This is a genomic window from Pseudomonas paraglycinae, assembly GCF_021601625.1.
Taxonomy (GTDB): Bacteria; Pseudomonadota; Gammaproteobacteria; order Pseudomonadales; family Pseudomonadaceae; genus Aquipseudomonas; species Aquipseudomonas paraglycinae.
Genome location: NZ_BQHR01000003.1, coordinates 110,133 through 222,614, shown reverse-complemented (window position 1 = coordinate 222,614; position 112,482 = coordinate 110,133). Strand labels below are relative to the sequence as shown.

General features: G+C 61.7%; 106 protein-coding genes and 1 other RNA gene (2 of these 107 running past the window's edge). 42 read left to right on the top strand and 65 right to left on the bottom strand.

The genetic code is table 11. The features are described from left to right. From rpoH to ftsY, 4 genes are all read right to left on the bottom strand, one after another. A protein-coding gene (gene rpoH, locus L6D82_RS05650; RefSeq protein ID WP_007953393.1) for an RNA polymerase sigma factor RpoH crosses the window boundary here: on the bottom strand, positions 1–821 show its 5' portion. 34 nt of this gene lie to the left of the window's left edge; 821 of the gene's 855 nt are visible here — the first part of the coding sequence; the start codon lies at positions 819–821; its stop codon lies off the left edge, out of view. Between the two features lie 115 nt (positions 822–936). Continuing rightward, on the bottom strand, positions 937–1,962 hold the full coding sequence (gene ftsX, locus L6D82_RS05645) for a permease-like cell division protein FtsX (protein WP_085746696.1): 1,026 nt from the start codon (positions 1,960–1,962) through the stop codon (positions 937–939). Then, positions 1,959–2,630 (bottom strand): cell division ATP-binding protein FtsE, encoded by a 672-nt coding sequence (gene ftsE, locus L6D82_RS05640; protein WP_007953396.1) that lies wholly within the window; start codon positions 2,628–2,630, stop codon positions 1,959–1,961. The genes ftsX and ftsE overlap by 4 nt, the downstream gene beginning before the upstream one ends. After that, a complete protein-coding gene (gene ftsY, locus L6D82_RS05635; RefSeq protein WP_236188302.1) occupies positions 2,627–4,174 on the bottom strand; it encodes a signal recognition particle-docking protein FtsY in 1,548 nt (515 codons plus the stop codon). The genes ftsE and ftsY overlap by 4 nt, the downstream gene beginning before the upstream one ends. 345 nt (positions 4,175–4,519) lie before the next feature. On the opposite strand from ftsY, the gene L6D82_RS05630 reads away from it, so the two are divergent. The 5 genes from L6D82_RS05630 (at position 4,520) to L6D82_RS05610 (ending at position 9,860) form a co-directional block, all read left to right on the top strand. Continuing rightward, entirely contained in the window at positions 4,520–5,875 is a 1,356-nt protein-coding gene (locus tag L6D82_RS05630; protein ID WP_102685784.1) for a M16 family metallopeptidase, read from the top strand. Next, positions 5,868–7,355 carry a M16 family metallopeptidase gene (locus L6D82_RS05625; protein WP_085746698.1) on the top strand — a complete coding sequence of 496 codons (1,488 nt, stop codon included), beginning with the start codon at positions 5,868–5,870 and terminating at the stop codon, positions 7,353–7,355. Before L6D82_RS05630 ends, L6D82_RS05625 begins: the two co-directional genes overlap by 8 nt. Further along, on the top strand, positions 7,355–7,963 hold the full coding sequence (gene rsmD / locus L6D82_RS05620; RefSeq protein ID WP_236188301.1) for a 16S rRNA (guanine(966)-N(2))-methyltransferase RsmD: 609 nt from the start codon (positions 7,355–7,357) through the stop codon (positions 7,961–7,963). The genes L6D82_RS05625 and rsmD overlap by 1 nt, the downstream gene beginning before the upstream one ends. A 63-nt stretch (positions 7,964–8,026) precedes the next feature. Next, positions 8,027–9,025, top strand: coding sequence for a hydrolase (locus tag L6D82_RS05615; protein WP_102716713.1), 999 nt, complete (start codon positions 8,027–8,029; stop codon positions 9,023–9,025). Between the two features lie 4 nt (positions 9,026–9,029). Beyond that, positions 9,030–9,860: an AraC family transcriptional regulator gene (locus L6D82_RS05610; RefSeq protein WP_102716712.1), complete on the top strand. Its 831-nt coding sequence runs from the start codon at positions 9,030–9,032 to the stop codon at positions 9,858–9,860. Between the two features lie 4 nt (positions 9,861–9,864). Here L6D82_RS05610 and L6D82_RS05605 read toward each other — a convergent pair whose 3' ends face one another. Continuing rightward, the gene (locus L6D82_RS05605; RefSeq protein ID WP_236188297.1) at positions 9,865–10,719 is read right to left on the bottom strand and encodes a sulfurtransferase; all 855 of its coding nucleotides are present in this window, start codon (positions 10,717–10,719) and stop codon (positions 9,865–9,867) included. Between the two features lie 28 nt (positions 10,720–10,747). Further along, complete coding sequence (locus tag L6D82_RS05600) at positions 10,748–11,419, bottom strand: TetR/AcrR family transcriptional regulator (RefSeq protein ID WP_007953407.1); 672 nt, start codon at positions 11,417–11,419, stop codon at positions 10,748–10,750. Between the two features lie 146 nt (positions 11,420–11,565). Here L6D82_RS05600 and L6D82_RS05595 point away from each other — a divergent pair, with 146 nt between their 5' ends. From L6D82_RS05595 to L6D82_RS05575, 5 genes are all read left to right on the top strand, one after another. Next, positions 11,566–12,996 carry a coniferyl aldehyde dehydrogenase gene (locus L6D82_RS05595; protein WP_102685786.1) on the top strand — a complete coding sequence of 477 codons (1,431 nt, stop codon included), beginning with the start codon at positions 11,566–11,568 and terminating at the stop codon, positions 12,994–12,996. Positions 12,997–13,020: 24 nt separating this feature from the next. Then, positions 13,021–13,566, top strand: a complete 546-nt coding sequence (locus tag L6D82_RS05590; protein WP_236188295.1) for a twin-arginine translocation pathway signal protein — start codon at positions 13,021–13,023, stop codon at positions 13,564–13,566. 42 nt (positions 13,567–13,608) lie between these two features. Further along, a complete protein-coding gene (locus tag L6D82_RS05585; RefSeq protein ID WP_102685788.1) occupies positions 13,609–15,204 on the top strand; it encodes a GMC family oxidoreductase in 1,596 nt (531 codons plus the stop codon). A gap of 115 nt (positions 15,205–15,319) precedes the next feature. Beyond that, on the top strand, positions 15,320–15,799 hold the full coding sequence (gene coaD, locus L6D82_RS05580; protein ID WP_007953414.1) for a pantetheine-phosphate adenylyltransferase: 480 nt from the start codon (positions 15,320–15,322) through the stop codon (positions 15,797–15,799). A 102-nt stretch (positions 15,800–15,901) separates the two neighbouring features. Next, positions 15,902–16,153 carry a YfhL family 4Fe-4S dicluster ferredoxin gene (locus L6D82_RS05575; RefSeq protein ID WP_003195146.1) on the top strand — a complete coding sequence of 84 codons (252 nt, stop codon included), beginning with the start codon at positions 15,902–15,904 and terminating at the stop codon, positions 16,151–16,153. Between the two features lie 38 nt (positions 16,154–16,191). On the opposite strand, the gene L6D82_RS05570 is transcribed toward L6D82_RS05575, so the two are convergent. From L6D82_RS05570 to L6D82_RS05560, 3 genes are all read right to left on the bottom strand, one after another. After that, positions 16,192–16,515 (bottom strand): hypothetical protein, encoded by a 324-nt coding sequence (locus L6D82_RS05570; protein ID WP_007953415.1) that lies wholly within the window; start codon positions 16,513–16,515, stop codon positions 16,192–16,194. 69 nt (positions 16,516–16,584) lie between these two features. Continuing rightward, positions 16,585–17,397 carry a bifunctional DNA-formamidopyrimidine glycosylase/DNA-(apurinic or apyrimidinic site) lyase gene (mutM, locus tag L6D82_RS05565; protein ID WP_236188294.1) on the bottom strand — a complete coding sequence of 271 codons (813 nt, stop codon included), beginning with the start codon at positions 17,395–17,397 and terminating at the stop codon, positions 16,585–16,587. Between the two features lie 29 nt (positions 17,398–17,426). Continuing rightward, positions 17,427–18,239, bottom strand: a complete 813-nt coding sequence (locus L6D82_RS05560; protein WP_176247728.1) for an HDOD domain-containing protein — start codon at positions 18,237–18,239, stop codon at positions 17,427–17,429. Between the two features lie 227 nt (positions 18,240–18,466). Here L6D82_RS05560 and L6D82_RS05555 point away from each other — a divergent pair, with 227 nt between their 5' ends. From L6D82_RS05555 to ilvD, 6 genes are all read left to right on the top strand, one after another. Continuing rightward, a complete protein-coding gene (locus tag L6D82_RS05555; protein ID WP_085746705.1) occupies positions 18,467–19,006 on the top strand; it encodes a type 1 glutamine amidotransferase domain-containing protein in 540 nt (179 codons plus the stop codon). A gap of 123 nt (positions 19,007–19,129) precedes the next feature. Continuing rightward, positions 19,130–20,326 (top strand): class I SAM-dependent rRNA methyltransferase, encoded by a 1,197-nt coding sequence (locus L6D82_RS05550; RefSeq protein ID WP_085746706.1) that lies wholly within the window; start codon positions 19,130–19,132, stop codon positions 20,324–20,326. Positions 20,327–20,765: 439 nt separating this feature from the next. Continuing rightward, positions 20,766–21,839, top strand: a complete 1,074-nt coding sequence (locus L6D82_RS05545) for a SagB family peptide dehydrogenase (RefSeq protein ID WP_236188293.1) — start codon at positions 20,766–20,768, stop codon at positions 21,837–21,839. Continuing rightward, positions 21,836–22,792, top strand: a complete 957-nt coding sequence (locus tag L6D82_RS05540) for a diiron oxygenase (RefSeq protein ID WP_236188292.1) — start codon at positions 21,836–21,838, stop codon at positions 22,790–22,792. Before L6D82_RS05545 ends, L6D82_RS05540 begins: the two co-directional genes overlap by 4 nt. Further along, complete coding sequence (locus L6D82_RS05535; protein ID WP_236188291.1) at positions 22,785–24,002, top strand: multidrug effflux MFS transporter; 1,218 nt, start codon at positions 22,785–22,787, stop codon at positions 24,000–24,002. Before L6D82_RS05540 ends, L6D82_RS05535 begins: the two co-directional genes overlap by 8 nt. A 255-nt stretch (positions 24,003–24,257) precedes the next feature. After that, positions 24,258–26,099, top strand: coding sequence for a dihydroxy-acid dehydratase (gene ilvD, locus L6D82_RS05530; protein ID WP_085746710.1), 1,842 nt, complete (start codon positions 24,258–24,260; stop codon positions 26,097–26,099). A 201-nt stretch (positions 26,100–26,300) separates the two neighbouring features. On the opposite strand, the gene L6D82_RS05525 is transcribed toward ilvD, so the two are convergent. Next, entirely contained in the window at positions 26,301–27,362 is a 1,062-nt protein-coding gene (locus L6D82_RS05525) for an HAD family hydrolase (RefSeq protein WP_085605918.1), read from the bottom strand. 240 nt (positions 27,363–27,602) lie between these two features. On the opposite strand from L6D82_RS05525, the gene L6D82_RS05520 reads away from it, so the two are divergent. After that, positions 27,603–28,991, top strand: coding sequence for an L-cystine transporter (locus tag L6D82_RS05520; RefSeq protein ID WP_102685795.1), 1,389 nt, complete (start codon positions 27,603–27,605; stop codon positions 28,989–28,991). A gap of 79 nt (positions 28,992–29,070) precedes the next feature. Here the strand turns inward: L6D82_RS05520 and L6D82_RS05515 are convergent, their stop codons facing one another. Beyond that, entirely contained in the window at positions 29,071–29,583 is a 513-nt protein-coding gene (locus L6D82_RS05515; protein ID WP_102685796.1) for a dihydrofolate reductase, read from the bottom strand. Between the two features lie 85 nt (positions 29,584–29,668). Here L6D82_RS05515 and L6D82_RS05510 point away from each other — a divergent pair, with 85 nt between their 5' ends. Continuing rightward, complete coding sequence (locus tag L6D82_RS05510; protein WP_236188290.1) at positions 29,669–31,042, top strand: DUF2868 domain-containing protein; 1,374 nt, start codon at positions 29,669–29,671, stop codon at positions 31,040–31,042. Then, positions 31,035–32,420: a GTPase/DUF3482 domain-containing protein gene (locus tag L6D82_RS05505; protein ID WP_236188288.1), complete on the top strand. Its 1,386-nt coding sequence runs from the start codon at positions 31,035–31,037 to the stop codon at positions 32,418–32,420. The genes L6D82_RS05510 and L6D82_RS05505 overlap by 8 nt, the downstream gene beginning before the upstream one ends. A 10-nt stretch (positions 32,421–32,430) precedes the next feature. On the opposite strand, the gene L6D82_RS05500 is transcribed toward L6D82_RS05505, so the two are convergent. The 7 genes from L6D82_RS05500 to L6D82_RS05470 form a co-directional block, all read right to left on the bottom strand. Continuing rightward, positions 32,431–32,991 (bottom strand): phosphonate degradation HD-domain oxygenase, encoded by a 561-nt coding sequence (locus L6D82_RS05500; RefSeq protein ID WP_236188286.1) that lies wholly within the window; start codon positions 32,989–32,991, stop codon positions 32,431–32,433. After that, a complete protein-coding gene (locus tag L6D82_RS05495; protein ID WP_236188285.1) occupies positions 32,991–34,124 on the bottom strand; it encodes a TIGR03364 family FAD-dependent oxidoreductase in 1,134 nt (377 codons plus the stop codon). Before L6D82_RS05495 ends, L6D82_RS05500 begins: the two co-directional genes overlap by 1 nt. A 152-nt stretch (positions 34,125–34,276) precedes the next feature. Beyond that, positions 34,277–35,302 carry a putative 2-aminoethylphosphonate ABC transporter substrate-binding protein gene (locus tag L6D82_RS05490; protein WP_236188284.1) on the bottom strand — a complete coding sequence of 342 codons (1,026 nt, stop codon included), beginning with the start codon at positions 35,300–35,302 and terminating at the stop codon, positions 34,277–34,279. 47 nt (positions 35,303–35,349) lie between these two features. Continuing rightward, the gene (locus tag L6D82_RS05485; RefSeq protein WP_134022612.1) at positions 35,350–37,074 is read right to left on the bottom strand and encodes a putative 2-aminoethylphosphonate ABC transporter permease subunit; all 1,725 of its coding nucleotides are present in this window, start codon (positions 37,072–37,074) and stop codon (positions 35,350–35,352) included. After that, positions 37,074–38,150: a putative 2-aminoethylphosphonate ABC transporter ATP-binding protein gene (locus tag L6D82_RS05480; RefSeq protein WP_102685803.1), complete on the bottom strand. Its 1,077-nt coding sequence runs from the start codon at positions 38,148–38,150 to the stop codon at positions 37,074–37,076. The genes L6D82_RS05485 and L6D82_RS05480 overlap by 1 nt, the downstream gene beginning before the upstream one ends. A 224-nt stretch (positions 38,151–38,374) precedes the next feature. Continuing rightward, positions 38,375–39,238 carry a LysR family transcriptional regulator gene (locus tag L6D82_RS05475; RefSeq protein ID WP_007953452.1) on the bottom strand — a complete coding sequence of 288 codons (864 nt, stop codon included), beginning with the start codon at positions 39,236–39,238 and terminating at the stop codon, positions 38,375–38,377. Positions 39,239–39,254: 16 nt separating this feature from the next. Next, positions 39,255–41,564 carry a heavy metal translocating P-type ATPase gene (locus tag L6D82_RS05470; protein ID WP_236188283.1) on the bottom strand — a complete coding sequence of 770 codons (2,310 nt, stop codon included), beginning with the start codon at positions 41,562–41,564 and terminating at the stop codon, positions 39,255–39,257. Between the two features lie 84 nt (positions 41,565–41,648). Here L6D82_RS05470 and cadR point away from each other — a divergent pair, with 84 nt between their 5' ends. Beyond that, the gene (cadR, locus tag L6D82_RS05465; RefSeq protein ID WP_011336419.1) at positions 41,649–42,098 is read left to right on the top strand and encodes a Cd(II)/Pb(II)-responsive transcriptional regulator; all 450 of its coding nucleotides are present in this window, start codon (positions 41,649–41,651) and stop codon (positions 42,096–42,098) included. A gap of 119 nt (positions 42,099–42,217) precedes the next feature. Here the strand turns inward: cadR and L6D82_RS05460 are convergent, their stop codons facing one another. The 3 genes from L6D82_RS05460 to L6D82_RS05450 all read right to left on the bottom strand — a co-directional run bounded on the left by L6D82_RS05460 (position 42,218) and on the right by L6D82_RS05450 (position 44,932). Beyond that, positions 42,218–43,189, bottom strand: coding sequence for a thymidylate synthase (locus L6D82_RS05460; RefSeq protein WP_011336420.1), 972 nt, complete (start codon positions 43,187–43,189; stop codon positions 42,218–42,220). A gap of 48 nt (positions 43,190–43,237) precedes the next feature. After that, entirely contained in the window at positions 43,238–44,053 is an 816-nt protein-coding gene (gene lgt / locus L6D82_RS05455; RefSeq protein ID WP_039767887.1) for a prolipoprotein diacylglyceryl transferase, read from the bottom strand. 96 nt (positions 44,054–44,149) lie between these two features. Next, positions 44,150–44,932 carry a sulfite exporter TauE/SafE family protein gene (locus L6D82_RS05450; RefSeq protein WP_064380026.1) on the bottom strand — a complete coding sequence of 261 codons (783 nt, stop codon included), beginning with the start codon at positions 44,930–44,932 and terminating at the stop codon, positions 44,150–44,152. A 131-nt stretch (positions 44,933–45,063) separates the two neighbouring features. On the opposite strand from L6D82_RS05450, the gene L6D82_RS05445 reads away from it, so the two are divergent. Further along, positions 45,064–45,810 carry an NRDE family protein gene (locus L6D82_RS05445; protein WP_236188282.1) on the top strand — a complete coding sequence of 249 codons (747 nt, stop codon included), beginning with the start codon at positions 45,064–45,066 and terminating at the stop codon, positions 45,808–45,810. Positions 45,811–46,014: 204 nt separating this feature from the next. On the opposite strand, the gene ptsP is transcribed toward L6D82_RS05445, so the two are convergent. Together ptsP and L6D82_RS05435 are read right to left on the bottom strand one after the other, a co-directional pair. Further along, positions 46,015–48,294 carry a phosphoenolpyruvate--protein phosphotransferase gene (gene ptsP, locus L6D82_RS05440; protein WP_064600191.1) on the bottom strand — a complete coding sequence of 760 codons (2,280 nt, stop codon included), beginning with the start codon at positions 48,292–48,294 and terminating at the stop codon, positions 46,015–46,017. Between the two features lie 22 nt (positions 48,295–48,316). Then, positions 48,317–48,796, bottom strand: coding sequence for an RNA pyrophosphohydrolase (locus L6D82_RS05435; RefSeq protein ID WP_003229203.1), 480 nt, complete (start codon positions 48,794–48,796; stop codon positions 48,317–48,319). A gap of 143 nt (positions 48,797–48,939) precedes the next feature. On the opposite strand from L6D82_RS05435, the gene L6D82_RS05430 reads away from it, so the two are divergent. After that, positions 48,940–49,596 (top strand): histidinol-phosphatase, encoded by a 657-nt coding sequence (locus L6D82_RS05430; protein WP_011336424.1) that lies wholly within the window; start codon positions 48,940–48,942, stop codon positions 49,594–49,596. Between the two features lie 105 nt (positions 49,597–49,701). Here the strand turns inward: L6D82_RS05430 and L6D82_RS05425 are convergent, their stop codons facing one another. Continuing rightward, positions 49,702–50,115, bottom strand: coding sequence for a DUF2269 family protein (locus tag L6D82_RS05425; protein WP_011336425.1), 414 nt, complete (start codon positions 50,113–50,115; stop codon positions 49,702–49,704). A gap of 41 nt (positions 50,116–50,156) precedes the next feature. Continuing rightward, complete coding sequence (gene ilvA / locus L6D82_RS05420; protein WP_011336426.1) at positions 50,157–51,671, bottom strand: threonine ammonia-lyase, biosynthetic; 1,515 nt, start codon at positions 51,669–51,671, stop codon at positions 50,157–50,159. A gap of 146 nt (positions 51,672–51,817) precedes the next feature. On the opposite strand from ilvA, the gene rpiA reads away from it, so the two are divergent. Further along, on the top strand, positions 51,818–52,492 hold the full coding sequence (gene rpiA / locus L6D82_RS05415; RefSeq protein WP_007953476.1) for a ribose-5-phosphate isomerase RpiA: 675 nt from the start codon (positions 51,818–51,820) through the stop codon (positions 52,490–52,492). 83 nt (positions 52,493–52,575) lie between these two features. On the opposite strand, the gene L6D82_RS05410 is transcribed toward rpiA, so the two are convergent. The 4 genes from L6D82_RS05410 to L6D82_RS05395 all read right to left on the bottom strand — a co-directional run bounded on the left by L6D82_RS05410 (position 52,576) and on the right by L6D82_RS05395 (position 56,858). Next, positions 52,576–53,493 (bottom strand): SdiA-regulated domain-containing protein, encoded by a 918-nt coding sequence (locus L6D82_RS05410; RefSeq protein ID WP_102685809.1) that lies wholly within the window; start codon positions 53,491–53,493, stop codon positions 52,576–52,578. A gap of 117 nt (positions 53,494–53,610) precedes the next feature. Then, positions 53,611–54,534: an SdiA-regulated domain-containing protein gene (locus L6D82_RS05405; protein ID WP_236188276.1), complete on the bottom strand. Its 924-nt coding sequence runs from the start codon at positions 54,532–54,534 to the stop codon at positions 53,611–53,613. Positions 54,535–54,757: 223 nt separating this feature from the next. Further along, positions 54,758–55,423 carry a fumarylacetoacetate hydrolase family protein gene (locus L6D82_RS05400; RefSeq protein WP_007953483.1) on the bottom strand — a complete coding sequence of 222 codons (666 nt, stop codon included), beginning with the start codon at positions 55,421–55,423 and terminating at the stop codon, positions 54,758–54,760. A gap of 40 nt (positions 55,424–55,463) precedes the next feature. Further along, positions 55,464–56,858: an FAD-binding oxidoreductase gene (locus L6D82_RS05395; RefSeq protein ID WP_236188275.1), complete on the bottom strand. Its 1,395-nt coding sequence runs from the start codon at positions 56,856–56,858 to the stop codon at positions 55,464–55,466. A gap of 204 nt (positions 56,859–57,062) precedes the next feature. On the opposite strand from L6D82_RS05395, the gene serA reads away from it, so the two are divergent. Then, complete coding sequence (gene serA / locus L6D82_RS05390; RefSeq protein ID WP_007953487.1) at positions 57,063–58,292, top strand: phosphoglycerate dehydrogenase; 1,230 nt, start codon at positions 57,063–57,065, stop codon at positions 58,290–58,292. A 61-nt stretch (positions 58,293–58,353) separates the two neighbouring features. Here the strand turns inward: serA and L6D82_RS05385 are convergent, their stop codons facing one another. Next, positions 58,354–58,779 carry a DUF4399 domain-containing protein gene (locus L6D82_RS05385; protein WP_102685813.1) on the bottom strand — a complete coding sequence of 142 codons (426 nt, stop codon included), beginning with the start codon at positions 58,777–58,779 and terminating at the stop codon, positions 58,354–58,356. 132 nt (positions 58,780–58,911) lie between these two features. On the opposite strand from L6D82_RS05385, the gene L6D82_RS05380 reads away from it, so the two are divergent. Further along, a complete protein-coding gene (locus L6D82_RS05380; RefSeq protein WP_085647003.1) occupies positions 58,912–59,490 on the top strand; it encodes a transporter substrate-binding domain-containing protein in 579 nt (192 codons plus the stop codon). Positions 59,491–59,501: 11 nt separating this feature from the next. Here the strand turns inward: L6D82_RS05380 and L6D82_RS05375 are convergent, their stop codons facing one another. Beyond that, on the bottom strand, positions 59,502–59,987 hold the full coding sequence (locus L6D82_RS05375) for a 2-thiouracil desulfurase family protein (protein WP_085746726.1): 486 nt from the start codon (positions 59,985–59,987) through the stop codon (positions 59,502–59,504). Position 59,988: 1 nt separating this feature from the next. After that, positions 59,989–60,621, bottom strand: coding sequence for a 2OG-Fe(II) oxygenase (locus tag L6D82_RS05370; protein ID WP_085667373.1), 633 nt, complete (start codon positions 60,619–60,621; stop codon positions 59,989–59,991). A gap of 108 nt (positions 60,622–60,729) precedes the next feature. Between L6D82_RS05370 and L6D82_RS05365 the strand changes: the two genes are divergently transcribed. After that, the gene (locus L6D82_RS05365; RefSeq protein ID WP_236188274.1) at positions 60,730–61,482 is read left to right on the top strand and encodes a DUF2059 domain-containing protein; all 753 of its coding nucleotides are present in this window, start codon (positions 60,730–60,732) and stop codon (positions 61,480–61,482) included. A gap of 1 nt (position 61,483) precedes the next feature. Here the strand turns inward: L6D82_RS05365 and bipL are convergent, their stop codons facing one another. Then, a complete protein-coding gene (gene bipL, locus L6D82_RS05360; RefSeq protein ID WP_236188273.1) occupies positions 61,484–62,434 on the bottom strand; it encodes a phospholipase BipL in 951 nt (316 codons plus the stop codon). Positions 62,435–62,531: 97 nt separating this feature from the next. On the opposite strand from bipL, the gene L6D82_RS05355 reads away from it, so the two are divergent. Together L6D82_RS05355 and L6D82_RS05350 are read left to right on the top strand one after the other, a co-directional pair. Then, positions 62,532–63,110, top strand: a complete 579-nt coding sequence (locus tag L6D82_RS05355) for a DUF6436 domain-containing protein (RefSeq protein ID WP_129972262.1) — start codon at positions 62,532–62,534, stop codon at positions 63,108–63,110. A 103-nt stretch (positions 63,111–63,213) separates the two neighbouring features. Next, positions 63,214–65,625 (top strand): penicillin acylase family protein, encoded by a 2,412-nt coding sequence (locus L6D82_RS05350; RefSeq protein ID WP_236188272.1) that lies wholly within the window; start codon positions 63,214–63,216, stop codon positions 65,623–65,625. 209 nt (positions 65,626–65,834) lie between these two features. Here L6D82_RS05350 and L6D82_RS05345 read toward each other — a convergent pair whose 3' ends face one another. After that, complete coding sequence (locus L6D82_RS05345; protein WP_236188271.1) at positions 65,835–66,800, bottom strand: GlxA family transcriptional regulator; 966 nt, start codon at positions 66,798–66,800, stop codon at positions 65,835–65,837. Positions 66,801–66,991: 191 nt separating this feature from the next. Between L6D82_RS05345 and L6D82_RS05340 the strand changes: the two genes are divergently transcribed. Then, positions 66,992–67,633: an HD domain-containing protein gene (locus L6D82_RS05340; RefSeq protein ID WP_236188264.1), complete on the top strand. Its 642-nt coding sequence runs from the start codon at positions 66,992–66,994 to the stop codon at positions 67,631–67,633. Positions 67,634–67,691: 58 nt separating this feature from the next. Here the strand turns inward: L6D82_RS05340 and L6D82_RS05335 are convergent, their stop codons facing one another. From L6D82_RS05335 to L6D82_RS05305, 7 genes are all read right to left on the bottom strand, one after another. Next, on the bottom strand, positions 67,692–68,582 hold the full coding sequence (locus tag L6D82_RS05335; RefSeq protein WP_007953503.1) for an ABC transporter permease subunit: 891 nt from the start codon (positions 68,580–68,582) through the stop codon (positions 67,692–67,694). Continuing rightward, entirely contained in the window at positions 68,579–69,460 is an 882-nt protein-coding gene (locus L6D82_RS05330) for an ABC transporter permease subunit (protein ID WP_170844921.1), read from the bottom strand. Before L6D82_RS05330 ends, L6D82_RS05335 begins: the two co-directional genes overlap by 4 nt. A 35-nt stretch (positions 69,461–69,495) precedes the next feature. Continuing rightward, positions 69,496–70,638: an ABC transporter ATP-binding protein gene (locus L6D82_RS05325; protein WP_007953506.1), complete on the bottom strand. Its 1,143-nt coding sequence runs from the start codon at positions 70,636–70,638 to the stop codon at positions 69,496–69,498. Between the two features lie 73 nt (positions 70,639–70,711). Beyond that, positions 70,712–71,809, bottom strand: a complete 1,098-nt coding sequence (locus L6D82_RS05320) for a polyamine ABC transporter substrate-binding protein (protein ID WP_041475453.1) — start codon at positions 71,807–71,809, stop codon at positions 70,712–70,714. A 187-nt stretch (positions 71,810–71,996) separates the two neighbouring features. Further along, on the bottom strand, positions 71,997–73,109 hold the full coding sequence (locus L6D82_RS05315) for a polyamine ABC transporter substrate-binding protein (RefSeq protein WP_085746731.1): 1,113 nt from the start codon (positions 73,107–73,109) through the stop codon (positions 71,997–71,999). A 172-nt stretch (positions 73,110–73,281) separates the two neighbouring features. Beyond that, positions 73,282–74,646 (bottom strand): aspartate aminotransferase family protein, encoded by a 1,365-nt coding sequence (locus L6D82_RS05310; RefSeq protein WP_039765388.1) that lies wholly within the window; start codon positions 74,644–74,646, stop codon positions 73,282–73,284. Between the two features lie 56 nt (positions 74,647–74,702). Further along, positions 74,703–76,061, bottom strand: coding sequence for a glutamine synthetase family protein (locus tag L6D82_RS05305; RefSeq protein WP_011336448.1), 1,359 nt, complete (start codon positions 76,059–76,061; stop codon positions 74,703–74,705). 729 nt (positions 76,062–76,790) lie between these two features. Here L6D82_RS05305 and L6D82_RS05295 point away from each other — a divergent pair. Together L6D82_RS05295 and L6D82_RS05290 are read left to right on the top strand one after the other, a co-directional pair. After that, positions 76,791–78,167, top strand: coding sequence for a glutamine synthetase family protein (locus tag L6D82_RS05295; RefSeq protein ID WP_011336449.1), 1,377 nt, complete (start codon positions 76,791–76,793; stop codon positions 78,165–78,167). A 227-nt stretch (positions 78,168–78,394) separates the two neighbouring features. Beyond that, entirely contained in the window at positions 78,395–79,027 is a 633-nt protein-coding gene (locus tag L6D82_RS05290) for a TetR/AcrR family transcriptional regulator (RefSeq protein WP_085746732.1), read from the top strand. Positions 79,028–79,097: 70 nt separating this feature from the next. On the opposite strand, the gene L6D82_RS05285 is transcribed toward L6D82_RS05290, so the two are convergent. The 8 genes from L6D82_RS05285 to L6D82_RS05250 all read right to left on the bottom strand — a co-directional run bounded on the left by L6D82_RS05285 (position 79,098) and on the right by L6D82_RS05250 (position 86,348). Beyond that, positions 79,098–79,313 (bottom strand): TOBE domain-containing protein, encoded by a 216-nt coding sequence (locus tag L6D82_RS05285; RefSeq protein ID WP_007953520.1) that lies wholly within the window; start codon positions 79,311–79,313, stop codon positions 79,098–79,100. A 27-nt stretch (positions 79,314–79,340) separates the two neighbouring features. Beyond that, positions 79,341–80,147, bottom strand: a complete 807-nt coding sequence (ssuB, locus tag L6D82_RS05280) for an aliphatic sulfonates ABC transporter ATP-binding protein (RefSeq protein WP_236188260.1) — start codon at positions 80,145–80,147, stop codon at positions 79,341–79,343. Next, entirely contained in the window at positions 80,144–80,926 is a 783-nt protein-coding gene (gene ssuC / locus L6D82_RS05275) for an aliphatic sulfonate ABC transporter permease SsuC (RefSeq protein WP_007953525.1), read from the bottom strand. Before ssuC ends, ssuB begins: the two co-directional genes overlap by 4 nt. A gap of 9 nt (positions 80,927–80,935) precedes the next feature. Further along, positions 80,936–82,084 carry an FMNH2-dependent alkanesulfonate monooxygenase gene (ssuD, locus tag L6D82_RS05270; protein WP_236188257.1) on the bottom strand — a complete coding sequence of 383 codons (1,149 nt, stop codon included), beginning with the start codon at positions 82,082–82,084 and terminating at the stop codon, positions 80,936–80,938. A 25-nt stretch (positions 82,085–82,109) separates the two neighbouring features. Next, positions 82,110–83,075: a sulfonate ABC transporter substrate-binding protein gene (locus L6D82_RS05265; RefSeq protein ID WP_102717350.1), complete on the bottom strand. Its 966-nt coding sequence runs from the start codon at positions 83,073–83,075 to the stop codon at positions 82,110–82,112. A gap of 89 nt (positions 83,076–83,164) precedes the next feature. After that, positions 83,165–83,758, bottom strand: coding sequence for an NADPH-dependent FMN reductase (ssuE, locus tag L6D82_RS05260; RefSeq protein WP_011336454.1), 594 nt, complete (start codon positions 83,756–83,758; stop codon positions 83,165–83,167). Positions 83,759–84,058: 300 nt separating this feature from the next. Then, entirely contained in the window at positions 84,059–84,697 is a 639-nt protein-coding gene (locus L6D82_RS05255) for a peroxiredoxin (RefSeq protein ID WP_085746734.1), read from the bottom strand. 295 nt (positions 84,698–84,992) lie between these two features. Further along, complete coding sequence (locus L6D82_RS05250; RefSeq protein ID WP_085746735.1) at positions 84,993–86,348, bottom strand: OprD family porin; 1,356 nt, start codon at positions 86,346–86,348, stop codon at positions 84,993–84,995. A gap of 364 nt (positions 86,349–86,712) precedes the next feature. Between L6D82_RS05250 and tauA the strand changes: the two genes are divergently transcribed. Beyond that, complete coding sequence (gene tauA / locus L6D82_RS05245; protein WP_443577813.1) at positions 86,713–87,702, top strand: taurine ABC transporter substrate-binding protein; 990 nt, start codon at positions 86,713–86,715, stop codon at positions 87,700–87,702. A gap of 39 nt (positions 87,703–87,741) precedes the next feature. On the opposite strand, the gene argA is transcribed toward tauA, so the two are convergent. Continuing rightward, positions 87,742–89,040 (bottom strand): amino-acid N-acetyltransferase, encoded by a 1,299-nt coding sequence (gene argA, locus L6D82_RS05240; RefSeq protein ID WP_007951778.1) that lies wholly within the window; start codon positions 89,038–89,040, stop codon positions 87,742–87,744. A gap of 135 nt (positions 89,041–89,175) precedes the next feature. Then, on the bottom strand, positions 89,176–90,324 hold the full coding sequence (argE, locus tag L6D82_RS05235; RefSeq protein ID WP_102717347.1) for an acetylornithine deacetylase: 1,149 nt from the start codon (positions 90,322–90,324) through the stop codon (positions 89,176–89,178). Positions 90,325–90,480: 156 nt separating this feature from the next. Here argE and L6D82_RS05230 point away from each other — a divergent pair, with 156 nt between their 5' ends. Continuing rightward, complete coding sequence (locus L6D82_RS05230; RefSeq protein ID WP_085746738.1) at positions 90,481–91,851, top strand: CYTH domain-containing protein; 1,371 nt, start codon at positions 90,481–90,483, stop codon at positions 91,849–91,851. Between the two features lie 145 nt (positions 91,852–91,996). Here L6D82_RS05230 and L6D82_RS05225 read toward each other — a convergent pair whose 3' ends face one another. Beyond that, positions 91,997–92,467 carry an Lrp/AsnC family transcriptional regulator gene (locus L6D82_RS05225; RefSeq protein WP_007951785.1) on the bottom strand — a complete coding sequence of 157 codons (471 nt, stop codon included), beginning with the start codon at positions 92,465–92,467 and terminating at the stop codon, positions 91,997–91,999. Positions 92,468–92,593: 126 nt separating this feature from the next. Here L6D82_RS05225 and L6D82_RS05220 point away from each other — a divergent pair, with 126 nt between their 5' ends. From L6D82_RS05220 to L6D82_RS05210, 3 genes are all read left to right on the top strand, one after another. After that, positions 92,594–92,932, top strand: a complete 339-nt coding sequence (locus L6D82_RS05220) for a hypothetical protein (protein ID WP_085746739.1) — start codon at positions 92,594–92,596, stop codon at positions 92,930–92,932. 90 nt (positions 92,933–93,022) lie between these two features. Continuing rightward, entirely contained in the window at positions 93,023–94,807 is a 1,785-nt protein-coding gene (gene tfpB / locus L6D82_RS05215; RefSeq protein WP_102717346.1) for a type IV pilus assembly ATPase TfpB, read from the top strand. A 69-nt stretch (positions 94,808–94,876) separates the two neighbouring features. Continuing rightward, positions 94,877–95,194, top strand: coding sequence for a DUF2388 domain-containing protein (locus L6D82_RS05210; protein ID WP_007951791.1), 318 nt, complete (start codon positions 94,877–94,879; stop codon positions 95,192–95,194). Between the two features lie 55 nt (positions 95,195–95,249). On the opposite strand, the gene gcvP is transcribed toward L6D82_RS05210, so the two are convergent. The 10 genes from gcvP to L6D82_RS05160 form a co-directional block, all read right to left on the bottom strand. Continuing rightward, complete coding sequence (gcvP, locus tag L6D82_RS05205) at positions 95,250–98,123, bottom strand: aminomethyl-transferring glycine dehydrogenase (protein WP_236188256.1); 2,874 nt, start codon at positions 98,121–98,123, stop codon at positions 95,250–95,252. Between the two features lie 134 nt (positions 98,124–98,257). Continuing rightward, positions 98,258–98,641: a glycine cleavage system protein GcvH gene (gene gcvH / locus L6D82_RS05200; protein ID WP_085746742.1), complete on the bottom strand. Its 384-nt coding sequence runs from the start codon at positions 98,639–98,641 to the stop codon at positions 98,258–98,260. Between the two features lie 49 nt (positions 98,642–98,690). Further along, positions 98,691–99,773 (bottom strand): glycine cleavage system aminomethyltransferase GcvT, encoded by a 1,083-nt coding sequence (gcvT, locus tag L6D82_RS05195; RefSeq protein WP_102685829.1) that lies wholly within the window; start codon positions 99,771–99,773, stop codon positions 98,691–98,693. A 157-nt stretch (positions 99,774–99,930) separates the two neighbouring features. Further along, entirely contained in the window at positions 99,931–101,547 is a 1,617-nt protein-coding gene (locus L6D82_RS05190; protein WP_102717344.1) for an ABC transporter permease, read from the bottom strand. Positions 101,548–101,703: 156 nt separating this feature from the next. Next, positions 101,704–102,708, bottom strand: a complete 1,005-nt coding sequence (locus L6D82_RS05185; RefSeq protein WP_236188255.1) for an extracellular solute-binding protein — start codon at positions 102,706–102,708, stop codon at positions 101,704–101,706. Positions 102,709–102,815: 107 nt separating this feature from the next. Further along, entirely contained in the window at positions 102,816–104,033 is a 1,218-nt protein-coding gene (locus L6D82_RS05180) for a 2-octaprenyl-3-methyl-6-methoxy-1,4-benzoquinol hydroxylase (protein ID WP_236188445.1), read from the bottom strand. A gap of 9 nt (positions 104,034–104,042) precedes the next feature. After that, positions 104,043–104,528: a DUF4442 domain-containing protein gene (locus L6D82_RS05175; RefSeq protein ID WP_085606014.1), complete on the bottom strand. Its 486-nt coding sequence runs from the start codon at positions 104,526–104,528 to the stop codon at positions 104,043–104,045. Continuing rightward, the gene (gene ubiH, locus L6D82_RS05170) at positions 104,521–105,708 is read right to left on the bottom strand and encodes a 2-octaprenyl-6-methoxyphenyl hydroxylase (protein ID WP_236188253.1); all 1,188 of its coding nucleotides are present in this window, start codon (positions 105,706–105,708) and stop codon (positions 104,521–104,523) included. The genes L6D82_RS05175 and ubiH overlap by 8 nt, the downstream gene beginning before the upstream one ends. After that, positions 105,705–107,039, bottom strand: a complete 1,335-nt coding sequence (pepP, locus tag L6D82_RS05165) for a Xaa-Pro aminopeptidase (protein WP_039765352.1) — start codon at positions 107,037–107,039, stop codon at positions 105,705–105,707. Before pepP ends, ubiH begins: the two co-directional genes overlap by 4 nt. Positions 107,040–107,066: 27 nt before the next feature. Then, positions 107,067–107,627 (bottom strand): YecA/YgfB family protein, encoded by a 561-nt coding sequence (locus L6D82_RS05160; protein WP_236188252.1) that lies wholly within the window; start codon positions 107,625–107,627, stop codon positions 107,067–107,069. Between the two features lie 125 nt (positions 107,628–107,752). Here L6D82_RS05160 and L6D82_RS05155 point away from each other — a divergent pair, with 125 nt between their 5' ends. From L6D82_RS05155 to L6D82_RS05140, 4 genes are all read left to right on the top strand, one after another. After that, on the top strand, positions 107,753–107,962 hold the full coding sequence (locus L6D82_RS05155) for a TIGR02449 family protein (RefSeq protein ID WP_007940359.1): 210 nt from the start codon (positions 107,753–107,755) through the stop codon (positions 107,960–107,962). Further along, the gene (locus tag L6D82_RS05150) at positions 107,959–108,276 is read left to right on the top strand and encodes a cell division protein ZapA (RefSeq protein WP_007967943.1); all 318 of its coding nucleotides are present in this window, start codon (positions 107,959–107,961) and stop codon (positions 108,274–108,276) included. Before L6D82_RS05155 ends, L6D82_RS05150 begins: the two co-directional genes overlap by 4 nt. Before the next feature lie 30 nt (positions 108,277–108,306). Next, positions 108,307–108,485: non-coding RNA, 6S RNA (gene ssrS / locus L6D82_RS05145), on the top strand. Between the two features lie 80 nt (positions 108,486–108,565). Further along, positions 108,566–109,171, top strand: a complete 606-nt coding sequence (locus L6D82_RS05140; protein WP_134022791.1) for a 5-formyltetrahydrofolate cyclo-ligase — start codon at positions 108,566–108,568, stop codon at positions 109,169–109,171. 35 nt (positions 109,172–109,206) lie between these two features. Here L6D82_RS05140 and L6D82_RS05135 read toward each other — a convergent pair whose 3' ends face one another. Next, complete coding sequence (locus tag L6D82_RS05135) at positions 109,207–109,362, bottom strand: hypothetical protein (RefSeq protein WP_007911192.1); 156 nt, start codon at positions 109,360–109,362, stop codon at positions 109,207–109,209. Between the two features lie 197 nt (positions 109,363–109,559). On the opposite strand from L6D82_RS05135, the gene L6D82_RS05130 reads away from it, so the two are divergent. Beyond that, entirely contained in the window at positions 109,560–110,012 is a 453-nt protein-coding gene (locus L6D82_RS05130) for an EVE domain-containing protein (RefSeq protein WP_085746751.1), read from the top strand. Positions 110,013–110,082: 70 nt separating this feature from the next. Here L6D82_RS05130 and L6D82_RS05125 read toward each other — a convergent pair whose 3' ends face one another. Continuing rightward, on the bottom strand, positions 110,083–110,490 hold the full coding sequence (locus tag L6D82_RS05125; RefSeq protein WP_007951814.1) for a flagellar basal body-associated protein FliL: 408 nt from the start codon (positions 110,488–110,490) through the stop codon (positions 110,083–110,085). 150 nt (positions 110,491–110,640) lie between these two features. On the opposite strand from L6D82_RS05125, the gene L6D82_RS05120 reads away from it, so the two are divergent. Continuing rightward, a complete protein-coding gene (locus L6D82_RS05120; protein WP_236188251.1) occupies positions 110,641–111,618 on the top strand; it encodes an NADPH:quinone oxidoreductase family protein in 978 nt (325 codons plus the stop codon). Between the two features lie 61 nt (positions 111,619–111,679). Here the strand turns inward: L6D82_RS05120 and L6D82_RS28580 are convergent, their stop codons facing one another. Then, on the bottom strand, positions 111,680–112,482 hold the 3' portion of the coding sequence (locus L6D82_RS28580) for an energy transducer TonB (protein WP_309295554.1). The gene runs 166 nt beyond the window's last position; 803 of the gene's 969 nt are visible here — the last part of the coding sequence; the start codon falls outside the window, past its right edge; its stop codon occupies positions 111,680–111,682.

The window sequence follows — 112,482 nt, the reverse complement described above, 5'->3', positions numbered from 1 at the left end:
GCGCTCTTCTCGAGCTGACGGATCCGCTCGGCCGATACGTTGTACTTCTGCGCCAGGTCGTGCAGCGTCGCTTTCTCTTCTGCCAGCCAGCGCTGGTAGAGGATGTCGCGACTGCGTTCGTCCAGCACTTCCAGCGCTTCGTGCAGGTTGTGATTGGAGTTGTCACTCCAGTCGGCATCTTCCAGTTGACGAGCCGGGTCGTACCGGTGGTCTTCCAGGTAGTTGGCCGGCGACTGGAAAGCACTGTCGTCGTCCGCTTCCGCAGCCGGGTCGAAGGCCATGTCATGGCCGGTCAGGCGACTTTCCATCTCACGCACTTCACGCGGCTCGACGCCGAGGCTTTCCGCCACACGGTGGACTTCCTCGTTGTTCAGCCAGGCCAGACGTTTCTTCTGGCTGCGCAGGTTGAAGAACAGCTTGCGCTGGGCCTTGGTGGTCGCGACCTTCACGATCCGCCAGTTGCGCAGGATGAACTCGTGAATCTCGGCCTTGATCCAGTGCACCGCAAAGGACACCAGACGCACGCCCATTTCCGGGTTGAAACGCTTCACGGCCTTCATCAGGCCGACGTTACCTTCCTGGATCAGGTCAGCCTGAGCCAGACCGTAGCCGGAATAGCTACGGGCGATGTGTACGACAAACCGCAGGTGGGCGAGCACCATCTGCCGAGCCGCCCCCAGATCCTGCTCATAGTAGAGACTCTCGGCCAGTTCACGCTCCTGCTCCGGCGTCAGCAATGGAATGCTGTTGACGGTGTGCACGTAGGCTTCCAGGTTTGCGCCTGGAACCAATGCATACGCAGGTTGCAAAGAATTGGACATACGGAAAAACCTCCGACTTACATACTCATGCTTTTCAGCATTGCGAAAAATTGACCGGAAACTCAAATGAAAGTTTCCTTAACCACTGAAAGGTCAATCACGCGCAAAAAAGATTCTACTTCGGCGCCAGCTCCCTGAGATGACGTGCGACTGCAATCCATGCACCGATATAACCCAACAGCACCGCGCCAAGCAAGAGCGACAGACCATCGGCAACTGGCACGCCGGCCAGTGCGAAATCACTGCCGTACAAGCCGGCCAGCCCGACCACCGCGTCGTTCAGCCAATTCAGGCCGAACGCCAAAACACCCCAGGACAGCAGACCCGCACCGAAGCCATACAGCGCGCCCATGTAAAGAAAGGGACGACGCACATAGCTGTCGGTGCCGCCGACGAGTTTAATCACTTCTATCTCGGTGCGGCGGTTTTCAATATGAAGACGAATGGTATTGCCTATCACCAAAAGTAATGCAGAAACCAGCAACACCGTCAGACCGAACACAAAACGGTCACCGAGCTTGAGGATGGCGGCCAGACGCTCGACCCAGACTAGATCAAGTTGCGCCTGTTGTACCTTGGGCAGCTCGGAAAGTTTTTGTCTTAATGCTTCCAGGGTCGACTTGTCGACCTCGTTCGGCGTCACCAGTACCACGCCCGGCAGCGGGTTTTCCGGCAGCTCGCGCAGGGCTTCGCCCAAGCCGGACTGCTGCTGGAACTCTTCCAGCGCCTGGTCGCGGCCGACATATTCAGCATCAGCTACGCCCGGCATGCCTTTGATCTGATCACGTAACGCTTCGCCCTGAGCCGGACTGGCCTCGAGCTCCAGGTACAGCGAGATCTGCGCCGCGCGCTGCCACGAGCCGCCCAGGCGCTCGACATTGTTCAGCAACAACGAAAGGCCCATCGGCAGACTCAGCGCAACTGCCATCACCATGCAGGTGAAGAAGCTGCCGATCGGCTGCTTGCCGAGACGGCGCAGGCTGTCGATCCAACTGGCGCGATGGCTTTCGATCCAGGCACGGAACAACGTGGCGAAGTCCGGGCCGTCGTCATCGTCGTGCTTTTTCTTCTTTGGCGGTTGCGGATCGGCGGCCTTCGGGGCCACGCGCTCGGAAACCTTCGGACTGCGTGTTGCACTCATACGCCGGCCTCCCCGTCGCCGATCAATCGGCCGCGTTGCAGGGTCAGCATGCGATGGCGCATACGCGCGATCAGCGCCAGGTCGTGACTGGCGATCAGCACGCTGGTGCCCAGACGGTTGATGTCTTCGAACACGCCCATGATCTCGGCCGCCAGACGCGGGTCGAGGTTACCGGTCGGTTCGTCCGCCAGCAGCAGGGCCGGACGGTGAACGATGGCCCGGGCAATGCCGACGCGCTGTTGCTGACCGGTGGACAGGTCGCCCGGATACAGCTCGGCCTTGTCCGACAGCGCCACGCGCTCCAGCGCCGAGTCGACGCGCTTGGCGATCTCGACCTTGGACAGCCCGAGAATCTGCAACGGCAGCGCGACGTTGTTGAACACCGTGCGATCGAACAACAGTTGATGGTTCTGGAACACCACCCCGATCTGCCGACGCAGGAACGGAATCTGCGCATTGCTGATGGTGCTCAGGTCCTGCCCGGCCAGCAGCAGTTTGCCGCTGGTCGGACGCTCCATCGCCAGCAACAGGCGCAACAACGTGGATTTACCGGCACCGGAGTGGCCGGTGACAAACAGGAACTCGCCGCGACGGACTCGAAAGCTCAGCTCATGCAAGCCGACGTGACCGTTCGGGTAGCGCTTACCGACCTGTTCGAAACGAATCATGAACGCTCCCGCTCGGCAAACAGTGCCTGGACAAAGGGTTCGGCTTCAAAGGTACGCAGATCGTCGATGCCTTCACCGACGCCGATGTAGCGGATCGGCAGGCCGAACTGCTTGGCCAGGGCGAAAATCACCCCGCCCTTGGCGGTGCCGTCGAGCTTGGTCAGCGCCAGGCCGGTCAGTTCGACGGTCTGGTTGAATTGCTTGGCCTGGTTGATGGCGTTCTGGCCGGTGCCGGCGTCGAGTACCAGCAGCACTTCGTGCGGCGCATCGGCGTCGAGCTTGCCGATCACCCGGCGAACCTTCTTCAGTTCTTCCATCAAATTGTCTTTGGTGTGCAGACGACCGGCGGTGTCGGCGATCAGCACGTCGATGCCACGGGCCTTGGCGGCCTGCACGGCGTCGAAGATCACTGAAGCCGAATCCGCGCCCGTGTGCTGGGCAATCACCGGAATCTTGTTGCGCTCGCCCCAGACCTGCAACTGCTCGACAGCCGCGGCACGGAAGGTGTCACCGGCGGCCAGCATGACTTTCTTGCCTTCCAGTTGCAGTTTCTTCGCCAGTTTGCCGATGGTGGTGGTCTTGCCGGCACCGTTGACGCCGACCACCAGAATTACGAACGGCTTGTTCTGGGAAGCAATCTTCAGCGGCTGCTCGACCGGTTTGAGCATTGCAGCCAGCTCGGCCTGCAGGGATTTGTACAGGGCGTCGGAATCGGCCAGCTCTTTACGTGCGACCTTCTGGGTCAGACGCTGAATGATCACCGAAGTCGCCTCGACACCGACGTCGGCCGTCAGCAGGCGGGTTTCGAGGTCGTCGAGCAGATCGTCATCGATGGCTTTCTTGCCGAGGAACAGGCTGGCCATGCCCTCGCCGATGCTGGCACTGGTCTTGGACAGGCCTTGCTTGAGACGGGCGAAGAAGCCGGCCTTGGTTTCTTCGGTGCGCGGGGCCTCGACCGGGGTTTCAACCTGGATTTCCACAGGAGCGACTGGCGCGACTGGCGCTACGGCGACCGGTGCAGGTGCAGGTGCAGGTGCAGGTGCAGGTGCAGGTGCAGGTGCAGGTGCAGGTGCAGGTGCAGGCTCGGGCGCTTCGACAATCGGAGCAACCGGAGCAGCAACCACAGGTTCTGGAATGACCGGAGCAGCTTCCACCACCGGCGCCTGAACAGGCTCGGGAGCGAACGCAACCGGCGCAGGAATCGGCGGCGTAACGTGCGGTGCAGCCTCTTCAACCAGCGCCACCGGCTCTTCCGCCACTGGCAAGCTCAGCCACGGTTCGCTGGCCGGGGTCAGCGGCAGTTCGGCGGCAGCCGGCGCTTCAGGCTCGGCCTCGGCCACCGGTTGCAGCACCGGCTCGGCGATCGGCAGCACAACCGGTGCCGGCGCTTCTTCTATTGCGGGAGCGGGCGCGGGGGCTGGCTCAGGAATGGCAGTCGGCTGTTCGACGACGGGTTCCTGCGGTTTCTTGCGCAGCCATCCGAACAGGCTTTTCTTCTCGCCAGCCGCAGCTGGGGTCTTCTTGTCGTCGTTGGAACCAAACATGGAGGACGGCTATCTCACGGTAGCGACGCGCCACAGGGGCGCCCCGGCAAATAAATATTCGATGCAGAACAGACTGTGTTTCACCCAGCTTGTTCACGCGCAACATTTTGTCGAGGCGCCAAAAGCACCTCAAAGGTCATTAAATACGAAGGACTGGAACGGCATCGTCGGCGAAAACGCAGAGTTTAGCTGAGAAACTCAAAGCTTCTGCCGGTAACCCGTACAACCTATAGACCGATCAGTGGCCTGATAGGCGTGGCCGCCAGTAAAACGGATCAGTATCCTAGCACCCTCTCGCCCGCCGACGCTAAGACCAAGCGGGCAGCCCAACAGGTTTAAAAACGAATGAATGCTCTAGCCCGCCGCGCCGCAGGCCTGCTGCTCAGCACAGTCTGCCTGCCCCTTTCGGCCCTGGCGGCCGACCCGCAACCGACCCACGAATTCACCCTCGACAACGGCTTGAAGGTCGTCGTGCGCGAAGACCATCGCGCGCCGGTGGTGGTGTCGCAGGTCTGGTACAAGGTCGGTTCCAGCTACGAAACCCCGGGCCAGACCGGTCTGTCCCACGCCCTCGAGCACATGATGTTCAAGGGCAGCGAGAAAGTCGGTCCCGGCGAAGCCTCGCTGATCCTGCGCGACCTCGGCGCCGAAGAGAACGCGTTCACCAGCGACGACTTCACTGCTTATTACCAGGTGCTGGCCCGCGACCGTCTGGGCGTGGCCTTCGAACTGGAAGCCGACCGCATGGCCAACCTGCGCCTGCCGGCTGACGAGTTCGCCAAGGAAATCGAAGTCATCAAGGAAGAGCGCCGTCTGCGCACCGACGACAAGCCGATGTCCAAGGCCTACGAGCGCTACAAGGCCATGGCCTACCCGGCCAGCGGATATCACACGCCGACCATCGGCTGGATGGCAGACCTCGAGCGGATGAAGGTCGAAGAACTGCGTCACTGGTATCAGTCCTGGTACGTGCCGAACAACGCCACGCTGGTGGTGGTCGGCGACGTGACTCCGGACGAGGTGAAGACCCTCGCCCAGCGCTACTTCGGGCCGATCCCGAAACGCGACGTGCCGCCGGCGAAAACGCCGCTGGAACTGGCCGAACCCGGCGAGCGCCAGATCACCCTGCACGTGCAGACCCAACTGCCGAGCCTGATGCTCGGCTTCAACGTCCCGAGTATCGCCACCGCCGAAGACAAACGTTCGGTCAACGCCTTGCGCCTGATTTCGGCATTGCTGGACGGCGGCTACAGCGGTCGCATCCCGACCCAACTGGAGCGCGGTGAAGAGCTGGTATCCGGCGGCTCGTCGAGCTACGACGCCTACACCCGCGGCGACAGCCTGTTCACCCTGTCGGCCACACCGAACACCCAGAAGAAAAAAACCATGGCCCAGGCGGAAGCCGGCTTGTGGAAACTGCTGGAACAGCTGAAAACCACCGCACCGTCCGCCGAAGAACTGGAGCGCGTGCGTGCGCAGGTCATCGCCGGTCTGGTCTTCGAGCGCGACTCGATCACCAGCCAGGCCACTGCCATCGGCCAGCTGGAGACCGTCGGTCTGTCGTGGAAACTGATGGACACCGAACTGGCCGATCTGGAAAGCGTCACCCCGCAAGACATCCAGAACGCCGCCAAGCTGTATTTCACCCGCGAACGTCTCAGCGTCGCCCACGTCCTGCCACTGGAGACGACTCATGAGTGAGCGCAAAACCCCACGCCTGCTGCTCGGCCTGATCGCCGTGGCCATCATCGGCTCCGCCGCGTTCTATCTGGTGCCGAGCGACAACACCAAGGCCAGCGAAGCGCTGGATAACGCCAAGTCCAGCCAGAAGCTGCAATCGCTGGCCGAACTCGACGGCAAGGCCCCGGCCAGTCGCAAGCTCGACGTGCAGACCTGGAACACCGCCGAAGGCGCCAAGGTGCTGTTCGTCGAAGCCCGCGAACTGCCGATGTTCGACATGCGCCTGATCTTCTCCGCCGGCAGCAGCCAGGACGGCAACGCGCCGGGGCTGGCCCTGCTGACCAACGCCATGCTCAACGAAGGTGTGGCGGGCAAGGATGTCGGCGCCATCGCCCAAGGTTTCGAAGGCCTGGGTGCTGATTTCGGCAACGGCGCCTATAAAGACATGGCCATCGCGTCGCTGCGCAGCCTCAGTGCTGCCGACAAACGCGAGCCAGCGCTGAAGCTGTTCTCGGAAGTGGTGGGTAAACCGACCTTCCCGGCCGACTCCTTCGCGCGCATAAAGAACCAGATGCTCGCCGGTTTCGAGTACCAGAAACAGAACCCCGGCAAGCTCGCCAGCCTGGAACTGATGAAGCGCCTGTACGGCGATCACCCGTACGCCCATTCCAGCGACGGCAACGCGCAAAGCGTGCCGAAGATCACGCTGGCGCAACTGCGTGAGTTCCACGCCAAGGCCTATGCGGCCGGCAACGTGGTGATCGCGCTGGTGGGCGATCTGTCCCGCAGTGAAGCCGAGGCGATTGCCAATCAGGTGTCCGCTGCGCTGCCAAAAGGCCCGGCGCTGGCGAAGATCGCCCAGCCGCAGGAACCGAAGGCCAGCGTCGGTCACATCGAGTTCCCGTCCAAGCAGACCAACCTGATGATCGCGCAACTGGGCATCGACCGTGATGACCCGGACTACGCCGCGCTATCGATGGGCAACCAGATCCTCGGCGGTGGCGGTTTCGGCACCCGGCTGATGAGCGAAGTCCGCGAGAAGCGCGGCTTGACCTACGGCGTGTATTCGGCCTTCAGCCCGATGCAGGCTCGCGGCCCGTTCATGATCAACCTGCAGACCCGCGCGGAAATGAGCGAAGGCACCCTGAAACTGGTGCAGGACGTGCTCGCCGACTACCTCAAGACCGGCCCGACCCAGAAAGAACTCGACGACGCCAAGCGCGAACTGGCCGGCAGCTTCCCGCTGTCCACCGCGAGCAATGCCGATATCGTCGGCCAGCTCGGCGCCATGGGTTTCTACAACCTGCCGCTGAGCTATCTCGATGACTTCATGCGTCAGTCCCAGAGCCTGACAGTCGAGCAGGTTCGCGACGTCCTGAACAAACACTTGAGCACGGACAAACTGGTCATCGTCAGCGCTGGCCCGACCGTGCCGCAAAAGCCGTTACCGGCCCCATCTGATAAACCTGCCGAGCAGCCGCTCGGGGTTCCGGAGCATTAATGGCCAGTCCAAAGAAACCTGTACAAAAACTGCACAAAGGTGTGAACCAGTTGCGCATCATCGGCGGCGAATGGCGCAGCCGAAAGCTGAGCTTTCCTGATGCGCCGGGTCTGCGCCCGACGCCAGACCGGGTGCGCGAAACCCTATTCAACTGGCTCGCACCCTACGTTGCCGGGGCCAAGGTGCTCGATCCGTTCGCCGGCAGCGGCGCGCTGTTTCTGGAAGCGCTGTCCCGTGGCGCGGCCATGGGTCAGGCGCTGGATGCCAGCCACGTCGCGGTCTCCAGCCTGAAAGAACACCTCGGCACGCTGCGCTGCACCAACGGTCACGTGCAGACCGCCGATGCGCTGCGCTACCTGGAAACCCAGACTGCGACCGCGTTCGACCTGGTGTTCCTCGACCCGCCGTTCAACCAGAACCTGCTGCCGACGGTGTGCACATTGCTGGAAGAGCGCCAATGGCTGGCCGACGATTCGTGGATCTACACTGAAAGCGAAACCACGCCATCGACCCTCGGCCTGCCGGGCAACTGGCGCCTGCACCGCGAGCAGAAATCCGGGCGGGTGTACTACGCGTTGTGGCAACGTATGGCAGTGATCGCCGGTTAACCGACCGGCCTGAAAAAGCGGCGAGTCTCAGCCGAGGCTCGCTGCGCTGCATCGAGAGCAATCGTGTCCCCTTCGTCTAAACCGTTCATCCCCGCCTTCGGCCTCGGCAATCCACACCTGCAAACCTTGTGGGGGCCGCTATGGCGTAAAACCGTGCACCTTGATCGCCAGCGCGAACGGCTGTGGCTGGACGACGGCGACTTCCTCGACCTCGACTGGCACGGCCCGCACAGCGCCGACGCGCCTCTAGTGCTGGTGCTGCACGGGCTGACCGGTTCTTCCAATTCGCCTTACGTCGCCGGAATCCAGGCAGCCCTCGCCGCGCAAGGCTGGGCCAGTGTTGCGCTGAACTGGCGCGGCTGCTCCGGCGAGCCGAATCTGTTGCCCCGCAGCTACCATTCCGGGGCCAGCGAAGACCTCGCCGAAACCATCCGCCATCTGAAAGCCAAGCGGCCATTGGCGCCGCTGTATGCGGTCGGCTATTCCCTCGGCGGCAATGTGTTGCTCAAGCATCTGGGGGAAACCGGCAGTGCCAGCGGCGTGCTCGGCGCGGTGGCGGTGTCGGTGCCGTTTCGCCTCGATCAATGTGCCGACCGTATCGGCCAGGGCTTCTCGAAGGTCTATCAGGCGCACTTCATGCGCGAGATGGTCGCCTACATCAAGAACAAGCAGCGCCAGTTCCAGCACGACGGGCGCGAGGATGGTCTCGCCGCACTGGCAGCCCTCGGCTCGCTGGAAAACATGCGCACTTTCTGGGATTTCGATGGCCGGGTGACCGCGCCGCTGCACGGTTTCGCCGATGCCGAGGATTACTATCGCCGCGCATCGAGCCGCTACTTTCTCGGCGAGATCCGCACGCCGACCCTGATCATTCAGGCGGCTGACGACCCGTTCGTGTTCCCCCACAGCCTGCCGCAGGCCAGCGAGCTGTCGGCCACGACGCAGTTCGAATTACAGAGCAAGGGCGGGCATGTCGGCTTTGTTGACGGCACGCTCCGCCAACCGGGTTATTACCTGGAGCGACGGATTCCGCAGTGGCTGGCCGACGCGGGGCGCGGGTGAAGTCATGAGCGATCAGGGCGAGTCGATCCGTTTCTGGCAGGCCGCGCCTCTGGCCGGGGTCGAGCTGTTGACCGCGCGCTACATCGAGCATCGTTTCGCCCCGCACGTCCACGACGGTTATGTGATCGGCATGATCATGGCCGGCGCCCAGCGCTACCGTTATCGCGGCGCCGAACACCTGGCGGGCAGCGGCACGCTGGTGCTGATCAATCCGGACGAAGTGCATAACGGCCACAAAGGCACGGAGGACGGCTGGCTGTACCGGGCGTTTTATCCCGACACAGGGCAGATCGTCGCGCTGCTGAATGAGCTGGAACTGCCGACCGCACCGATGCCGGCTTTCGGCGCGACGCTGTATCGCGATCCGGACCTGGTCAACGGTTTCTGTCAGTTGCATCGCTTGCTGGAAAGCCCCGCCACCGCGCTGCAACAGCAAACGGTGTGGCGCGAAATGATGATGTTGCTGTTACAGCGTCACGCAGCGGTGCAGATCAACGGCAATCCCGGCAAAGAGCACCGCGCGGTGGCGATGGCCAAGGAGTTGCTGCACGCGCAACTGGCGGCGCCGCCCTCGCTGGAAGAACTGGCGGCGGCCGTGAACCTCTCGCCCTTCCACTTTGCCCGGGTGTTCCGTCGCGCCACCGGCATGCCGCCGCACAGCTGGCTGATGCAGCAGCGGATCGCCTGCGCGCGTGGCTTGTTGCAGAGCGGCTGCCTGCCGGTGGAGGTCGCCACGCAGCTGGGATTTGCCGACCAGAGCCATCTGAGCCGGCAATTCAAACAGGTTTACGGCGTGGGGCCGGCGGCCTATCGCAGCGCGCGGCTGGATCGCTGAGCGATTACTCGCCCGTAGCGATACCGCGCGCAGGATCGTTGATCCACTCGCTCCACGATCCGGCATACAGCGAACCCAACGGATAACCCGCCAGGCACAGGGCGAACAGGTTGTGACACGCCGTCACCCCGGAGCCGCAGTAAGCCACCAGATCGTTCGGGGAACGCTCGCCGAGTTTCGCGGCGAAACGCTGCTTGAGCTGATCGGCCGGCAGGAAACGCCCGTCGCTGCCCAGGTTGTCGGTAAACGCCGCGCATTGCGCGCCGGGAATGTGCCCGGCGATCAGGTCGATCGGTTCCACTTCACCCTTGAAGCGCGGCAAGGCGCGGGCATCGAGCAGGGTCAGGGCCGGCTGGCCGAGGCGCTGCTGCAATTGCTCGGCGCTGAGCAGCAGGCTCATGTCCGGCTGGCCGCTGAAATTACCCCGGGCCGCTGACGGTGGATCAAGACTCAACGGCAGCCCCGCCGCATGCCAGGCCTTGAGCCCGCCATCGAGAATGAACACGCCGTCACGCTTGCCCAGCCACGCCAGCAACCACCAGGCCCGCGCCGCATAGGCGCCCGGGCCGTCGTCATACAAAACCACGTCGCTGTCGTTATTGATGCCGAACGCTTGCAGGCGTTCGATCAGCGCCGCCGGCTCCGGCAGCGGATGGCGACCGGTCACACCCTTGGTCACCGGGCCGCTGAGGTCGCGTTCAAGATCGGCGAAATGTGCCCCGGCAATGTGCCCCTCGGCGTAGCTGCGCTGGCCGTAATCCGGGTCTTCGAGGGCAAAACGGCAATCGAGAATCACCAGCCCCGGTTGCGCCTTGCGGGCATCCAGTGCGGTCGGGCTGATCAGTTGCGCAATCGGCATAGCGAACGACTCCAGTGAGGAAATGGAATTACGGTCTTTCTTCGAGGGCCTGGGCCAGCGGCACGTAGAACTCTTCGAACAAGGCGTTGACCTCATCGCGGGCCTGCTCGGTGACGAACCCTGCTTCCAGCACCAGCACCTGATACACGCCACGCTTGATGGCCTGCTCGCTGAGGTGATTGGAATTCTCCCGGGTCGTGCACAGGAAGCGCACCCAAGAGGTGAGGATGATCCACGCGTTGAGGGTGAGGGATTCGATCTGCACGCGGTCCATCTTCAGGATCCCGGCGGCAACGAAGCCTTCGTAGATCGCCGCGCCCTGGATCACGCAGCGCTGAGAGAAGCGCCGATAACGCCCGGCCAGGTCCGGATCGCTGTCGAGCAGGTGCTCGAGATCGCGGTGCAGGAAACGGTAGCGCCACATCGCCGACAGCAGTTCCTTGAGATAGAAACGCTTGTCTTCGACCGTCGCGGCACGGCCCTGGGGCGGACGCAGGAAGCTGTCCACCAGGCTTTCGTACTCACTGAACAATACGGCGATGATCGCCTGCTTGTTGGGGAAGTGGTAGTACAGATTGCCCGGAGAAATCTCCATATGGGCGGCGATGTGATTGGTGCTGATGCTGCGCTCGCCCTGCTGATTGAACAGCTCGAGGCTGTTCTGCACGATGCGCTCGCTGGTTTTGATCCGTGGGGCCATGGCTTGAGCTTTAATTCAGAGTGCGTTGGGGGGCATCTTACGACCTATCCGGAGCGGGATAAAACCAGGATGCGCAAGGAAGCCATTTGACTTTCTAGAGCATAGACTCTAAAAAGTTCCTCAAAACAACATCTCCGGAGCTGACAATGACTGCCGATATTGCCTACCTGCAAACGCTGCAACAGCCGCTGGAAGAGCTCAACCGGCTGTTCAACGCGCAGCGTGCCGCCTACGCCGCCAACCCGATGCCACCTGCAGCCCAGCGCCAGCAATGGCTCAAGGCCCTGCGCGATTTGCTGAGCAACGAACGGCAGGCCCTCATCGACGCGATCAGCTCCGATTTCAGCCACCGCAGCGCCGATGAAACCCTGCTCGCCGAACTGATGCCGAGCCTGCACGGCATTCACTACGCCAGCCGGCACATCAGCCAGTGGATGAAACCTTCGCGGCGCAAAGTGGGTGTGGCTTTCCAGCCGGCATCGGCGAAAGTCGTGTATCAGCCGCTGGGCGTTGTCGGCGTCATCGTGCCGTGGAACTACCCGCTGTTCCTGGCCATCGGCCCGTTGACCGGCGCGCTCGCGGCCGGCAACCGGGTGATGCTGAAACTCAGCGAATCGACCCCGGCCACCGGCCTGCTGCTCAAGGAACTGCTGGCGCGGATCTTCCCCGAAGATCTGGTGTGCGTGGTGCTCGGCGAGGCCGATGTCGGCGTGGCGTTTTCCAAGATGCGCTTCGACCACCTGCTGTTCACCGGCTCCACCAGCGTCGGCAAGCATGTGATGCGCGCAGCGGCAGAAAACCTGACACCGGTTACCCTGGAACTGGGCGGCAAATCCCCGGCCATCGTTTCCCACGACGTACCTCTCAAGGACGCCGCCGAACGCATCGCTTTCGGCAAGACCCTCAACGCCGGCCAGACCTGCGTGGCCCCGGACTACGTGCTTGTACCGGAGGAGCGCATCGGCGGTTTCGTCGAAGCCTATCGCCAGGCGGTGCGCGGGTTTTATCCGACGCTTGCCGACAACCCGGACTACACCGCAATCATCAACGAGCGCCAACTGGCGCGGCTCAACAGCTACCTCAGCGACGCCACCAGCAAGGGCGCGCTGCTGATTCCGCTGTTCGACCAGGGCCAGGGCCGGCGCATGCCGCACAGCCTGTTGCTGAATGTCAGCGACGAGATGACGGTGATGCAGGACGAAATCTTCGGCCCGCTGCTGCCGATCGTGCCGTATCAGGATCTGGATCAGGCATTTGCTTACATCAATCAGCGGCCACGTCCTCTGGCTCTTTACTACTTCGGCTACGACAAGCGCGAACAGAAGCGCGTACTCAGCGAAACCCATTCCGGTGGCGTCTGCCTCAACGACACGCTGCTGCACGTGGCGCAGGACGACATGCCGTTCGGCGGCATCGGCCCGTCGGGCATGGGCCATTACCACGGGCACGAGGGTTTCCTGACGTTCAGCAAGGCCAAGGGCGTGCTGGTCAAACAGCGCTTCAACGCGGCGAAGCTGATCTACCCGCCGTACGGCAAATCCATTCAGAAACTGATCCAGAAACTGTTCATTCGCTAACGTCACCGCCGGGTAATAACAACAATGCACCCAAGCCTGACCGAAACACCTGCCCTGTCGCGCCGTGGCCTGCTGAAATTCAGCCTGGGCGCCACGGCCTTCCTCGCCACTGCCGGCCTTGGTGCCAGCCTCAGCGGCTGTTCGTCGAGCGTATCGGCCAACGGATTCGCCACGTTGCGCAGCGGCGATCTGCTGTTTCTGCGCGCACTGATTCCAGTGATGCTGGATGGCGCCGTTGCTGTGGAAAAGCTGCCCGCCGCTGTCGATGGCACCCTGAAGTCGCTGGATTACAGCCTCGATCACCTGTCGCCGGAAATGCTCAAGCTCACCCGGCAACTGTTCGATGTGCTGGGCATGGCGGTGACGCGCGGGCCATTGACCGGAATCTGGGGCAGCTGGGAAAACGCCAGCCCCGAGGCGATCCGTCACTTTCTAGAACGCTGGGAAAACAGCGCGCTGAGCCTGCTGCGCATGGGCCACAGCTCATTGCTGCAAATGGTGATGATGGCCTGGTACACCCGCGCCGAATCCTGGGCCCATTGCGGTTACCCCGGCCCGCCCGCCGTTTGAGCCTGGCGACCCACGCATAACAATAATAAGAGAACCTGATCGATGCCCGTACCCGACCCGTTTCGCGAAGGCCTTGCCCGTGGCTGGAAAACCTACAACGGCGCGCAACTCACCGATGACCTGACTCTGGAAGCCGATGTCGTCATCATCGGCAGCGGCGCCGGTGGCGGCACTACGGCGGAAATCCTCAGCGCCGCCGGCTATAAAGTGCTGCTGATCGAAGAAGGCCCGCTCAAGACCAGCAGCGATTTCAAACTGCTGGAAGACCAGGCCTACAGCAGCCTCTACCAGGAAGGCATCGGCCGCATGAGCAAGGATGGCGCGATCACCATCCTTCAGGGCCGCGCGGTCGGCGGCACCACGCTGATCAACTGGACATCGAGTTTTCGCACGCCCGAGCCGACCCTCGAACACTGGGCCAAAGAACACAACGTCAAAGGCCACAGCCCCGCCGACATGGCGCCGTGGTTCGAAAAAATGGAGCAGCGTCTCGGCGTCGCCCCGTGGATGGTGCCGCCCAACGCCAACAACGACGTGATCCGCAAAGGCTGCGAACAACTTGGCTACAGCTGGCACGTGATCCCGCGCAACGTGCGCGGCTGCTGGAACCTCGGCTACTGCGGCATGGGCTGCCCGACCAACGCCAAGCAATCGATGATGGTCACGACCATTCCGGCAACCCTGGAAAAGGGCGGTGAACTGCTCTATCTGGCCCGGGCCGAAAAGCTGTTGATCAGCGGCGACAAGGTCACCGGCCTGCAATGCGTGGCGATGGACGAACGTTGCGTCGAGCCGACTGGACGCACGATCACCGTCAAGGCGCGGCATTACGTGCTGGCCGGCGGCGGGATCAACAGCCCGGCGCTGCTGATGCGTTCGGATGCACCGGATCCGCACAAACGGCTGGGCAAGCGCACCTTTCTGCATCTGGTGAACATGTCCGCAGGGCGTTTCGACGAGGTGATCAACCCGTTCTACGGTGCGCCGCAGTCGATCTACTCGGACCATTTCCAGTGGAAGGACGGCACTACCGGCCCGATGGCCTACAAACTCGAAGTACCGCCGCTGCACCCGGCGCTGGCCGCCACGTTGCTCGGTGGTTTCGGTCAGGAAAGCGCGCAACACATGGCGAACCTGCCGCATACCCACGCGATGCTCGCCCTGCTGCGCGACGGTTTTCACCCGGATAGCCAGGGCGGCAGCGTCGAATTGCGCGGTGACGGCTCGCCGGTGCTCGACTATCAGGTGTCGCCTTACACCTGGGAGGGTTTGCGCCGGTCTTTCCACAGCATGGCCGAGATCCAGTTCGCCGGCGGCGCCAAAGCGGTGATGCCGATGCACGCCGATGCCCGCTACGTGAACAGCCTGGCCGAGGCCCGCTCGTTGATCGACACCCTGAGTCTGGAGCTGTATCGCACCCGCCTGGGCAGCGCTCACGTCATGGGCGGTTGCGCCATGGGCGAGGACCCGAAAACAGCCGTCACCGACAGCCTCGGCCGCCATCATCAACTGAGCAATCTGTCGATTCATGACGGCTCTTTGTTCCCCACCAGCATCGGCGCCAACCCGCAGTTGTCGGTGTACGGTCTGACGGCGCAACTGGCGACATCCCTCGGCGAACGGTTGAGAAACCCGTGAAAAAGGCGAAAATTCCGATCGTCTATAGTGCTTTCTTACCCAACAGGCGACTTTCCCGACCGGGACGGCTGCGATACCATCCGACTCCCCAACGGATTCCCGCCAGGACGACGCGATGAACCGAGTGTTGTACCCAGGTACCTTCGACCCTATTACCAAGGGCCATGGCGATCTGGTCGAACGCGCCTCGCGCCTGTTCGACCACGTGATCATCGCCGTCGCCGCCAGCCCCAAGAAGAATCCGCTGTTCCCGCTGGAACAACGGGTCGAGCTGGCCCGCGAGGTCACCAAACACCTGCCGAACGTGGAAGTGGTCGGCTTCTCGACGCTGCTGGCGCATTTCGCCAAAGAGCAGAACGCCAACGTGTTCCTGCGTGGCCTGCGCGCGGTGTCGGACTTCGAATACGAATTCCAGCTGGCCAACATGAACCGCCAGTTGGCCCCGGATGTGGAGAGCCTGTTTCTCACCCCGTCCGAGCGTTATTCGTTCATTTCCTCGACCCTGGTGCGGGAAATCGCGGCCCTGGGCGGCGATATCAGCAAGTTCGTCCACCCGGCGGTAGCCGAAGCCCTGACCCTGCGCTTCAAGAAGTAACGACCGTTCAAACGGCGCCCGCGTGCACTACGGGCGCCAATGCGGCACAATTGCGCGCATTGATTCATAGCGCCCGGGCTCCCCGCCCCGGCTGGAGTTAGCATGTCCCTGATCATCACCGACGATTGCATCAACTGCGACGTCTGCGAACCCGAGTGCCCGAACGCCGCCATTTCCCAAGGCGAAGAGATCTACGTGATCGACCCGAACCTGTGCACCCAGTGCGTCGGCCACTACGACGAGCCGCAGTGCCAGCAGGTCTGCCCGGTGGATTGCATTCCACTGGACGAAGCTCATCCGGAGACTGAAGAACAGTTGATGGAGAAGTACCGCAAGATCACCGGCAAGGCTTGAGCCACTGAATCCGATCGCAGCCCCCGGCTGCGATCGCGTCATTCGCGCTGCTCGAATCCCTCCCCTGTGCAGCCCAGGCATCGCACGAACGCCGCTTTCGCCGGCGCCACCACCAGCGCCTCTCCCGCATCGCCAATCCCGCCACCCAGCGCGGTGAACGGCAACGACACGACGAACGCCCCGGCACCAATCACCGTTGCCACCACCAGCAATGGTCGGGCAATCAGCAGATCGCCGAGCATGGCGTAGGCCGGTGGATTCTGGATGGCGTAACGAGGGTCACCGCTGCCGCCTTCCGTGGCCTGAACGGTCAGGCTGAAGCACAGCAGCAGGGCGACGATGAGGGTTTGCAAGGACTTCATGGCACGATCCTTCGAGCTGAACAGTGAGACAACTCACTATAGACCGTAGGACTTTTTCGGACGCCCTGCTCAGCTTTGGCAGCGCGGACACCAGACGCTCGCGCGCTGGCCGAGCTTCATTTCCCGCAGGCCCGTGCCGCAGACCTTGCAGTGCTCGCCGCCGCGACCGTAGACAAACAGTTCCTGCTGGAAATACCCCGGCTGCCCGTCGCCACCGATGAAATCACGCAACGTGGTGCCGCCGCGCTCGATGGCGGCAGCGAGGATGCGTTTGATCTCGATCGCCAGCTTCAAATAGCGCGCCCGGGAAATGCCTTTGGCTTCGCGACGCGGATCGATACCGGCGGCGAACAGTGCTTCGGTCGCGTAGATATTGCCGACCCCCACCACCACCGCGTTGTCCATGATGAACGGCTTGACCGCCATCGAACGCCCGCGCGACAGCTGATACAAGCGCTCGCCATCGAACAGATCGGTCAACGGCTCCGGGCCCAGGCGAATCAGCAATTCGTGATTGAGCGGGTCGGTGCTCCAGAGCATCGCCCCGAAACGCCGCGGATCGGTGTAGCGCAGGGCCAGGCCCGACTCCAGTTCGATATCGACATGCTCATGCTTGGCCGCCGGTATCCCGACCTCCACCAGCCGCAGGTTGCCCGACATGCCCAAGTGGCTGATCAGCGTGCCGACCTCGGCGTTGATCAGCAGATACTTGGCGCGCCGCTCGACCAGCACAATGCGCTGCCCGGACAGCCGCACATCAAGGTCTTCGGGAATCGGCCAGCGCAAACGCCGGTCACGCACGATCACCCGGCTGACACGCTGGCCTTCCAGGTGCGGGGCAATACCGCGGCGGGTGGTTTCGACTTCCGGCAATTCAGGCATGAGTGTCTCGAATCAAGGGTCTTTTTAAATCAGTGCGCGCCAAGTTCGCGGATAGTCTGCTTCAACGTTTCAAAGTCGTAATCCGAGAGGCCGATGTATTCCAGTACCAGCGGCCCGACGGCCTGCCATTCGAAATCTTCGGTCTGGTTGCCCAGCACCCGGTACGACGCGCAGATGTGCTCGGCCATTTTCAGGATCGCCAGCAGGTTTTTCATCTGGCTGTTGCGCGAAGTTTCATCGCTGAAGATCGCCAAGGCATTGTGGTGGTTGGCGATCGCAGCGCTGACGTGCTCCGGGAGGCGCCACGACTTGGCGGTGTAATAACCGACCACCGAGTGGTTGGTGTTGTAGACGTCGTTCTCAGTGTCCACAACCCGGCGCTCGGCACTCGCGTTGGCATAGGCCTTCTCGAGCGTCGTCATGTAATCCGGAAAACGCTGAAGCATCAACGGAACGCCGCAGTCGTGGAACAGACCCAAGGCGTAAGCCTCGTCGCTCGCCTCGGTGCCAACGCGCTTGGCCAGGGTCAGGCAGGTCATGGCCACGTCCTGGGCGGTGTCCCAGAAACGGTTGAGGGTGACGATGGTGTCATCGTTCATTTCGCCCTTGATCGACATCGCGTTGATCAGATTGATGATCGAGCGACTGCCCAACAGATTCACCGCGCGCTTGATCGAGGTGATCTTGTTGCTCAGGCCGTAATAGGGCGAATTGACGATTTTCAGCAGCGAGCCGGACAGGCCAGGATCCTGGGAGATCAGCTTGGCGATCGTCTCCAGGTCGGGGTCGGGCATGTACTGCTCCATTTGCAGATCCACCATGATCTGCGGCTGCGCGGGCACGCTGATGCCTTGCAGGGACTGTTGAATCTGTTCGGTGGTCAGCTCTTGGGACATAAGTACACACTCTGGGACAGGCCGCGATTCTAACCTCTAAAAACCGACGGACGACACACCAGTGGGCAATTCGCAGGAACTTTCACTTTCCACCAGCCTTCGGAATCTGTAGTGCCCGGAGCAGTTCCCCATCTGTCGCGGGCAGTAATTCCAACAGACTCAGGAGCTTAACGATGGCCACTTCTCTCAGCGGCAAGCGCGTCGCTTTTCTGGTAACCGACGGTTTCGAGCAGGTTGAACTGACTGGCCCCAAAAAGGCACTGGAGCAGGCGGGAGCGCAGGTTGACATCCTCTCCGCCGAAGCCGGCAGCGTCAAAGGCTGGAATCACGATAAACCTGCGGACGACTTCAAGGTCGACCAGACCTTCCAGGGCGCAAGCATCGATCAATACGATGCCGTGGTGCTCCCGGGCGGTGTGCAGAACTCTGACACCATCCGCATCGACCAGGACGCCCAGCACCTGGTCAAGACCGGTGCGTCCGCCGGCAAGCCGATCGCAGTGATCTGTCATGGCAGCTGGCTGCTGATTTCGGCAGGGCTGGTCAATGGCAAGACCATGACCAGCTACAAGACCGTCAAGGACGATCTGGTGAATGCGGGGGCGAACTGGGTTGATCAGGAGGTAGTAAAAGACGGCCACCTGATCAGCAGCCGCCAGCCGGACGATATTCCGGCGTTCAGCAATGCGCTGATCGACGCGCTGTCGGCATAGAGCATAAGCGTATGGATACGGGGCGGGCCTGCTCGTGATGAGGTCAGCCGCGTTTCATCGCACGCCAAACCCGGCATAAGGCGCAACACGGTATACTCCCGCTCTTTTTTCCGGAGCGACGTCATGTCCCTGCCTAGCTTGCGCCTCAAAGCCAACGCCGACCGTCGCCTGCGCGCCGGTCACCTGTGGATCTACAGCAACGAAATCGACGTGGCCGCGACCCCGTTGCACGGCTTCAAGGCCGGCGACCAGGCGATCCTCGAAGCCGCCGGCGGCAAGCCGCTGGGCATCGTCGCCATGAGCCCGAACAACCTGATCTGCGCGCGTCTGCTGTCGCGCGACATCAAGCTGCCGCTGGACAAGTCGCTGCTGGTGCATCGCCTGAACGTAGCCCTGTCGCTGCGCGAGCGCCTGTTCGACAAGCCGTTCTATCGTCTGGTCTACGGCGATTCCGACCTGCTGCCGGGTCTGGTGGTCGACCGTTTCGGCGACATCCTCGTGGTGCAGCTCGCCTCGGCGACCATGGAAGCCCATAAAGATGACGTGATCGCGGCACTGACCCAGGTGCTCAAGCCAAGCGGCATCCTGTTCAAGAACGACTCCGCCGCGCGCGATGCCGAAGGCCTCGAGCGTTACACCGAAACCGTGTTCGGCGTGGTGCCGGAGTGGGTAGCGCTGGAAGAGAACGGCGTGAAGTTCGAAGCGCCAGTGGTTCAAGGTCAGAAAACCGGCTGGTTCTACGACCACCGCATGAACCGCGCCCGCCTGGCCCCTTACGCCAAAGGCAAACGCGTACTGGACCTCTACAGCTACATCGGTGGCTGGGGTGTGCAAGCGGCCGCATTCGGCGCCAGCGAAGTGTTCTGCGTCGACGCATCGGGCTTCGCCCTCGACGGCGTTGAGCGTAACGCCGCACTGAACGGCTTCGCCGACAAGATGACCTGTATCGAAGGCGACGTGTTCGAAGCCCTGAAAGAACTCAAGGCCAGCGAAGAGCGCTTCGACGTGATCGTTGCCGACCCGCCTGCGTTCATCAAGCGCAAGAAAGACCTGAAGAACGGTGAAGGCGCCTACCGTCGCCTGAACGAGCAAGCCATGCGCCTGCTCACCAAGGACGGCATCCTGTTCAGCGCTTCGTGCTCGATGCACCTGCCGGAAGACGACCTGCAGAACATCCTGCTGACCAGCGCCCGTCACCTGGACCGCAATATCCAGCTGCTGGAGCGTGGCGGTCAGGGTCCGGATCACCCGGTACACCCGGCCATCCCGGAAACCCGCTACATCAAGAGCATCACCTGCCGCCTGCTGCCGAACAGCTAACGGTATCGATGCGTATAAAGAAGGGGAGCCTGGGGCTCCCCTTCTTTTTGCCTTTAACGTTGCTTTCCTACACTTATTATCCTGCAGACTTGCAGGATATTTCCGCGAATACTTTATTTACTGAAATTTAACTTACACACCCATTTCCAGCCAAAGATCACTCCGACAAAATTACTGGATTATTCCTACTTAATATTTGCTTGCGATTAATCCATTACAAACTATTATTAAGTCGTCACCACGGAGGTGACACCAACTAACCACGAAGCAGCAACGAACAAGGAGTTCAATCATGAAAGCAATTACTCTGGAATCCCGCACCCTCGCAAATCTGGCTTTTCTGGTCGCACCTAAAGCCCGTTAAGTAAGGTGGGCGCTGGGTATAGCCGGCTACCCAGCGCCTCTGACAAAGCACCTATCCAGAGCAGCGTGCCCCAACATGCATATAAATCCTTATTTATTCATACTGCCACTAACGCCCGGCCAGATAGTCTGGAACTACAAAGACCATACTCAACATGAACTTGATCTTGAATATTCCTCCCGACTGGCGCAACTTGTCCACAACCCTGACTTATACGACAACAGCAACATAATAGATACACAGCTTTTAAATGCAGGAATACTGACTTCTTATAAAATCCCGGCGCCTGCCTGGGGCTGGGATGAACTGTCCAGGATCTACCATATCGGGACTCGGGACATTCCTTGCGAACACACTCCCCGAAACATTCAGGAATGGTCCAGGCAATATCTCGAACACTGCAACAAAGTGCTTGCCACTCCCCCGCCAGCCGACATCCCTGTGGATACCCGTCCGAACGCACTCATCGCCCTGCCCAAGCCGCTGGCACTGAATGACGACAGCCTGTCGAATTCACTGACCCGGCGAAAGACCTGCCGATCCTTCACTGGCGCTGCCGTGTCGCTGGATGATGTGGGCACCTTGCTTTACCTGTCACTCGGTTACCTGGGAGAACGCGAAACCGACTGCGACGACAGCATCGCCGAAGGACTGGGCGCGCGGCGCAGCAGCCCTTCCGGCGGTGGTCTCAATGCCTGTGCCGGGTTCGTGTTTGTACAGAACGTCGAGGAACTGGCACCTGGCGTGTATGCCTACCACCCCGCCGAACACGCCCTGAGCTTCATCAACCCTTTGCCCGACACCGCGCCCGGCAATCTGCTGGGGGGGCAGCATTTCATCAATAACCTGCCATTGGGGTTGTTCATCACCGCCCGCTTCGATCGCCTCTGGTGGAAATACCCGCACTCGCGCGCCTATCGAATGGCGTTCGTCGAAGCCGGGCACCTTTCGCAGACGTTTCAACTGGTGGCTACAGCACTGGGCATGAGCACCTGGCTCACAGGCGCGTTTTCCGATGAGCAGGTCGAAGCGTTGCTGAAGCTCGAGAACAGTGCGGAACAACCCTTGTTCTTTGTCGGTTGCGGGGAAAGCGACGGCCAGGCGATGTGTCAGGAAATGCGCGACCTGTTGCGTGAGGCACAGTCATGAGCACCCTCGCTCCGGAACCGGTCTTTCAGTTCACCCTGAGTGACTGGAACACCCGCGCCTCGGTCCGCACCAGCCCTCACGATTACCGCTTGCCGGACAACGTGCAGGAGCAACTCGAGACCCGGCACTGGTTTCCGCCGGCATTCCTGCCCTATCTGGCCCACCCGGCGATTGAAGCAGCGGGCCGCTCGATGCTGCACCGGCTTACGGCCCGGCATCTGGTGCATTTTCTCGACTACACCACGTTGCTCGAACACCGGATCGTCAATCGCGCCGTCGAAACCATCGTGCATGGCGAACTGCCGGTCGAGGTTCCGACGTCGATGAAAACCGCCGCGCTCCAGCTCTACACCGACGAGGGCTATCACGCCCTGTTTTCCAGTCAGGTGGCGGAGCAGATCGCCAGCCTCTACGCCATCACCGGGCGCCCGGTCATGCCCAGACGGATCACCCGGATGAACCTGCTGATTGCGCGCACCGCACAGGAGCAACGGCCGCTGGCGTGCTTTCTTCTGGGCTTCGTCTCGGAAACCATCATTGCCCGTGAACTGCTGGATGTCTGCCGCGACAGCTTGGTGTCCGGCGTCAACGACATGTTGCGCGATCACCTCACCGACGAAGCGCGCCACAGCCGCTATTTCACCGAAGTGTTCCACTACCTCTGGTTGCACCTGAACCCGCGACAGCGAACGTTCACCGCGACGACCTTGCTCGACATTCTGGAAATCTTCTTCGAAGTGGATGAGCACTGGCTGCAGGAAAGCCTCTGTGGCGCGGGCATTGCAAATACGACGGTGACGGACATTCTCGGCACGATGACATCGACCCAGGCCAGTCGACGGCGGGCACGCGCCGGCAGCCTCGCTACGTTGAACGCATTGAAGAAAGCCGGATTTTTCGCCGAACCTCAAAACCAGACACTATTTGCCAGGGCGGGACTGATCGATGGATGACGGACAATCTGTGGTGACCCGACGACAGCGGCGCGGGGCTGTCAGTCTTTTGCTGGCAATGGTGTTGCTCGGCGTCTTTCCACTGGATGTCCTGCTGCCTTCGTTCCCGGCACTGGCCGAACACTTTCGCCGCACCCCGGCGGACATCGCCCTGTCGATCAGCCTGTTTGCGGTCGGAATTGCCTTCGCCCAGTTGCTGATCGGGCCGCTGTCGGATGTGATCGGACGCAAGGGGCTGCTGCTCGCCGGCATGAGCGTTTCCATACTCGGCGCCCTCGGTTGCGTGATGACCTCGGACTATTCGCTGTTTCTGATGTTCCGGGTGTTGCAGGCGCTGGGCTGCGGTTGCTTCGTGCTGTCACAGGCGCTGGTGCAGGACCTGTTCGAAGGCGAAGAACGTGACCGCCTACGGATTTTAATGGTCACCGCCGGCGGGATTTTCATCTCGATATCGCCGCTGGCTGGCACCTTTCTTCAGGCGACGCTGGGCTGGCGCGGCAGCTTCTGGGTGTTCATCGCATTATCAGCCGCAGTGCTGCTCAAGGCCTGGCTGTTTCTGGAGAACACCCGACCTACCGCCACTGGCACACGTACGAACTTCCTCACGGCCTATCGACGGGTTCTGGGAGATTTCGACTTCGTCGGTTACTGGCTGATTTCAGCGTTTGCATTCGCCTGCCATTTCTCATTCATCGTGATCTCGCCGCTGATCTTCATGGATCGGCTGCAACTGTCCGCTTACGAATTTTCGTTGATCCTGCTGATCTACGGTGCGGCTTACGTCACCGGGGGGATCCTCGCCAGCGTGCTGAGCAGGCGCATCAACAGCGGCCAGCAGATGGTCGTCGGCCTGAGCCTGATCCTGTTCGCCGGCGTGACCATGCTGTACCTGTCGTCGAACTTTGCACTGGCTCCGGCGACCGTGCTGATCCCGATGCTGATCTGCACCGCCGGCACCACCATTGCCCGGCCGGCCGCCACGTCCCGGGCCATGAGTCTGTTTCCGGAAAACGCCGGCACGTCGGCCTCGGCCGGCAGCACGATCATTCTCATCTGCGGCGGCTTGATCAGTGCCTTGATCAGCCTGAGCCCGACCAATCTGCAATCCACGCTGGGCTACAGCTTCGTGATACTCAGCGGGGTGGCACTGGCGTTGAACGCGCGGATCAGTCGCCGCAGCGATCTCGTGGGGCAACCGGACAGCGATTAATCCTGCCGGTCGTCATCCCGCACGCTTCGTCAGCACTGGAACAACGCTTTGCGCCATTCCCTCCTGACGCCAGCGGTGTAGAATCGCGAGATTCATCGCCATTCATCCCCGGCGGGTTTATGAGCTCAGGCTGAGACCAGCGGCGATCCCGCAACGTCATCGGCAACATCAGGACACACGGCCATTTCTGAGTGTTCCAGACGTCAATAGAAGCTCACTCCCTTTTGATACCTGATTAGCCGCCCGGAGTGCTCCATGCCAGATTACCGCTCGAAAACATCCACCCACGGCCGCAACATGGCCGGCGCCCGCGCACTGTGGCGCGCCACCGGGATGAAAGATGACGACTTCAAGAAGCCGATCATCGCCATTGCCAACTCCTTCACCCAGTTCGTACCGGGCCACGTTCACCTGAAGGACCTGGGCCAACTGGTTGCCCGTGAGATCGAACGCGCTGGCGGCGTTGCAAAAGAATTCAACACCATCGCCGTTGACGACGGCATCGCCATGGGCCACGACGGCATGCTCTATTCGCTGCCGAGCCGCGAGATCATCGCCGACTCCGTCGAGTACATGGTCAACGCCCACTGCGCCGACGCCATCGTCTGCATCTCGAACTGCGACAAGATCACCCCCGGCATGCTGATGGCCGCCCTGCGCCTGAACATCCCGGTGATCTTCGTCTCCGGCGGCCCGATGGAAGCCGGCAAGACCAAACTGGCCAGCCACGGTCTCGACCTCGTCGACGCCATGGTGATCGCCGCCGACTCCAGCGCTTCTGACGAGAAGGTTGCCGAGTACGAGCGCAGCGCCTGCCCGACCTGCGGTTCGTGCTCCGGCATGTTCACCGCCAACTCGATGAACTGCCTGACCGAAGCCCTGGGCCTCGCACTGCCGGGCAACGGTTCGACCCTGGCCACCCACAGCGATCGCGAGCAGCTGTTCCTGCAGGCCGGCCGCACCATCGTCGAACTGTGCAAACGCTACTACGGCGAGAACGACGAGTCGGTACTGCCGCGCAACATCGCCAACTTCAAGGCGTTCGAGAACGCGATGATGCTCGACATCGCCATGGGCGGTTCGACCAACACCATCCTGCACTTGCTGGCCGCGGCCCAGGAAGCCGAGATCAACTTCGACCTGCGCGACATCGATCGTCTGTCGCGCAAGGTGCCGCAGCTGTGCAAGGTCGCGCCGAACATCCAGAAGTACCACATGGAAGACGTGCACCGCGCCGGCGGCATCTTCAGCATCCTCGGTTCGCTGGCCCGTGGCGGCCTGCTGCACACCGACCTGCCGACCGTGCACAGCCGCAGCATGGAAGAAGCCATCGCCAAGTGGGACATCACCCAGACCGACGATGAAGCCGTGCACCATTTCTTCAAGGCAGGCCCGGCCGGCATTCCGACGCAAACCGCGTTCAGCCAGTCGACCCGTTGGGAAACCCTGGACGACGACCGTGAAAACGGTTGCATCCGCAGCTTTGAACACGCCTATTCGAAAGAAGGCGGCTTGGCCGTGCTGTACGGCAACATCGCCCTGGACGGCTGCGTGGTGAAAACCGCCGGTGTTGACGAGTCGATCCACGTGTTCGAAGGCAACGCCAAGATCTTCGAAAGCCAGGACAGCGCCGTGCGCGGCATCCTCGCCGACGAAGTGAAGGAAGGCGACATCGTCATCATTCGCTACGAAGGCCCGAAAGGCGGCCCGGGCATGCAGGAAATGCTCTACCCGACCTCGTACCTGAAATCCAAAGGCCTGGGCAAAGCCTGCGCCCTGCTGACCGATGGCCGTTTCTCCGGCGGCACTTCCGGTCTGTCCATCGGCCACGCTTCGCCAGAGGCTGCGGCCGGCGGCGCGATCGGTCTGGTACAGGACGGCGACAAGGTGCTGATCGACATTCCGAACCGCTCGATCAACCTGTTGATCAGCGATGAAGAACTGGCGGCACGCCGGGTCGAGCAGGACAAGAAAGGCTGGAAACCGGTCGAACAGCGTCCACGCAAAGTGACCACCGCCCTCAAGGCCTACGCCCTGCTGGCGACCAGCGCCGACAAGGGTGCCGTGCGCAACAAGGCGATGCTCGACGGGCTGTGATGCTTAACCGTCGCGCATAAAAATGCCCCGCCAAGTGCGGGGCATTTTTTTGCCTTCAGGTTTTGATCGTTCCCACGCTCCCGCGTGGGAATGCCTCAAGGGACGCTCTGCGTCCAGTGACGCGGAGCGTCACGGGCTGCATTCCCACGCAGAGCGTGGGAACGATCGTCGCGCTCTGCTCGGGAGCGATCACCGTAGCAATTACTGGATTTCTTCAGGTTTGACGATCACCCAGTTCTTGTCCGCCGTCACCGGCAAACCTTCTTTCGCCTGGGCCGCCGCGTGCTTGGCCATCATGCCCTGAATCTGGGTCATGTACTTGTCCTTGCGATTGACCCACAAGTGAATGCCACCCTTGGCCACGTCCACATCGTGGAACAGCATGTAGCCGTCGCTGGTCGGTGTGTCGCCACCCACCAGTACCGGTTTTTTCCATTCGTCGATATAGGTCAGGATTGCCGCGTGCTTGCCGGCCATCCAGGTTGCCGGAGTCCACAGGTAGGGTGTCAGCTCGAGGCCGAGGTTGGCCTTCTCGTCATATTTGCCGGCGGTGATCTGCTTGCGCGCGGTGGTCAGCTCGCCGGTCTCGCGGTTCTTCAGCAACGTGGTCACGCCGATCACGTTCTGCGGTTTGACGTTGTAGCCATACTTCGGATCGGCCGCGACCATCCGCACCAGTTCTTCGGAGGCGGCGGTCATCACGTAGACTTCGATGCCGTTCTCCATCAGTTTGTTGTACAGCTCTTTCTGGCCAGTGAAGATCTTCGGCGGATTCACATCCAGATTCTTGACCACGTCACCTTCGTAATAAGTCGCCGGCACCGGTTTGCCCGAGGCCATCAGCTCATCGACGTAGCCCTTGAGTTCCTTGAGGGTGAAGCCGGAAAACACCTGCGCCACCCATGGGTAGCAGACCATGTCGTCGACTTCGCAGAGGCGGTAGTAGTAACTGAACAGGCTTTCCTTGTGGTCGGCGGTGTCCTTGAACGGCATCAGTTTCAGGGAGGGGTCGAGCTTGTCCCGGGTGATCAGGCCCTTGTTTTCCATGAACGGCAGCAACGACTCTTCGAGGTCGTAGCGGTAACTGGTGTTGTCCATGTCGAACACCGCGTAGTTACCTTTGTTGGCGTTGGCGGCGATCATCGCGTCCAGTGCCTTGGCCTGATCCGCGGGCCAGTGTTTCAGGTCGGTGGCGAATGCCTGAGTGGCCAGGCCCATCCCCACAGTCAGTGCGACAGCCAGAAATTTCGGTGCAAACTTCATTGGCGCTTCTCCCTGGGTCAAAGAAATCGACGCTAACAAATAAATGTGACAGTCCCCGTCTGTCAGCGACCGTCCACGTCCGTTTCGCGCCAGTTGCATCCCCGAGAACGACACCCCCTTATTCCAAAAACGACGGACGACCTTTGATTTCGGTATTAAATCATTGGAAATCAAACTGTTAGGCTTGAAGGTTAGCAACAGCCCCGGAAGGTTGTTGGCACAGTCTTTTCTGGAGTCCTCATGAATCTGCCCCTGATTCTCAACTTGCTGGTGTTCCTCGCCCTGCTCTTCGGCCTGGCGCAAACCCGTCACACCTCGTGGAGCCTGGCGAAAAAAGTCCTGCTCGCACTGGTGCTGGGCGTGGCATTCGGCGTCGCGCTGCACACGATTTACGGTGCCGGCAACCCGGTGTTGAAAGCCTCGATCGGCTGGTTCGATCTGGTCGGCAACGGTTACGTGCAACTGCTGCAAATGATCGTGATCCCGCTGGTATTCGCCTCGATCCTCAGTGCCGTGGCCCGTCTGCACAACGCTTCTTCGCTGGGCAAGATCAGCTTCCTGACCATCGGCACGCTGCTGTTCACCACCGCGATTGCGGCGCTGATCGGCATCGGCCTGACCAACCTGTTCGGCCTGACCGCCGAAGGCCTGGTTGCCGGCACGCAGGAAATGGCCCGTCTGCAAACCATTCAGACCGACTACGCGGGCAAGGTCGCCGACCTGAATGTGCCGCAACTGCTGCTGTCGTTCATCCCGCAGAACCCGTTCGCCGACCTGGCGCGGGCCAAGCCGACCTCGATCATCAGCGTGGTGATCTTCGCCGCGTTCCTGGGGGTTGCCGCGCTGCAACTGCTCAAGGATGACGTCGAGAAAGGTCAAAAAGTGATCAACGCCATCGACACCCTGCAGGCCTGGGTGATGCGTCTGGTGCGTCTGGTGATGAAGCTGACCCCGTACGGCGTGCTGGCGCTGATGACCAAAGTGGTCGCCGGTTCCAACCTGCAGGACATCATCAAGCTCGGCAGTTTCGTGGTGGTGTCGTACCTCGGTCTGGGCCTGATGTTCGTGGTACACGGTCTGCTGGTGTCGGCGGCCGGGATCAACCCGCTGCGCTTCTTCCGCAAGATCTGGCCGGTGCTGACATTCGCGTTCACCAGCCGCTCCAGCGCAGCGAGCATCCCGCTGAGCATCGAAGCGCAGACCCGTCGTCTGGGCATTCCGCAATCGGTGGCAAGCTTCGCTGCTTCGTTCGGCGCGACCATCGGCCAGAACGGCTGCGCCGGTCTGTACCCGGCGATGTTGGCGGTGATGGTTGCGCCAACCGTCGGCATCAACCCGCTGGATCCGCTGTGGATCGCGACGCTGGTGGCGATCGTGACCCTGAGTTCGGCTGGTGTGGCGGGCGTGGGTGGCGGTGCGACCTTCGCCGCGCTGATCGTGCTGCCGGCCATGGGCTTGCCGGTTTCGCTGGTGGCGTTGCTGATTTCGGTCGAGCCGCTGATCGACATGGGTCGTACGGCGCTGAACGTGAGCGGTTCGATCACCGCTGGCGCGATTACCAGCCAGGTGATGCAGCAGACCGACAAGGCACTGCTGGATGCCGATGAGCATGCGCAGCTAGCGAGCTAGCCAGCTGCAAGCTGCAAGCTGCAAGCTGCAAGAAGAGCATTCCAGCTTTTACTTGCGGCTTGCAGCTCGAAGCTTGTAGCTATCTTCTTTCCCAGACTTCGAAGTTGTAAGCCGGTTTGTCGCCTTCAGCCGGATTCGGCACGTTCGACACCAGCTTCCACTGGTTCAGATCGAACTCCGGAAACCACGCATCCCCTTCCGGGCTCAACGCCACACGGGTCAGATACAAACGATCCGCCTGCGCCAGCCCTTGCGCATACAACTGCGCCCCACCAATCAGCATCAACTCGTCGACGCCCTGCTCTTTCGCCCACGCTTCGGCGCGAACCACGGCGGCTTCCAGCGACGGATAGACTTCCGCGCCCTCCAGCACCAGACCGGCCTGACGGCTGACCACGATATTCAGACGGCCCGGCAAAGGACGCCCCAGCGAATCCCAGGTCTTGCGGCCCATGATGATCGGCTTGCCGAGCGTCGTGGCCTTGAAGTATTTGAAGTCACCCGGCAGGTGCCAGGGCATGCTGTTGTCGACGCCGATCACGCGGTTTTCACCGAGGGCTGCGATCAGGCTGAGGGGGAGTGATTTAGTCATGCCGGCGAGGATACCAGAGCCGCCCTTACCCCGATAAGCGCCACAGCGGTTATGCTCACGGCTCAATCAAGCAACGGGATGCCGCGTGACTGAACTGACTCCACTGCAAAACCTCTGGCTCACCGAAACCGTGCGCCTGCGCGAAGAACACGCAGGCCCGCTGGAGGATCTGGAAGCCAATCGCCTGGCCCGCGCGGCCGGCGGCGATCTGCCGGGACGCATTCAACGCCGCGCCCTGTGGCTGGCCGAGCGCGATGGTCTGACCTCTGCGCTCAAGCACTGGCTGCAAGGCGCACGCCTGGCGCTGGTGCTGCTGGCGATCTTCGCGGTACTGAGCGGTGCCGGTCTGGCCTTCGCTGCACTGGGCCAGACGCCGGTCAATGTGTTCTGGGCCCTGGGCAGTCTGCTCGGGCTGAACCTGATTCTGCTGTTGAGCTGGGTGCTGGGGCTGATCTTCGCTGGCGAACACGGCGCTACACTCGGCCGCTTGTGGCTGTGGCTCAGTGAAAAACTCGCCCGCGATGCCAAAGCTGCACAACTGGCGCCGGCCCTGCTGTTGATGCTGCAACGCAAGAAGCTCAATCGCTGGGCGCTCGGCTCGCTGGTCAATGCCCTGTGGTTGCTGGCGATGTTCAGCGCGCTGGTTTTGCTGCTGACGCTGATGGCGACCCGGCGCTACGGCTTCGTCTGGGAAACCACGATTCTCAGCGCCGACACGTTCATCAACATGACCCAGGCCCTCGGTGCCTTGCCGACGCTGCTGGGCTTCAACGTGCCAACCGTGGACATGATCCGCGCCAGCGGCGACACCGCACTGAATATCGAAAGCGCCCGCCAGGCCTGGGCGACCTGGCTGGTCGGTGTACTGGTAGTTTATGGCGTGCTGCCGCGTCTGCTATTGGCGCTGTTCTGCTTCTGGCGCTGGAACAGTGGCAAAGCTGCGCTGCGTCTCGACCTGAACCTGCCCGGCTACGCCCAACTGCGCGAACGCCTGATGCCGACCAGCGAACGCCTCGGCATCACCGACCCTGAGCCTGCGCAACTGCACCGCGTCGAAAGCACCGTCGGCGAACACGCCAGCGATGGCGCGTTGCTCGTGGCAATCGAACTTGACGATCAACACTCATGGCCGCCGACGCTGCCGAAAAACGTCAGCAACGCCGGCATCCTCGATAGTCGCGAATCGCGCAACAAACTGCTCGAACAGCTCAGCCGCTTCCCGCCGGCACGGCTGGCGATTGCCTGCGACCCGCGGCGTTCACCGGATCGCGGCAGCCTGGCACTGATCGCCGAGCTGGCGCGCAATGCCGCGGCGACCCGCGTCTGGTTATTGCAGGCGCCGCAAGGACAAGCGCTGGATGCCGAACGCCTCGGTGACTGGCACGTGGCGTTGCAACAACTGGAGTTGCCGTTCGCCGATTGCGCCCCGTTGAACTGGCTGGAGCACGGACATGACTGATGCCTGGAAAGCGCCGCTGAAACTGGCGGTGGTCGGCCACACCAACGTCGGCAAGACTTCGCTGTTGCGCACCCTGACCCGCGACGTCGGCTTCGGCGAAGTCTCCCATCGCCCGAGCACCACCCGGCATGTCGAAGGCGCTCGATTGTCGGTGGATGGCGAACCGTTGCTCGACCTCTATGACACGCCCGGCCTGGAAGACGCCATCGCCCTGCTGGATTTCCTCGAACGACTGGAACGTCCCGGCGAACGCCTCGACGGCCCGGCACGGCTGGCGCGGTTTCTCGACGGCAGCGAAGCGCGCCAGCGTTTCGAACAGGAAGCCAAAGTGTTGCGGCAGCTGCTCGAGTCCGATGCCGGCCTGTACGTAATCGACGCCCGCGAACCGGTGCTGGCCAAGTACCGCGATGAGCTGGAAGTGCTGGCCAGTTGTGGCAAGCCGTTGCTGCCGGTGCTGAATTTCGTCAGCAGCGCCAACCACCGCGAGCCGGACTGGCGCGAAGCGCTGGCGCGTCTGGGCCTGCATGCGCTGGTGCGTTTCGACAGCGTCGCCCCGCCCGAGGACGGTGAGCGGCGGCTGTATGAAAGCCTCGCACTGTTGCTGGAAAACGCCCGCCCACAACTTGAACGCCTGATCGCCGATCAACAGGCCCAGCGCCTCGCCCGCGAGCAAAGCGCCGCACGCCTGATTGCCGAATTGCTGATCGACTGCGCTGCGTGCCGACGCAGTGTGGCGAGCAACGCCGAGCAGGAACAACAGGCCATCAGCGAACTGCGCAAAGCCGTGCGTCAACGCGAACAGAAGTGCGTCGAGGCGCTGCTGAAGCTCTACGCCTTCCGCCCGCAGGACGCCGCCGCCAGCGATCTACCGTTGCTCGACGGACGTTGGGGCGATGACCTGTTCAACCCGGAAACCCTCAAGCAACTCGGCGTGCGGGTCGGCGGCGGGATTGCGGCCGGTGCAGCGGCCGGTGCGGGTGTGGATTTGCTGGTCGGCGGCATCACCCTAGGCGCCGCCGCGCTGGCCGGCGCCATTGCCGGCGGCGCCCTGCAAACCGCCCGCAGCTATGGCAACCGCTTGATCGGCAAGATCAAGGGGCAGCGGGAGCTGACGGTCGACGACAACGTGTTGCGCCTGTTGGCCCTGCGTCAGCGGCAACTGTTGCAAGCGCTGAATGCCCGCGGCCATGCGGCGATGGATGCCGTTCAGGTGGCGACGCCGCAGGACAAGACCTGGCGCGAGGGCAAGTTGCCGGAAGCACTGAACAAGGCGCGGGCGCATCCGCAATGGTCTTCGCTGAATCCGCATCCGAAGCTGAATCAGGCGGAGCGGCAGGAGCAGATTGAGTCGTTGGTCGGGAAGGTGCTTGAGCTTTAGATCCGCGCCCTCACCCGGTCGACAACAAAACTTCAGCCTTGCGCTTGAGAACGGCAAGATCCATCACCGGCACCGCCATTTCCTTCGCCAGTTCATCCCACTGGCGCATTCGCAGGCTGACGGCGCACAACGGATCCTGCTCGAACGCATCCGCTTCAGCCTCGGTCATCACCCCGCCCTGATATTCCAGGGTGCGGCGGCTGGCTTCGCTCAAGCGGTCGTAATAGCCCGATTCCCTGAGCGTCAGATAGCGCTTGGCCTGGACGTGATATTCCACCAGTCGCGCCAGGCGTTCGCTGAAGCCGGCCTCACGCAAGTAATCCGCGCCGAGGCGTTCGTGGCTGACCACGCCGTAACCGCCCATGTTCTCTGCGCCGTCGGCACACAAGTGGCCGATGTCGTGGAAGAACGCGGCAAGCACCACTTCGTCGTCGAAGCCTTCGGCGATGGCCAGTTGCGCCGCCTGGGACATGTGCTCGATCTGCGACACCGGTTCGCCGATGTAGTCGCTGGCGCCGAAGCGCTCATAGAGGCCGAACACCCGGTCGATGACTTGCTCGTGACTCAACATCAGTGCTCTCCAAAAAGCTGTGCAACATTGCGCTCGGCCATGGCCGGGCCGACGCTCATGCCGACGCCGCTGTGCATCAGCGCCACACTCAGCCCCGGCGCCGGACGCAGGAACGAAAACGGCCCCGGACCCCGGGAACCATAGACGCCCTGCCAGCGCTCGACCACCTGCACCTTGCAACCGAGAGTCTGTTCGGCCAGTTCGAGCATCCAGTTGTCGACCTGCTCGGCGTTGAACGGTGATGGATCGCTGCCGTAATGGTGCGAGTCGCCGATGATCAGTTCGCCATACGGCGTCGGGCTGATCAGCAGGTGAATGCCGTTTTCCTGCAAGTGCGGTTGCTCGCGCAGGATTTGCGCCTGCACTGCGGCCGCTTCCGGCAGATCGGCGAAGGCGCCGTAATGCACGCAGCTGAGGCCGGTGAGCAAGGCATGTTGCAGGTTCAGGTCGATCTGCGGCCGGGCGCGGAGCATTTGCAGTCGGCAGATTTGCGGGTCGAGGGCGGCAATCGGCTCGGCCAGCAAGGTCTGATAATCGTGGCCGGAGCAGACGATGATCTGCTTGGCGGAGAATGTGCCGGCAGTACTTTGCAGGCGCCCAGGCTCGACGTCGCGAACCAGCTTCGAGAAGTGAAACTCGACGTCGAGCTCGCGGCGCAGGTATTCGATCAGCGCCGGAATCGCTTCCCGGGAATACAGCTGTTGGTCGTCCATACCGTGCAGCGCGGCGCGGTGATGGCTGAACTGGCCGCCGTACAGATCGCGCAGCGCGGCACCGCGCAGCAGTTCGACGCGGTAGTCGTGCTCGACGGCGCGTCCGGCGCAGAAGGCTTCGAGCAAGTGCTCTTCGGCTTCGGTGCGGGCGAACAGGTACGAGCCGTTGCGCTTGAGTTGCAGGCCGGCGAGCTGCGCCCACTGGCCCCAGATGTCGCGGCTGGCTTTGGCCAGTTCGAGCATCGGGCCTGGTGGCTGGCCGGTGACCAGGGCCTGGCCGAAGTTGCGTACCGAGGCGCCAATGGGCGTGGCGGTGCGCTCGAAAACCGTGACCTTGAGACCGCGCCGGGCGGCGGCCCAGGCGTGGGACAGACCCAGGATGCCGGCGCCGACGATCAGCAAGTCTTTGTGTTGTGTCATGCAGCTACCTCAATGATCGTTCCCACGCTCTGCGTGGGAATGAATACCGTGACGCTCTGCGTCACAGAGGACGCGGAGCGTCCTTGGCTGCATTCCCACGCGGAGCGTGGGAACGATCAATGCTCCGTCAGGGAACGATCGGGTAAGAAGATTTACTTGGCAGCGACTTTCTCGGACTTGCCGTCATAACGCTTGCGCCATTCGGTCAGGATCTCGTCGCGGTTCTTCGAGGCCCAGGCGAAGTCGTTCTTGATCAGGCGCTGCTCGTAGTCGGCCGGCAGTTCGGTCTGCGGCTTGGCGATACCCGGCTGGGCGAGGACGGCGAAGTTTTCCTTGTACAGATCCATCGCCGGGGCGCTGGCGGAGAAGTCGGCCAGTTTCTTCGCAGCCTCTTCATGCGGCGTGCCGTTGATCACGGCGGTCGCTTCGATCTCCCAGCCCAGGCCTTCCTTCGGCAGGATGATGTCCAGCGGTGCGCCCTGACGCTTCATCTGAACGGCCGGGTATTCGAAGGAAATCCCGATCGGGAATTCGCCCGCCGCCGCCAGTTTGCAAGGCTTGGAACCGGAGTGAACGTACTGGCCGATGTTCTGGTGCAGACCGTCCATGTAGGCCCAGCCCTGCTTCTCGCCGAAGGTTTGCAGCCAGGCGCTGACGTCGAGGAAACCGGTGCCGGACGAGGCCGGGTTCGGCATCACGATCTTGCCCTTGTACTCAGGCTTGGTCAGGTCCTGCCAGCTCACCGGTTTGCTCAGGCCCTGTTTCTCGGCCTCGACGGTGTTGAAGCAAATGGTCGCGGCCCAGACGTCCATGCCGACCCAGGCTGGCGGGTTGGCGGCGTCGCGGTAGTTCGCGCCGATCTTGCCCAGATCCTTCGGCGCATAGCTTTGCAGCATGCCTTGCTGATCGAGGATCGCCAGGCTCGACGCCGCCAGGCCCCAGACCGCGTCAGCCTGCGGGCGATCCTTTTCGGCCAGCAGTTTGGCGGTGATGATCCCGGTGGAGTCGCGCACCCACTTGATCTCGACGTCCGGGTTGGCCTTTTCGAAGGCCTCTTTGTAGGACTTCAACTGCTCGGCTTCGAGGGCGGTGTACACCATCAACTCGGTTTTTGCCGCGAAGGCATTCAGGCTGAAAGTAGCGAGCACAGCAGCGGCCAGGGCCATAGGCTTGAACATGATCGTTTTCCTGTCGGTGAGTTGAGGCTGAAGGGATAAGTCGTGGATCAGTGGCCGGGCGCCGTTTGCCGCCAGGCCTGGGAACGGCGCAGCAAGCCGCGCGAAGCCCACGCCAGCAGCAAGGACACGCCCGCCGAGGTGAACAGAATCAGGGTCGACATCGCCGCAGCCCCGCCGACGTTGCCGGCGTCATCCATGTTCAGCACCGCCACCGCCGCGAGGATGGTGTCGGGGCTGTAGAGGAAGATCGCGGCGGACACGGTGGTCATGGCCGAGACGAACAGGTAGCGCACGATGTCCAGCAGCGCCGGCAGGCAGATCGGCACGGTGACCCGCAGGTAATGCCGGTACAGCGGCGCCTTGAGCGACAGCGCGGCAGCTTCGAACTCGGCGTCGAGCTGGCGCAGCGCGGTGGTGGCGGTCATCTGCGCGGTGGTCAGATAGTGAGCAATGGTGCAGACGATCAGCAGGGTCATGGTCCCGTACAGCACGTGCAGCGGGTTGCCGGTCAGGTTGAAGAAGAAGACGTAACCCAGACCCAGCACCAGCCCCGGCACCGCCATCGGTACGAAACTGAGCATTCGCAGTGTCAGATTCAGCCCGCGCTGGCTGCGGGTCTTTTCCATCAGGTAGGCGCCGGTGAAGATCAGCACGCTGCCAATCAGCGCCGTGCCCAGCGCCATCTTCAAACTGTTGCCGTAGGCCAGCCAGCCACCGCCGGCAGTTTCGTTGAACTGATAGTGGTTGAGTGACAGCGACAGGTTGTACGGCCAGAATTTCACCAGCGACGAGAATACCGCCATACCGAACACCAGCAGCAACGCGGCGCTGATCAGCAGCACAACGCTGAAATAAAAGGCGTCGCGCTTCTTCGACGGTGCCGGTTTGAACACCTGGGCGCGACCGCTCATGGAGTCGCCGTGACGCCGACGCAGCCAGGCATCGACGCCAAAACTGAACAGCGCTGGCAGCAGCAGAACCATGCCGATCAACGCGCCGCGACCGAATTGCTGCTGGCCGACCACCGCTTTGTAGGCTTCCAGCGCCAGCACCTGATAGTCGCCACCGACCACCACCGGCACACCGAAATCGGTGATGGTCAGGGTGAACACCAGACAGAACGCGGCGAACACGGCCTGGCGGGTCGCCGGCCAGGTAATGCTACGAAAGGCCTTTGCCGGACTGGCACCCATGCTCGACGCGGCGTCGAACAATCGCGCATCCGCCAGCGACAGGGCTGACAGCAAAATCATCAAGGCGTGTGGGAAGGTGTAGATCACCTCACCCAGAACAATCCCCCAGAAACCGTAGATGTTGTCCGACAGCAGCCCGCGCAACAGGCCCTGATTGCCGAACAGATAGACCAGCGCAATCCCCGGCAGCATCGACGGCGCCATCAGCGGCAGCAGGGAAATCCCACGCCAGATGCCTTTGCCGGAAATCAACGTGCGCTGCAAGGCGTAGGCAAACAGGTAGGCCAGCGGTACGACGATCGCCGCGACGCTGAGGGAAACTTTCAGGCTGTTACCGAGCAACCAGTGGAAATTGTCGCTGGTCACCAACTCCTTGGCGGCGAGCCAGCCACCGCCCTGCCCGGCTTCGCTGCTGAAGCCGCGCCAGAAGATCGCCAGCAATGGCAACAGCACCGCCACACCGAGCAGCACCAGCAGCAGAAGTTTGCCGCCGAGGACGAAGATCCGGTCGCCGACCTCGGCCCCGGACATCTGCCGCGCCTGCTTTTGCGGTAGCGGCAGTGCGAGGTTGCTGTTCATCAGGCAAACACCTGCAGGCTGCGTGGCGGCAAGGCGACCATGATCTGCTGGGCGCCGAGGCGTGGCATGGCTTCCGGTGCCAGTTCGGCGAGCAAGGGGTGGCCGGGCAACTGATCGAGTTCGAAGCTCATGCGGCAGCGGTTGCCGAGGAAAGTGATCTCGCGAACCTTGGCCGGGAACAGGTTTTCCTCGTGTACCAGCGGATTGACGTTGATCGCTTCCGGGCGGCAGAACAGCCGGCCCGACGCACTGTGGACGCTGCCGTCGGCCAGGCGCAGGTTCATCCCGCCGACCTTGGCGTGGCTGTCGCTGCTGCGCTGGAATGGCAACCAGTTGCCTTGGCCGACGAACTCGGCCACGAACGGCGTGGCCGGGCGGTTGTAGATTTCCTGCGGGGTGGCGTACTGCTCGACCTTGCCGTTGTTCATCACGGCAATGCGGTCGGCCATCAGCATGGCCTCGTCCTGATTGTGGGTGACCATCAAGGTGGTGATGCCGAGGTTGCGTTGCAGTTGACGCAGCTCGGTGCACAGATGCTCGCGAACCCGGGCATCGAGGGCCGACATCGGTTCGTCGAGCAACAGCAGCGACGGCGCCGGTGCCAGAGCCCGGGCCAGTGCCACCCGTTGCTGCTGGCCGCCGGACAACTGGCCCGGGTACTTTTTCTCACTGCCGGTGAGGCCGACCAGTTCCAGCATCTGACCGACGCGACGGCGCACTTCATCGCGACCGCTGCCGGCGAGGCCGTAGGCAATGTTCGCTTCGACGGTCAGATTGGGAAACAGCGCGTAGGACTGGAACAGGATGCCGTAGTCGCGGGCCTGCGGCGCGAGGTGGGAAACATCGCGCTCGCCCAGGTACAGCTCGCCGCTGTCCTGCTTCTCCAGACCGGCGATGCAACGCAGCAACGTGGTCTTGCCGCAGCCCGACGGGCCGAGCAGGCACACCAGTTCACCGGCCGCGACATCGAGGGAGACGTTATCCAGCGCAGTGAATGCGCCGAAGCGCTTCTGCACGCCGCGCACTTTCATCGGTGCGCCGGGGTTGGTCAGGGCAGTTGCGATTGCAGGGTTCATGGACAGGCCTCATCAAGCAGATGAGACGAATCCTAGAGTTGTAATGCGTCGGTCATATGGCAGTGAGGCAAAAACCGCCGATAGTGGTATTCAGGATTTTTGGTTCACCACAGATCGTTCCCACGCTCTGCGTGGGAATGCCTCAACGGACGCTCCGCGTTCGGCTCTGGAAGGGACGCGGAGCGTCCCGGGCTGCATTCCCACGCAGAGCGTGGGAACGATCACTAAGCCGGGGACATTTCCTGCGCCAGTCCGAGAAACGCTGCCGGCAAGCGGGCGTTCTTGCGTTCCTTGAGGCAGTAGAGGTATTCGGGAATCTGCGGCGCATTTTCGAGGGTCAGCACCCGCAACTGCGGATCGTGCGGCACTTCCTGGCGGGCGATGATGCTGATGCCGATGTTGCGCAGCACCGCCTCGCGAATCGATTCGCGGCTGCCGATCTCCAGCAACGGGCCGAAACTGACGCCGGCGCTGGCCAGCAATTCTTCGGTGAGGCGACGGGTAGTTGAGCCGGATTCACGCATCAACAAGGTATGCCCGGCCAGCGCACTCAGCGTCACATGGTCGTGCGCCGCCAGTGGATGATTGCGATGCACCGCCAGCACCAGCGGGTCGCTGCCCAACACCCGACGGATCAGCCGTGCATCGTCGAGCAACTGCGACGAGGCCGCGACATCCACCCGATAATCCTCCAGCGCTTCGAGCACCTGCTGCGAGTTGCCGATTTCCACCGACACTTCTACCTGTGGCAAACGCTCGCGGAACGTCTTAACCAGATCAAGGATGTAATACGGCGCGGTGGCGGCAATGCGCAGCGTGCCCTGCACCTGGCCGCTGTTGCGCAGGAAGAACTCGATATCGGCTTCCTGCTGCAACAAGGCTTTGACCATCGGCAACAGTCGCGCACCTTCGTCGCTGACACTCAAGCGCCGGCCGCCACGGTAGAACAACTCCACCGAATACTGGCTTTCCAGATTGCGGATCTGAGTGGTCACGGTCGGTTGGCTGAGGCCGAGCTTTTTCGCCGCCAGCGTGATGCTGCCCAGGCGGGCCACCATGTAAAACGCTTTCAGCTCGGCACTCAGCACAACCGTCCCTCTTCCTCTATTTGCGCAACAGGCGCAAACCGTTGAACACCACCAGCAGGCTCACGCCCATGTCGGCAAACACCGCCATCCACATGGTGGCGAGCCCGGCGAAGGTTACCCCAAGAAAGATCGCTTTGATCACCAGCGCCAGCGCGATGTTCTGTTTGAGGATAGTGGCGGTATGGCGCGACAGGCTGATGAAGGCCGGAATCTTGCGCAGATCGTCGTCCATCAGGGCGACATCGGCGGTTTCGATCGCGGTGTCGGTGCCGGCCGCCGCCATCGCAAACCCGATCTCGGCCCGAGCCAGTGCCGGCGCATCGTTGATGCCGTCGCCGACCATGCCAACTCGACGGCCCTGCGCATACAGGTCTTCGATGGCTTGCAGTTTGTCGGTCGGCAGCAAGTCGCCCTTGGCCTGATCGATCCCGACCTGCGCCGCAATCGCCTGCGCGGTGTGGACGTTGTCGCCGGTGAGCATCAGGGTTTTCACGCCCAGTTCGTGCAGTTGGCGGATCGCTTCGCGGCTGGTTTCCTTGACCGTGTCGGCCACGGCGAACAATGCCAGCGGGCCGGAACGGTCGAGCAGCAACACCACGGACTTGCCCTGTTTCTCCAGCGCGAACAGCTTTTCTTCCAGTTGCGGCGAGCACAGGCCCAGTTCTTCCACCAGACGGTGGTTGCCCAAGTGGTAGACCTGACCGTTGACCTCGCCCTTTACCCCACGGCCGGCCAGCGCTTCGAAGTTATCCACAAGCAGAGCCGCGAACCCTTTATCCACAGCCGCATTGGCGATGGCCAGCGATACGGGGTGATCGGAGCGACCGGCCAGCGCGGCGGCAATCGCCGGGGCCGTGGCGTCGGCGGTCGGGTCGAGGGACAGGTAATCGGTCTGTACCGGTTTGCCGTGGGTGATGGTGCCGGTCTTGTCGAGGGCCAGATAGTCGAGCTTGAAACCGCCCTCCAGGTACACGCCGCCCTTGACCAGAATGCCTTTGCGCGCCGCAGCCGCGAGGCCGCTGACGATGGTCACCGGGGTGGAAATCACCAGTGCGCAAGGGCACGCGACCACTAGCAGCACCAAGGCGCGGTAGATCCAGTCGAACCACGCGGCGCCCATGAACAGCGGCGGGATGATCGCCACGGCCAGCGCCAGGACGAAGACCACCGGGGTGTAGATTTTCGAAAACTGATCGACGAAGCGCTGAGTCGGCGCTCGCGCGCCTTGCGCCTGTTCCACGGCGTGGATGATCCGCGCCAGAGTCGAATTGTTCGCCGCTGCCGTTACCGCGTATTCCAGCGAACCGGCCTGGTTGATGGTGCCCGCAAAGACCTTGTCGCCGACGGTTTTCTCCACCGGCAGGCTTTCGCCGGTGATCGGCGCCTGATCGATGGTCGAACTGCCGCTGACGACTTCACCGTCCAGCGCGATGCGCTCGCCGGGTTTCACCCGCACGCGGGCGCCGAGATCGATGCTTTTGACGTCGAGCTCGACCCAGTTGCCGTCCGCCTGCAACACGGTCGCCTGCTCCGGCGTCATCTGCATCAGGCCGCTGATGGCATTGCGTGCGCGATCCAGCGAGCGCGCTTCGATCAGCTCGGCCACGGTGAACAGGAACATCACCATCGCCGCTTCCGGCCACTGGCCGATCAACACGGCGCCCGTCACGGCGATGCTCATCAGGGCGTTGATGTTGAGGTTGCGGTTCTTCAGGGCGATCCAGCCCTTCTTGTAGGTGGTGAGGCCGCCGCTGAGGATCGAGATCAGCGCGATGATCGCCACCACCCAGGTCGGCGCGGCGCTGGTGAAGTGGATCACTTCAGCGGCCAGCGCACCGACGCCGGACAGCGCCAGAGGCCACCAGTGTTTTTTCACCGGGGCGGCGGCCGGGGCATCAACGCCCGCCTCCAGCGGCTCGGCCTGCATGCCGAGGGATTTGATTGCGTCGATGATCGGCGCGGTGTCCGGCAGATTGTGAGTCACGCCGAGCACGCGGTTGATCAGGTTGAATTCCAGTTGCTGGATCCCGGCCAGTTTGCCGAGCTTGTTCTGGATCAGCGTCTGCTCCGTCGGGCAGTCCATCGCCTCGATGCGGAAGCTGCTCAGCCGGGCGTCAGCGCTTTTTGCCTCGCTCAGTTGCACCAGTGAAGGCGTGGCGGCTTTCGACGAGCAGCAGGAATATTCACTCGAATGAACCGGCGCAGGCGCAACGGTTTTCGACCCGCAGCAGGAGTCGCCGGCGTGGGCATGTTTATGCACAGGCTGCAGTTTGTGACTGTGATCGTGCCCGTCGCCGGGCTTGTGGGTGTGCAGGGAATCGCTCATTGGTCGCGTCCATGAAGGTGCCTGTTGCCAAGTAAAGACCCTGTAGCCACTATAGGGTCAAGCACCCTTTTGGAGATTGCCGTCATGAAGATCGGAGAACTGGCGAAACAGACCGATTGCGCCGTGGAAACCATCCGCTACTACGAGCGTGAAAACCTGCTGCCGGAACCGGCCCGCAGTGACGGCAACTACCGCGTCTACACCCAGGCCCACGCCGAGCGCCTGACCTTCATCCGCAACTGCCGCACCCTCGACATGACCCTCGAAGAAATCCGCAGCCTGCTCGCCTTGCGCGACAGCCCGCAGGATCAATGTGAAAGCGTGAATGCGCTGATCGACGAGCACATCCAGCACGTCAAGGCGCGAATCGATGGGTTACTGGCGTTGCAGACGCAACTGCTCGAGCTGCGCCAGCGCTGTGGCGAAGGGCCGGAAGCGGATCAGTGCGGGATTTTGCAGAGGCTGGAAGTCAGTGGCGGGGTTGTGGCAACCGAAGTCGAACATTCCCATGTGGGCAGAAGCCACGGCCACTAACGACTGACGCTCGTTCCCATGCTCCGCGTGGGAATGCCGCCATGGACGCTCCGCGTCCAAAGTGACGCGGAGCGTCACGGGATTCATTCCCACGCAGAGCGTGGGAACGATCCTGCCGACTAGACCGCCATCGGCGCGGTCATCGGCGCATGGTGCTCGTAGCCTTCCAGCGAGAAGTCGCTCGGCTCCACCAGTTCCAGCCACTCCGGTTGATAAACACCGGTCTTGGCAAACTCCGGCACGCGGTCCGAAATCTTCAGTTTCGGCATGGCGAACGGCTCGCGCTTGAGCTGTTCGTTGAGCATGTCCAGGTGGTTTTCGTAGACGTGGGCGTCACCGATGAAATAGGTGAACCAACGCGGCGTGTAGCCGGTCAGGCGACCGATCAGACTCAGCAGCGCAGCGCCTTCGGTGAGGTTGAACGGCGTGCCCAGGCCCAGGTCGTTGGAGCGGATGTAGAGGGTCAGGGAAATTTCCTTGGTCTCAACATTCGGGTGGAACTGGTACAGCAGATGGCACGGCGGCAGGGCCATTTCATCGAGCTGGGCGCAGTTCCAGCCGTGGAACAGGATGCGCCGGCTGCCCGGATCCTTGATGATCGTGTCGACGCACTGGCGCACCTGATCGATGGCTTTGTACAAGACCACATAGGCCTGACCGTCTTCTTCGCCCTGGGCAATCTGCTTGTAGCCGTTGCTCAGGGTTTGTTCGATGGCGGCGGTGTTGCTCAGCGGGATCTGCTTGTACGCCGGCCATTTGCGCCATTGCACGCCGTAGATTTCGCCAAGGTCGTCTTCGCCCTGGCGGAACGGGTTGGCCAGCCACTGGGCGTTTTCGTTGGCGTTCTGATCCCAGACCTTGCAGCCCAGCGCACGGAATTCGGCGGCGTTGTTCACGCCACGCAGAAAGCCGCACATCTCGCCGATGGCCGATTTGAAGGCCATCTTGCGGGTCGTGATCGCCGGGAAACCTTCCTGCAGATCGAAGCGCAACATCGCGCCCGGAAAGCTGATGGTGTTCACGCCGGTACGGTTGGCCTGTTTGGTGCCGTTGTTGATGACGTGCGACACCAGATCGAGATATTGCTTCATGAGTTACCTGTCCTTGAGCCCCGGCAGACGTCGCCGGGGTTCGAATATTTAAGCTGTCGGTGCAACCGGCGCCGCCGGGGCGCGGTGGTAGGCCAGCCAGATCAGGAACAGCCCGCCGATGATCATCGGTACGCAGAGTACCTGACCCATGGTCAGCCAGTTCCAGGCCAGATAGCCCAGTTGCGCGTCCGGCACGCGGACGAATTCGACGATGAAACGGAAGATGCCATAGAACAGCGCGAACATGCCCGAGACCGCCATGGTCGGCCGCGGCTTGCGCGAGAACAGCCAGAGGATCAGGAACAGCGCCACGCCTTCCAGAGCGAACTGATACAGCTGCGACGGGTGACGCGGCAGTTGCGCCGGGTCGCTGAACGGCGGGAACACCATGGCCCACGGCACGTCGGTGGCCTTGCCCCACAGCTCGGCATTGATGAAGTTGCCGATACGCCCGGCACCCAGACCGATCGGCACCATCGGCGCCACGAAGTCCATCAGCTGGAAGAACGACTTGCCGTTACGCTTGCCGAACCACAACGCGGCCAGCATCACGCCGATGAAACCGCCGTGGAACGACATGCCGCCCTTCCACACTTCGAAAATCAGCGTCGGGTTGGCCAGGTAAGCGCTCAGGTCGTAGAACAACACATAGCCCAGACGCCCGCCGACAATCACCCCCATCGACAGCCAGAACACCAGGTCGGACAGCTTTTCCTTGGTCCAGGTCGGGTCGAAACGGTTGAGCCGGCGCGATGCCAGCAGCCACGCGCCGCCGATGCCGACCAGGTACATCAGGCCGTACCAGTGGATTTTCAGCGGACCGATGGCCAAAGCCACCGGATCGATCTGCGGGTAAGGCAGCATTGCGACTCCTCGTTAGCATTCAAATCTTCAAAAATTCCCGGGCGACGCTGTCACCTCAGGATTAAGCCAGGATTGCGACCTGCCAAAACCGACGGCTCAGAACAGAAAGCTCAGGCCCACGCAAAACAGCAAAGCCGCGAACAGCCGTTTCAGCAACTTCGGCGACAGCCTGTGCGCCAGCCGCGCGCCGAGACGGGCGAACACCATGCTGGTCAGCGCAATGCCGAGCAGTGCCGGCAAATACACAAAACCGAGACTATGGGCCGGCAGCAACGGATCATGCCAGCCCAGAATCATGAAACTTATTGCACTGGCCACAGCAATCGGCAGACCGCAGGCCGACGAGGTCGCCACCGCCTGCTGCATCGGCACGCTGCGCCAGGTCAGGAACGGCACGGTCAGCGAGCCGCCGCCAATCCCGAAAATCGCCGATGCCCAGCCGATCACACTGCCGGCCACGGTCAGACCGAGTTTACCCGGCACCGTTCGGCTGGCCTTGGGTTTGACGTCCAGCGCCAGCTGCGCCGCGATCACCAGGGCGAACACACCGATGATCTTTTGCAGGTTGGGCCCGGAGATCGCTTCGGCGGTCAGCGCTCCGAAACCCGCGCCGAGCAGAATGCCAACGGTCATCCACTTGAAGATCGGCCAGCGCACCGCGCCGCGTCGATGATGCTCGCGCACCGCGTTGACCGACGTGAAGATGATCGTCGCCAGGGACGTGCCGACCGCCAGATGGGTCAGGATCGACGGATCGAAGCCCTGCAAGGTGAAACTGAACACCAGCACCGGGACGATGATGATCCCGCCGCCCACCCCGAACAGCCCGGCCAGTACGCCCGCACAGGCGCCCAGCGCCAGATAGAGCAGAAATTCCATGACTGCCTCCCAAGGCGCGTCCCCAAAACCGGAGCGGCATGGTAACGGATGGATACCCTTCGGCTCCACTGGCGATGGATGCACGGACGATGTCTGCGTAGAGTGGGCAAAAAACACACAAGGACCACCTTATGTGCCTGATTGTTTTCGCCTGGCGGCCGGGGCATGCCCAGCCGCTGATCGTCGCGGCCAACCGTGACGAGTTCTACGCCCGGCCCAGCCTGCCGCTGGCCCAGTGGCCCGAGTCGCCGCATGTTCATGCCGGTCGCGATCTTGAGGCCGGGGGAACCTGGCTCGGTCTGGGCGCCAACGGTCGTTTTGCGGCGCTGACCAACATTCGCGATCCGCATCAGCCGCCGGCCCGGCGCTCCCGGGGTGAACTGGTGGCGGGTTTTCTGACCGGAAACCTGTCGATCGATGACTATTTGTCTGACGTTGTCGCCCGTTCGCCGGACTATGCCGGCTTCAACCTGCTGCTGGGCAATGCCAACGAGCTGTGGCACTTCAATGCGCGGTCTTCGGAACCGGTGATGTTGCAGCCCGGCGTCTATGGTCTGTCCAACGCCGGGCTGGATACGCCGTGGCCGAAACTGCTCAAGGCCAAGGCTGCATTGAGTGCGGTGCTGGATGATCCGCAGCCCGAGCGGTTGTTGGCTTTATTGAGTGATGCGCAAACGGCACCGTTTGCTGATCTACCGGATACCGGTGTGGGATTGGCGACCGAGTCGTTGTTGTCGAGTGTGTTTATTGCCAGCCAGAGCTACGGGACACGCGCAAGTACGGCGTTGATCGTGCAGGCGGACGGTACGCGGCGGATGGTGGAGCGCAGTTTCGGGCCGTATGGCGGGCACTTGGGGGAAGTGGAGATCAAAATTTAAAAGCTACCCTCACCCCAGCCCTCTCCCGGAGGGAGAGGGAGCCGACCGAGGTGTCTTGAGCCTTACATCGACCTGAAAGATCGAGTCGATTATGGATTCAATACAACTCGTTCAGGTCGATGCATATCTGCAGCATCCCGCGATCAGTCCCCTCTCCCTTTGGGAGAGGGTTAGGGTGAGGGGCTTTTCGGGATCGCCACTAATCTAGAGGGGTTTGACCGCCGCCGGATTGACCATCTTCGCCAAACCGAGGTTCTTCAGCGCCAGTTGCAGCGAGCTGTGGATGACCTGCGGGTTGTCGATGGTCATCAGTTCCGCCAGCAGATCCTTGGCCTTGCTCAGGTTGATCTGGCGCAGCATCCATTTCACCTTCGGCAGGTTGGTGGCGTTCATCGACAGGCTGTCGAAACCCATCGCCATCAACAGCACCGCTGCCGCCGGGTCACCAGCCATCTCGCCGCAGATACTCACCGGTTTGCCTTCGGCATGGGCGTCGCGCACTACGGTTTGCAGGGCTTGCAGCACCGCGGGGTGCAGGTAGTCGTAAAGATCTGCCACCCGTGGGTTGTTGCGGTCCACCGCCAGCAGGTACTGGGTCAGGTCGTTGGAGCCGACCGACAGGAAGTCCACCATCCGCGCCAGTTCCTTGGTCTGGTAAACCGCCGCAGGAATTTCGATCATCACGCCCACCGGCGGCATCGGCACGTCGGTGCCTTCGTCGCGCACTTCGCCCCAGGCCCGGTGAATCAGGTGCAGCGCCTCTTCGAGCTCGTGGATGCCGGAGATCATCGGCAGCAGGATCCGCAGGTTGTTCAGGCCTTCGCTGGCCTTGAGCATCGCACGGGTCTGCACCAGGAATATTTCCGGGTGGTCGAGAGTGACGCGGATCCCGCGCCAGCCGAGGAACGGGTTGTCTTCCTTGATCGGGAAGTACGACAGCGACTTGTCGCCGCCGATGTCCAGGCTGCGCATGGTCACCGGTTGCGGATGGAACGCGGCGAGTTGCTCGCGGTAGATCGCCAGTTGTTCCTTCTCGCTCGGGAAGCGCTGGTTGATCATGAACGGCACTTCGGTGCGGTACAGACCGACACCTTCGGCGCCGCGCTTCTGCGCTCGCGCCACGTCCGCCAGCAGGCCGGTGTTGACCCACAGTGGCATGCGGTGGCCGTCCAGGGTCACACACGGCAGGTCGCGCAGGGTATCGAGCCCCAGCGCCAGTTGCTTCTCTTCCTCCACCACCTCGGTGAACTGCTTGCGCAGCACTTCGCTGGGGTTGGTGTAAACCTCGCCCCGTGTGCCGTCGACGATCATTTCGATGCCGTCGACCTTGGCGTACGGCAGATCGACCAGACCCATTACAGTCGGGATACCCATGGCCCGGGCCAGGATCGCGACGTGGGAGTTGCCCGAACCGAGTACCGACACCAGACCGACCAGCGTGCCTTCCGGCACCTCGCCGAGCATCGCCGGCGTCAGTTCTTCGCTGACCAGAATGGTTTTTTCCGGGTAGACCAGGTTCTGCTGACGCTCTTCCTGCAAGTAGGCGAGCAGGCGTCGGCCCAAGTCCTTGACGTCCGACGCCCGCTCACGCAGGTACTCGTCGTCCATCAGATCGAAACGGTTGACGTGATCGGTCACGACCTGGCGCAGCGCGCCCTGGGCCCACTGGCCGGTCTTGATCACGTTGGTGATTTCGCTGCCCAGCGAGGCATCGTCGAGCATCATCAGGTAGACGTCGAACAGCGCACGCTCTTCCGGGCGCAGCTGGGTCGCCAGTTTGGCCGACAACGCACGCATGTCGGCGCGCACGCCTTCGATGGCGGTCTTGAACAACGCCAGTTCGGCGTCGATGTCGGTGATGGTCTTGTCCGGCACCACGTCCAGATCCGCCGGTGGCAGCATGACCACCGCGGTACCGACCGCCGCGCCCGGCGAACCCGGTACGCCGACGAACTTGGCTTCCTGGATGCCCTTGCCCTGACGGCCCAGGCCACGGATGGAACCTGTGGCCTCGGCGTGGGCGATTACGCCGGCGAGCTGCGCGCTCATGGTCACGAGGAAGGCTTCTTCACCTTCATCGAACTGGCGGCGTTCTTTCTGCTGGATGACCAACACGCCGACGACGCGGCGGTGGTGAATGATCGGCGCCCCGAGGAACGAGGCGTAGCGCTCCTCGCCGGTCTCGGCGAAGTAGCGGTAGCGCGGGTGATCCGCGGCGTTTTCGAGGTTCAGGGGTTCTTCACGCGTGCCGACCAGGCCGACCAGACCTTCGTTGGGTGCCATGCTGACCTTGCCGATCGAGCGCTTGTTCAAGCCCTCGGTGGCCATCAGCACGAAGCGATTGGTCTCTGGATCAAGCAGGTAGACCGAGCAGACCTGGCTGCCCATGGCCTCTTTGACGCGCAACACAATAATCCCCAACGCCGCCTTGAGATCCTTGGCGGAGTTAACTTCCTGGACGATCTTGCGCAGCGTATTGAGCATGGCTCGGGGTCGAACTCCGTCGTCAGTCGCGCGCTAAAAGGCGCGGGGCAAGCTCTTTGAGAGCGCGGCGATACACTTCGCGCTTGAATGTCACCACCTGGCCCAACGGATACCAATAACTGACCCAGCGCCAGCCATCGAACTCCGGTTTACCGGTCAAATCCATCCGCACCCGCTGCTCGTTGGAGATCAGGCGCAGGAGAAACCATTTCTGTTTCTGGCCGATGCACAGCGGTTGGCTGTGGGTTCGCACCAGACGTTGCGGCAAACGATAGCGCAACCAGCCCCGGGTGCAGGCCAGTATTTCAACATCTTCGCGTTCCAGGCCAACTTCTTCGTTCAGCTCGCGGTACAAGGCGTCTTCCGGCGTCTCCTCGGGATTGATTCCCCCTTGTGGAAACTGCCAGGCATCTTGATTGATACGGCGAGCCCATAGCACCTGGCCGGCGTCATTCGTCAGAATGATCCCGACATTAGGGCGGAAACCATCGGGGTCGATCACGGCAACAACCTCGCAAACGCATGTCGCCGCATTGTTCCACAAAGGTTGTGAAGGCGGCAACGAGGGTTCCGAGCTTATGTGCACTCTTGTGAAAAGACCGTATTCTTGTGGCCTTTTTACTGACTTTTCAGCGGGTAACTGCAATGCGCCTGGCTTTATTCGATTTGGACAACACCCTTCTGGGCGGCGACAGCGATCACGCCTGGGGCGATTATCTGTGCGAACGCGGCTTCCTCGACCCGATCGCGTACAAAGCGCGCAACGACGAGTTCTATCAGGATTACCTGGCCGGCAAACTGGATAACGCCGCGTACCTGAACTTCTGTCTGGAAATCCTCGGGCGCACCGAGATGGCCGTGCTTGAGCAGTGGCACAACGATTACATGCGCGACTGCATCGAGCCGATCATGCTGCCGAAGGCGCTTGAGTTGCTGAAAAAGCACCGCGATGCCGGCGACAAACTGGTGATCATCACCGCCACCAACCGCTTCGTCACCGCGCCGATCGCCGTGCGCTTGGGCGTCGAAACCCTGATCGCTACCGAGTGCGAGATGCAGGACGGTCGCTACACCGGGCGCAGCACCGATGTGCCGTGCTTCCGCGAAGGCAAGGTGACACGCCTGAACCGCTGGCTGGAAGAAACCGGGCATTCGCTGGAAGGCAGCTATTTCTACAGCGACTCGATGAATGACCTGCCGCTGCTGGAGCAGGTGGCGAATCCGGTGGCGGTCGACCCGGATCCGAACCTGCGGGCCGAAGCCGAGAAACGTGGCTGGCCCGTCATAAGCCTTCGCGGCTGATACCGCCATCGCTGGCAAGGCCAGCTCCCACAAAGAATTTGTGAACGCGTCAGATCAATGTGGGAGCGAGCCTGCTCGCGAACGGGGTCGACGCGGTCCCAAGCCTTAAACCGGCTTCGCCCCCATCAACGCCGCAATGGCCAGAAATCCGACGCCGCTGACAATGGCCAGCGCCAGATTGAATTTCCGGTTGCCGACCCCGCTGGTCCATAGCCGATTAAGCCGAACAAGCAGCCAGACCGCGCTGAATGTGGCCACGGCATAGATCACGCTGGACCCCAGAATCCAAAACTGTCCCAACGGCCAGCCAATCAGGTGCACCAACCACCAGCCGGTGAAAGGCATGCTGAGCACGCCGATCAGCATCAGACACCAGACGAACAACCAGGGTCGCTGCATCGTGCTGGCCGGCCCCTCGCTGCGATTACGCCAGGAAACAGCGGCGAGCCCCAGCCCGCTCGCCAGTATCACCACGGTCGCCGCGACGTGAAGGACTTTCAGGGTGGTCAGGGTTTCCATGAATTTCTCTTTCCTTGTGCCATACCCATCAGCGTAGCCGTTCAGCCAAGAAACAGCTGATAGGCCGGGTTGTCGCTTTCGTCCCAGTACGGGTAGCCGATTTCCTCAAGGGCTGCGGGCACCAGATGACGTTCGTCGTGGGGCACTTGCAGGCCTGCGACCACACGGCCATCCGCCGCACCGTGGTTGCGGTAGTGGAACATCGAGATGTTCCAGCGACCGCCGAGCTTGTTGAGGAAGTTGAACAGCGCGCCCGGACGCTCCGGGAACTCGAAGCGCAGCACCACTTCATCGACCACGTGCGCCGCGCGACCGCCGACCATGTGACGGATGTGCAGCTTGGCCAGTTCGTTGTCGGTCAGGTCGAGCACCGGGAACCCCTGTTCGGTCAGGCTCGCCAGCAGTGCGCTACGCGGGTCGTTGTCCGGGTGGGTCTGCACGCCGACAAAGATGTGCGCTTCGCTGCCATTGTTGTAGCGGTAGTTGAATTCAGTGATCTGGCGCTTGCCGATGGCCTCGCAGAAGGCCTTGAAGCTGCCGGCCTTCTCGGGGATGGTCACGGCGATGATCGCTTCGCGGCCTTCACCCAGTTCGGCGCGCTCGGCGACGTGGCGCAAGCGGTCGAAGTTGACGTTGGCCCCGGAGTCGATGGCCACGAAGGTCTGGCCGCTGACGCCGCGCTGCTCGACGTACTTCTTGATCCCGGCCACGCCCAGCGCGCCGGCCGGTTCGGTGATCGAGCGGGTATCGTCGTAGATGTCCTTGATCGCCGCGCAGATTTCGTCGGTGCTGACGGTGATCACTTCATCGACGTAATCCTTGCAGATATCGAAGGTGTGCTGGCCGATCTGCGCCACCGCCACGCCGTCGGCGAAGATGCCTACAGTCGGCAGCACCACGCGTTCGCCCGCCGCCATCGCCGCTTGCAGGCAGTTGGAGTCATCGGGCTCGACGCCGATGACCTTGATGTCCGGCCGCAGGTATTTCACGTACGCCGCGATACCGGCGATCAGACCGCCGCCGCCCACCGGAACGAAAATCGCATCCAGCGGCTGCGGATGCTGGCGCAGGATTTCCATCGCCACGGTGCCCTGCCCGGCAATGGTGTGCGGATCGTCGTACGGGTGGATATAGACGTAGCCTTTTTCATCGACCAGTTTCAGCGAGTAGGCCAGCGCTTCCGGGAAAGAATCGCCGTGCAGCACCACCTTGCCGCCACGGGAGCGCACGCCTTCGACCTTGATCTCCGGGGTAGTCTTGGGCATCACGATGGTCGCTTTCACGCCCAGCACTTTCGCCGCCAGGGCCAGGCCCTGCGCATGGTTGCCCGCCGAGGCGGTGACTACGCCGCGAGCGCGCTCTTCGTCGCTCAACTGGGTCAGCTTGTTGTAGGCGCCGCGAATCTTGAACGAGAACACCGGCTGCAAGTCTTCGCGCTTGAGCCAGATATCGTTGCCCAACCGCTCGGAGAGCTGGCGGGCGTTCTGCAGCGGGGTTTCTACGGCAACGTCATAAACGCGCGAGGTGAGGATCTTCTTGACGTACTGTTCGAGCATCGGAAAGCATCACTGGCGGTTGGGCGGGACCAGCGAGTCTAACCCGGCTTTCGGCCGGACGACCACACGAATCCAGAGGTTTTAGCCCGGCTTGAGGCTATAATGCCGGCCTTTCCGTTCTTACCTTGCCCGCTTCCGGAGCCCGCATGACCCAGGATCAACTCAAACAGGCCGTGGCCCAGGCCGCCGTCGACTTCATCCTTCCGAAACTCGACGACAAGAGCATCGTCGGCGTCGGCACCGGCTCCACCGCCAACTGCTTCATCGACGCCCTGGCCCAGCACAAAGGCGCGTTCGACGGCGCGGTCGCGAGCTCCGAAGCCACCGCCGCGCGCCTCAAGGGCCACGGGATTCCGGTGTACGAGCTGAACACCGTGAGCAACCTGGAGTTCTACGTCGACGGCGCCGATGAAAGCGACGAGCACCTGAACCTGATCAAGGGCGGCGGCGCAGCCCTGACCCGCGAGAAGATCGTCGCGGCTGTGGCCCAGACATTCATCTGCATCGCCGACGCCAGCAAACTGGTGCCGGTGCTGGGTGCGTTCCCGCTGCCGGTGGAAGTGATCCCGATGGCCCGCAGCCACGTCGCCCGCCAGCTGGTGAAGCTGGGCGGCGACCCGGTCTACCGCGAAGGCGTGCTGACCGACAACGGCAACATCATCCTCGACGTGCACAACCTGCAGATCACCAATCCGGTGGAGCTGGAAGCGCAGATCAACGCGATCGTCGGCGTGGTCACCAACGGTTTGTTCGCGGCGCGTCCGGCGGATCTGCTGTTGCTGGGTACCAGCGAAGGTGTAAAGACCCTCAAAGCTGAATAAACCAGGCTGCCCACATATTTGTGGGCAGATGAAAAACCTGTGGGAGCGAGCTTGCTCGCTCCCACAGTGTTTTGCGGTGCGAATTATTTCTGCGCAGGCTTCCTGAAGACATAAAACAGATTCGGCTCGCTCACCAGATACAACGTCCCGTCGTCATCCATCGCGATACCTTCCGCCTGCGGCACGGTTTTCTTCAGGCCCTGCCGGCCACCGCTCAACGACATGGTGCTCAACGGGCGCCCGTCCACATCCAGTTCCAGAATCAGCCGTGACTCGTCGGACAGCGCCAGCAAATGGCCGCTGCGCTCGTCGTATTGCAGGCTCGACAGATCGCGCACGAACATCCCGGCATCGCGCTTGGGATTGTTGATCACGTGTACCGCGTAGGATTTTTCCGGGTTGAAGTGCGGAAAACCGTGCACTTCATAGATCAGCATCGGATCCCGCTCCTTGGCCACGAACAGGCGTTTGCCCACCGAGTCGTACGCCAGGCCTTCAAACCCCTTGTTGCCGCTCATGTGCACACCGAGGGTCATTTGCTCGGCGTCCGCTGCATCGAGGAACGTGGTGCCGTGTTCCAGATGGATCTTGATCAGGCGTTGCTGGCGTTCATCGGTGATCACGTAGGTGTCGGCGCTGATGAACTCCACCGCCTCCGGATCACCGAAGCCGATCAAGGCGACACGGCGCAGGATCGTGCCGTCCAGCGACAGCTCGACCAGTTCGGCATTCTTGTTGGTCACGGTGAACAGGCTCTTGCGCACCGGATCGTAGGTCAGCGCCGAGACATCGTCGTTCAGCCCGTCGATGACCTTCGCTTCAATCTCCACCCGGTATTGATCCAGCCCGATCGCCTCGCTGCTCATCGGCTGCCATAGCGTATGCAGGTTGAACCAGGCACGCTCGAACAGGCGCATGTATTGGCCGATCGCAATCAACGCGATCAGGGCAATCACCGACAGGATGATGAACAGAGGCTTGGGACGGGCAAGTCGACGCATTCGGGCAGGCTCGGAGTCAAAACAGGCGGATGAAATATCACGCCTGTCTGAACTGAAGCTTAATGGCCACTTGCCTCAGGCCACAACTGCACAGATCTGCAATTGCTGTAGGAGTCGTTACTTCTGCTTTTCGAAGCGGTAGAACAGGTTCGGCTCGCTGACCATGTACAGCGTGCCCGCCTCGTCCATGGTCACGCCTTCGGCGCGGGGAATGGTTTTCTTCAAGCCGTTGAAACCGCCGAGCAGGGTCATGAAGCTGACCTGCTCGCCCTTCTCGTCCAGCTCCAGCAGCAAATGCGAATCGGCGGACAGGACCAGGGTGTGGCCGGTGCGCGGGTCGATCGACAGAGCCGAGAGGTTACGCAGGTCCAGTTCGTCGCTGTCGAGTTTCTGCTTGTCGCCCTTGAGCGTCTGGCTGCCGTCGCTTTTCCAGGTGAACAGCGCAGGCGGACGCTCCTCGCCCAGTAGCAGTTGCTGGTTGCGGGCGTCCCAGGTGATGGCTTCAAAAGCCTTGTTCTGGTCTTTCGACGGCCCCAAGTCGTATTTCGGGAAATCGTCGCGCTTCAGTTCGCGGGTCTCGGCATCGACCTTGACGATGGAGAGCAGGTGCTCGCGCTCATCGACAATCGCCATCAAGCCGTTTTCCATCACCGTCAGGCCTTCGGGATTGCTCCAGCCCACCAGCGGCATCTTGCGCAGCACGTTACCCTGCAGGGTCAGCTCGACCAGGAACGGATTCTTGCCCATCACCGAAAACAGGGTTTTGGTCTGCGGGTTATAGGACAGGTCCGAAGCTTCGTCCTTTTCCATCCCCGGCAGCAGCTTGGCGTCGATGACCACCCGGTAATCCGGGAGCCAGACGCTTTCCTGTTTCTCGGCAGAACTCTCGAAGCGTTCCAGCACCCACAACAGGCCACGGTCATCCCAATGCATGGCAAACGCCAGCCCGTACGCAGCGGCGACTGCCAGCAAAAGCCAGGAATACCAACGCAGGGCGAAACGTGAACGGCGGGTGGGTTTGAGCTGAGTTTGAGATGACATCAAAGGACGCGTTCCGAAAATTCAGGCTACGGGTAATAGCACAAAGAGGCCGGCTCAGACGCCAGAATGACCGGAATTATCCGGACAGAATGTGAAAAAAACGGCAAATGGCCGGAATGCCCTGCGTCTTTGCAGGTCGCATCACAAAACGAAAACGGGAGATTGCAGACTTGAGGGCTGAGCTCAAATCTGCAATCTCCCGCTCGGGAACGCGATGTACGGATCAGCGAACGCTGCTGGTGAAGCGACTGGCGCCCGGCAGCTCCAGCACGATCTCATCACCAACGTTCAGCGGGCCGACGCCCACCGGCGTGCCGGTCAGGATCACGTCACCGGCCTGCAGCGAGAAGCAGCCGGCCATGTGCTGGATCATCGGCACGATCGGATTGAGCATCGCGCTGCTGTTGCCGTCCTGGCGCACTTCGCCGTTGATGGTCAGGCGGATGCCGATGTCGGTCAGGTCGGCGAAAGTGCTGCCGACCACGAATGGCGCAATCACCGCCGCGCCGTCGAACGACTTGGCGATTTCCCACGGCAGGCCCTTGGACTTGAGCTCGGCCTGCTTGTCGCGCAGGGTCAGGTCCAGCGCCGGGGCGAAACCGGAGATCGCGTCCAGCACTTCTTCGCGGCTCGGCTTGGTCGACAGCGGCTTGCCGATCAACACGGCGATTTCCGCCTCGTAATGCACGGAGCCACGCTCGGTCGGAATGCTGAAACCGCCTTCCAGCGGCACCACGCAACTGCCCGGCTTGATGAACAGCAACGGCTCGGTAGGCACCGGGTTGTCCAGTTCCTTGGCGTGTTCGGCGTAGTTACGCCCGATGCACACCACTTTACCCAGCGGAAAATGAATCCGCGTACCGTCGACATACTGGTGCTGATAGCTCATTACCGACTCCTGCCTTCATTGATTCATCAGGGATTGCCAATCAAACCGCGAAGATCTTGCCCGGGTTCATGATGCCGTTCGGGTCGAACACCGCCTTGACCGCTTTCATGTATTCGATTTCCACCGGCGAGCGGCTGTAGGTCAAGTAATCGCGTTTGGTCATGCCCACACCGTGTTCGGCGGAAATCGAACCGTTGTACTTCTCGACGGTTTCGAACACCCACTTGTTGACGGTGGCGCACTTGGCGAAAAAATCGTCCTTGCTCAGGTTGTCCGGCTTGAGGATGTTCAGGTGCAGGTTGCCGTCGCCGATGTGGCCGAACCAGACGATTTCGAAGTCCGGGTAATGTTCGCCGACGATCGCATCGATTTCCTGCAAAAACGCAGGGACTTTCGAGACCGTGACCGAGATGTCGTTCTTGTACGGTGTCCAGTGGGAGATGGTTTCGGAGATGTACTCGCGCAGCTTCCAAAGATTCTGCAACTGGGTTTCGCTCTGGCTCATCACGCCATCCAGCACCCAACCCTGTTCCACGCAATGCTCGAAGGTTTCCAATGCAGTGTTGGCCACTTCTTCGGTGGTCGCCTCGAATTCCAGCAAGGCATAGAACGGGCAATCGGTTTCGAACGGCGCCGGGACATCGCCACGGCCCATGACCTTGGCCAGGGCCTTGTCGGAGAAAAACTCGAACGCGGTCAGGTCGAGTCGGCCCTGAAAGGCGTGCAGCACCGGCATGATCGAATCGAAATCGGCGGTGCCGAGGACCATCGCGGTCAGGTTTTTCGGCGAGCGATCCAGGCGCATGGTGGCCTCGACCACAAAACCCAGGGTGCCTTCGGCGCCGATGAACAGCTGGCGCAGGTCATAACCGGTGGCGTTCTTGATCAGGTCCTTGTTCAGTTCCAGCACGTCGCCCTTGCCGGTCACCACTTTCATGCCCGCCACCCAGTTGCGGGTCATGCCGTAGCGAATGACCTTGATCCCGCCGGCATTGGTGCCGATGTTGCCGCCAATCTGACTGGAACCTGCCGAAGCGAAGTCCACCGGGTAGTACAAGTCATGTTCTTCGGCGGCGTTCTGCAATTGTTCGGTGACCACGCCCGGCTGACAGACGGCGGTGCGGTCGGTCAGGTTGATGTCGAGAATCTGATTCATGTAGTCGAACGACACGACCACTTCGCCATTGGCGGCCACGGCTGCGGCGGAGAGCCCGGTGCGCCCGCCCGACGGCACCAGCGCGACTTTGTGTTCGTTGGCCCAGCGGACGACGGCCTGCACCTGCTCGATGGTCTTGGGGAACACGATGGCGCTGGGCGCCGGGGCGAAGTGCTTGGTCCAGTCCTTGCCGTAAGCGTTCAGGGAGTCGGCATCGGTCAGGACTTTGCCAGGCTCGACCAGGGTCTTCAGTTCATCAATCAGGGCAGGATTGGTCATCGACGGAACTCTCGAACAATTCATGGTCATCCTGAGAACGCTTCACGTCGCAGGAATGAGTGTTTAGCGGGGTGGCTATGCTAGCATACCGACCCCGCAGGCCAGTGCCCAAGGCCGGTTCTGCGGTGACGGCTTTCTTGTCGTCCAGGTCAATGTCTGTTGACCATTTCCTGCCATTTTTCTCCGGGATACAGGTTTACGCAGATGAGCAAGACTTCTCTCGATAAGAGCAAGATCAAGTTCCTTCTTCTCGAAGGCGTCCACCAATCGGCTGTCGACGTCCTCAAGGCGGCGGGCTACACCAGCATCGAATACCTGACAGGCTCCCTGCCGGAAGCCCAGCTCAAGGAAAAGATCGCTGACGCTCACTTCATCGGCATTCGTTCGCGCACCCAGCTGACCGAAGAGATCTTCGATCACGCGAAGAAGCTGGTCGCGGTCGGCTGTTTCTGCATCGGCACCAACCAGGTTGACCTGGAAGCGGCCCGCGAGCGCGGCATCGCCGTGTTCAACGCGCCTTACTCCAACACCCGCTCCGTTGCCGAGCTGGTGCTGGCCGAAGCGATCCTGCTGCTGCGCGGCATCCCTGAGAAAAACGCTTCCTGCCACCGTGGCGGCTGGATCAAGTCCGCAGCCAACTCTTTCGAGATCCGTGGCAAGAAACTGGGCATCGTCGGCTACGGCTCCATCGGTACTCAGCTGTCGGTCCTGGCTGAAGGCCTGGGCATGCAGGTGTTCTTCTACGACACTGTGACCAAGCTGCCACTGGGCAACGCGACCCAGGTCGGCAACCTGCACGAGCTGCTGGGCATGTCCGACATCGTCACCCTGCACGTTCCGGAAACCGCTGCGACCCAGTGGATGATCGGCGAGAAGGAAATCCGCGCCATCAAGAAGGGCGGCATCCTGATCAACGCTGCACGCGGCACCGTGGTCGAGCTGGATCACCTGGCTGCTGCGATCAAGGACAAGCACCTGATCGGCGCCGCCATCGACGTGTTCCCGGTCGAGCCGCGCTCCAACGACGAAGAGTTCGAAAGCCCGCTGCGTGGCCTGGATAACGTGATCCTGACCCCGCACATCGGCGGTTCCACCGCTGAAGCGCAGGCCAACATCGGTCTGGAAGTGGCAGAAAAACTGGTCAAGTACAGCGACAACGGTACTTCGGTATCGTCGGTGAACTTCCCGGAAGTGGCCCTGCCGGCTCACCCTGGCAAGCACCGCCTGCTGCACATCCACGAGAACATCCCGGGTGTGATGAGCGAGATCAACAAGGTCTTCGCCGAAAACGGCATCAACATCTCCGGTCAGTTCCTGCAGACCAACGAGAAGGTCGGCTACGTGGTGATCGACGTCGACGCCGAGTACTCGGAGCTGGCGCAAGAGAAGCTGCAACACGTCAACGGCACCATCCGTAGCCGCGTATTGTTCTGATCCGACGCTGAGCGACAAAAAAGGGAGCCTTCGGGCTCCCTTTTTCATGCACGCGAAAACATCATTCGACGTTGACGGTGATCTTCTTCGACACGATCGGCGGATCGAACGCCATGTGGCCGCTGTCACCCAGCTCCAGCTGCAGGGTGTGCTTGCCCGGCGCGAGCTTGATGTCGGCCTGGGTCTGCGCCTTGCCGAAGTGCATGTGGTTGGCGTCGGTCGGCACGACGGAGCCGGCCGGAACGACTTCCTTGGCATCGATCAGCAGATGGTGATGACCGGTGTTCTTGGTGACGTCACCGGCCGGTGCCAGCGCGATGTCCTTTACACCGAACTTGACCGTGAAGGTCTGCGAAACCGTGGCTCCGTCCTCGGGAGAAACGATGAACACTTCGGCGCCCTTCGGTGCCGGTGTGGCCGCACTGGCCAGTACCGAAACACCCATCAGCACACCGGCCAACGCTGCACGTGACATAAAGCTTTTCATTTTCTTCTCCAGTTTTTCCGTAAAATCCGCACGGTCATGACAACTTCATGACCATTCGTTGTCGAAGGCACTCGACAACCATAGCAAAGCGAGCCTGGAAAACAGGCCGATATCGATTTCAAAGGAGTGACCATGCGTTTTCTGCCTGGCCTGATCTGCCTGCTTCCCCTTCTGAGCCCTCTGGCTCACGCCGAACTGATTGATGACGTCTACGACCGTGGCGAGTTGCGCATAGCCCTTGAGGCTAATACACCGCCCTTCAATTTCAAGGACGGCGACACGCTCACGGGGTTCGAGGTCGAGCTTGGGCAACTGCTGGCCAACGAACTGGATGTGCGCGCCGACTTCATCGTCACTGACGAAGCCGATCTGCTCCAGGGCGTTGAAAGCGGCAAGTACGACGTCGCGCTCAACCACATAGCACTGACACCCGAGCTCAAGGATCGTTTCGACGTGAGCGAGCCTTACACGCAGGTCAATGCGCAGTTGCTGGCGAAAAAGGACGAGCAACCTCGGCCGATGGTGCTGGTGCAGACGCTGACCGAGGAGAAACCGAAGGTCGGGCCGCCGGTGGATCTGGCGATTCCGTTTCAGAAGGGCAACCCGGCGTTTCACGCGAGTCTGGAAAATGCCTTGCAGCGGATCAGGGCGGATGGGCGGCTGGAGGCGTTGTCGAAGAAGTGGTTGAGTGTGCAGGCTACGGAAAACTGAAGTGAACGTGACTAGTCGAGCAAGCTGAGGGCCTGTGCGGCTTGCGGCAGTTCGAGTTCGCTGAAGACCTGCACCCCATGGCGCTTCAGCAACGCGGCGGTAACGCCCTCGCCACTCACCTTCACCCCACTGAACGTCCCGTCATAGGTCAACAGATTCCCGCACGAAGGGCTGTTGGCCTTGAGCACCGCCACCCGAATCCCGTGCTTCTGCACCAGCGCCAGCGCCTGCCGCGCACCATCCAGAAACTGCGCACTGACGTCTTCGCCCTCGGTGGTGATCACCGAGGAGAGTCCGTCCAGCACTTCGCTGCCCTGCCCGCCCGGAATCTCTGCCGCTGCCCGTGGCGTCGGCAAACCACCGGCGACTTCCGGGCACAGCGGCACTACCCGGCCTTCGCTGATCCACTGCTCCAGCAGATCGAACGGCCCGCTGGCCCCACCGTCGTAACGCACGCGATGGCCCAGCAGGCAGCGACTGACCAGAATCCTGTGCATCTCAGAACGGCTCGTTGCCACGGCGGCGGAACCAGCCTGTCAGCGACAGCCGCTCGCGGTTGGCTGGCAACACTTCGTGAGGGACTTCGCCGGAGAGAAACACCACCAGACAACCGCCCGTAGGCTGTACGTCATGAACGCGGTCATTCTCCAGGTACATGCGCAGTTGCCCGCCATCCTCCGGCAGCCAGCCGTCATTGAGGTAGATCACCGCCGAGACCATGCGCCGGTCATCGTCGCGGAAACGGTCGACGTGCTTGCGGTAGAACGCACCCGGCGGGTACAGGGCGAAGTGGCACTCGAAGTCTTCAAGCCCCAGGAACAGGCCCCGGTTGAGCGCTTCGCGCAAGCTGTCCATCAGGTTCAGGTAGCGGTCACTGGCCTCGGCCTGACCGGGGTCGATCCACTGGATATGGTCGCCACGAATCCCCTCGCGGATCTCCGAAAACGGGCCACGTCCGACCCCCGCCGGCGCCAGTTCACCTTCGGCGTCACGTTTGCGGCACTCGGCCGCCAGTGCGCGGGTCAAATCCGCAGGCAGGAAAATGTTCTGCTGCGACCAGCCGCGCTCGGCCAGGTCGTCGACGATACGTAACAGCAGCGGGTGATCAGAGGATATTTGCATGGCGCGCATAGTATGCCTGCGGCAAGAAATCCGACAGAGCCACGCGGCGGCTTGATACGAATTCTCGACAAGTACTGGCACCGCACGGAGAATAGTCGGCTGCCGACAGGAGTCCTTATGCGCCGTTTGCTTTTTTCACTGTTGATGTTCTGCGTTTTGCCCGCCTGGGCGGACGGCCACGACCAGTTGTACAAGGTCGCCGGCTGGCCAGAACAACGCGCGCATTTCAACGACGCCCTGAGTGCCGCGCAGCAGCGTTACCAGAACAGCCTGCCACCGGCGGTGTTTCAGGCGCTGGTGAACAACAGCAACCAGCGCTTTGCCCCCCAGGCCGTGGATCAACGCGCCGAAGCGCAACTGCGCAAGAACCTCGCCGATCCGCAACCGGCCCTGTCGTTCTTTCAGTCACCGCTGGGCAAGAAGATCGTCGCCGCCGAACTGCTGGCGACCCGCCGCGATCAATTGGCAAAAAACGCCAAGGGCCTGCCGAAGATGCCGGCCAGCGACAGCCGCCTGCTGATCATCGGTCACCTCGCCCAAGCCCTGCCCGCCCGTGAAGCCGGTGCCGAAGTCAGCCTGGCGATTGCCGGCGTGGCGGCGGACAGTCTGAGCTCGATGATCCCCGGCCTGCTCGGCGGCGGTCAGGCCCAGGGCATGTTGAACGGTCAACGCCAGCGCCTGATGGATCAGATCGGCGCCGACCTGAACAACACGCTGCTGTACGTCTATCGCGACCTGTCGGATGAAGAACTGGAAGAGTTCGCGACCTTTGCCGAATCCACCGAAGGCAAAGCCTACTATCAGGCCGCGCTGGCCGCGATTCGCGCCGGGCTGGCCGTGGGGCAAAACACCTCGAATCTTAGTCAGTGATCTAGGGGTTGCGGCCCTTGATCCGCTTGCTCAAGAACTCGAAATACTCCTCGCGCATTTCCGCCGTCTCATTGGCCAGGTGATGCCGCGCCTCGGCCAGCAACAGAATCTGCGGCCGGTCGAACTTCCACTTCATCACTTGCAGGTTGTGCTGCCAGTCCACGGTCATGTCTGCCTGACCCTGAACGATCAGTGGCCGGCGTGGACTTTTCTTCGCGTATTCCACCCGGTTGATCCAGCGTGACAACGCCCCGACCCACGCGGTCGGCAAGCGTTTTGGCTGCAACGGATCAGCCTGCAGGAACGGCAGGAAATCCGGGTCGTTGGAGTTCTCGCTGAAACGCCGGGCGATGCCCCTGACAAAGGGCCTGAGCAGGTAATAACTGAACTGCGACCAGCCCCAGGCACGCGGACGCACCAGCGGCGCCAGCAGAATCAACTGCCCCTGCGCCGGGCTGTTTTCGCCATGATTGAGCACGTGATCGACAATGATCGCCCCGCCGGTGCTTTGCCCGCACAAATGCCACGGCTGCGGCAGTGCAATCGAACGCGCCTCGGCGAACAGGCCTTGCAGCGCATCCTGATACTCGGAGAAATCGCGGATGCTTGCCCGCTCGCCGCTGGACAGACCATGCCCCGGCAGATCGCAGGCGATCACCGCAAAACCCTGATCCAGCGCCCACTCGATCACATGCCGGTAAAGCCCGGTGTGGTCATAAAAACCGTGCACCAGAAACAACGTGGCCCTGGCCGTTTCCGCCGGCCACCAGCAATGGCTGACCAGCTCATAACCATCGATACCAAACCGACCCATGCCACGCCAGACATCGCGCTCCGGAAAGTCGGTCTTGTAGAAACGCTGATACGCCTTCGCCTCCTCGGACAACGGCTGCCACTCGGCCAGAGGCTTGAGGCTCGCACGCAGATGATCGGGATCGAAGGCAACAGACATGGGCAATTCCAGAACGGTAAACGGACTTTATCGGCCTGCGATATTCATCTGTCGCGGCAAGCATGGCAAGCTAGCGCGCTCTCAAGGAATCAAAACCATGCGTTCGCCCTACCGCACCGCACTGTTTGCCAGCCTGCTCGCCATCGTGTGTGCCGGCGTGCTGTGGGCCGCGTACGACTGGTTTCAGGGCCGCTACCTGCGGGCGTTCAGCGAACACACCGCTGTGTTTTCCGGCGACCCGTTGCGCCTGCCCGACGACCTCGCCGGCCCCGGCAATATCCGTCTGGTGCACTTTTGGGATCCCGCCTGCCCGTGCAACGTCGGCAATCAACAGCACCTGAGCGAGATGGTCGAACAGTTCGGCCCCAAGGGCGTGGAGTTCTTTGCGGTGCAGAAGGCCGGCAGCCACGGCCAGTTGCCGGCAACCCTCAGCAATCTCAAAACCATCGCGGTCCTGCCCGGCTCCGAACAGATTCCCGCCAGCCCGGCCGTGGCGATCTGGGACCGCAGCGGCAGACTGGCGTACTTCGGCCCCTACAGCGAAGGCCTGACGTGCAACTCCAGCAACAGTTTTATCGAACCGATCCTGCAAGCCTTGAGTGATGATCGTCCGGTCAATGCGACTCATACGCTGGCGGTCGGTTGTTACTGCCCGTGGCCGGCCGAGACGAAGTAAGGCATTCCGGACATTTCAAGGACGGCGATGCGCAGCACACGAGGCGTGTGCTAATTGTTTGCAGCCCGCACGGGCGGCAACCCCGAATGCACAAGGAGTCACCATGAAACGCGTCTTCACCGTTCTTGCCTTGCTCATCGTTGTCCTGCTCGCCGCCGGCGGGTGGTATGTCTACAGCAAGCAACCGACGCGTCAGGGCCAGGTGGAGTTGCGCAACCTGCAAGGCTCGGTGACCGTGCGTTACGACGAGCGCGGTGTGCCGCACATCCGTGCCGAAAACGAGACCGACCTCTACCGCGCCCTCGGCTATGTGCACGCCCAGGACCGGCTGTTTCAGATGGAAGCCATGCGCCGTCTGGCCCGGGGCGAGCTGGCCGAAGTGCTCGGGCCGAAACTGCTCGACACCGACAAGCTGTTCCGCAGCCTGCGCATCCGCGAGCGCGCCGCCAGTTACGTGGCCGGCCTCGACAAGCAGTCCCCGGCGTGGAAGGCCCTGCAAGCCTATCTGGACGGCATCAATCAATATCAGGACTCGCATGCCGCGCCGATCGAGTTCGACGTGCTGGGCATCCCCAAGCGGCCGTTCACCGCCGAAGACAGCATCAGCGTCGCCGGCTACATGGCCTACAGCTTTGCCGCCGCGTTTCGCACCGAACCGTTGCTGACCTACGTGCGCGATCAACTGGGCGCCGATTACCTCAACGTCTTCGACCTCGACTGGCAACCCAAGGGCGTGCTCGCCAAGGGCCACGCCGGCACCGCACCGGCCCTCGCCGCCGAAGACTGGAAAGACCTGAACACCCTCGCCCGCGTCAGCGAACAGGCATTGATCGACAACGGTCTGCCGCAGTTCGAAGGCAGCAACGCCTGGGTGATCGCCGGCAGCCACAGCAAGAGCACCAAGCCGTTGCTGGCGGGCGATCCGCACATTCGTTTTTCGGTGCCGTCGGTGTGGTACGAGGCGCAGCTGTCGGCGCCGGGTTTTGAACTCTACGGCCATCATCAGGCGCTGGTGCCTTTTGCGTTTCTCGGCCACAACCTGGATTTCGGCTGGAGCCTGACCATGTTCCAGAACGATGATCTGGACCTGATCGCCGAGAAGGTCAATCCGGACAACCCGGATCAGGTCTGGTATCGCGGCCAGTGGACCGACATGGTCAAGACCGAGCAGCAGATCGCCGTGAAAGGCCAGACGCCGGTGACCATCACCCTGCGCCAGTCGCCCCACGGCCCGATCGTCAACGACGCCCTCGGCAGCGCCGCCGGGAAAACCCCGATTGCGATGTGGTGGGCGTTCCTCGAAACACCGAACCCGATCCTCGAAGGTTTCTACCAGCTCAACCGCGCCGACACCCTGGCCAAGGCTCGCGCCGCAGCGGCCAAGGTGCAGGCGCCGGGGCTGAACATCGTCTACGCCAACGCCAAGGGCGATATCGCCTGGTGGGCTTCGGCGCTATTGCCCAAGCGGCCGGCCGGCGTGAAGCCTGGCTTCATTCTCGACGGCAGCAGCAATCAGGCGGACAAGGACGGCTACTTCCCGTTCAGCGCCAACCCGCAGGAAGAGAACCCGGCGCGGGGCTATATCGTCTCGGCCAACTTCCAGCCCGTGTCGCCGACCGGCATGGAGATTCCCGGTTACTACAACCTCGCTGACCGTGGCCAACAGCTCAACCGCCAGCTCGCCGACAAAAACGTGAAGTGGGACAACGAGGCCAACCAGAAACTGCAACTGGGCACCACCACCGGTTATGGCCCGCGTCTGCTGGCGCCGTTGCTGCCGGTGCTGCGTGAAGTGGCGGGCAATCCCGCCGAGCAGAAGCTGATCGAACAATTGGCCCAATGGCAAGGCGACTATCCGCTGGACTCGGTCAGTGCGACGGTGTTCAACCAGTTCCTGTTCAACCTCGCGGACGCGGCAATGCGCGATGAGCTGGGCAATGATTTCTTCGAAACCCTGCTGTCGACCCGAGTGATCGATGCGGCGCTGCCCCGGCTCGCGGCGAATGCCGATTCACCGTGGTGGGACAACCGCAGCACGCCGAACAAGGAAACCCGCGCCGACACCGTGCGCGCTGCGTGGCAGGCGAGCATGGCGCACCTGAAGTCGACCCTCGGCGAAGACGCTTCCGGCTGGCAATGGGGCAAAGCGCACACGCTGACCCATGGTCATCCACTGGGCCAGCAGAAACCGCTGGACCGCATTTTCAACGTCGGCCCGTTCGCCGCACCGGGCTCCCATGAAGTGCCGAACAACCTCTCGGCGAAGATCGGCCCGGCGCCATGGCCGGTGACCTACGGCCCGTCGACGCGGCGGTTGGTGGACTTCGCCGACCCGGCTCACAGCCTGACCATCAACCCGGTCGGCCAGAGCGGCGTGCCGTTCGACAGCCACTATGACGATCAGGCGGAAGCGTATGTGGACGGGATGTATGTGCAGGCGCATTTCAGTGAGGAAGAGGTGACGGCGAATACGCGGAGTACGCTGAAGCTGCTGCCAAAGCGGGCTGAGCCATAAAAGCCGCCCTCACCCCAGCCCTCTCCCCGAGGGAGAGGGAGCCAACCGAGGTGTCTTGCGTCATACATCGACCTGAAAGATCGGAGTCGATTATGGATTCACAGCAGATCGTTCAGGTCGGCGTATCTCTCCAATATCCCCCAATCGGCCCCCTCTCCCTCGGGGAGAGGGCTGGGGTGAGGGGGTAGCGGTCTCAAGCCAACCTCGGCTCAAAGCATCGCCGCAAAATTCAACCGAAACTGCTGCGGCGTCACCCCCAGCCGCCGGTTGAACACGCTGCGCATGTGTTGCGCATCGCGAAACCCGCACTGATAGGCCACGGTCTTCAGCGGCGCCGTGGTGCTTTCAAGCATCACCCGCGCCGCATCCACCCGCGCCCGCTCGACGAATTCCGCCGGGGTGACCTTCGCTTCGCGGGCAAACACCCGAGAGAAATTTCGCGCACTCATGTTCGCCGCGTTCGCCAGATCGGCGATGGTCAGGTCGCCCGTGAGATTGGCCAGCACATACAGCTGCACCATCGCCACCGCTGACGTCGGTTCGGCATGAGGCGTAAGGAACGGGCTGAACTGCGACTGCCCGCCCGAGCGCTGGGTGAACACCACCAGCCGCTTGGCCACGCTCAGCGCCACCTCGGCCCCGTGATCTCGCGCCAGCAGGTACAGCGACAGATCGATCCCCGCCGTCACCCCCGCCGAGGTGTAGAGCTGGCCGTCCTCGACATACAACCGATCAGCCTCGACCCGGCTCGACGGGCACAACTGCGCCAGCGCCTCGGCGTCGTTCCAGTGGGTGGTGACCGTACGCCCGTCCAGCAACCCGGCACGGGCGAGCATGAACGCGCCGTTGCAGATCGAGCCGAATCGCCGCGCCCGTCCACAGGCCTCGCGCAGCCAGACATCGAACGCCTCGCCGAAATCCAGGAACGGCAACTGCGGCCCACCCGCCACCAGCAGCAAATCGTAAACCTGCAACGCTTCGCTGAAATGCCGATGCGCACTCAGGGTCAGCCCGTTGGAACACGCCATCGACCCGCGCTCGACACCGATCACGTCGAGCCGGTAATGATCCTCCGGCGCCAGGAAGCGGTTGGCCTCGGCGAACACGTCCATCGGCCCGCTGACGTCCAGCGCCTGCACGCCGGGGAACACCACGATGGCGACGGTTCTGTTCATGGCGATGTCGGCTCCCGGGGAATTGGCGGATCAGCGCCAACCCTAGCCAATCCTCGCCGCAGAAGCGAGCTGGCACGATTTGCAGGTGGAATGGCAAGGATCGCAGCCATGGATCGATTGTCCGGTTTTGCCCCCGGGAACAGACTTTCCCGATCAGCGCCGTGACGGCGTTTTCGACGAGGAAGCTCAACATGACAACGACCATCGCCGGTATCCGGATCCCCGACAGCGCCCTCGCCCGGGCCACCACCGAGTACATCCGCGACATCGAATCCGACCTGCTTTACCACCACTCGCGCCGGGTATTTCTGTTCGGCGCCTTGAGCGGTGAGCGCCAGCAACTGGCCTACGATCCGGAACTGCTGTACGTCGGCGCGATGTTCCACGACCTGGGTCTGGTCGAAGGTCACCGCAGCGATGACGAGCGCTTCGAAGTCGATGGCGCCAACGCAGCCGCCGCGTTTCTCAAGCCGTACGGGTTGAGCGATGACGACATCGAGCAGGTCTGGTTGTCGATCGCCCTGCACACCACGCCGGGGGTGCCGAAGCATCTGCGCCCGACCGTGGCGCTGGTGACCGCAGGCGTCGAGATGGACGTGCTGGGCATGGACTACGCGGCGTTCACCACGGTGCAGCGCGAGGCGGTGGTGCATGCGCATCCACGGGGCGAAGGTTTCAAGGAGTGCATCATCTGCGCGTTCGCCGATGGCTTGCGTCATCGCCCGCAGACTACGTTCGGCAATGTGAAGACCGATGTGTTGAAGGATCAAGCGCCGGGATTCAAGCCGATGAACTTCATCGAAGTGATTCGCCAGTCGCCCTGGGTTTCCTGACCGGCATAAAAAAACCTCGCGACCGTTATCGGTCGCGAGGTTTTTTGTACCGGGAGGCTTACGCCGCTTCCGGCGTCGGCGCCCGGCGCACGTCCGGTTGCTTCCACGAATCCGCAGCGCCTTCTTCGATGGCCTGCTGAATCGCTTTCTTGCGAGCTTCTTCGGCACGGCGGCTGAAGAACCAGACCAGGAAGGTCACCAGCGACACCGCCAGCAGAATCAGACTGGCCACGGCGTTGATCTCAGGCTTCACGCCCAGACGCACCGCCGAGAACACTTCCATCGGCAGGGTCGTCGAACCCGGGCCGGAGACGAAGCTCGCCAATACCAGGTCGTCCAGCGACAGCGCGAACGACATCATGCCGCCCGCTGCCAGCGACGGCGCGATCATCGGGATGGTGATCAGGAAGAACACCTTCCACGGACGCGCGCCGAGGTCCATCGCCGCTTCTTCGATCGACAGGTCCAGCTCGCGCAGACGCGCCGACACCACCACCGCCACATACGCCGCACAGAACGTGGTGTGAGCGATCCAGATGGTGACGATGCCCCGCTCCTGTGGCCAGCCGATCATCTGCGCCATCGCCACGAACAGCAGCAACAGCGACAGACCGGTAATCACTTCAGGCATTACCAGCGGCGCGGTGACCAGGCCGCCGAACAGCGTGCGGCCCTTGAAACGGGTGATGCGGGTCAGCACGAAGGCTGCCAGCGTACCCAGCGCCACGGCGGCAATCGCGGTGTAGCAGGCGATTTCCAGCGAGCGCACCACCGAGCCCATCAGTTGCGAGTTGTCGAGCAGGCCGACGTACCACTTCACCGACCAGCCGCCCCACACCGTCACCAGTTTCGAGGCGTTGAACGAGTAGATCACCAGAATCAGCATCGGCAGATAGATGAACAACAGGCCGAGCACCAGCATCAGGCTGGAGAAACGGAAGCGCTTCATTCTTTACCCTCCATTTCCTTGGCCTGACTGCGGTTGAACAGGATGATCGGCACGATCAGGATCGCCAGCATCACCACCGCCAGGGCGGACGCCACCGGCCAGTCACGGTTGTTGAAGAACTCTTGCCAGAGCACTTTACCGATCATCAGGGTTTCCGGACCGCCAAGCAGTTCCGGGATCACGAACTCGCCCACCACCGGGATGAACACCAGCATGCAGCCGGCGATGATGCCGTTTTTGGACAGCGGCACGGTGATTTTCCAGAAGCTGTTGAAGGTGCTCGAACCCAGGTCGGAAGCGGCCTCCAGCAGACTGGTGTCGTGCTTCACCAGGTTGGCGTACAGCGGCAGGATCATGAACGGCAGGTACGAGTAGACGACGCCGATGTACACCGCGAGGTTGGTGTTGAGGATCTGCAGCGGCTCGTCGATCAAGCCCATGCTCATCAGGAAACCGTTGAGCAGGCCGTTGTTGCTGAGGATGCCCATCCAGGCATAGACGCGGATCAGGATCGCGGTCCAGGTCGGCATCATGATCAGCAGCACCAGCACCGTTTGCAGCTCTTTGCGGGCGCTGGCGATGGCGTAGGCCATCGGGTAACCGATCAACAGGCACAGCAGCGTGCTGAAAAATGCCATCTTCAGCGAGCCGAGGTAGGCGGCGATGTACAGTTCGTCGTCGCCGAGCATTGCGTAGTTGCCCAGGTTCAGCAGCAGTTGCAGCTTCTGCTCGGCGTAGGTGTAGATCTCGGTGTACGGCGGGATGGCCACGTCCGCTTCGGCGAAGCTGATCTTCAAAACGATGAAGAACGGCAGCATGAAGAACAGGAACAGCCAGATGAACGGAACCCCGATGACCAACTGGCGGCCACCGGGAATTATTCGATTGAGCCGGCGTTTGAATTTGCGCATGTTCATGAGCGAAGTACCACGCCGCTGTCGTCTTCCCACCACACGTAAACCTGATCGCCCCAGGTCGGACGTGCGCCACGGCGTTCGGCGTTGGCCACGAACGACTGCACCAGCTTGCCGCTCGGCAATTCGACGTAGAACACCGAGTGACCGCCGAGGTAGGCGATGTCATGCACCTTGCCGCTCGACCAGTTGTATTCGCAGGTCGGCTGGTCGGCGGTGACCAGCAGTTTTTCCGGACGGATCGCGTAGGTCACGGACTTGTCCTGCACCGAGGTGCTGATGCCGTGGCCGACGTAGATCTGCCGGTCGAGGTCCTTGCAGGTGATGGTCGCGTGGCCTTCGGCATCGTCGATCACTTCGCCTTCGAAGATGTTCACGTTACCGATGAATTCGCAGACCAGACGGCTGGTCGGGGTTTCGTAGATGTCGATCGGGCTGCCGATCTGGGCGATCCAGCCCAGGTGCATGATCGCGATGCGCTCGGCCATGGTCATGGCCTCTTCCTGGTCGTGGGTCACCATCACGCAGGTCACGCCCACGCGCTCGATGATCTCAACCAGCTCAAGCTGCATTTGCGAACGCAGTTTCTTGTCCAGTGCGCCCATCGGCTCGTCGAGCAGCAGCAGTTTCGGCCGCTTGGCCAGCGAACGCGCCAGCGCCACACGCTGACGCTGACCGCCGGACAACTGGTGCGGCTTGCGCTTGGCGTACTGGCTCATCTGCACCAGCTTGAGCATCTCGGCCACGCGGGCGTCGATCTCGGCCTTGGGAATCTTGTCCTGTTGCAGGCCAAACGCGATGTTCTGCGCCACGGTCATGTGCGGGAACAGGGCGTAGGACTGGAACATCATGTTGATCGGTCGCTCGTACGGCGGCATGTCGGTGATGTCGACGCCGTCGAGGAAAATGCGCCCCTCCGTGGGCCGTTCGAACCCTGCCAGCATCCGCAGCAGAGTGGATTTGCCCGATCCCGAACCGCCGAGCAGGGCGAAGATCTCGCCCTTCTTGATTTCCAGGGACACATCGTCCACGGCAACCGTCTCGTCGAACTTCTTCGTGACCCGGTCGATTTTGACCAGCACCTGTTTCGGTGTCTGGTCGCCCTCGAGGGCTTTCTTATAGGCGCCGGAGGCAACTGCCATTTACAAAACTCCCAGAAAAAAAGAGTGCAGTTCGCCCACGCAAGACGAACCCAGGATAGTTTGTACGTTGAAGCTATTTACCCGACTTGACCTTGGTCCAGCTGCGGGTCATCAAACGCTGAATGTTCGGCGGCAACTCGATCGACACGTAGGTCTTGTCGAGCACGGCCTGCGGTGGATAAACCGACTCGTCGGTGCGGATGGACTGCTCCATCAGCTTGTCCGAACCCGGGTTGGGGTTGGCGTAACCGACGTAATCACTGACCTGGGCGATCACCTCAGGTTTCAGCAAATAGTTGATGAAGGCGTGGGCCTCTTTGACGTTGGCCGAATCCTTCGGAATCGCCAGCATGTCGAACCACAGCGCGCCGCCCTCTTTCGGGATCGAGTAGGCGATGTTCACGCCCTTCTTGGCTTCTTCGGCGCGATTCTTGGCCTGGAAGATGTCGCCGGAGAAACCGATGGCCACGCAGATGTCGCCGTTGGCCAGATCGCCGATGTATTTCGAGGAATGGAAGTAGGTCACGTAAGGACGCACCGCCAGCAGTTTGGCCGTGGCCTTCTCGTAATCCTTGGGATTGGTGCTGTTGGCGTTCAGGCCCATGTAGTTGAGCACGGTCGGCATCATTTCATCGGCCGAATCGAGGAACGCCACGCCGCAGCTGTGCAGCTTCTTGATGTTCTCCGGCTCGAACAGCACGCTCCAGGAATCGATCTTGTCGACGCCGAGCACGGCCTTCACTTTGTCGACGTTGTAGCCGATGCCGTTGGTGCCCCACAGGTACGGTACGGCGTACAGGTTGCCCGGATCGTTCTGTTCCAGGCGCTTGAGCAGCACCGGATCGAGGTTGGAATAGTTCGGCAGTTGCGCCTTGTCGAGCTTCTGGAACGCGCCCGCCTTGATCTGCTTGCCGAGGAAGTGGTTCGACGGCACGACAACGTCGTAACCGGTACGCCCGGCGAGCAGTTTGCCTTCCAGGGTTTCGTTGGAATCGAACACGTCGTAGACCGGTTTGATCCCGGTTTCTTTCTGGAAATCGGCCAGAGTGGTCTCGCCGATGTAATCCGACCAGTTATAAATATGCACAGTACCGGCGGCTTGGGCACCGACAGCGAACGTCAGGCCGGCAGCGGCCAGCAGGGCATTGCGCAAAGAAGAAAAAATAGGCAAGTGGAGGTCCTCTAATTTAGTTGGGCCCAAGTTGCCCCGTGCTGCATGACAGTCACGGTTGCCCGGCAACAAAACCGGCGCGCAACTTACCTTCGAAAAACCGTTCCAGCAAAACTTTCTGTCATTTAATTGCACCGCTGACCGCCCGGGTGAAGGCGACGGCCAGCGGTGACTGCTTCAAACCGGCTTATTTACCGGATTTGATCTTGGTCCAGCTGCGAGTGATCAGGCGCAGGGTAGGCGCGTCCAGATCGCTGATCGCATAGAGCTGCTTCTTCACTTCAGCCGAAGGGTAGATGCTCGGATCGCTGGTGATTTCCTTGTCCACCAGGGCGGTGGCCGCCTTGTTGCCGTTCGGGAAACGCACGGCGTTGGTGATTTCGGCCATCACTTTCGGCTCGAGCAGGTAGTTCATGAACTTGTAGGCGGCTTCGACGTTTTCGGCATCCTTGGGAATGGCGACCATGTCGTAGAAAGTACCGGCACCTTCTTTCGGAATGGTGTAGGCCAGTTTGACCTTGTCACCGGCTTCCTTGGCGCGGGTCTTGGATTGTTCCAGGTCACCCGAGTAGCCGACCGCCACGCAGATGTTGCCGTTGGCCAGGTCCGAGATGTACTTCGAGGAGTGGAAGTAAGCCACCGAAGGACGGATCTTGAGGAACAGGTCTTCGGCGGCTTTCAGGTCAGCCTTGTCCTTGCTGTTGGTCGGCTTGCCCAGATAGTGCAGAGCCGCGGGAATCATTTCGGTCGGCGCGTCGAGGAAGCTCACACCGCAGCTTTTCAGCTTCTCGATGTTTTCAGGCTTGAACACGATGTCCCAGGAATCGATCTTGTCGATACCCAGCGCAGCCTTGACCTTGGCCGGGTTGTAACCGATACCGATCGAACCCCACATGTACGGGAACGCGTGCTTGTTGCCCGGGTCGCTGGCGTCGCCAACGGCCTTGAGCAGGTCTTCGTCGAGGTTCTTCCAGTTCGTCAGCTTGGACTTGTCCAGTTCCTGATAAACGCCGGCCTTGATCTGCTTGGCCAGGAAGTTGTTGGAAGGCACCACGATGTCGTAACCGGATTTGCCGGCCAGCAGCTTGGCTTCCAGGGTTTCGTTGCTGTCGAAAACGTCATAGACGACCTTGATGCCCGTCTCTTTTTCGAAATTGGCAACCGTGTCCGGCGCGATGTAGTCGGACCAGTTGTAAACGTGCAACACCTTGTCGTCCGCCTGAACCGCACCCGCCATCACGCCCATCAGGGACATGGCGAGCAGAGTCTTGCCAGCGAGCTTTTTGCCTAATGCCTTCATGCGTTAATGCTCCAAATTTTTCTTTTTTGAACCACTTTGTTCAGCGGCCGAACCCGGACAACTGGAACCGCGGCTAGTCTGGCAAGATCCGAGGCGGTCTTTCAAGAAAAGACCAGCCTTTCTGACAGCTCCGAGCGACAGCGCAACAGCTCCATCGCTCAGAGCCTAGCACTTAGCCCTGCAACGCACTCAGGGTCAGATCCAGGCACTTGCGTGCCTTTGTAACCAGTTCATCGATCTCCGCCTTGCTGATCACCAGCGGCGGCGCGATGATCATGGTGTCGCCCACGGCACGCATGATCAGCCCGTTGTCGAAGCAGAACTGGCGGCAGATCATGCCCACACCCTTGCCTTCGTAACGCTTGCGAGTGGCCTTGTCCTGCACCAGCTCGATGGCCCCCAGCAGACCGACTCCGCGCACTTCACCTACCAACGGGTGATCGTTCAGTTCGCGCAGACGTTTCTGCAAATACGGTGCCGTTTCTTCATGGGCGCGTTCGATGATTTTCTCTTCGCGCAGAATCCGGATGTTTTCCAGACCCACCGCCGCCGCTACCGGGTGACCGGAGTAGGTGAAGCCGTGGTTGAAGTCGCCGCCCTCGTTGAGCACCGCCACCACTTCGTCGCGCACGATCAGGCCACCCATCGGGATGTAGCCGGACGTCAGGCCTTTGGCGATGGTCATCATGTGTGGCTTGAGGTCGTAGAAATCGCTGCCGAACCATTCGCCGGTACGGCCGAAACCGCAGATCACTTCATCGGCCACGAACAGGATGTCGTACTTGGCGAGGATTTCCTTGATGCGCGGCCAGTAGGTGTCTGGCGGAATGATCACGCCGCCGGCGCCCTGGATCGGCTCGGCAATAAAGGCACCGACGTTGTCGACGCCGACTTCCAGAATCTTTTCTTCCAGCTGATTGGCCGCCCAGATCCCGAACTCTTCCGGGGTCATGTCGCCGCCTTCGGCGAACCAGTACGGCTGCGCGATGTGGACGATGCCCGGAATCGGCAGGTCGCCCTGTTCGTGCATGTAGGTCATGCCGCCCAGGCTTGCGCCGGCCACGGTGGAACCGTGGTAGCCGTTCTTGCGGCTGATGATGACTTTCTTGTTCGGCTGGCCCTTGATCGCCCAGTAGTGGCGAACCATACGCAGCATGGTGTCGTTGCCTTCGGAACCGGAGCCGGTGAAGAACACGTGGTTCATGCCTTCCGGCGCCACGTCGGCGATGGCCTTGGCCAGTTCCAGCGCCGGCGGGTGCGCGGTCTGGAAGAACAGGTTGTAGTAAGGCAGTTCGCGCATCTGTTTGGCGGCAGCATCCGCCAGCTCATCACGTCCATAACCGATCGCCACACACCACAGACCCGCCATGCCGTCGAGGATCTTGTTGCCCTCGCTGTCCCACAGGTACACGCCCTTGGCGTTGGTGATGATCCGTGGACCCTTTTCTTTCAGCTGCTTGAAGTCGCTGAACGGGGCCAGGTGGTGATCGCTGCTGAGGGCTTGCCACTCACGGGTTTGCGGGTTGTTGCTGGTCATGCCAATTCTCCTTGTTATCGGTGAAGGCGCGGCGGCTGGCCACCGCGCCCGGCGTATCAGACGGCGAAGAGCAGGTACTCACGCTCCCAGGAACTGATCACGCGCTTGAAGTTTTCATGCTCGGCCCGCTTCACCGCGACGTAGCCGGTGATGAAGGTCTTGCCCAGGTATTTCTCGATGGTCGCGCTGTTTTCCATGCGCTCCAGGGCGTCCTCGATGGTCAGCGGCAGGCGCAGGTTGCGGCGCTCGTAACCACGGCCCACGACCGGCGCGCTCGGGTTGATGCCTTCGACCATGCCGATGTAGCCGCAGAGCAGGCTCGCGGCAATCGCCAGGTACGGGTTGGCGTCGGCGCCCGGCAAACGGTTTTCCACCCGACGGTTCTGCGGGCCGGCATCCGGGACGCGCAGGCCCACGGTGCGGTTTTCCTCGCCCCACTCAACGTTCACCGGTGCCGAGGTATCCGGGAGGAAGCGGCGGAATGAGTTGACGTTCGGTGCGAATAGCGGCAGCAATTCCGGGATCAGTTTCTGCAGGCCACCGATGTGGTGCAGGAACAGCTGGCTCATGGTCCCGTCGTCATTGGAGAACACGTTCTTGCCAGTCTCGATGTCGATGATGCTCTGGTGCAGGTGCATCGCACTGCCCGGCTCGCCGGTCATCGGCTTGGCCATGAAGGTCGCGGCCACGTTGTGCTTGAGGGCGGCCTCGCGCATGGTGCGCTTGAACACCAGAATCTGGTCGGCCAGGGACAGGGCATCGCCGTGACGGAAGTTGATTTCCATCTGCGCCGTGCCGTCCTCGTGGATCAGCGTGTCGAGGTCCAGTTCCTGCAATTCGCACCAGTCGTAGACGTCTTCGAACAGCGGATCGAATTCGTTCGCCGCTTCGATGGAGAACGACTGACGACCGATCTCCGGACGCCCGGAACGGCCAACTGGCGGCTGCAACGGATAGTCAGGGTCGTCGCTGCGCTTGGTCAGGTAGAACTCCATTTCCGGCGCAACGATCGGCTGCCAGCCCTTGTCGGCATAGAGTTTCAGGACTTTCTTGAGGACGTTGCGCGGCGACAGCTCGATCGGGTTGCCTTGCTTGTCGTAGGTGTCGTGGATCACCTGGGCGGTCGGCTCTATGGCCCATGGCACCAGGTACACGGCGTTCTGGTCGGGGCGGCAGATCATGTCGATGTCGGCCGGGTCGAGCAGTTCGTAATAGATGTCGTCTTCGACGTAGTCGCCGGTCACGGTCTGCAACAGAACGCTTTCTGGCAGGCGCATGCCTTTTTCGGCGATGAACTTGTTGGTCGGCGAGATCTTGCCCCGGGTGATACCGGTCAAGTCGCCGATCATGCATTCGACTTCTGTGATCTTGTGGTCTTTCAACCAATCGGTGAGCTGGTCGAGGTTGTTACTCATAAATGCCTCTGGGCTGAGTCTCCTGACAGATGTCAGGCAATGTTTGACGCACCAGGCGTCGCGTTAAAGGGCCTTGCTTGCGCGCAGTGCCGGCTTACGCCCGGCACCGCGCATAGACAATGAAGGAGGAGCTTACCTGCCCTTTACGCTGGCGTTGCATTTCCTGTGCACATCCCGGGCGTGCAGAATCACGGGCACGGCGACGGACGCGGTGCAGGCCGGGAGCAGGAAAGAGATCTATATTGAAAGGAGAACCGCTAAAGAGGATGCCCTCGCACACGTCCAGAATATCGGACGCTGGCGCTCGATCTGCCATGGGCTGGGAGATCGCTGGCACGTTGCAGGCCTTGCTGGCCGCGCTGCGGACGGACGTGTCGCCACTGATGTGATAAGCATGCAGACCGGACTGCAAAGAGCAGTCGGTGACGCCGATTAACGGCAGGCGAGACATGAAGCACCCCGGTATTATTGCTGTTATGGGTTTGATCCGAGCTTAGCCTTGTTCATTTTTTTACACAACACCCCCGTAAAAAATACAACACGGCCTGCTCAAGCCTGCGGGTGGCGCGTCCTTCACGGATAAAAAAATGCCCCAAAGTGCCCCATAAATGCCCTCGTGGCGCTTTTTCAGGGCAGAAAAGGCCTCGCTTGACTTCGGCAGGCCGTTCGGGTTGACTGAAACCAGAAAAGATCAATGATTGATATTTTTAACAACAAAGGTGTTGCATCATGTCGGTACCCCCGCGTGCCGTTCAGCTTAACGAAGCGAACGCGTTCCTTAAGGAACATCCTGAGGTTCTGTACGTTGACCTTCTGATTGCGGATATGAATGGTGTGGTGCGCGGCAAGCGCATCGAACGCACCAGCCTCCACAAGGTTTACGAGAAAGGCATCAACCTGCCGGCCTCTCTATTTGCTCTGGATATCAATGGTTCGACGGTGGAAAGCACCGGCCTGGGCCTGGACATCGGCGACGCCGACCGTATCTGCTATCCAATCCCCGATACCCTGTGCAACGAGCCATGGCAGAAGCGCCCGACCGCGCAACTGTTGATGACCATGCACGAACTCGAAGGTGACCCTTTCTTCGCTGACCCGCGCGAAGTGCTCCGTCAAGTTGTTGCAAAGTTTGACGAGCTGGGCTTGACCATCTGCGCCGCGTTCGAACTCGAGTTCTACCTGATCGACCAGGAAAACGTGAACGGCCGCCCTCAGCCGCCACGCTCGCCGATCTCCGGCAAACGCCCGCATTCGACCCAGGTCTACCTGATCGACGACCTCGACGAATACGTCGACTGCCTCCAGGACATTCTGGAAGGCGCCAAAGAGCAAGGCATCCCGGCCGACGCCATCGTCAAGGAAAGTGCCCCGGCGCAGTTCGAAGTGAACCTGCACCACGTCGCCGACCCGATCAAGGCATGCGACTACGCGGTCCTGCTCAAGCGTCTGATCAAGAACATCGCCTACGACCATGAAATGGACACCACCTTCATGGCCAAGCCGTACCCGGGCCAGGCAGGCAACGGTCTGCACGTCCACATTTCGGTTCTCGACAAAGAAGGCAAAAACATTTTTGCCAGCGAGGATCCCGAGCAGAACGCCGCGCTGCGTCACGCGATCGGCGGTGTGCTCGAGACCCTGCCCGCGCAGATGGCTTTCCTCTGCCCGAACGTCAACTCCTACCGTCGTTTCGGCGCACAGTTCTACGTGCCGAACTCGCCGAGCTGGGGCCTGGACAACCGCACCGTGGCCCTGCGCGTACCGACCGGCTCCGCCGACGCGGTCCGCCTGGAACACCGCGTTGCCGGCGCCGACGCCAACCCGTACCTGCTGATGGCTTCGGTCCTGGCGGGCGTGCACCACGGCCTGACCAACAAGATCGAGCCACCGGCTCCGACCGAAGGCAACAGCTACGAGCAGAACGAGCAGAGCCTGCCGAACAACCTGCGCGATGCCCTGCGCGAGCTGGACGACAGCGAAGTGATGGCCAAGTACATCGATCCGAAATACATCGATATCTTCGTCGCCTGTAAAGAGAGCGAGCTGGAGGAGTTCGAACACTCCATCTCCGACCTCGAGTACAACTGGTATCTGCACACCGTTTAAGCGGATTGCAGGAATAAAAAGCGCTGCCGGCTTCATCAGCCCGCAGCGTTTTTTTATGGCCGCCTGCGGCGGATCGCTGGCAAGCCAGCTCCCACAGGGTTCTGTTGTGTACTCAAATCTTGTGTTCGACACAGATACCTGTGGGAGCTGGCTTGCCAGCGATGGCGGCCGACAAGACAACGCAAGAGCCGGCTCGTACAATGCCCGCTGCCCCGCAGGAGACTTTCATGACGCGTCCCGCCCCCGTCCGCAAACCCCGTGCCCGCAGTCAGGCGCGGATCGATTCGATACTCGACGCCGCGCGCACGCTGCTGGCCGCCGAGGGCGTGGCGAGCCTGTCGATCTACAGCGTTGCCGAGCGCGCACAGATTCCGCCCTCCTCTGTCTACCACTTCTTCGCCAGCGTCCCGGCGCTGCTCGAAGCCCTGACGGCCGATGTACACGCAGCCTTCCGCGCCTGCCTGCAAGCGCCGATCGATCACGATGCCCTGCGCGACTGGCGTGACCTGTCGCGGCTGGTCGAGGAGCGGATGCTGGAGATCTACGGCGAGGATGCCGCCGCCCGCCAGCTGATCCTCGCGCAGCACGGCCTCACCGAAGTCACTCAGGCCGACCGCCAGCACGACCTCGAACTCGGCGACCTGATGCACAAGCTGTTCGACCATCACTTCGAACTGCCGCGACTGCCGGACGATGTGGACGTGTTCGCGCTGGCCATGGAGCTGGGCGACCGCGTCTACGCCCGCTCGGTGCAACAGCACGGACAGATCACCCCGCGCATGGCCGAGGAAGGCATGCGGGTGTTCGATGCCTATATCGGGCTGTATCTGCCGCCCTATCTGCCCAAGCGGGTTCTCTAGCGCGGCACGCGACAGGCACAAAAAACCCCGAAGGGCTCACACCCTTCGGGGTTGTTTTTGTCCCACGCCCTTACAACTTGGCGATGGACACCTCGGTGGATTTCACGAAGGCGATCACTTCGCTGCCGACCTCCAGTTCCAGCTCCTTGACCGAACGGGTGGTGATCACCGACGTGACGATGCCGGAAGCGGTCTGCACGTCGATTTCCGACAGCACGTCGCCGAGAACGATCTCCTTGATCGCGCCTTTGAACTGGTTGCGTACGTTGATGGCTTTGATAGTCATGGCATTGATTCCTGTCGTTTGCTTGAGTTATTGAGCCCAACGCAGTTGCGTAGGCAAGGGTGAAACGGGTTCCGGCGCCGGCGGTTCGCCGGGCAGGGACAACACACGGTTGAGCACTTCGGTTTCCAGCGCCGCCAGGCGATGGGAGCCACGGACCCGAGGGCGCGGCAGCTCCACTTGCAGGTCAAGGCCGACTTCGCCGTCCTCGATCAGAATCACCCGGTCGGCAATCGCCACCGCTTCGCTGACGTCGTGGGTCACCAGCAACACGGTGAAACCATGCTGTTGCCAGAGACGTTCGATCAGTTGCTGCATCTCGATCCGGGTCAGCGCATCCAGTGCGCCCAATGGCTCGTCCAGCAGCAACAGACGCGGTTGATGAATCAGCGCCCGGGCCAGGGCCACACGCTGCTTCTGCCCGCCGGACAGTGCCGCCGGCCATTCGTTGGCGCGATCGGCGAGGCCGACTGCATCCAGCGCCTGCAAGGCTTGCGCACGCCAGTCGCCCTTGAGGCCGAGACCGACGTTGTCGATGATCTTTTTCCACGGCAACAGCCGTGCTTCCTGGAACATCAACCGCGTGTCATCCCGCGCATCGCTGAGCGGTGCGGCCCCGGCGAGCAGATCGCCGCCGGTGGGTTGATCGAGGCCGGCGAGCAGGCGCAGCAAAGTACTTTTGCCGCATCCGCTGCGCCCGACCACCGCGACGAATTGCCCCGCCGGAATGTGCAGATCGATGTCACGTAGCACTTGCCGCCAGCCGAAGGTCTTTTGCAGGTTGCGCACCGCCAGCGGAATCCCGCGCAGCAGGCGTGGAGGTTGTTGAGCGGTCATGCCGCACCTCCTTTCGCCACTTGATACGCCGGATGCCAGCGCAGCCACACACGTTCAAGGCCACGGGCCGCGAGGTCGGCCAGCTTGCCGAGCACCGCGTACATCAGAATCGCCAGCACCACCACGTCGGTCTGCAGGAACTCGCGGGCGTTCATCGCCAGATAACCGATGCCGGAGCTCGCGGAGATGGTTTCCGCCACGATCAGCGTCAGCCACATGAAGCCCAGGGCGAAGCGCACGCCGACCAGAATCGAAGGCAACGCACCCGGCAGAATCACCTGCCAGAACAGGCTGAAACCGGACAGGCCATAACTGCGCGCCATCTCCACCAGCGCCGGATCGACGTTGCGGATGCCGTGATAGGTGTTGAGGTAGATCGGGAACAACGTGCCCAATGCCACCAGAAAAATCTTCGCCGACTCATCGATGCCGAACCACAGGATCACCAGCGGAATCAGCGCCAGGTGCGGCACGTTGCGGATCATCTGCACCGAGCTGTCGAGCAGGCGTTCGCCCCACTTCGACAGGCCGGTGATGAAGCCCAGCACCAGACCGATGCTGCCACCGATGGTGAAGCCCAGCGCGGCGCGCCAGCCGCTGATCGCCAGGTGCGTCCAGATTTCGCCGCTGCGCACCAGGCTCACGCCGGCTTCGATCACCGCCACCGGCGCCGGCAGAATCCGTGTCGACAACCAACCCGCCGACACCGACAACTGCCACACCGCCAGCAACAACACTGGCAACGCCCAGGGCGCGAGGCTGTGGATAAATTTCTTCATGGCGGCGCCTCAGCTCTGGGACGCGGCTTTGGGAAGAATGTCGTTGGCCACCATCTCGCCGAACGGGCTGACGTAACCTGCGCTTTTCGGCAGTTCCGGACGCTCGACGTCGAGGTGCGGGAACAGCAACTCGGCCACCCGATACGATTCTTCGAGGTGTGGATAACCGGAGAAGATGAAGGTATCGATGCCCAGATCCGCGTATTCCTTCACGCGCGCCGCCACGGTCGGGCCGTCGCCGACCAGCGCCGTACCGGCACCGCCGCGCACCAGGCCGACGCCGGCCCACAGGTTCGGGCTGACTTCGAGGTTGTCGCGGCTGCCACCGTGCAGCGCAGCCATGCGTTGCTGGCCGACCGAATCGAACCGCGCCAGCGAAGCCTGGGCACGTTTGATGGTGTCGTCGTCCAGATGCGAGATCAGGCGATCCGCCGCCTGCCAGGCTTCAGCGTTGGTTTCCCGCACGATCACATGCAGACGAATGCCGAAGCGTACGGTGCGCCCGAGCTTGGCTGCTTTGGCGCGAACCTGTTCGATCTTTTCCGCCACTGCCGCCGGCGGCTCGCCCCAGGTCAAGACCATTTCCACTTGTTCGGCGGCCAGATCCTGCGCCGCTTCCGACGAACCGCCGAAGTACAGCGGCGGACGCGGCTGCTGGATCGGCGGGTAGAGCAATTTGGCGCCCTTCACACTGATGTGCTCGCCGTCGTAATCCACGGTTTCGCCTTCCAGCACCCGACGCCAGATCCGGGTGAATTCCACCGAGGCCTGATAGCGCGCTTCGTGATCGAGGAACAGACCGTCGCCGGCCAACTCTTCCGGATCGCCACCGGTCACCAGGTTGAACAGCGCACGACCGCCGGACAGGCGATCCAGAGTCGCCGCCTGACGCGCCGCCACCGTCGGGGAAATGATCCCGGGGCGCAGGGCGACAAGGAATTTCAGACGCTGGGTCACCGGGATCAGCGATGCCGCCACCAGCCACGAGTCCTCGCAGGAGCGGCCGGTGGGAATCAGCACGCCGCCAAAACCCAGTCGATCCACCGCTTGCGCGACCTGTTGCAGATAGCCGTGGTCGACGGCGCGAGCGCCTTCGGCGGTGCCAAGGTAATGGCCGTCGCCGTGGGTAGGCAGGAACCAGAAGATGTTGAGGCTCATGGAGTGGTCTCCTTGGGGATTCGAATTACTGCGCTTTTGCCACAGCGGCCGGCGGGGTCCAGATCACGTCCTTGATGCTCAACGGCTTGGGAATCAGCTTGAGCTGGTAGAAGGTGTCGGCGATTTTCTGTTGTGCGGCGACCACTTCCGGGGTCAGGAACAGCGCGCCGTAGCCCTGGCGTTTCACCGAGGTCAGGGTGATGTCTGCCGGCAGGCCGAGCAGCGGCGACACCTGTTGGGTCACGTCTTCCGGGTTGGCCTTGGACCACTCGCCGACGGCGCGCACTTCTTCCACGAGGGTCTTGATCACCTCTGGATTTTTCTGTGCGTAGGGTTTGGTCGCCAGGTAGAACTGGTGGTTGTCGACGATGCCTTTGCCGTCACGCAGCGTGTGCGCTTGCAGCTGTTTCTCGGCGGCGGCCTGGTACGGGTCCCAGATGACCCAGGCGTCGACGCTGCCACGTTCGAACGCGGCGCGGGCATCGGCCGGCGGCAGGAATACGGTTTGAATGTCGGTGTACTTGAGGCCGGCGTCTTCCAGCGCACGCACCAGCAAATAGTGGACGTTGGAGCCTTTGTTCAGGGCGACTTTCTTGCCCTTGAGATCCGCCACCGATTTGATCGGCGAGTCTTTCGGCACGAGGATCGCTTCGCTGTTCGGCGCTGGTGGCTCGTAAGCCACGTAGAGCAGATCGGCACCGGCAGCCTGGGCGAAGACCGGCGGGGTTTCGCCGGTGACACCGAAGTCGATCGAGCCGACGTTCAGGCCTTCCAGCAGTTGCGGGCCGCCGGGGAATTCAGTCCATTGCACGTCGACGCCTTGAGCAGCGAGACGCTTTTCCAGCGTGCCTTTGGCTTTGAGCAGCACCAGCGTGCCGTATTTCTGATAACCGATCCGTAGCGTCTCGGCTTGAGCTTGAGTGATGGCGCCGAAGGACACAGCCGCAGCAAACAGAGCGACCAGACCACGACGCAAAAATACAGTGCGCATAGCGCTCTCCTTTTTGCTGTTGGGTTTTGGCTGCACCTGCTTGGCCGTTGGCGGCTGAGTAAGGTGAGTACTTCAAGTTTCGGTGTGGTTCAAATGCTCCAGCGAGCACTCAACAAACGTTCGTTCAACAGCCCCGGCTCCAGCGGCTTCGGCCGGCGGGCCATGGCGCTGACAAACTGGTCCAGCGCTTCATGCAACCGCTGCTCCAGCGCCGGCGCCAACTGCGCCTGGGCACTGCCTTCGCCGTAGGCGATCTGGCTGTCCTCGGCAAAAATCCCTTGCAGCATTTCCTGGGCCTTCAACGCCGACAGCACAGGCTTGAGGGCGTAATCGACCACCAGCATGTGGGCGATGCTGCCGCCGGTAGCCATCGGCAGGACAATCTTGTGGTTCAGCGCACGCTCGGGCAGCAGATCCAGCACGGTCTTCAGGGCGCCGGAGAACGACGCCTTGTACACCGGCGTGGCGATCAGCAGGCCATCGGCGTTTTCAATCTGTTGCAGCAGGTCGAGCACCTTCGGGCTGTCGAAGCGGGCGTGGAGCAGGTCTTCGGCCGGGAAGTCCCGCACCTGATAACTCACCACTTCCACCCCTTGCTGCTGCAACCAGCGTTGCGAGCGCTCCAGCAACACCCCGGAGCGGGAACGTTGACTGGGACTGCCACCGAGTGAGACGACCAGCATTCAGACGATTCCTTGCGCGTTACAGGCGATTCGCGGGTTGCGATCTCGCTTCGATGTCAGTGACCTTACCAGTTGATTCATATATCCATAAATCATATTTATTCATTTGGTTATTCTTTATGGAGATATGCATTTCATTTTCTTGCGGCAAAAAAACAGGCCGTCAAAGCGGCCTGAAACCCTGCATCGTGGTTACAAATTGGAGGCGCGCGGCGCATTCGACGCCGCCATCGCCAGCAGGCTGGCTGGCTCCCACATGGAACGCCCACTTGTGGGAGCCAGCCTGCTGGCGATTGGACTTTATTTGTTCGGCTGTGGGGTGAGGCGCAGGTACGGCTTCACCGCGCGATAGCCCTTCGGAAAGCGTTGCTTGATTTCGTCTTCGTCCTTGAGCGACGGCACGATCACCACTTCTTCACCGTCCTGCCAGTTGGCCGGGGTGGCTACCTTGTAGTTGTCGGTGAGCTGCAGCGAATCGATCACCCGCAAGATCTCGTGGAAGTTGCGCCCGGTGCTCGCCGGGTAGGTGATGGTCAGGCGGATCTTCTTGTTCGGATCGATCACGAACAGCGAACGCACGGTCAGGGTGTCGTTGGCGTTCGGGTGGATCAGATCGTACAGATCGGACACCCTGCGATCGGCATCGGCCAGGATCGGGAAGTTGACGATGGTGTTCTGGGTTTCGTTGATGTCCTCGATCCACTTGTGGTGCGAGTCCACCGGGTCGACCGACAGGGCAATGGCTTTCACGCCGCGCTTGTTGAACTCGTCCTTGAGCTTGGCAGTGAAGCCCAGCTCGGTGGTGCAGACCGGGGTAAAGTCCGCCGGGTGGGAAAACAGCACGCCCCAGCTATCGCCCAGCCATTCGTGGAAACGAATCTTGCCGGCGCTGGAATCCTGTTCGAAATCGGGGGCGATATCGCCAAGTCTGAGGCTCATGGTGCGGCTCCTGATGAGTGGTTGGAGACCTCAACTGTAGCTCGGGATTCGATCTTCTTAAAAAGAATAAATAACTAGATATTTATATCTTTATTGAATATTAAACATCTGTTCACTGGACGTCCCGCAGCATCGCGACGAACATCGCCCTCAAGGTTCGAGAAGGCCTTGAGTTGCTGTAAAGAGGGGAACATCGGGAAAGGCTTACGGGGGTGAGCCGGACCCGAAAACGCAAAAGCCCCGTCCGGCGCGATGCCGGACGGGGCTTTTTTTCGTCATTTACCTGAGCGCGCTATTACAGCAGCGGGATCGAGTAGCTGAGGATCAGGCGGTTTTCGTCCTGGTCGCGAACACCGGCGATGTTGGTACGCCAGGTAGCGTTTTTCCACATGAAGCCGACGTTCTTCAGCGGGCCTTCCGGCACGACGTAACCGATGGTCAGGTCGCGTTCCCACTCGGTGTCGCCATTGCCGTTTTCACGACCGGTGGAAGTTACGGTGTCGATGTTATCGCCACGCAGGTAAACCATACCGGCGGTCAGGCCCGGTACGCCAACCTTGGCGAAGTCATACGAGTAGCGAGCTTGCCAGGTACGTTCGCCGGCACGGCCGAACTTCTGGATCTGCATGTCGGTGATGGTGTAGTTAGACGAACCGTCGCCCTGGTTCAGCCAAGGGAAGTCGCTGCTGCCGTTGGAAACCTGGTAGCCGCCACCGAAAGTGTGACCTTCAACGGTGTACAGGAACAGACCGCTGTAGAGGTTGTTGTCGACTTTACCGCGACCGCTGGCAACACCGGAGTAGTTACCGCTGCTGAAGTAAGCAGGCGTGTTGCCGTTGCGGCCGTCGTCAGAGCTGTTGAAGTAACGGAAGTCAGACTTCAATACGCCCGGGCCGATTGCCCAGTTGTGGACCAGACCCAGGAAGTGTTGCTTGTAGAAATCTTCCAGGTTGCCGTAGTAGTACTGGGCAGTCAGGTCTTTGGTGATCTTGTAGTCACCACCGGCGTAAATGAACTTGTTGCTGTTAACGGTACGCGGTGCCGCGCCGTTGATAGACAGCTGCTCATTGTTGCTGGAGTTACGACCCTTCGCGTGCTCGATCTGACCACCGACCAGGGTCAGGTCCTTGATTTCGCCGGAAGTGATCTGGCCACCCTGCCAGGTTTGTGGCAGCAGGCGACCGTCGTTGGTCACGATGACCGGGTTCTTCGGCTGCAGGGTACCCAGCTTCAGTTCAGTCTGGGAAATCTTGGCTTTGGCAGTCAGGCCCAGGCTGGAGAAGTTATCAACCGCTTGACCATTGGATTCGCTTGGGAAAACAGTGCCGCCGTAAGCGGTGCCAGGATTACCGTTAGCAGCAACGTTGCCGTTGGTGCCGCCGCCCGAATCCAGACGTACGCCCAGCAGGCCGATGGCGTCGATACCGAAGCCTACGGTGCCTTGGGTGTAGCCGGAGATGAAACGCAGATCGAAGCCTTGGCCCCACTCTTCGTTGCGGCTTGGTTCGGCAGTGCCGCTACGGTTGTCAGTGTTGATGTAGAAGTTACGCAGCCCCAAGGTGGCCTTGCTGTCTTCGATGAAACCGGCGGCGCCTGCCTGCTGCGCCAAAACCCCTACGGCCACGGCCAGGGCCAAGGTGGACTTGTTCATGTTTCGCTCCTCTCGTTTCTAATTCTTGTGTTCCTGGTCCGGGGTCTGATGCCCCTGGATCCTAAGATGCGCGATTAGCGCCAGACCGTGACTGACAAGTCAATCGTAACCTTGTATGTCTACGACCAAGGTCTAATCGCAGTGATTTGGTCCCTGCAGGGTAAAGACTTCCTGATAAACCCAAAAAGAATTTATTAATTCTTTTTGATACCTTTCAGCTATATGGCCAGCCATTTGCCATCCACACCGGATACAGCGTATCGGCGACTAAGCTCATTACTAAATGGTATTTGTTAGCCTTTTTTTAGATCGATTAGCTTTGACGCAACCCCGATTCGTCAAACCCTATCGAAAAGGCGACGCCATGATGGCCAAACGCGCACTATCTAGTCAATTTGTTACAGTTTGTGTGTCGGCGCTGATTTCTTTTTCAGCCCATGCCGCCAACCTCACCGTCGGCTACCAGACCGGTATTGACCCGAGCAAAGTCCCCCAGGCCGACGGCGTGTACGAAAAGGCCATCGGCGAGAAAATCGACTGGCGTCGGTTCAACAGCGGCCCGGAAGTTGTGACAGCCATCGCCTCCGGCGATGTGCAGATCGGCAACCTCGGCTCCAGCCCGCTGGCGGCCGCTGCTTCGCGCAATCTGCCGATCGTGGCCTTTATCGTCTCGGCGCAGATCAATGCCGCCGAAGCACTGGTGGTGCGTAACGGCAGCGGTATCAACAAGCCCGAAGACCTGATCGGCAAGACCATCGCCACCCCGTTCGTTTCCACCTCCCACTACAGCCTGCTCGGTGCGCTCAAGCACTGGGGCCTGGACACCTCGAAAGTCAAAGTGGTGAACCTGCAACCCGCAGAAATCGCGGCAGCCTGGAAGCGTGGCGACATCGACGGTGCCTTTGTCTGGTCGCCGGCGCTGGGTGAAATCCGCAAGACCGGCAAGACCCTGACCGATGCCGCGCAGGTCGGCCAGTGGGGCGCGCCGACCTTCGAAGTCTGGGTCGCGCGCAAGGACTTTGCCGAGAAGCATCCTGAAGTCGTGGCCAAGTTCGCCAAGGTGACTCTGGACTCGTTCGCGGATTACGCCGCCCATAAAGACAGCTGGACAGCCGACTCGGTGCCTGTACAAAAAATCGCCAAACTGACCGGTGCCAATGCTGCCGACGTACCGGAATTGCTCGCGGGTTCGGCCTTCCCGGACGCCCAGGCGCAACAGACCACGGCGCTGCTGGACGGCGGCACGGCGAAGGCAATTGGTGAGACGGCAAAATTTTTGAAGGAACAGGGCAAGGTCGAAAGCGTTTTGCCTGACTACTCGCCGTATGTCAGTGCGAAATTTGTAGCGGAGTAAACAAATTGCCCCCACGCATCCCGTGGGGGCAATCGCATCTCACAGAGACTTTTCGAAGATCTTCGAATTGCGCTGATAGTTATAGAGAGAAGCCCGCGCCGCCGGCAGGCGTTCAACGCTGCTCGGCTCGAAACCGCGCTCGCGGAACCAGTGGGCAGTGCGGGTGGTGAGGACGAACAAAGTCTTCAGGCCCTGCGCCCGGGCACGGGTCTCGATGCGCTCGAGCAATTCGTCGCCGCGACCGCCATGGCGATACTCGGGATTCACCGCCAGGCACGCCAGTTCACCGGCATCCGAATCGGCAATCTGATACAGCGCCGCACAGGCGATGATCATCCCTTCACGCTCGACCACACTGAACTGCTCGATCTCACGCTCCAGCACTTCGCGCGAGCGACGCACCAGAATCCCCTGCTCTTCCAGCGGGCTGATCAGGTCAAGCAAGCCACCGACGTCTTCAATCGCCGCCTCGCGCACCAGTTCGAATTGCTCCTGGGCCACCAGCGTACCGCCACCGTCACGGGTGAACAGTTCGGTCAGCAGCGCACCATCCTCGGCATAACTGACGATATGGCTGCGTGCCACGCCGCCACGACAGGCTTCGGCGGCGGCATCCAGCAGTTCCGCCTGATAGTTGCTGCCCAGACGCTGCAGATGTGCCGGCACCTGTTGCGGACGCAGTTCGCGCACCAGTTTGCCGTTTTCGTCGATCAGACCGAGGTCGGCGCCGAACAGCAGCAGCTTGTCGGCGCCCAGATCGATGGCGGCGCGGGTGGCGACGTCTTCGCAGGCGAGGTTGAAGATCTCGCCGGTAGGCGAATAACCCAGCGGCGACAGCAGCACGATGGAGCGCTCGTCGAGCAGACGGTTGATGCCTTTGCGGTCGACCCGGCGCACTTCGCCGGTGTGGTGGTAGTCGACGCCTTCCAGCACGCCGATCGGCCGCGCCGTAACAAGGTTGCCGCTGGCCACCCGCAGACGCGAGCCCTGCATCGGCGACGAAGCCATGTCCATCGACAGCCGCGCTTCGATGGCAATACGCAACTGGCCGACCGCGTCGATCACGCACTCCAGCGTCGCGGCATCAGTGATGCGCATGCCGTGGTGGTAATGCGGGGTCAGGCCGCGTGCAGCAAGGCGGGTTTCGATCTGCGGACGGGAACCATGAACCAGTACCAGCCGCACGCCGAGGCTGTGCAGCAGCACGATGTCATGGACGATGTTGCCGAAATTCGGATGCTCCACGCCGTCGCCCGGAAGCATGACAACGAAGGTGCAATCGCGGTGAGCATTGATATAAGGAGACGCGTGGCGAAGCCAATTGACGTATTCGGGCATGAACCTGGGCCTGTAATAAATAGCAGCCGGAAAAAGGGCAGAACGGAAAACGCACAGCGGGCTGATGGTTATCGTCGGAACAGGCTTGGCGACACGCGCGCTCTCCTCATGAATACGGGTGAGTGTGTGGGCAATTTATACAGCTTTGAGACAGTAATGTTCGATCAACTGCCGCAATAGATGCACGGTAGGCTGCAAACGTGACATTTCGAGGTACTCGTCCGGCTGGTGCGCACAGGCGATGTCGCCGGGGCCGAGCACGATGGTTTCGCAGCCAAGGCGCTGAAGATAAGGCGCTTCGGTGCCGAACGCTACCGCTTCGGCCGTATGGCCGGTGAGTTTTTCGGCAATTCGCACCAGTTCCGCGTCTTCGGCCTGCTCGAACGGCGGCACTTCGGGAAACAGCGGCGCGTAATCGATTTTCACCTGATGGCGTTCGGCGACCGGGTTGAGCCTGCGCAGAATCTCGCTGCGCAAGAGCTTGGGGTCCATTCCCGGCAACGGCCGCAGGTCGAACTCCAGCGAACACTGACCGCAGATGCGGTTGGGGTTGTCGCCACCGTGGATGCAGCCGAAGTTCATGGTCGGCTGCGGCACGCTGAACTGCGGGTTGTTGAATTCGCGCTGCCACAGCAGGCGCAGGCCGCGCAGTTCGCCGATGGCATCGTGCATCGCTTCGAGGGCGCTGTGCCCCAGGCGCGGATCCGACGAATGGCCGCTCTGCCCAAGGATATCGATGCGCTCCATCATGATGCCTTTGTGCATGCGGATTGGTTTGAGCCCGGTCGGCTCGCCGATCACGGCCGCCCGGCCCAGCGGGCGCCCCGCTTCGGCCAGCGCCCGGGCACCGGACATCGAGCTTTCTTCATCGCAGGTGGCGAGGATCAGCAGCGGCTGCTTGAACGGTTGAGCGAGCAGCGGTTGCACGGCTTCGATGATCAGGGCGAAGAAGCCCTTCATGTCGCAACTGCCGAGACCAACCCAGCGGCCATCGACTTCGGTGAGTTTCAGCGGATCGGTTTTCCACAACGCATCGTCGTAGGGCACCGTGTCGCTGTGCCCGGCCAGCACCAGCCCGCCGGGGCCACTGCCGAAACTGGCGAGCAGATTGAATTTGCCGGGACTGACCTGCTGGATGTCGCAGCTGAAGCCGAGGTCGCCGAGCCAGCCCGCAAGCAGATCGATCACCGCCCGGTTGGACTGGTCGAGGCCCGGCTGGGTGCAGCTGACCGACGGCGCTGCGATCAGTGCAGCGAACTGGTCTTGCATGGACGGCAATGGCATCGCTGACTCCAACTCCCGGATTGAGGTTCATCATAGAACCATCCGGCGCCGAGAATAAACCGCCGCAAAGCGTAGGAAGGTTCAGTCCTGTACACTGCACGGCCTTGGCAGCCACACATTCCCCCGGCTGCGCTCCCGATCCTGGATTTTCCGGCCATGCAGAAAGAAACCGAAATCAAACTCCGCGTCAGCCGCGAAACCCTCGCCGCCCTGCGCGAGCACCCTCTCCTGAAAAAACGCAACAAAAGTGGCTGGGAACGCCGTGAGTTGATGAATCAGTACTTCGACACGCCTGAGCGTGACCTGGCCCGGGCCAAGGTTGCCCTGCGCCTGCGCAAGGACGGCGAAGAGGTGATTCAGACCCTCAAGACCCGTGGCCAGAGCGTCGCCGGTCTGTCCGAGCGTAACGAGTACGACTGGAACCTGCCCAAAGCCAAGCTCGACGTGAAGAAACTCGACGGCGAATGCTGGCCCGAGTCCCTCGCCGAGCTGGACAAGAAAACCCTGAAGCCGATCTTCACCACCGATTTCGTCCGCGAACGCGCCGAAATCGCGTGGGGCCGTGGCAAGACCAAAGTGGTCATCGAAGCCGCGCTGGATCTGGGACACGTGGTAGTCGGCAAACAGAAAGAAGAAATCTGCGAGCTGGAACTGGAACTGCGCGAAGGCGAGCCTGCCGCGCTGCTGGAACTGGCCGCCGAACTGGCCGAAACCCTGGCCCTGATGCCGTGCGATATCAGTAAGGCCGAGCGCGGCTATCGCCTGTACGACGCCAACAGCTACTCGCTGAGCCTGCCGGCGCCGGCCATTACCGCCGAAACCCCGCTGGACGACGCCTTCGCCGCCCTGGCCTGGCACTTGCTCGGCAGCAGCCAGCGTCTGGCCGAACAGTATCGCTTCAACGGCCACTGGCGCCTGCTGCAGGACTGGGTCGAGAACCTCGCGGAAATGCGTGCCCTGCTCAGCAGCCTCGGCCAGGCCGCACCACGTCCGTCGACCCATGACCTGCGTGTTGCCCTCGATGCCCTGCTGGAAGACTGGCGTCCGCTGGTACAGGTCGGCATCGAAGACGAAGACGTGCGCAAAGCCGCGCCGGAACAGTTCCTCGAAGAGCTGGAAGACCCTCGCTGGGGCCTGTTCTCGCTGAACGCTTCGCGCTGGTTGCTGGCCCGCACCTGGACGGCTGACCGCAACACCCGTGGCAATCGCCAGGGTGCCGCGCAGTTGCAAAGCTGGCTGCCGCGCCTGCTGGGCGAAGAAGCCACTTCGCTGCAATTGCAGCGTTATCAGCAACAGCCGGAAGATCTGGCCGAGCAACTGCCGCGCATTGAACGCATACAGGTCTGGCTGCACCACGCGCGCAACGTGCTGGACATCCCGGAAATGGATCGGCTGTACGGCGAGCTGAACAAACTGGCGCAACTGGCCAACGAGCCGACCATTACCGACGAACTGCTCGATGCGCGCAAGCATCAGGCGATTGCGGTGTACCAGAATCGCGCCTGGAAAATGCTGCTGCGCATGTAACACCGGCGAAAGATCGTTCCCACGTCGAGGCGTCGAACCGTCTGCGTGGGAATGCAGCCCGGGACGCTCCGCGTCCCAAAGCGGACGCAGAGCGTCCATTGAGGCATTCCCACGCGGAGCGTGGGAACGATAATCCCCCGCGTGATCAGCGCAATACCGGCAAACTGGTCGTGGACTTGATCTCAGACAACGCCACAATCGAGTTCACTTCCTGAATCCCCGGCACCAGCGACAGCTTCTCGAAGAAGAACCGCTCATAAGCCTCGATGTCCGCCGCGACAATCCGCAACAGAAAATCCACAGCCCCCATCAGCACGTAACACTCCAGAACTTCGGGAAAACCGCGAATCGCCTCGGTGAATTCGGTGAAGTTCGAACGGCCGTGGGCGTTGAGTTTGATCTCGGCAAAGATCTGCGTGTTCAGACCGATCTTCTTGCGATCGAGCAAAGTCACCTGGCCACGAATGATCCCCTCCTCCTTCATCCGCTGAATCCGTCGCCAGCACGGCGATTGCGACAGCCCCACCTGCTCGGCGATCTGTGCGCTGGACAAGGAAGCGTCCTCTTGCAGCAGGGCGAGAATGCGCCGGTCGTAGCTGTCCAGCTCGCTGTGCATAAATAATCCTCAAAAGAAGCCAATAGCGAATTGATTCCACCAATCAACCGCCTGATCAGCTCATCTTAGACAAGAAATGCCCGGCATCGGATGTAAAAATTCCTCCACTGATTCCGGAGACCTCCCATGCCACACCTCGAAGCCGTCAACACCCCTGCGCCCCGTGCCGATGTGTGGAACGCCAGCAACGCCCATTGCCTTGCGCAGTATCAGATCCTGGCCGAGGCCGAGCCGGATTTGCTGGTGCGGGTCCTGAACCTGTTCGCCTTGCAGTGCCTCACCCCGGAACAGGTGAATGTCCAGCGGCTGGACGATCTGCTGTCGATCGACATCGTCATGAGCGGCCTGAGCTGGCACCGCGCCCAGGTGATCGCGGAAAAACTTCGTAACCTGATCAGCGTCTGCTCGGTGAACCTGCAAAACCCCGACGTGGCGTGGGATGCACCGGCGCAGGCGGCCGGCTGACAAGAACCGAAACGTCTTCGTCGGGTAGTGGCCCAACGGTCGGCAGGGCCACGACTATCCTTTGCGCACTGTCGTTCAAAAGGAGCCCGCATGTCCGTTCAACTCGCCACTCAGGACCGCTGGCTGGATCTCAATGAGGTACTGCGTGAACTGGTCGCCCAAGGGTTCATCTGCCAGGACTCGGCCGAGCAGGCGCTGAATGCCCGGCGCCGGCATGCCGCCCACGGCCAGAAGCACCCCCTGGAATTCATCGCCAGCCAGCAACTGGACGACCTCAGCCGTCCGGGCAAACACCTCGACCTGGAAAGCCTGACCCTGTGGCTGGCGCAGCAGGCCGGCCAGCCGTACCTGCGGATCGATCCGCTGAAGATCAACGTCGCGGCCATCACGCCGCTGATGTCCTATGCCTTTGCCCAGCGCCACAAGATTCTCGCGGTGTCGGTCGACCGCGACGCGGTGACCGTGGCCAGCGCCCAGCCCTATGTCAGCGGCTGGGAGGCCGATCTGACTCACGTCCTGAAACTGCCGATCAAACGGGTGGTGGCCAACCCGGCGGACATCCAGCGTTTCAGCGTCGAATTCTTCCGCCTCGCCAAATCGGTCAGCGGCGCCAGCAATGCCGATGCGCAGAGCGGCAACCTCGGCAACTTCGAACAACTGCTCAACCTCGGCGCCAGCGATCAGGAACCGGACGCCAACGACGCGCACATCGTCAACATCGTCGACTGGCTGTTCCAGTACGCCTTCCAGCAGCGGGCGAGCGACATCCACATCGAACCCCGGCGCGATCAAGGCACCGTTCGCTTTCGCATCGACGGCGTGCTGCACAACGTCTATCAATTTCCACCCCAGGTGACGATGGCCATTGTCAGCCGCCTGAAAAGCCTTGGCCGGATGAACGTCGCCGAGAAGCGCAAACCCCAGGACGGCCGGGTCAAGACCAAGACCCCGGACGGCGGCGAAGTCGAGTTGCGCCTGTCGACCCTGCCCACCGCGTTCGGCGAAAAAATGGTCATGCGGATCTTCGACCCGGAAGTCCTGCTCAAGGATTTCGATCAGCTGGGGTTTTCCGCCGACGATCTGCGGCGCTGGCAGGACATGACCCGCCAGCCCAACGGCATCATTCTGGTGACCGGCCCGACCGGTTCCGGCAAGACCACCACGCTGTACACCACGCTGAAAAAACTGGCGACCCCGGAGGTCAATCTCTGCACCATCGAAGACCCGATCGAGATGGTCGAGCCGGCCTTCAACCAGATGCAGGTCCAGCACAACATCGACCTGACGTTCGCCGCCGGCGTGCGCGCGCTGATGCGGCAGGACCCGGACATCATCATGATCGGCGAGATCCGTGACCTGGAGACCGCCGAAATGGCGATCCAGGCGGCGTTGACCGGGCATCTGGTGCTCTCGACCCTGCACACCAACGATGCGCCGAGCGCCATCAGCCGTCTGCTGGAACTCGGCGTGCCGCATTACCTGATCAAGGCCACCGTGCTCGGCGTGATGGCGCAACGATTGGTGCGAACACTGTGCCCGCACTGCAAGGCGCCGCTGACTCTTGATGAAGAAGACTGGCAAACCCTGACCCGGCCGTGGCAGGCGCCGCTGCCGGGCAATGCGCAACGGGCCATCGGTTGCCTGGAGTGCCGCGACACCGGTTATCACGGGCGCGCCGGGGTCTACGAAATCATGCAACTGACCGACAGCCTCAAGGCCTTGATCAGCCCCGACACCGATCTCACCGCGATCCGCCGACAGGCGTTCAAGGAAGGCATGCGCAGCCTGCGATTGTCCGGCGCGCAGAAAGTTGCTGCGGGGCTGACAACCCTTGAGGAAGTGCTGCGGGTGACGCCACAGAGCGAGCAGAAATAGCCGCTCACGGAACCGGATCGGGGAAACGGCGATCCAACCGGTTATTCAACACCAGTGGAGTCACCCAACATGCGTCTCAAACTTGCTGTCGCCACCCTTGCCCTGCTGTCTCTGCCCGTCGGTTCGGCAATGGCCGACAGCTTTTGGCGTAACGTCATTTCGTCCGGTGCCACCACCGGCTCGACCTACCTGACCTTCAAGGATCACAAACTGATCGTTGCCGCCCAGGACGATGCCGGCAGCTTCGTCGCCAGCGACGGCGGTATCCGTGGCCCGTACCTGGAAGCCGCGATGCAGAAAGTCCGCGCCGACAACCCGGGCCTGCAGGCAACGGACATGGAACTGGCGAACGCGATTCTGGCGAAGAACGCCGTGGCGTCGGAATAACCTTCCGGACAGAAAAAAATGCCGCTCACACGAGCGGCATTTTTTTGCCCGCTGTTCAGCGGTAATCGTCCACTGGCACGCAGGCGCAGAACAGGTTGCGGTCGCCGTAGACGTTATCGACCCGGTTCACTGCCGGCCAATATTTGTGCGCTTTGGTGTGCGCATCCGGCGTGATGCCCTGCTCGATGCTGTACGGCCGCTCCCACACGCCGGTGATATCGGCCAGGGTATGCGGCGCCCGTTTGAGCGGGTTGTCCTCGGCCGGCCAGTTGCCGTTCTGCACCTCGGTGATTTCTGCGCGGATGCTCAGCATCGCGCCGATGAAGCGATCCAGTTCGGCCTTGGACTCGCTCTCGGTCGGCTCGACCATCAAGGTGCCTGGCACCGGGAATGACATGGTCGGCGCGTGGAAGCCGTAATCCATCAGGCGCTTGGCGACGTCTTCCTCGCTGATGCCGGTGGCAGCCTTGAGTGGCCGCAGATCCAGAATGCATTCGTGGGCGACCCGCTCGTTGCGACCGGTGTACAGAACGGGGAAAGCACCGGACAGATGCTGTGCCAGGTAATTCGCAGCAAGGATCGCCACCTCACTGGCATCCGCCAATTGCGGCCCCATCATCGCGATGTACATCCAGCTGATCGGCAGAATGCTTGCGCTGCCCCACGGCGCGGCACTGACCGCACCGTTCTGCGGTTGCGGCCCTTCGATCGGCACCACCGGATGATTGGCGACGAACGGCGCCAGGTGCGCACGCACGCCAATCGGCCCCATACCCGGCCCGCCTCCGCCGTGGGGAATGCAGAAGGTCTTGTGCAGGTTCATGTGCGACACGTCGGCACCGATGTCCGCAGGCCGCGCCAGCCCGACCTGAGCGTTGAGGTTGGCGCCGTCCATGTACACCTGGCCGCCGTGCTTGTGGATAACTTCGCAGATTTCGCTGATGCCTTCCTCGTACACACCATGAGTCGACGGGTAGGTCGCCATCAGGCACGACAACTTGCCCCCGGCCTCGGACGCCTTGGCTTTCAAGTCCTCCAGATCGACGTTGCCGGCGTCGTCACACTCGACAATCACCACGCGCATCCCGGCCATCTGCGCCGAGGCCGGGTTGGTGCCGTGGGCCGAAGAAGGAATCAGGCAGATATCCCGTCCACCCTGCTGGCGGCTCTCGTGATATTTGCGGATTGCCAGCAGCCCGGCGTACTCGCCCTGGGCGCCGGAGTTGGGCTGCATGCAGATCGCATCGAACCCGGTAATTGCGCACAGCCAGCGCTCCAGTTCCTCGATCATCAGCGTGTAACCAACGGCCTGCTCCCGGGGCACGAACGGGTGCAGGTTGGCGAATTGCGGCCAGGTGATCGGGATCATCTCGCTGGTGGCGTTGAGTTTCATGGTGCAGGAGCCCAGCGGGATCATCGACTGGTTGAGCGCCAGATCCTTGTTCTCCAGCTGCTTGAGGTAGCGCAGCATCTCGGTTTCGCTGTGGTGGGCGTTGAACACCGGGTGACGCAGGTAAGGCGTGCTGCGCTGCAGCGTGTCGGGAATGCCGGAGGTCAGCGTTTCGGCGTCGAGCTCATCGACGCTCAACCCGTGATCAGCGCCCAGCAGCACATCGAACAGTCTGGCCACGGTGTTTTCATCACAGGTCTCGTCGAGGCTCAGACCGAGTTGGCCACGACCGAGGATGCGCAGGTTGATCTGCGCGGCCTGGGCGCTTTCGATGATCGCGGTTTGCGCGCCGCCCACGTCCAGCGTGAGGGTGTCGAAGAAATGTTGGTTGAGGCGCTTGATGCCATGGCGTTCGAGCCCGGCAGCGAGAATGCAGGTCAGCCGGTGCACGCGCTGGGCGATTCGTTTCAGCCCCTCCGGGCCGTGATAGACCGCATAGAAACTGGCGATGTTGGCCAGCAACACCTGGGCGGTGCAGATGTTCGAATTGGCCTTCTCCCGGCGAATATGCTGCTCGCGGGTTTGCAGGGCCATGCGCAACGCCACGTTGCCACGGGCATCTTTCGACACGCCGATGATCCGCCCGGGAATTGCCCGTTTGTATTCCTCGCGGCTGGCGAAAAACGCCGCGTGCGGGCCGCCGTAACCCATTGGCACACCGAAGCGCTGGGATGAACCGAACACCACGTCGGCCCCCAGTTCGCCCGGCGGGGTCAGCAGCAACAGACTCAGCAGATCGGCCGCCACGCAGGCCAGCGCCTGCTGCGCGTGCAGGTGATCGATCAGTGGCCGCAGGTCGCGGATCTCGCCGTGGGTGTCGGGGTATTGCAGCAGTGCGCCGAACACCTGGTGCTGCTTCAAGTTATCCACAGCGTCGACGATCAGCTGAAAGCCGAAGCCTTCGGCGCGGGTCTGCACCACGGAAATGGTCTGGGGATGACAGTTTTCGTCGACGAAGAACAGATTGCTTTTCGACTTCGCCACGCGCTTGGCCAGGGCCATGGCTTCCGCCGCAGCGGTGGCTTCATCAAGCAGGGAGGCGTTGGCCAGTTCCAGACCGGTGAGGTCGATGGTCAGTTGCTGAAAGTTGAGCAACGCTTCGAGCCGGCCCTGGGCGATTTCCGGTTGGTAAGGCGTGTAAGCCGTGTACCAACCGGGATTTTCCAGCACGTTGCGCAGGATGACGGTCGGGGTCAGAGTGCCGTGGTAGCCCATGCCGATCAGGCTGGTCCAGACCTGATTCTGTTCGGCATAACCACGCAGTTTGGCCAGCGCTGCCTGTTCGTCCAGCGCCGGCGGCAGGTCCAGCTCGCGGTTGAGGCGAATGCCCGGCGGCACGGTCTGTTCGATCAGCTCGACCCGGCTGCCGAGGCCGAGGCTGTCGAGCATCGCCTGTTGCTCGGCGGCATCGGGGCCGAGGTGGCGGCGCAGAAAGGCATGGGGATCGCGTAACTGGCTCAAGGATGGCAACTGGGACATGACGGGCTCTCTCTTGGCTGGCGGCTCGGCGTCAATGCAACACGGTCAAACCAGCATAGCAGCCACCCCGACGGCCAAAGTCCCGGGCAGAAAAAAGCCCCGACGGGTCGGGGCTTTGGGGTCTCGCCTGCAGCTTATTCGCCGATGGCAGCCTTGTAGCCGGCAGCATCGAGCAGCTTGTCCAGCTCGGCCTTGTCGCTTGGCTTGAGCTTGAAGATCCACGCGGCGTACGGATCGTTGTTCAGCTCTTCCGGCGCGTTGGCCAGGTCTTCGTTGACGGCAATCACTTCGCCACCGACCGGGGAATAGATGTCGGAAGCAGCCTTTACCGACTCGACGACACCGGCAGCATCACCGGCGGCGAACACCTTGCCCACTTCTGCCAGCTCGACAAACACCACATCACCCAACGCTTCCTGGGCGTGATCGCTGATGCCCACGGTGACGGTGCCGTCGGCTTCCAGACGCGCCCATTCATGACTTTCGGCAAAACGCAGTTCAGCTGGGATGTTGCTCATGCTCGGTGTCCTCAAGAAATTGTCAGCGGTCGTGCCCGCCGGAAAAGGTTTAGATCAAGGTTTTGCCGTGACGGACAAAGGTCGGTTTGACCACACGTACCGGATACCACTTGCCACGGATTTCCACTTCGGCGCGGTCGGCAGTCGCCATCGGTACACGCGCCAGGGCAATCGACTTGCTAAGCGTAGGAGAGAAACTACCACTGGTGATCTCCCCTTCGCCAACATCAGCGATACGAACCACCTGATGCGCCCGCAAAACCCCGCGTTCCTCAAGCACCAGGCCGACCAGTTTGTGCTGCACGCCGGCGGTTTTTTCCGCTTCCAGCGCGTCGCGACCGATGAAGCGGCGCGTGGCCGGTTCCCAGGCGATACTCCAGGCCATGTTCGAGGCCAGGGGCGAAACGTCCTGGTGGATGTCCTGACCGTAGAGGTTCATGCCGGCTTCGACCCGCAGCGTGTCGCGGGCACCAAGGCCGATGGGGGAAATGCCGGCGCCCACCAGATCGTTGAAGAATCCGGGGGCCTGATCGGCTGGCAGGGCGATTTCCAGACCGTCCTCACCGGTGTAACCCGTGCGCGCGATGAACCAGTCGCCGTCGATGTGACCTTCGAAAGGCTTGAGCATCTGGATCAGGTTGGCGCGGGACTGGGTCACCAGTTCGGCAATCTTGTGCCGGGCATGGGGGCCTTGAATGGCGAGCATCGCCAGCTCGGAGCGTTCGTGCATATGCACATCGAAGCTGCCCAGCTGTGCCTGCATCCAGGCCAGGTCCTGATCGCGGGTGGAGGCGTTGACCACCAGACGATAACCGTCTTCGAGGCGGTAGACGATCATGTCGTCGACGATGCCGCCGCGCTCGTTGAGCATGGTGCTGTACAACGCACGGCCTGGGCTGTGCAGGCGTTCGACGTCATTGGCCAGCAAATGCTGGAGCCAGGCCTTGGCCTGGGGGCCGGTGACATCGATCACGGTCATGTGGGAAACATCGAACACCCCGCAATCGCGGCGCACCTGATGGTGTTCCTCGACCTGCGAGCCGTAATGCAGGGGCATGTCCCAACCGCCAAAATCGACCATCTTCGCGCCGAGGGCGAGATGCAGGTCATACAGAGGCGTACGCTGTCCCATGGGTTTCTCCTTCCGGGCGTGGCGAAGGTGCGGAGCGCTGCTGCACGGATCGGAAAGCCCTGTAAAAAAGGGCTTTCAGCCGATTTCAGCGACAGGGTCTGTCAGACGGACCGCACCGAATGCCGCGCATTGTAGCCGCATGATTCAGGACTGACGACTAAGTGTTTCTGTGCGCCGAGCGCCGGATCAAACCGATAACCGGCAACAGACCGACCAATACCAGGGTCAGCGCCGGCAACGACGCCCTCGCCCATTCGCCTTCGCTGGTCATTTCGAAGATCCGCACCGCCAGCGTGTCCCAGCCAAACGGGCGCATCAGCAGGGTTGCGGGCATTTCCTTGAGCACATCGACGAACACCAGCAACGCGGCGCTGAGCGTGCCGGGCAGCAACAGCGGCAGATACACTTTGAAAAACAGTCGCGGCCCGCTGACGCCCAGGCTACGTGCCGCTTCAGGCAAAGATGGCCGTATACGCGCCAGACTGCTTTCCAGCGGACCATAGGCCACCGCCACGAACCGCACCAGATACGCCAACAGCAACGCCGCCAGACTGCCCAGCAGCAGCGGTTTGCCCGCACCGCCAAGCCAGCCGGACAGCGGAATCACCAGCTCCCGATCCAGATAACTGAACGCGAGCATGATCGACACCGCCAGCACCGAACCCGGCAAGGCATAACCGAGATTGGCCAGACCGACCGCAGAATTGATCGCCCGGGTAGGCGCCAGACGCCGGGCGAAGGCCAGCAACATCGCCACGCTGACCGTGATCAACGCCGCCATGCCGCCCAGATACAACGTGTGGAGAATCAGCCCGGCGTAGCGCTCATCCAGATCGAATCGCCCGCGCTGCCAGAACCAGACCACCAGTTGCAGCACCGGAATGACAAACGCACAGGCGAACACCAGACCGCACCAACCGGTCGCCGCCCAGGCCTTGGGCCCGCGCAGGTGATACAGCGCCTTGACCCGTGGTCGCTCGTTGCTCGCCCGATTGGCGCCGCGCGCGCGACGTTCGCCGTACAGCACCAGCATCACCACCAGCAGCAACAGGCTGGCCAGTTGCGCAGCACTAGGCAGGCTGAAGAAGCCGTACCAGGTCTTGTAGATCGCGGTGGTGAAGGTGTCGAAATTGAACACCGACACCGCGCCGAAATCCGCCAGGGTTTCCATCAGTGCCAGCGCCACGCCGGCACCGATGGCCGGCCGCGCCATCGGCAATGCCACACGCCAGAATGCTTGCCACGGCGACTGCCCGAGCACCCGCGCGGCTTCCATCAGTCCTTTGCCTTGCGCCAGGAACGCGGTGCGCGCCAGCAGGTAGACGTAGGGATAAAACACCAGCACCAGCACCAGAATCACCCCGCCGGTGGAGCGCACTCGCGGCAGGCGCAGGCCGGTGCCGAACCATTCGCGCAGCAGGGTTTGCACGGGGCCCGCGAAGTCCAGCAGGCCGACGAACACGAACGCCAGCACGTAGGCCGGGATTGCGAATGGCAGCATCAGCGCCCAGTCGAGCCAGCGGCGGCCGGGGAATTCGCAGAGGCTGGTGAGCCAGGCGAGGCTTACGCCGATCAGCGTTACACCGATGCCTACGCCGAGGACCAGCGTCAGTGTGTTGCCCAGCAGACGCGGCATCTGGGTTTCCCACAGGTGCGACCAGATCTGGTGGTCGATGGTTTGCCATGAGAGCAGGAGCACGCTGAGGGGGAGCAGCACCAACGCGGCGATGGCGAAGACGATGGGGTACCAGCGGCGTTGGGCGGGGTGGGCCAAGGAAACAGTCTCGTTCAAATGATTGTGCCCACGCTCTGCGTGGGCACACATTCTGTGACGCTCCGCGTCACGCTGTCGATGATGCGACGCAGAGCGTCGAGGGCTGCATTCCCCCGCAGAGCGTGGGAACGATCAAACAGTGCTGTCAGGAATGACTCAATTCCAACCCGCCCGATCCATCATCCGGATCGCTTCAGCCTGTCGCTTGCCCGCCACTTCAACCGGCAGCGTATCAGCCACGAACTGCCCCCACGCCGCCACTTCTTCCGAAGGCTTCACCGCCGGATTCGCCGGGAACTCCTGGTTCACATCGGCAAAGATCTTCTGCGCCTCAGGCGTAGTCATCCACTCCACCAGCGCCTTGGCGGCTTCCGGGTGCGGTGCATGTTTGGTCAGGCCGATGCCCGACAGATTGACGTGTACGCCACGATCCGCCTGATTCGGCCAGAACAGTTTTACCGGCAGTTCCGGCTTCTGCTTGTGCAGGCGGCCGTAATAGTAGGTGTTGACGATGCCGACGTCACACTGGCCGGCATTGATCGCTTCCAGCACCGCGACGTCGTCGGAGAACACGTCAGTGGACAGGTTGTTGACCCAGCCCTTGAGGATCTGCTCGGTCTTCTCGGCGCCGTGGACTTCGATCATGGTGGCGGTCAGCGACTGGTTGTAGACCTTCTTCGCCGTGCGCAGGCACAGGCGGCCTTCCCAGTTCTTGTCGGCCAGTGCTTCGTAGGTGGTCAGTTCGCCCGGTTTTACTCGTTCGGTGGAATAGGCGATGGTCCGCGCGCGCAGGCTCAGGCCGGTCCAGGCGTGGCTGGACGAGCGATATTGCAGAGGAATGTTGGCGTCGATGGTTTTCGAGGTGAACGGCTGGAGAATGCCCATCTGCTCGGCCTGCCAGAGGTTGCCGGCATCGACGGTCAGCAGCAGGTCGGCGGTAGCGTTCTCGCCTTCGGCCTTGATCCGCTGCATCAGCGGCGCTTCCTTGTCGGTGATGAACTTGATCTTCACCCCGGTCTTGGCGGTGTAGGCATCGAACACCGGCTTGATCAGCTCATCGATACGCGAGGAGTAGACCACCACCTCGTCGGCGGCCTGAGCGGCAGTGGTGCCGATCAGGGTCAGGGCCAGTGCGGTCAGAACACGCTTGGATGCCAACATGGGAGCGGTCTCTCGGTCGGGAAAAGTGGCCCAAATGATAAGGACTCACATTTACGAGCTCAATCGAACACTTTCCCAAGGAGTTACCAGATGTTGCACGACATTCGTCAGGCCTTGGCCAGGGCCGGCAAGTCCCCGGTCAGCCCCAACGCTTCACGCACGAACAACGCCTTGGCCTCGGGCATCTGCTCGACGATTTTCAGCCCGGTGTTGCGCAGCCAGCGCAGCGGCAGCGGATCGGCCTGGAACAACCGCTCGAAGCCTTCCATCGCGGCCATCAGCGCCAGGTTGTGCGGCATGCGCCGGCGTTCGTAGCGGCTCAGGACTTTCGTGTCCGCCAGGCGTTCGCCGCGCTCATTGGCTTGCAGCAGCACTTCGGCCAGCACCGCTGCGTCGAGGAAGCCGAGGTTCACGCCCTGCCCCGCCAACGGGTGAATGGTGTGCGCGGCATCGCCGATCAGTGCCAGCCCTTCTGCCACGTAGCGCTTGGCGTGGCGTTGACGCAGCGGCACGCACAGGCGCGGGTCGGCGCTGATGACGTCGCCGAGGCAACCTTCGAAAGCGCGCTCCAGTTCCCGGAAGAAGTCCGCTTCATCCAGCGCCATCAGCCGTTCGGCTTCGCTTGGCGTGGTCGACCAGACGATCGAGCACCAGTCCTGCTGACCGTCACGCTCCAGCGGCAAAAACGCCAGCGGCCCGTGATCGGTGAAGCGCTGCCACGCGGTCATGCGGTGCGGTTTGCTGCTGCGCACGCTGGTGACGATGGCGTGATGCAGATAATCCCACTCGCGAGTGGCAACGCCGGTCAGACGGCGCACAGCGGAATTGGCACCGTCCGCCGCGATCACCAGCGGCGCACGCAAGGTGCGGCCATCGGCCAGGGTCAGCAGCCAGTCGTCACCGGAACGGCGCATCTGCTCCAGTCGCGCGTTGGCCAGCAGACCCATATCGCAATCGTGCAGACGGTCGAGCAAGGCATCCTGCACCACGCGGTTTTCGACGATATGGCCGAGCACATCGGCGTGCACGCTGCTGGCCGAGAAGTGGATCTGGCCGGTGCCGCTGCCGTCCCAGACGTGCATGTCGGTGTAAGGGCTGCTGCGTCGGTTGACGATGCCATCCCACACGCCGAGGCGATCGAGGATCCGCTGGCTGGCCGCCGACAGTGCGCTCACCCGTGGCTCGAACGGCGCATCGCCATTGAAGGGTTTGACGCTCAACGGACTGCCGTCGAGCAGCAGGACTTCCAGCCCGCTGCCCTGCAACGCCAGCGCCAGGGCGCTGCCGACCATTCCGGCTCCGACAATCAGCACATCCGCGCGCATTTCCATGCTTTAAGCCTGTCTCGCTGGCGGCTTGAGCCGCACGTAAAGGGTTTTACCGACCCGCGCCACCAGGTTGCCGGCGCCGTCATGAATGTCGACCTGCAACTGCGGCAGGTATTTCTCGCCACTGGCGGTCTGCCGACGGATCTCGTCGAGCAGGGTGTCGTCGATGTTGAACCGGGCAAACACCGGGCCTTTGCCCGGCGATATGAAATCAATATCGGCGGCCTTGTCCCAGACGATGTACTTCGAGCCGAGGTTTTCCATGAGCATCAACATGAAGAACGGATCGACCATCGAATACAGACTGCCGCCGAACTGGGTGCCGACGTAATTGCGGTTGTACCAGCCCAGGCCCATCGAGACTTGGATGTCGCGAAAGTCATCGCTGATGTGCTGCACCCGGACACCGGCGCCGAAGTACGGCGGGTAGAACGTCATGATCCAGCGCATCAACCGCGCCTTGCCAAACTGCTTGATCAGCCACTCACGCATCCGGCCGCGTCCCCAGCCCCATGGCCTGACGGGCGAACCAGCGCTTGGCCGGCGGCAGCAGATCGAGGCCGAGCAGGCCGATGTTGCGCCCCAGCGACACCAGCGGCTGGGTGCTGCCGAACAGGCGCGTGACCTGATCGGAGAAACCGACGGTGAGGTCCTGATCGAGGCGCTGACGCTCGCGATAGGCCTGCAGCGTGGCGAAATCCCCCAGTGGTTTGTCGCTGGCCAGCAGCGCGGCGGCCAAGGCATCGGCATCGCGCAGGGACAGGTTGAAACCCTGCCCGGCAATCGGGTGCAGGCTGTGGGCGGCGTTGCCGAGAACGGCCAGATGCGAGCGCACCTGCTCTTCGGCTTCCACCAGCGACAGCGGATACAGATGCCGCGCGCCAACTTGTTTCAACGTACCGAGGCGGTAGCCGAACACGCCTTGCAGCTCGCTGAGAAAATCACGCTCGCTCAGATCCGCCAGCCGTTGCGCGTCCATCCCCAGTCGGGTCCAGACCAGCGCGCAGCGGTTTTCCGGCAGCGGCAGCAGCGCCATCGGGCCTTCGTCGGTGAAGCGCTCGAAGGCCATGCCATTGTGCGCTTCGCTCGGGGTGATGTTGGCGATCAGCGCGCTCTGGTTGTACGGGCGCTTGCGCACGTTGATGCCCAGTTGCTCGCGCAGACCGGAACGGCCGCCATCGGCGAGCACCGCCAGATCGCACTCGACGGTGGTTTCGTCGTTGAGGGTCAGGCGATAGCCGTCCGGCAACGGCTCCATGCGGGTGACTTCCGCCGGGCAGCGCCAGCTGATCACGTCTTTGTCGAGGTGCTGCCACAGACACTGGCCGAGCCAGGCGTTTTCCACGACATAGCCGAGCGCAGGGACGCCCTCTTCCATCGCCGAAAGTCGGGCGGTGGAGAAACGACCACGGTCGGATACATGAATCTGCTTGATCGGTTCGGCTCGGCGGGAGATTTCCTGCCACACGCCCAACCGCTGATAAATCTGCCGCGAGCCGAAGGACAGCGCCGAGGAGCGCGCGTCGTAGCTTGGCTGCCAGGTGTCACCGGGGGCGAACGGTTCGATCAGCACGATCTTCCAGCCACGAACCTTGGCCCCGGCCTGCAAGGCCAACGCCAGACTGGCGCCGACCAGACCGCCACCGATGATTGCCAGATTGACCCGACTCATGCCGCGCAGGTCCGTGCTTGCGCCATCAGGGCTTCGATCTCGGCGACGGTTTTCGGCACGCCGCCGGTCAGGATTTCACAACCGCTCTTGGTCACTACCACGTCATCCTCGATGCGCACGCCAATGCCGCGCCATTTCTTCGCTACGTTCTGATTGTCCGGGGCGATGTAGATGCCCGGCTCCACGGTCAGCGCCATGCCGACTTCCAGCACTCGCCATTCACCGCCGACCTTGTATTCGCCGACGTCATGCACATCCATCCCGAGCCAGTGGCCGGCGCGATGCATGTAAAACGCCTTGTAGGCTTCGGAGGCGATCAACTCGTCGACTTCGCCCTGCAACAGCCCGAGCTTCACCAGCCCGGTGGTGATGACCCGAACCGTGGCTTCGTGCGCCTGGTTCCAGTGCTTGTTCGGGGCGATTTCGGCGAACGCGGCTTCCTGCGAAGCCAGCACCAGTTCGTAGATCGCTTTCTGTTCAGCGGAAAACTTGCCGTTGACCGGCCAGGTGCGGGTGATGTCACTGGCGTAGCAGTCGATCTCGCACCCAGCGTCGATCAGCACCAGATCGCCGTCCTTGAGCAGCGCGTCATTCTGCTGGTAATGCAGGATGCAGCTGTTGCGCCCGGCAGCGACGATCGAGCCATAGGCCGGCATCTTCGCCCCACCCTTGCGGAACTCGTAATCGAGCTCGGCTTCGAGGCTGTACTCGTACAACCCGGCACGGCTGGCCTGCATCGCCCGGATGTGAGCCTGGGCAGAGATCCGCGCCGCTTCGCGCATCACCTTCACTTCTGCCGCCGATTTATACAGGCGCATGTCGTGCAGCAGGTGATCCAGGGCAACGAATTCGTTCGGCGGCTGGGCGCCGAGGTGCGCTTTGGAGCGGATCACGTTGATCCAGTCCATCAGGTGGCGGTCGAATTCCGGGTTGCTGCCCATGGCCGAATACACCCGGTCGCGGCCTTCGATCAGGCCCGGCAGGATGTCGTCGATGTCGGTGATGGGGAACGCGTCGTCGGCACCAAAATCGCGGATCGCGCCTTCCTGGCCGGCGCGCAGGCCGTCCCAGAGCTCGCGTTCGGCATTGCGCTCACGGCAGAACAGCACGTATTCGCCGTGTTCGCGACCGGGCATCAGGACGATGACCGCTTGCGGCTCGGGAAAACCGCTGAGGTACTGGAAGTCGCTGTCCTGACGATAGACATGCTCGACGTCGCGGTTGCGAATGGCGACCGCGGCGGCAGGCAGGATCGCGATGCTGTTGGGTTCCATCTGCGCCATCAGCGCCTTGCGGCGCCGGGCGTATTCCGCTTTCGGGATATGGATCATGGGCAGATGGCTTTCCCTGGCACGCGATCAGTGCAGCGACGGCTTGGCCGCTGGCGGCATGTCGGCCTTTTTGGTTTCGGAGAACAGCAGCAGCGGAGCGACACGCAGGTACTCCATGACTTCCATATAGTCGCTTTCGCCGTCTTCGGATTCTTCCAGTGCGTCTTGCACCTGGGAGATCGCTGCCAAATCCTGCAACACTTCGGTGGCTTCGGTGCTCAGCATGCTGCTGTCGCGGCAGTTCAGGCCGAAACCGGTGAGGAAGCCCTGACACCATTCGCCCAGCGCGGCGGCGCGCTCGGCCAGCGGTGCGTCATCGTTCGGCAGCAGCAGAACCACGGTGACGTCATCACCGGTGAGTTCGCTTTTGACCATCTCCTGCAGACCGATCAGCGCGTTGCGGACGTTGTCCTGCGGCTCGCTTTCGAGCAGCTCGGCGGCATCGATCAGCCATTCTTCGGCAGTGAAGCCGGCGCCAGCGCAACTGCGGCCCAGCAACAGGCCGTGCAGTTCGGCAGGCGAAACGGAGTGACCGCTGGAGTTCAGCAGGGTGGCAAAGCCTTGGTACGGGGAATTCTGAATGGGCATGGGCAGCTAGGCGCCAGACGGCGCTATGTCTAGAATGAAGGCCTTGTATCCTACATCGACAGACTCGCCAAGACCATTAAAGGCTGTCCGCCAGCCAAACCCATCAGACCGAATCAGTGGACACAATGGAAGACACCGACCTGCAAGCGCTGATGGCCAGACTCGAACTGCTGATTACCCGAGTCGAGCAACTAAAGAGTCAAAATGCACTCTTACTTGCTCAGGAAAAGACCTGGCGCGAGGAACGCGCGCACCTCATTGAAAAAAACGAAATCGCCCGGCGTAAGGTCGAATCGATGATTTCGCGCCTCAAGGCCCTGGAGCAAGACTCATGAGTTCAAGCAATAGCGTTACCGTGCAGATCCTCGACAAAGAATATTCGATCATCTGTCCCCAGGAAGAACGCAGCAATCTGGTCAGTGCCGCGCGTTACCTGGACGGCAAGATGCGCGAGATCCGCAGCAGCGGAAAAGTCATCGGCGCCGACCGCATCGCCGTGATGGCCGCGCTGAACATCACCCACGATCTCTTGCACAAAGAAGAGCGCCCGGACATCCAGGCCAGCGGTTCGACCCGTGAACAGGTGCGAGACTTGCTCGATCGTGTCGATCTGGTGCTGGCCGACGATCCGGACATCAGCAAGGGCTGATTCGCCAGGCCGCTTGAGTTATACTCGCCGCACTCCCTGGGGTGCTTGCCAGTTGACGATGTCCCTGAGCCGATTTGCACTACCCTGGGGGTTGCACGTTGGGCTGGTGTGCATGTCCGCCAGACGGAAAGCCTTAAAGCCTACTGCATCCTCCACCTTGAACTCTCGGGTTCAAGGGCTAAGTCGACAGCGGCTCATCCGGGGAGCCTGATTCGAATCCGATGCCGGTGCATGCCGGCATCGGATTTTTTATGCGTACGTTTTCGTCCCACCCTGCCGAAGCCGAACCATGACCGAACCCGCGTTGCTGCCCCGCCCCCAACTGCGCCGCCTGCTGCGCAAGGCCCGCCGCTCGCTGACGCGAAGCGAACAACGCGAGGCCGCCGAAGGCCTGTACAAGCAGTTGGCACAAGACCCGCACTTTCGCCGGGCGAAACACATTTCCCTGTACCTGCCCACCGACGGTGAAATCGACCCGCGCCTGTTGCTGCGCGCGGCCCAGCGTCGGGGCAAGAAAACCTACCTGCCGGTGCTCAGTGCCTGGCCACGGACCAAAATGGTCTTCCAGCAGATCCGCCCCGGCGAAAAACTCAAACCCAACCGCTTCCGCATCCTTGAGCCGCGCGCCAATCTGGCCCGTCAACGCAAGGTCTGGGCGCTGGATCTGGTGCTGTTGCCACTGGTGGGATTCGACGATGTCGGCGGACGCCTGGGCATGGGCGGCGGATTCTACGATCGCAGTCTGGCGTATCTGGCCCGACGCCAGAACTGGCGCAAGCCGACGCTGTTGGGGCTGGCCCATGAATGTCAGAAAGTCGAACGTCTCGCGCAAGCGAGCTGGGATGTACCGTTGCAGGGAACGGTGACAGACAAGGCGTGGTATTTCGCGGGATAGACGCCGCGCGGATCAGCGGCGTCGAGAAGGCAGTTTCAGCGTTTGAAGGCTGTCGACTGTTGTACTTGTTGCGCTACTTCAATCGGTGCATCGGCCTTGTTGGCCCACAGACTTTGCGCATAACCGGTGGTCACGACGCCCAGACCGAACAAAATCACCAAAGTCCACAGCAAATCCGGTTTGCGTTTCATCGATTGCCCCCCTCAAGGCACATCATCACGATGACAGCAGCGGTTTCCATTCGTAGGCCGTGCAGCAGCGTCAAGCTTTAAAGGCCGGCATTTTGCGACAACGTGAACCTCTGCGCAAATGCTGGCGTCAACCGACCGTCGGTTTGTCATAAAATTGCCGGACAACCTGCCCAATGACCGCTTGAGGAGCAAAAACCATGGCCTACTGGCTGATGAAATCCGAGCCCGACGAACTCTCGATCAAGGGCCTGGAAAAGCTCGGCAAAGCGCGCTGGGACGGGGTTCGCAACTATCAGGCACGCAATTTCCTGCGGGCCATGGCAGTGGGGGACCAGTTCTTTTTCTACCATTCCAGCTGCCCGGAGCCGGGGATTGCCGGAATCGGCAAAATAATCGAAGCCGCGTACCCGGATCCCACCGCACTGGAACCGGAAAGCCATTACTTCGATCCGAAAGCCACGCCGGAGAAGAATGCCTGGAGCGCGATTGATGTCGCCCACGTCGAAACTTTCAGCCGGGTCTTGAAGCTGGATTACCTGAAACAGCAGACCGCGCTGGCCGAGATGCCGCTGGTGCAAAAGGGTTCGCGACTGTCGGTGATGCCGGTGACGGCCGAGCAGTGGGCGGCGGTGATCGCGCTCAAACCCTGAGTCATTTGTCGCCTGACAAAATGCCATCGCTGGCAAGCCAGCGATGGGGACCGCCCGGACAACGAATGTCTTATTGAATGATCAGGTTGTTGAACAACAGATCTTCAACCACCGGCTTGCCGGTCTCGTCATTCATCACTTGCTGGGTCTGCTTCAAGGCTTCCTGACGCAGTTTTTCCTTGCCTTCGATGCTGCCCATCGCATCGGTGGTCTGCTGGGTGAACAGCGCCACCAGTTGATTGCGGATCAGCGGCTCGTTGGCCTTGACCAGTTTGGTCGCCTCTTCACCGGTCACCCGCAGTGCCACGTCGGCCTTATAGACCTTGAGCTTCGGGGTGCCATCGAGCCCGTAGTTGCCCACAAACGGCGGGCTCAGGGTGATGTAGTTGACCTTCGGCGCCTCGCCTTCTTTGGCTTCTTCGGCCAGCGCTGCCACAGGCAGAGACAGGGCCAGCAACAACATGATCCACGCTTTCACAATTCGCTCCTTATCCGGTTTGCGGCCTAGCATAACGACCCGCCGCGCAAGCACAAGCTTATGGCGGACTATCAGGGCCGGGCATGCTCGTTGACCCGTTGACTGCCACACCTACACTTATCGGCCATCACTCCCAAAGGAATAGCCCTGATGAAAGCCGTGCTGTGCAAAGCCTTCGGCCCTGCCGAATCGCTGGTGCTGGAGGACGTCGCCAGTCCTGTCGCCAAAAAGAACGAAATCCTGCTGGACGTGCACGCCGCGGGGGTCAATTTCCCGGACACGCTGATCATCGAGGGCAAATACCAGTTCAAGCCGCCCTTCCCGTTCTCGCCGGGTGGCGAAGCTTCCGGTGTGGTCAGCGAAGTGGGTGAAAAGATCAGTCACCTGAAGGTCGGCGACCGGGTCATGGCCCTGACCGGCTGGGGCAGCTTCGCCGAGCAGGTCGCGGTCCCGGGCTATAACGTGCTGCCGATCCCGCCGTCGATGGATTTCAACACCGCCGCCGCCTTCAGCATGACCTACGGTACGTCGATGCACGCCCTCAAACAGCGCGGCAACCTGCAACCGGGTGAAACCCTGCTGGTGCTCGGTGCTTCTGGCGGTGTTGGCCTGGCCGCCGTGGAAATCGGCAAAGCCATGGGCGCCCGGGTGATCGCCGCTGCCAGCAGCGCGGAAAAACTCGCCGTCGCCAAGGCTGCCGGAGCCGACGAACTGATCAACTACAGCGAAACCAGCCTCAAGGACGAGATCAAGCGCCTGACCGACGGCCAGGGCGCCGACGTGATCTACGACCCGGTCGGCGGCGACCTGTTCGATCAAGCCATCCGCGCCATCGCCTGGAACGGCCGTCTGCTGGTGGTCGGTTTCGCCAGCGGCCGCATTCCCGAACTGCCGGTCAACATCGCCCTGCTCAAGGGCGCCGCGGTACTCGGCGTGTTCTGGGGCTCCTTCGCCCAGCGCCAGCCGCAGGACAACGCGGCGAACTTCCAGCAACTGTTCGGCTGGTTTGCCGAGGGCAAGCTGAAGCCGCTGGTGTCACAGGTCTATCCGCTGGGCAATGCCGCGCAGGCGATCAATGATCTCGGGCAGCGCAAGGCTGTCGGGAAAGTCGTAGTGCAAGTGCGCTGAGCTGATCGGGCGATCCGGAATTGATGGCCACTTCCGGATCGCTCTTCAGAGCACTCCAGCCCTACATCAAACTGCGAATATCCTCCGGCAACAGGCTCATGTACGTCCGGACCGGGCTGCTACGGCAACTCCTTACAATCGATGGAATCCGCTTGTTCAGTCTGGCGATCATCGCCAGCCGCTGTTCGTCCGGCAGCTGCGCTTTGTGGAACACATTGGAAAGGTAGGCCCTGGTGTAAACGAACACCTTGGTATCGATCCATGATTGCTCCGCAATGTTGCCGAGGTATTCGTTCAAGGTGCGGCACTTCAAGGCTTTCAGTTGCTGGTTGATGTGGATGGGTTGATCCAGATCCAGCCTGAATACCATCGGTGCGAAGACCCGCGTCTGTGCCGGTTTGTCGCCCTCGACGATCCACGGTTTGAAACGCCATTGCTCGACAGCCGCCCTGACCGCTTCGATCAGCTCCGGATGGCTGCTTGGCGCAAAGCTGATCCGGTCGACTGAACCGTCGGCATGGACGGTGAACTCGGCGCCCACTTCACCGACCACGCCAGCCCTGAAAAGCCCTCGCGGATAGACCGGCCTCGGGTTGTTTTCCGGAATCAGCAGTACCTCTGACGCCCACGCACCTCCCGATGCCATCAGCAAAAACAGCAACACACACCACCGCATGAGCCCTCCCCCTTTACCGCTCGAATGCCCGATTGGCACCATCAAAAGGGTAGAGCCCGGCAGCCTGAAACAGAACGCCGCGCCTTCTGCATTGTTCGCAGGACATTTCCCAAACCTGCGCCCTACAAAGCCATGAAACCCGGCAGGAAGACGTCGAAGTAACATTTCCCACAGCGCCCCGCACTTAT

What these genes read in the sequence shown, in the direction of transcription:
- serA (WP_007953487.1), top strand. Translation starts at nt 57,063, where the DNA reads ATGAGCAAGACTTCTCTCGATAAGAGCAAGATCAAGTTCCTTCTTCTC.
- L6D82_RS05325 (WP_007953506.1), bottom strand. Translation starts at nt 70,638, where the DNA reads ATGGCAGTTGCCTCCGGCGCCTATAAGAAAGCCCTCGAGGGCGACCAG.
- ssuB (WP_236188260.1), bottom strand. Translation starts at nt 80,147, where the DNA reads ATGACCGCTCAACAACCTCCACGCCTGCTGCGCGGGATTCCGCTGGCG.
- L6D82_RS05540 (WP_236188292.1), top strand. Translation starts at nt 21,836, where the DNA reads ATGAGCACCCTCGCTCCGGAACCGGTCTTTCAGTTCACCCTGAGTGAC.
- L6D82_RS05155 (WP_007940359.1), top strand. Translation starts at nt 107,753, where the DNA reads ATGGAAGACACCGACCTGCAAGCGCTGATGGCCAGACTCGAACTGCTG.
- L6D82_RS05365 (WP_236188274.1), top strand. Translation starts at nt 60,730, where the DNA reads ATGCGCCGTTTGCTTTTTTCACTGTTGATGTTCTGCGTTTTGCCCGCC.
- argA (WP_007951778.1), bottom strand. Translation starts at nt 89,040, where the DNA reads ATGCCCGAATACGTCAATTGGCTTCGCCACGCGTCTCCTTATATCAAT.
- L6D82_RS05625 (WP_085746698.1), top strand. Translation starts at nt 5,868, where the DNA reads ATGAGTGAGCGCAAAACCCCACGCCTGCTGCTCGGCCTGATCGCCGTG.
- L6D82_RS05250 (WP_085746735.1), bottom strand. Translation starts at nt 86,348, where the DNA reads ATGAACAAGTCCACCTTGGCCCTGGCCGTGGCCGTAGGGGTTTTGGCG.
- L6D82_RS05225 (WP_007951785.1), bottom strand. Translation starts at nt 92,467, where the DNA reads ATGCACAGCGAGCTGGACAGCTACGACCGGCGCATTCTCGCCCTGCTG.
- L6D82_RS05175 (WP_085606014.1), bottom strand. Translation starts at nt 104,528, where the DNA reads ATGCGTGAGTGGCTGATCAAGCAGTTTGGCAAGGCGCGGTTGATGCGC.
- argE (WP_102717347.1), bottom strand. Translation starts at nt 90,324, where the DNA reads ATGCCATTGCCGTCCATGCAAGACCAGTTCGCTGCACTGATCGCAGCG.
- L6D82_RS05590 (WP_236188295.1), top strand. Translation starts at nt 13,021, where the DNA reads ATGCACCCAAGCCTGACCGAAACACCTGCCCTGTCGCGCCGTGGCCTG.
- L6D82_RS05230 (WP_085746738.1), top strand. Translation starts at nt 90,481, where the DNA reads ATGCAGAAAGAAACCGAAATCAAACTCCGCGTCAGCCGCGAAACCCTC.
- L6D82_RS05345 (WP_236188271.1), bottom strand. Translation starts at nt 66,800, where the DNA reads ATGAACAGAACCGTCGCCATCGTGGTGTTCCCCGGCGTGCAGGCGCTG.
- L6D82_RS05285 (WP_007953520.1), bottom strand. Translation starts at nt 79,313, where the DNA reads ATGACTATCAAAGCCATCAACGTACGCAACCAGTTCAAAGGCGCGATC.
- L6D82_RS05400 (WP_007953483.1), bottom strand. Translation starts at nt 55,423, where the DNA reads ATGAGCTATCAGCACCAGTATGTCGACGGTACGCGGATTCATTTTCCG.
- ssuC (WP_007953525.1), bottom strand. Translation starts at nt 80,926, where the DNA reads ATGAAGAAATTTATCCACAGCCTCGCGCCCTGGGCGTTGCCAGTGTTG.
- L6D82_RS05375 (WP_085746726.1), bottom strand. Translation starts at nt 59,987, where the DNA reads ATGCACAGGATTCTGGTCAGTCGCTGCCTGCTGGGCCATCGCGTGCGT.
- L6D82_RS05630 (WP_102685784.1), top strand. Translation starts at nt 4,520, where the DNA reads ATGAATGCTCTAGCCCGCCGCGCCGCAGGCCTGCTGCTCAGCACAGTC.
- L6D82_RS05380 (WP_085647003.1), top strand. Translation starts at nt 58,912, where the DNA reads ATGCGTTTTCTGCCTGGCCTGATCTGCCTGCTTCCCCTTCTGAGCCCT.
- L6D82_RS05600 (WP_007953407.1), bottom strand. Translation starts at nt 11,419, where the DNA reads ATGGCCCCACGGATCAAAACCAGCGAGCGCATCGTGCAGAACAGCCTC.
- ftsE (WP_007953396.1), bottom strand. Translation starts at nt 2,630, where the DNA reads ATGATTCGTTTCGAACAGGTCGGTAAGCGCTACCCGAACGGTCACGTC.
- L6D82_RS05605 (WP_236188297.1), bottom strand. Translation starts at nt 10,719, where the DNA reads ATGCCGATTGCGCAACTGATCAGCCCGACCGCACTGGATGCCCGCAAG.
- L6D82_RS05470 (WP_236188283.1), bottom strand. Translation starts at nt 41,564, where the DNA reads ATGAGCGATTCCCTGCACACCCACAAGCCCGGCGACGGGCACGATCAC.
- L6D82_RS05610 (WP_102716712.1), top strand. Translation starts at nt 9,030, where the DNA reads ATGAGCGATCAGGGCGAGTCGATCCGTTTCTGGCAGGCCGCGCCTCTG.
- L6D82_RS05335 (WP_007953503.1), bottom strand. Translation starts at nt 68,582, where the DNA reads ATGAAGCGCTTCCGTTTCTCCAGCCTGATGCTGGTGCTCGGCCTGTTG.
- L6D82_RS05575 (WP_003195146.1), top strand. Translation starts at nt 15,902, where the DNA reads ATGTCCCTGATCATCACCGACGATTGCATCAACTGCGACGTCTGCGAA.
- L6D82_RS05585 (WP_102685788.1), top strand. Translation starts at nt 13,609, where the DNA reads ATGCCCGTACCCGACCCGTTTCGCGAAGGCCTTGCCCGTGGCTGGAAA.
- L6D82_RS05490 (WP_236188284.1), bottom strand. Translation starts at nt 35,302, where the DNA reads ATGTTCAAGCCTATGGCCCTGGCCGCTGCTGTGCTCGCTACTTTCAGC.
- gcvH (WP_085746742.1), bottom strand. Translation starts at nt 98,641, where the DNA reads ATGAGCAACATCCCAGCTGAACTGCGTTTTGCCGAAAGTCATGAATGG.
- lgt (WP_039767887.1), bottom strand. Translation starts at nt 44,053, where the DNA reads ATGCTGCCTTACCCGCAGATCGATCCGGTGGCTTTGGCCATCGGTCCG.
- L6D82_RS05545 (WP_236188293.1), top strand. Translation starts at nt 20,766, where the DNA reads ATGCATATAAATCCTTATTTATTCATACTGCCACTAACGCCCGGCCAG.
- L6D82_RS05410 (WP_102685809.1), bottom strand. Translation starts at nt 53,493, where the DNA reads ATGCGTCGACTTGCCCGTCCCAAGCCTCTGTTCATCATCCTGTCGGTG.
- L6D82_RS05315 (WP_085746731.1), bottom strand. Translation starts at nt 73,109, where the DNA reads ATGAAGGCATTAGGCAAAAAGCTCGCTGGCAAGACTCTGCTCGCCATG.
- L6D82_RS05535 (WP_236188291.1), top strand. Translation starts at nt 22,785, where the DNA reads ATGGATGACGGACAATCTGTGGTGACCCGACGACAGCGGCGCGGGGCT.
- L6D82_RS05505 (WP_236188288.1), top strand. Translation starts at nt 31,035, where the DNA reads ATGACTGATGCCTGGAAAGCGCCGCTGAAACTGGCGGTGGTCGGCCAC.
- L6D82_RS05370 (WP_085667373.1), bottom strand. Translation starts at nt 60,621, where the DNA reads ATGCGCGCCATGCAAATATCCTCTGATCACCCGCTGCTGTTACGTATC.
- L6D82_RS05385 (WP_102685813.1), bottom strand. Translation starts at nt 58,779, where the DNA reads ATGAAAAGCTTTATGTCACGTGCAGCGTTGGCCGGTGTGCTGATGGGT.
- L6D82_RS05350 (WP_236188272.1), top strand. Translation starts at nt 63,214, where the DNA reads ATGAAACGCGTCTTCACCGTTCTTGCCTTGCTCATCGTTGTCCTGCTC.
- L6D82_RS05355 (WP_129972262.1), top strand. Translation starts at nt 62,532, where the DNA reads ATGCGTTCGCCCTACCGCACCGCACTGTTTGCCAGCCTGCTCGCCATC.
- rsmD (WP_236188301.1), top strand. Translation starts at nt 7,355, where the DNA reads ATGGCCAGTCCAAAGAAACCTGTACAAAAACTGCACAAAGGTGTGAAC.
- L6D82_RS05450 (WP_064380026.1), bottom strand. Translation starts at nt 44,932, where the DNA reads ATGGAATTTCTGCTCTATCTGGCGCTGGGCGCCTGTGCGGGCGTACTG.
- ssuE (WP_011336454.1), bottom strand. Translation starts at nt 83,758, where the DNA reads ATGCTGGTCGTCTCACTCGGTGGCAGTCCCAGTCAACGTTCCCGCTCC.
- L6D82_RS05305 (WP_011336448.1), bottom strand. Translation starts at nt 76,061, where the DNA reads ATGAGTAACAACCTCGACCAGCTCACCGATTGGTTGAAAGACCACAAG.
- L6D82_RS05445 (WP_236188282.1), top strand. Translation starts at nt 45,064, where the DNA reads ATGTGCCTGATTGTTTTCGCCTGGCGGCCGGGGCATGCCCAGCCGCTG.
- L6D82_RS05555 (WP_085746705.1), top strand. Translation starts at nt 18,467, where the DNA reads ATGGCCACTTCTCTCAGCGGCAAGCGCGTCGCTTTTCTGGTAACCGAC.
- coaD (WP_007953414.1), top strand. Translation starts at nt 15,320, where the DNA reads ATGAACCGAGTGTTGTACCCAGGTACCTTCGACCCTATTACCAAGGGC.
- L6D82_RS05220 (WP_085746739.1), top strand. Translation starts at nt 92,594, where the DNA reads ATGCCACACCTCGAAGCCGTCAACACCCCTGCGCCCCGTGCCGATGTG.
- mutM (WP_236188294.1), bottom strand. Translation starts at nt 17,397, where the DNA reads ATGCCTGAATTGCCGGAAGTCGAAACCACCCGCCGCGGTATTGCCCCG.
- L6D82_RS05120 (WP_236188251.1), top strand. Translation starts at nt 110,641, where the DNA reads ATGAAAGCCGTGCTGTGCAAAGCCTTCGGCCCTGCCGAATCGCTGGTG.
- rpiA (WP_007953476.1), top strand. Translation starts at nt 51,818, where the DNA reads ATGACCCAGGATCAACTCAAACAGGCCGTGGCCCAGGCCGCCGTCGAC.
- L6D82_RS05500 (WP_236188286.1), bottom strand. Translation starts at nt 32,991, where the DNA reads ATGTTGAGTCACGAGCAAGTCATCGACCGGGTGTTCGGCCTCTATGAG.
- bipL (WP_236188273.1), bottom strand. Translation starts at nt 62,434, where the DNA reads ATGTCTGTTGCCTTCGATCCCGATCATCTGCGTGCGAGCCTCAAGCCT.
- L6D82_RS05595 (WP_102685786.1), top strand. Translation starts at nt 11,566, where the DNA reads ATGACTGCCGATATTGCCTACCTGCAAACGCTGCAACAGCCGCTGGAA.
- L6D82_RS05135 (WP_007911192.1), bottom strand. Translation starts at nt 109,362, where the DNA reads ATGAAACGCAAACCGGATTTGCTGTGGACTTTGGTGATTTTGTTCGGT.
- tauA (WP_443577813.1), top strand. Translation starts at nt 86,713, where the DNA reads ATGATGGCCAAACGCGCACTATCTAGTCAATTTGTTACAGTTTGTGTG.
- cadR (WP_011336419.1), top strand. Translation starts at nt 41,649, where the DNA reads ATGAAGATCGGAGAACTGGCGAAACAGACCGATTGCGCCGTGGAAACC.
- L6D82_RS05340 (WP_236188264.1), top strand. Translation starts at nt 66,992, where the DNA reads ATGACAACGACCATCGCCGGTATCCGGATCCCCGACAGCGCCCTCGCC.
- L6D82_RS05485 (WP_134022612.1), bottom strand. Translation starts at nt 37,074, where the DNA reads ATGAACAGCAACCTCGCACTGCCGCTACCGCAAAAGCAGGCGCGGCAG.
- gcvT (WP_102685829.1), bottom strand. Translation starts at nt 99,773, where the DNA reads ATGGGACAGCGTACGCCTCTGTATGACCTGCATCTCGCCCTCGGCGCG.
- ssuD (WP_236188257.1), bottom strand. Translation starts at nt 82,084, where the DNA reads ATGAGCCTCAACATCTTCTGGTTCCTGCCTACCCACGGCGACGGCCAT.
- L6D82_RS05180 (WP_236188445.1), bottom strand. Translation starts at nt 104,033, where the DNA reads ATGCGCGCGGATGTGCTGATTGTCGGAGCCGGAATGGTCGGCAGCGCC.
- L6D82_RS05480 (WP_102685803.1), bottom strand. Translation starts at nt 38,150, where the DNA reads ATGAACCCTGCAATCGCAACTGCCCTGACCAACCCCGGCGCACCGATG.
- ftsY (WP_236188302.1), bottom strand. Translation starts at nt 4,174, where the DNA reads ATGTTTGGTTCCAACGACGACAAGAAGACCCCAGCTGCGGCTGGCGAG.
- L6D82_RS05255 (WP_085746734.1), bottom strand. Translation starts at nt 84,697, where the DNA reads ATGAGCCTCAGACTTGGCGATATCGCCCCCGATTTCGAACAGGATTCC.
- L6D82_RS05405 (WP_236188276.1), bottom strand. Translation starts at nt 54,534, where the DNA reads ATGTCATCTCAAACTCAGCTCAAACCCACCCGCCGTTCACGTTTCGCC.
- ptsP (WP_064600191.1), bottom strand. Translation starts at nt 48,294, where the DNA reads ATGCTCAATACGCTGCGCAAGATCGTCCAGGAAGTTAACTCCGCCAAG.
- L6D82_RS05130 (WP_085746751.1), top strand. Translation starts at nt 109,560, where the DNA reads ATGGCCTACTGGCTGATGAAATCCGAGCCCGACGAACTCTCGATCAAG.
- ilvD (WP_085746710.1), top strand. Translation starts at nt 24,258, where the DNA reads ATGCCAGATTACCGCTCGAAAACATCCACCCACGGCCGCAACATGGCC.
- L6D82_RS05210 (WP_007951791.1), top strand. Translation starts at nt 94,877, where the DNA reads ATGCGTCTCAAACTTGCTGTCGCCACCCTTGCCCTGCTGTCTCTGCCC.
- L6D82_RS05185 (WP_236188255.1), bottom strand. Translation starts at nt 102,708, where the DNA reads ATGTTGGCATCCAAGCGTGTTCTGACCGCACTGGCCCTGACCCTGATC.
- L6D82_RS05550 (WP_085746706.1), top strand. Translation starts at nt 19,130, where the DNA reads ATGTCCCTGCCTAGCTTGCGCCTCAAAGCCAACGCCGACCGTCGCCTG.
- L6D82_RS05140 (WP_134022791.1), top strand. Translation starts at nt 108,566, where the DNA reads ATGACCGAACCCGCGTTGCTGCCCCGCCCCCAACTGCGCCGCCTGCTG.
- pepP (WP_039765352.1), bottom strand. Translation starts at nt 107,039, where the DNA reads ATGATCCATATCCCGAAAGCGGAATACGCCCGGCGCCGCAAGGCGCTG.
- L6D82_RS05290 (WP_085746732.1), top strand. Translation starts at nt 78,395, where the DNA reads ATGACGCGTCCCGCCCCCGTCCGCAAACCCCGTGCCCGCAGTCAGGCG.
- tfpB (WP_102717346.1), top strand. Translation starts at nt 93,023, where the DNA reads ATGTCCGTTCAACTCGCCACTCAGGACCGCTGGCTGGATCTCAATGAG.
- L6D82_RS05425 (WP_011336425.1), bottom strand. Translation starts at nt 50,115, where the DNA reads ATGGAAACCCTGACCACCCTGAAAGTCCTTCACGTCGCGGCGACCGTG.
- ilvA (WP_011336426.1), bottom strand. Translation starts at nt 51,671, where the DNA reads ATGCTCGAACAGTACGTCAAGAAGATCCTCACCTCGCGCGTTTATGAC.
- L6D82_RS05150 (WP_007967943.1), top strand. Translation starts at nt 107,959, where the DNA reads ATGAGTTCAAGCAATAGCGTTACCGTGCAGATCCTCGACAAAGAATAT.
- L6D82_RS05160 (WP_236188252.1), bottom strand. Translation starts at nt 107,627, where the DNA reads ATGCCCATTCAGAATTCCCCGTACCAAGGCTTTGCCACCCTGCTGAAC.
- L6D82_RS05395 (WP_236188275.1), bottom strand. Translation starts at nt 56,858, where the DNA reads ATGACCAATCCTGCCCTGATTGATGAACTGAAGACCCTGGTCGAGCCT.
- L6D82_RS05520 (WP_102685795.1), top strand. Translation starts at nt 27,603, where the DNA reads ATGAATCTGCCCCTGATTCTCAACTTGCTGGTGTTCCTCGCCCTGCTC.
- L6D82_RS05515 (WP_102685796.1), bottom strand. Translation starts at nt 29,583, where the DNA reads ATGACTAAATCACTCCCCCTCAGCCTGATCGCAGCCCTCGGTGAAAAC.
- gcvP (WP_236188256.1), bottom strand. Translation starts at nt 98,123, where the DNA reads ATGTCCCAGTTGCCATCCTTGAGCCAGTTACGCGATCCCCATGCCTTT.
- ftsX (WP_085746696.1), bottom strand. Translation starts at nt 1,962, where the DNA reads ATGAGTGCAACACGCAGTCCGAAGGTTTCCGAGCGCGTGGCCCCGAAG.
- L6D82_RS05525 (WP_085605918.1), bottom strand. Translation starts at nt 27,362, where the DNA reads ATGAAGTTTGCACCGAAATTTCTGGCTGTCGCACTGACTGTGGGGATG.
- L6D82_RS05295 (WP_011336449.1), top strand. Translation starts at nt 76,791, where the DNA reads ATGTCGGTACCCCCGCGTGCCGTTCAGCTTAACGAAGCGAACGCGTTC.
- L6D82_RS05460 (WP_011336420.1), bottom strand. Translation starts at nt 43,189, where the DNA reads ATGAAGCAATATCTCGATCTGGTGTCGCACGTCATCAACAACGGCACC.
- ubiH (WP_236188253.1), bottom strand. Translation starts at nt 105,708, where the DNA reads ATGAGTCGGGTCAATCTGGCAATCATCGGTGGCGGTCTGGTCGGCGCC.
- L6D82_RS05495 (WP_236188285.1), bottom strand. Translation starts at nt 34,124, where the DNA reads ATGACACAACACAAAGACTTGCTGATCGTCGGCGCCGGCATCCTGGGT.
- L6D82_RS05430 (WP_011336424.1), top strand. Translation starts at nt 48,940, where the DNA reads ATGCGCCTGGCTTTATTCGATTTGGACAACACCCTTCTGGGCGGCGAC.
- L6D82_RS05265 (WP_102717350.1), bottom strand. Translation starts at nt 83,075, where the DNA reads ATGCGCACTGTATTTTTGCGTCGTGGTCTGGTCGCTCTGTTTGCTGCG.
- L6D82_RS05570 (WP_007953415.1), bottom strand. Translation starts at nt 16,515, where the DNA reads ATGAAGTCCTTGCAAACCCTCATCGTCGCCCTGCTGCTGTGCTTCAGC.
- L6D82_RS05310 (WP_039765388.1), bottom strand. Translation starts at nt 74,646, where the DNA reads ATGACCAGCAACAACCCGCAAACCCGTGAGTGGCAAGCCCTCAGCAGC.